We start from the raw sequence: 115,343 nt of genomic DNA, 5'->3' as shown, positions 1-115,343 counted from the left end.
GGCCCGGAGCAGCGTGGTGTCGCTGCCGACGCGGGACACCAGGTCACCGGTGCGTCGGACGTCGAACTCCGAGATCGGCAGGTTGAGGATCCGTGCGATGAGCTTGCGTCGGGTGGAGAGCACGACGCCTTCGCCGGCACGCTGCAGCAGGAAGTGCTGGACACCGTTCAGGACGCCGGCGACGAGCACCAGGACGACGAGCGCCCACACCAGCGCCGACATGCCGGTGCCCTGTTGGACGGCGGTCACGACCTGGTTCACGAGCAGCGGCTGCGCCAGGGACGCACCTGCCCCGAGGATGCTCAGCACGATGATGACGACCATCGCCGGCTTGTTCTCGAACAGGTAGGACAGCAGGCGACCGAAGGTGGCGCGGGGCCCGTCGGTCTTCTTCGGGCGTGCGAACGGGTTGCTCATCGTGCGTCGATTCTCTCACCGCGGGACCGACAGACGGACGGGAGGCTCCCCACCGGTGTGGTGGGGAGCCTCCCGTCCGTCAGGTGCTCGCGGAGGTGCACTCGCGCTACGGGGCGACGCGCTCCACGGCCCGCTGGTCGTCGACCGTGTCCGCGAGGTCGCTCCCGCGGGTCTCGCGGACGAGGAACAGCGCGACCAGCGTCACGACCGCCGCGATGGTCAGGTAGAGGCCGACGAGGAAGATGTTCCCGTCCGGCTGCCACAGCTTGAGGGCGATGGTCGGCGCGAGCGAGGCACCGAGGATCGACGCGACGTTGTACGCCAGTGCGGAGCCGGTGTACCGGACGTTGGTCGGGAACAGCTCCGGCAGCAGCGCGCCCATCGGACCGAACGTGAGCCCCATCAGCGACAGGCCGACGATCAGGAACGTGACCACGGTGATCGGTCCGTGAGCCGCCGCGAACCAGAACTGGAACGTCAGGCCGAAGAGCGCGATGCCGATGGTTGTCGGGATGAGCGTGCGGCGACGTCCGAACCGGTCGGCGAGCAGCCCCGCGATCGGCGTGCAGATGCCGAAGAAGACGACGCCGATCATGAGCAGTGACAGGAACTCGCCGCGCGAGTACCCGAGCCCGATCTTCGGGACGAGCTTCGACGCGGTGTCGCCCGCGGTGCCGTAGTTCAGCGTGAAGGTCGTCATGAAGTAGAAGAGCACGTAGGTCGCGACCATGCCGAAGGTGCCGACGACGACCGCGCGCCACGAGGTGCGGAACACCCGGCCGAGCGGGACCTTCGCGACCGAGCCGGACTCCTGGACGCCGCGGAACACGGTGGACTCGACCAGACGGAAGCGCACGTAGAGCCCGATGAGGACGAGCACGGAGGACACCAGGAACGGGATGCGCCATCCCCACGCCTGGAAGTCGGCGTTCGGGGTGCCGTCGGCGCCGGCAGGCAGCGCCGCGTTGATGATGATGAACAGGCCGTTGGCGAGCAGGAAGCCGATCGGGGCGCCGAGCTGCGGCATCGAGCCGAACACGCCGCGCTTGCCCTCGGGGGCGTTCTCGGTCGCGAGCAGTGCCGCGCCGGACCACTCGCCGCCGAGACCGACGCCCTGGGCGAAGCGGAGGACGGCCAGGAGCACGGGCGCCAGGACCCCGACCGAGCCGAAGGTCGGCAGGCAGCCGATGAGGAACGTCGCGGTGCCCATCACGAGCAGGGAGGCGACGAGGGTGGTCTTCCGGCCGACGCGGTCGCCGAAGTGACCGAACAGGATCGACCCGACCGGTCGGGCGAAGAACGCCAGCGCGAACGTCACGAACGAGGACAGCTGCGACGCCGTCGGGTCCTCGTTCGGGAAGAACAGGGTGGGGAAGACGAGGACGGCGGCGGTCGCGTAGACGTAGAAGTCGTAGAACTCGATGGAGGTGCCGACGAGGCTCGCGATGACGACGCGCGAGCGCGGGTTCGTCTTCGTGGCGGGCGTCGGGGTGGCCGGGGCGGCGGACATGCGTGTGAGGACCTTCGAGGTGCGCGCGCGTTCGAGGAGCGCTGCGGTGACCGGACGGCGGACTGGCGACACGGTTCGCGCGGGGTGGCGCGGGCACCGGGTCGGGTGCGTTCGGAGGTGGTGGTCCCGCTCGTGACGGGGCCCTCAGTGTACGACGGATGTCGGGCAGCTGCGAATCGACCCTGAGCTGGCCGTCAGTTCGCCCGGTCGGACGGTTGCCGGGCCGGTCAGTTGCTCGCGTCGGTCAGTTGCTCGCGCCGGTACCGAGGTGCGAGGGCAGCGTGTGGCCCATGCGGTCGCGCTTGGTGTCCAGGTACCCGGCGTTCTGCGCGGAGATCCCGACGACCAGCGGCACGAGGGAGTCCACCGTGATGCCGTGCTCCACCAGCTGTCGGCGCTTCTCGGGGTTGTTCGAGAGCAGCCGCACGCGGGTGATGCCGAGGTCGGCGAGGATCCCGGCGGCGCCGCCGTACTCCCGGGAGTCGGCGGGCAGGCCGAGCGCGAGGTTCGCGTCGAGCGTGTCGAGCCCGTCCTCCTGGAGGCGGTAGGCCTTGAGCTTGTTGATGAGGCCGATGCCGCGACCCTCGTGGCCCCGAAGGTAGACGACGACCCCGCCCTCGGCGGCGATGGTGTCGAGCGCGGCGTCGAGCTGCGGGCCGCACTCGCACTTCAGCGAACCGAAGGCCTCACCGGTCAGGCACTCGGAGTGCACCCGCACGAGTGCGCCGTCCGAGGGGGCCTGGCCGTCCGGGGTCTTCGCGATCACGGCGACGTGTTCCGCGCTCGTCACGAGGTCGCGGTAGGCGCGCATCTCGAAGAGGCCGTGCGTGGTCGGGACGTTCGTGGAGACCTCGAACGACACCGGGCTCCCGGGAGTGGCGGAGGTCAGTGCGTCGGTCATGTGGTGCTCCGGTCGGTGGGGGCCCCGTCGACCGCGCCGTCGGGCTCCGTGCCGTCAGGCTGTCGGGGGACCGTGCGGGCGCGGACCAGCAGGTCGGGGCCGAGGCTGGACGTTGACAGTACACGCAACATCCGCGCAGCGTGGATACTTCCCACGCCGATGTCCCCGAGTGCGACGCGGGGTCCGCCGAGGAGCACCGGGGCCAGGTACACGAGCAGTTCGTCGGCCAGTCCGGCGGCGATGAACGCGGACGCCACGGTGGGTCCGCCCTCGACGAGGACACTGTGGACGCCCCGCTGACGGAGCGAGCGGAGCGCGGCGTCGAGGTCGTGTCCGGGGATCGTGACGACCCCGCGGGGGTGGCGGTGCAGGGCGGCGTCCGCGGGCAGGGCCCGGTCGCCGAGGACGACGGGCAGCGGCTGGTCGGCGAGGAACTCCCCGGCGTCCCCGCGTGCGGTCAGGCTGGGGTCGTCGGCCAGGGCGGTGCCGGTGCCGACCAGGACGGCGTCGTGTGCGGCGCGCTGCTCGTGCACGTGCTGGCGGGCGGCGGCGCCGGTGATCCACCGGCTGGTGCCGTCGGCCGCGGCGGCGCGACCGTCCAGGCTGGCGGCCCACTTCACGGTCACCCAGGGGCGTCCGAGCCGGACCGAGAGCAGCCAGCGCTCGAGGAACGCCTCGGCCTGGTCGGCGAGGACGTCCGGCACCACGTCGACGCCGGCGGCTCGCAGCCGATCCGCGCCACCGTGGGCGGCGGGACCGGGATCGTCGACGGCGTACACGACCCGCGCGACGCCGGCTTCGATGAGGGCGACGGAGCACGGCCCGGTCCGGCCGACGTGGTCGCACGGTTCGAGGGTGACCACCGCGGTCGCGCCACGGAGCCGCGCCGGGTCGACCTTCCGCATCGCGTCGACCTCGGCGTGCGGGGTGCCCGCACCGCGGTGCCAGCCCTCGCCGAGGACGTCGCCGTCGGGGGAGAGCACGACGGCACCGACCCGGGCGTGGTCGCCGACGGCCGGTCCGCGGGCCGCGAGTTCGAGGGCCCGGCGCATCGCGCGGACCTCGGCGTCGCTGGCGGGCAGGCCGTTCGGCTCCGGGGCCGTGTCGGGTGCGGTGTGGCTCACGGAGCGAGACTACCGGCGGTCCCCGACGTCGATCCGGGAGGCCAGGGCAGGTCGGACGCGGGCGTCCCGTCCGCGCGCCGCAGCGCCTTCCACGCGGGGGCCGGCGAGCCGTCGCGATTCGGCACGAGGGCGTCACCGCTGCCGGTGTAGGTGAAGCCGGCACGACGGGCGACCGCGGCCGACGCGGTGTTGCCGACGTAGCACTCCCAGTACACGTCCGGGGCGCCCTGCGCGAACGCCCAGTCGACGACGAGCTCGACGGCCTCGGAGACGAGCCCCGTCCCACGGGCGCCCGGTGCCAGCCAGAACCCGAGGTCCCGGCGGGCCGTCCGGTAGCTGATGACACCGTCGAGCCAGGTCGACCCCTGCCGTCGGATCGCCCAGGTGTACTCGCGGTCGGACGCCCATCCGGGTCCGACGAGCGCGTCGACGAAGGACTGCGCGTCCTGCGCCCGGTACGGCTGCGGGATCGTCGTCCAGCGGACGATCTCCGGGTCCTGACAGGCCTCGGTGATGGCGGCCGTGTCGGCACGGGTCGGCATGTCGAGCCGGACCCGTGCCGACTCGAGCGTGACGGGGAGCACGGTCGATCAGTGGGCGCGGGGCACGAAGCCGATCGCGTCGTACACGCGGGCGAGCGTGGCCTCGGCGATCGACTCGGCCCGCTCGGCGCCGACCTCGAGCAGGCGGTCCAGCTCGGCCGGGTCGTCGAGGAGTTCGAGCGTCCGGGTGCGGACCGGCTCGAGCTCGGCGACGACCGCGTCGGCCACCTCGCCCTTCAGGTCGCCGTAGCCCTTGCCGACGAACGAGGCCTCGAGCTCGGCGACCGGGGTGTGGGTGAACGCGGAGAGGATCGCCAGCAGGTTCGTGACACCGGGCTTCCCGGCCCGGTCGGCGCGGATCTCCCGCTCGGTGTCGGTGACCGCCGACCGGATCTTCTTCGCGGTGCGCTTCGGCTCGTCGAGCAGCAGCACCAGGCCGCTGTCCGACGCCGCCGACTTGCTCATCTTGCTCGTTGGCTCCTGCAGGTCGTAGATCCGGGCGGTGTCGCCGAGGATCCGCGCTTCCGGCACGACGAACGTGTCACCGAAGCGGGAGTTGAAGCGGCCGGCGAGGTCCCGAGTCAGCTCGACGTGCTGCCGCTGGTCGTCGCCGACCGGCACCACCTGGGCGTCGTAGAGCAGGATGTCGGCGGCCATCAGCATCGGGTAGGTGAACAGCCCGACCGAGGCCGCCTCGGCACCCTGTCGCGCCGACTTGTCCTTGAACTGGGTCATCCGGCTCGCCTCGCCGAAGCCCGTGATGGTGTTGAGCACCCAGGCGAGCTGGGCGTGTGCGGGCACGTGCGACTGGATGAAGAGCGTCGACTTCGTCGGGTCGATGCCGGCGGCGATGTACTGCGCCGCGGTCCGTCGGGTGTTCTCGCGGAGCGCTGCCGGGTCCTGCGGCGACGTGATGGCGTGCATGTCGACCACGCAGTACACGGCGTCGTGGTCGTCCTGCAGGTCGCGCCACTGCATGAGGGCGCCGATGTAGTTGCCGAGGTGGAGGGACCCGGCCGAGGGCTGGATGCCGGAGAAGATGCGGGTGCTGGTCATGCGGGAGTCCTGGTGCTCGGGAGCGAGTGGGGGATCAGAGTTCGTAGTCGACGACCACGGGGGCGTGGTCGGACCATCGCTGGTCGTACGCGGCGGCCCGGTCGACGGTGTACGAGGTCACCGTCGCGGCGAGTTCGGGCGTCGCGACCTGGTAGTCGATGCGCCAGCCGGAGTCGTTGTCGAAGGCCTGCCCGCGCCAGGACCACCACGTGTACGGCCCGTCGACGTCACCGGCCTGGGCACGGCCGACGTCGACCCAGCCGAGGCCGGGTGCGGTGCTGCCGTCGGCACCCTCGACCGGTTCGCCGTCGGCGCCGAAGAACCGGCTGAAGTAGGCACGCTCGCGCGGCAGGAAGCCGGCGCGCTTGACGTTGCCCTTCCAGTTCTTGATGTCCCGCTGGTCGTGGCCGACGTTGAGGTCACCGACGACGACGGCGAGCGGGTTGTGCGCGCGGAGCGCGGGCAGCCGCTCGGTCATGGCGTCGAGGAACTTCCACTTCTCGTCCTGCTTCGGGGTGTCGACCTCGCCCGAGTGCACGTAGGTGGAGACGACCGTGACGGTCCGTCCGCCGATCTCGTAGTCGGCCTCCAGCCAGCGGCCGGCGGAGTCGAAGTCCTCGGCCCCGAGCTCGACCCGGTGCAGGTGCGCCCGGTGCCGCGAGGCGATGGCGACACCGGCGCGGCCCTTCGCCGACGCCGGGTCGTGCACGACGTCCCACTCGTCGCCGAGCAGACCGGTCAGGTCCTCGGTCGAGGCGCGGACCTCCTGCAGGGCGAGCACGTCGACGTCGCGCTCGGCGAGCCAGTCGCCCATCCCCTTCCGGAACGCAGCACGGATGCCGTTGACGTTGACGGTCGCGAGGCGCAGGCGTGTCATGCCGACCAGCCTATCGGCGGCGTCCGACGCGGCGGCGCGGACGTCAGCGGTGACCCGACGACGGACGGGAGGCCCGGTACCAGCTGGTACCGGGCCTCCCGTCCGATCTTGGTCGCGCAGGTCGCGCACAGGCCGGGTCAGGCGGCGTCGTGGTCCGTCTGCAGGAAGTCGACCAGGCTGTCCGCGGTGGTCTCGGCGTCGTCGCCGGACACGGTCAGCGCGACCTCGTCGCCGTTCTCGACGCCGAGGCCGAGGAGGCCGAGGATGCTGCCGGCGTTGGCCGACTTCTCACCCTTGGTGATGGTGACCTGGTGACCGGACGCGGTGACGGTCTGGACGAACAGCGACGCGGGTCGTGCGTGCAGGCCGGACGCGCTGGCGACGGTGACGGTGCGGGTGGCTTCGGACATCGATGGGCTCCTGTCGATGGGTGGTGCGCTCATGGTAGCGAGCGCCTGGCGGGTGGTTCCCGGGGTTGGTGGGACGCGGACGGGCCGGCGTGGTCGACGTCCCGTGGTCAGTCGCGCCCGGGCCAGAAGACCTCGGTGCCGGCGGCCTCGACCTCGCGCACCAGGTCCAGGTTGACGTCGGGGTCGGTGATGATCGTGTCGATCGCGGCGAGCGGAGCGACCCGACCGAACTCCTCGCGACCGAACTTGGTGTGGTCGGCGAGCAGGATGCTCCGGCGGGCGGACTTGATCATGGCGGACTTCACGGCGGCCTCGGCCATGTTGTGCGTCGTCAGCCCACGCTCGGGGGTGATCCCGTTGATGCTGACGAAGGCGACGTCGACGCTGACCATGCCGATGAGCTGGTGCGTCCACGTGCCGACGCCAGCGAGCGAATCGCTCCGGATGTTGCCGCCGAGCAGGTGCAGGTCGATGCCCGGGCGGTTGGCGACGGCCATCGCCACCGGCAGCGAGTGCGTGACGACGGTGAGACCGCGGTCGGTGGGCAGCATCTCGGCCAGGCAGATCGTCGACGTGCCGGCGTCGATCATCACGGAGCCGTTCTCCGGCAGCTCGGCGAGGGCCGCCTCGGCGATCACCATCTTCTCGGTCTGGTTGATGCCACCGCGGTCGCCGACGCCCGGGTGCAGGGTGATCCGCTCGACGGGGATCGCACCGCCGTGGGCGCGACGGACGAGTCCGCGGCGCTCGAGGCTGGTCAGGTCGCGGCGGATGGTCTCCGGCGTGACGGCGAGCAGTTCGGCGAGGTCCTTGACGTCGACCCGGCCGTGGGCGCGCGCCTGTTCGACGATGCGCTGGTGGCGTTCTGGTGCGTACATCGGGCCTCATCTGGTCGAGCGGGTCGCTCGGGTCGGGCTGTGCGTCCGGTCGGGGACGGCCATGTGGAGCGGAACGGACATGCTCGGGCACGATCCGTCCGGGAGGCCCGGGGCGCCTGTGGACGGCAAACGCAAACGGGCATCTGTTTCTGCATTTTTATCCCCGGATGTGTTTGTTTGTCAACGCGACGCGATGTATGGTGCTGCAGAGCCGTCCGGTCGCAGCACGCACCGGACGCAGCACCGCCCCCGAACCACCCACCGCTGCTGCGCGTGAGATGAAGGAGTCTCCCCATGTCCGATCTGCTCGGAACCGGCGTCGGCCGCGGCGTTGCCCACGGCCCCGTGCTCCGGATGGCGGACCCCCTGGGAACCCCTTCGACCGCCCCGCTCGAGGGTCCGGCCGACGACGCCAAGCAGGCCGTGCACACCGCGCTCGCCGCGGTGGCGGAGGACCTCAACAAGCGTGGACAGCTCGCCGGCGGCGACGCCCAGGCCGTGCTCGAGGCACAGGCGCTGATGGCCCAGGACCCGACCCTCCTCGACGACGTGCACGTCCGCATCGACGGCGGCACCAACGCCGAGCGCGCCGTGCACGAGGCGTTCGCGCAGTTCCGTGACCTGCTCGTCGGCATGGGGGGCTACATGGGGGAGCGCGCAGCAGACCTCGACGACGTCGCCCAGCGCATCGTCGCGAAGCTCCGCGGCGTCCCCGCACCGGGCGTGCCCGAGTCGGAGACCCCCTTCGTGCTCGTCGCCCGCGACCTCGCCCCGGCGGACACCGCCCTGCTCGACCTCGACAAGGTCCTGGCCCTCGTCACCCGTGACGGCGGCCCGACCTCGCACACCGCGATCCTCGCCCGGGCCAAGGGCATCACCGCCATCGTCGGCGTGACCGGTGCCGACGACCTCGCCGAGGGCCAGCACGTGGTCGTCGACGCCGGCGCAGGCACCGTCGTGACCGAGCCGTCCGACGAGCTCGTCGCCGACGTCGAGCAGCGCATCGCCGAGCGCCGTGCCGCCGCTGCCGCGCCCCTGACCGCCGGCGCCCTCGCCGACGGCCACGTCGTCCCGCTGCTCGCGAACCTCGGTAGCCCGGCCGACGCGCAGACCGCCGTCGACCTCGGCGCCGAGGGTGTCGGCCTGTTCCGCACCGAGTTCCTGTTCCTCGACTCGCCCACCGCCCCGACCGTCGCCTCGCAGCAGGCGTCGTACGAGCAGCTGCTCGCGGCGTTCCCCGGCAGGAAGGTCGTCGTCCGTGCGCTCGACGCCGGCGCCGACAAGCCACTGCCCTTCCTCACCGACAAGGACGAGGAGAACCCGGCGCTCGGCCGTCGTGGACTCCGGGCGCTCCGGAACCACCCGCAGGTGCTCCGCGACCAGCTGACCGCCCTCGCACAGGCCGACGCCGCGACCGAGGCCGACCTCTGGGTGATGGCCCCGATGGTCGCCGACGCCGAGGAGACCGAGTACTTCGTCGACCTCGCTCGCGAACTCGGCATCCGCACCGCCGGTGTGATGGCCGAGGTGCCCTCCCTGGCGCTGATGGCCGAGCAGGTGTTCCAGTCCGCCGACTTCGTCTCGATCGGCACGAACGACCTGACCCAGTACACGATGGCGGCCGACCGGATGCTCGGCACCGTCGCGCACTACCAGGACCCGTGGCACCCCGCCGTCCTGCGCCTCGTCGCCCAGCTCGGCACGGCCGGAGCGGACGCGGGCAAGGCGGTCGGCATCTGCGGCGAGGCCGCGGCCGACCCGCTGCTCGCCGTCGTCCTCGTCGGCCTCGGCGCCACCACGCTCTCCATGACCCCCGCGGCCCTCGCCGACGTGCGCGCCGAACTCGGCAAGCACACCCTCGACGAAGCCCGCGGGATGGCCCAGGCAGCACTCGCCGCGAGCACGGCAGCGGCCGCCAAGTCCGCTGCCGCCGCGGCGCACGCCGTCTGAGCCCGCACCTCGCCCCATCCCACAGCACCACACCCGATCCCTGCAGCAGCACCACACACAGAGAGTCAACGCACATGACAACGTCGTCCGTTGCAGCGCCAGACACCCGCGACAAGTCGCGGGGTGGCGCTCGCGTCGCCGTCCAGAAGTTCGGCACGTTCCTGTCCGGCATGGTGATGCCCAACATCGCGATCTTCATCGCGTGGGGCCTCATCACCGCCTTCTTCATCGAGACCGGTTGGACGCCCGTGGGCGTCCTCGGTGGTTTCGGTGAGACGAACGGCGTGGCCAACATCGGCCTCGTCGGCCCGATCCTCACCTACCTCATCCCGCTCGCGATCGCCTTCCAGGGCGGCCGGATGGTCTACGAGACCCGCGGCGCCGTCGTCGGTTCCGTGATGGCCATGGGCGTCATCATCGGCGCCAACGGCACGATCATGATCCTCGGCGCGATGATCTGTGGTCCGCTCGGTGCGTACCTCATCAAGCAGATCGACAAGATCTGGGACGGCAAGATCAAGCCCGGCTTCGAGATGCTCGTCAACAACTACGCCGCCGGCATCCTCGGCTTCGTGCTCGCGCTGATCGGCTTCTTCTGGCTGGCCCCGCTGTTCAAGCTCATCGCCGAGGGCCTCGGCGCCGCGGTGAAGTTCCTCGTCGACAGCTCGCTGCTGCCGCTCGCCAGCGTCATCATCGAGCCGGCGAAGGTCTTCTTCCTCAACAACGCGATCAACCACGGCGTGCTCGACCAGCTCGGTGCGCAGCAGGTCCAGGAGTCCGGCAAGTCGATCCTGTTCCTCCTCGAGGCGAACCCCGGCCCCGGTCTCGGCATCCTGCTCGCCTTCACCTTCTTCGGTGTCGGCATCGCCCGCTCGACCGCTCCCGGCGCGATCCTCATCCAGTTCTTCGGTGGCATCCACGAGATCTACTTCCCGTACGTGCTGCAGAAGCCGATCCTCTTCGTCGCCGTCATCCTCGGCGGTGCGACCGGTGTCGCCACGAACGTCGCCTTCCAGTCCGGCCTCGTCGCCCCGGCGTCGCCCGGGTCGATCATCGCGGTCCTGACCGCGACGGCGAAGGACAGCTACGTCGGTGTCATCCTGTCCGTCGTCCTGTCGGCTGCCGTGTCCTTCGCGGTGGCGTCGTTCTTCCTGATCGCCAGCCGCAAGCGTGACCTGGCCTCCGGCAACGGCGGCGACATGAGCGCCGCGATGGCGAAGCTCCAGCAGAACAAGGGCCGCGACGTCAACGCCGCGACCTCGGGCCTGCTCGGCACCAACTCCCCGGCCAACGAGGAAGAGGCCGAGGCCTCCCTCGGGGGCGTCGGCTCCGCCAGCACCGCCACGGCGACGCGCGTCGAGAACGTCGTCTTCGCCTGCGACGCCGGCATGGGCTCGAGCGCCATGGGTGCGAGTGTCCTGCGGAACAAGATCAAGAAGGCTGGTATCGAGGGTGTCACGGTCGTCAACAAGGCGATCGCGAACCTCTCGGGTGACGAGGACCTCATCATCACCCAGGAGGAGCTCACGGACCGCGCGAAGCAGAAGAACCCGAACGCACAGCACGTGTCGGTCGGCAACTTCATGAACGCGCCGCAGTACGACCAGGTCGTCGACCAGCTCAAGAACCAGTAAGACAAGAGCACGATGGGGGAGGGGACGGGCGACCGTCCCCTCTTCCGCCGTCCACCACGAACAAGGAGAACCGTATGCCCGTCCTGCAGGAGAGCCAGATCCGCATCCACACCGAGGACGCTGCGCCGACCAAGTCGGAGGCGATGAAGGAGGCGGCTGCGATCCTCCAGGAGGTCGGCGCGGTCACCGCGGACTACTACCCCGCCATGCTCGAGCGCGAGAAGAGCGTCTCGACCTACATGGGCAACTACCTGGCGATCCCGCACGGCACGAACGACGCGAAGGACGCCATCAAGGCCTCTGCGCTGTCGTTCGTCCGCTACGCCACCCCGATCGACTGGGACGGCAACGACGTCCGCTTCGTCGTCGGCATCGCCGGCGTGAACAACGAGCACCTCGACATCCTCAGCAAGATCGCGATCGTGTTCTCGGACGAGGACCAAGTCCAGGCACTGACGGACGCCCCCGACGCGGCCGCGATCCTCGCGATCCTCGGTGAGGTCAACGAGTGAGCACCGCCGTCCACTTCGGAGCCGGCAACATCGGCCGCGGTTTCGTCGGTCTGCTGCTCCACCAGGCCGGGTACGAGGTCGTCTTCGCCGACGTCGCCGCTCCGCTGATCGACGCCCTGGCCGCTGCCGACTCGTACACCGTGCACGAGGTCGGCGCGGGCGCCCAGGACCACGTCGTCACCGGGTTCCGTGCCGTGAACAGCGCGCAGGACGAGGCCGGTGTCGTCGCCGAGATCGCGACCGCCGACATCGTCACCTGCGCCGTCGGCCCGACGGTCCTGAAGTTCATCGCCCCCGTCATCGCGAGGGGGCTGCAGCAGCGCTCCGTCGATGCCGCGCCGCTCGCCGTGATGGCATGCGAGAACGCGATCAACGCCACCGACCGCCTCCGCGAGTTCATCGTCGACGCGTTGCCGGAGGACGAGCGGGCCGATGCCCTGGCGAAGGCCGTCTTCGCGAACACCGCCGTGGACCGCATCGTCCCCGCACAGGCTCCGGGGGGCGGGCTCGACGTCACCGTCGAGACCTACTTCGAATGGGCCATCGACCGCACGCCCTTCCACGGTGCCGAGCCGGAGCTGCCGGGCGCGCACTACGTCGACGGCCTCGCCGCGTCGATCGAGCGCAAGCTCTTCACGGTGAACACCGGGCACGCCACCGTCGCGTACCACGGGTTCCTCGCCGGTGCGGACCGGATCTCCGACGCCGTCGCGATGCCCGCGGTCCGTTCGGCGCTCGAGGCCGTGCTCGCCGAGACGAGCGACCTGCTCGTCCGTCGACACGAGCTCGACCCCGAGGTGCACCGGGCCTACGTGGAGGCCATCATCGGCCGCTTCGAGAACCCGCACCTGCCGGACACGGTCACCCGCGTCGGCCGCCAGCCGCTGCGCAAGCTCTCCCGCGACGAGCGGTTCGTGTCGCCGGCCGCCGCCCTCGCCGAGAACGGCACCGAGCCGACCGCGCTCCTCGACGCGATGGGTGCCGCACTCCGGTTCGACGTCGCGGACGACGAGCAGAGCGTCGAGTTGCAGGCGCTGCTGCACTCGGACCGATCGGACGCCGACATCGCCTCCGAGATCACCGGCCTCGGTGGCGAGCACCCGCTGCACGCCTCGTTCACGGGCCGGGTCGGCGCCGCCCGCGCCTGACGGGCGTCATCTGACCCGACGGGAGGCCCGGTACCAGCTGGTACCGGGCCTCCCGTCGCGTCTCGGTGCCGCACGCTCGACGACGCCGCCATGCCCGCGAGTACCGTCGCGGACATGACGAAGCAGTGGGTGGCACCGCGTCCGGGCGGCAGTGACGTGTTCGAACTGGTCGACGTCGAGGTGCCGGCCCCGGGCCCCGGCGAGGTTACCGTCCGCGTCCGGGCCGCCGGGATGAACCCCGCCGACGCGAAGCACACGCAGCGGGGCGACCCGTCCGACTTCCCCGTGCCGATCGGGTACGAGGTCGCCGGCGTCGTCAGCGCCGTCGGACCCGACACGACGATCGCGTCCGGCCCGGTCGCCGTCGGGGACGAGGTCCTGGCGTTCCGGGTCAGCGGTGGCTGGGCCGAGGAGCTCACGCTGCCCGCGGCGGACGTGTTCGCCAAGCCGCCGTTGCTCGGGTTCCCGGAGGCCGCGAACCTGCTGCTCGCGGGCACGACGGCGGCGGACCTCATCCGCGTCACGGGCGTGCAGTCGGGCGACACGGTGCTCGTGCACGGCGCCTCCGGGGCGGTCGGGGTCAGCCTGCTCCAGCAGCTCCGTGCGCTCGGCGCGCGTGCGATCGGCACCGCCTCCGAGGCGAACGCCGACACCGTCCGCGGACACGGCGGTACGTGGGTCGCGTACGGGGACGGACTGGAGGGCCGCGTCCGTGACCTCGCCGCCTCCGGTGTCGACGTGGCCCTGGACTGCGTCGGGTCGGACGAAGCCGTCGACGTCTCGTTGTCCCTGGTGGCGGACCGGAGTCGCATCGCGACCATCGCCGCCTTCGGGCGCGCGGAGGAGGCAGGCATCACCGCGATCGGCGGAGCCCAGCCCGACAGCGCCGCGTTCCGGGACTCGGTGCGGGCGCGCCTCATCGACCTGGCCGGACGCGGCGAGCTCGTCGTGCCGGTGGCCCGGACCTTCCCGCTCGCCGAGGCTCGGGCGGCCCTCGAGCTGCTCGAGTCGGGGCACCCGGGCGGGAAGCTGGCGCTGCTGCCCTGAGCCCTGCGCCCTGAGCGGTGTCGACGCGGGCAGGTGCTGCGCCGGTGTCGTGGGCGTGTGCCGTCGCGGCGCTGCTGTCCTGACGGAGCCGGGGCTGGCACACTGGATCCAGCGCGCGGAGTCAGTGTGCGGGGGAGCAGGACGGCGGGGCACGGGTCCCGGCGGTCGGCACCATCGCCCGGATCGCCGCGGGTACACCGACCCCGCACCCCGGAAGGAACCGCCGTGAGCGACCAGTACCCCCAGGACCCGTACGCCAAGCGTCCGGGTGACGAGCCCGACCCGTCGCAGGGGTCGCCGTACGGGCAGCAGCCGCCGGCGCAGTCGCCGTACGGGCAGCAGCCCTCCGGGTCCCCCTACGGGCAGCCCGCGCAGCAGCCGCCGTACGGCCAGCAGCCCTCCGGACAGCCGACGCAGCAGCCGCCGTACGGCCAGCAGGCCCCGTACGCGCAGCCCGGGCAGTACGGGCAGCAGTCGCCGTACGGGCAGCCCGCGCAGCCGGGTCAGCCGGGCCAGTACGGTCAGCAGCCGGGGCAGTTCGCCCAGCCGCAGTCGTACGGGCAGCAGCCGGTGGCGCAGGGCGAACCCCCGCTCTGGGCGCCCTGGTACGGCATCCCGTTCCCGAAGGCGTTCACGCGCTTCTGGAAGAAGTACGTGCGCTTCGACGGTCGCGCCAGCCGCAGCGAGTTCTGGTTCTGGGCGCTCTGGTGGGCGATCGGCAACATCGTCACGAACCTGATCGACACCGTCATCGGCGGCAGCGACTCGAACGTGGTCGGCGGACTCTGGGCGCTCGCGACCCTCGTCGGGTTCATCGCGCTCACCGTGCGCCGCCTGCACGACGTGAACTTCTCGGGCCTCCTGGCGCTGCTGTTCATCATCCCGCCGATCGGTGTGCTCTTCGCCATCGTGATCGGCTGCATCCCCTCCGTCCGTGAGGGTGCCCGCTTCGACCAGCCGAACCGCGGCTGAACGACGACTCCCGGCGGCCCTGCCACGTGGTCGGGCCGCCGTGGTGACCCGTGGGGCTGCCCCTCGGTCGGGGGTCGTCACGTTCCCCCCGGTGTGGACCGTTCCTGGTTGACTCAGAGCCGAGCACCACTCGACACCAGGGGAGACACCGTGAGCGACAACCCGCAGCAGCCGTACGGCAAGCCGGACGACCAGCAGCCGTACGGGCAGCAGAACCCGTTCGGACAGCAGCAGCAGGGACAGCAGCAGGGACAGCAGTACGGCCAGCAGGGCCAGCAGCAGTACGGCCAGCAGCAGCAGTACGGCCAGCAGGGCCAGTACGGCCAGCAGCCGCAGGGCTACGGTCAGCCCGTCCAGACCGGGCCGAACGGTGAGCCGCCGCTGTGGGCCCCGTGGTACGGCATCTCGTTCCCGAACGCCGTGAAGCGGTTCTTCAAGAAGTACGTCCGGTTCGACGGTCGCGCCAGCCGGAGCGAGTTCTGGTGGTGGTACCTCGCCAGCTTCATCGTCTTCGCCGTGCTCTGGACCCTCGTCGGTGTCGGGTTCGCGATGTCCGAGCGGCAGACCGTCAGCACCGGGTACAGCGTCACGTCGGTGATGACCTCTCCGTCGCCGCTCTACCTCATCGCCTACTCGATCGTGGGCCTCTTCTCGCTCGCCATCCTGCTGCCGACGCTCGCGCTGGCGTGGCGACGACTGCACGACGGGAACTTCGCCGGGCCGTTCTACCTGCTCGTCCTCATCCCGTTCGTCGGGCCGATCATCGTGCTCGTGCTGTTCCTCCTGCCCTCGAAGCCCGAGGGCCAGCGGTTCGACCGCCCCGAGCGCGGCTGACGCACCACTCCACGAAGAAGCCCTCCTGCCCCGGTCGGGGAGGAGGGCTTCGTCGTGGGACGGAACGGACTGACGACTCAGACCACGCGGACGCGGGCCAGCGATCCGTCGACGACCAGGTCGCGGACGGTCGAGGTCGGGTTCGCGATCTCGAACCGGAGCGCACCGCCCGGCTGGTCGAACCACGGCCGCACGAACCGGACGGTGACGAGGAACGGGCGCTCGACGACGTACCGGTGCACCTCGGGGGAGGCGGCCGTGTGCGGCGGCAGCGATCGTGCCGGCAGCGGCGTCTCGAGCGGGTGCAGGAGGTAGCCGTCCGGTCCGCCGATACGGTCGACGGGGACGCCGGCGGGGATCTGGATGGTCAGACCGGCGTCACCGGTCGAGGCGACCTGCTGCGCCAGCTGCGGGTAGGTCGACGCCGACCGGTCCCGCATCTGGTCGAGGTCACTGCGGCGGATGTCGCGTGCGTCCGGGAACGGCCGGTTCAGGAAGCGCCGGAGCATCTCGACCGCGTCAGCCTCGTTGCCGGCCGTGGCCAGGCGACGGGCGGTGCCGTAGTCGACGACCTCGAGCGCGAAGGAGCCGGCGTCGACCGGGACGATGCGCAGTGCACCCTCCACCGGCGGCTCGTGGAGCGTCTCACCGGGGAGCTGCACGTACCGGACCGTGTAGCCGAGCTGATCCAGGATGGGGCGGGTGTCCGCGAACGTCATGAGCGGGAGCCTAGCGCGCCCGCCCATGACGTTCCTGTCGGCATCGGCGTGCTACGCCCGGCCGCGCATGACGGCCTGCTTGACCTCGGAGATCGCCTTCGTCACCTGGATACCGCGGGGGCAGGCGTCGGTGCAGTTGAAGGTCGTGCGGCAGCGCCAGACGCCTTCCTTGTCGTTGAGGATGTCCAGGCGCACGTCGGCCGCGTCGTCGCGGGAGTCGAAGATGAAGCGGTGCGCGTTGACGATCGCCGCCGGGCCGAAGTACTGGCCGTCGGTCCAGAACACCGGGCACGAGGACGTGCACGCGGCGCAGAGGATGCACTTGGTGGTGTCGTCGAAGCGGGCACGGTCGGCCACCGACTGGATGCGCTCCTTGCCCTTCTCCGGCGCCGACTTCGGCTGCAGGAACGGCTGCACCTCGCGGAACGACTTGAAGAAGGGCTCCATGTCGACGATGAGGTCCTTCTCGAGCGGCAGGCCCTTGATCGCCTCGACGTAGATCGGCTTCGAGATGTCCAGGTCCTTGATCAGCGTCTTGCACGCCAGGCGGTTGCGGCCGTTGATGCGCATCGCGTCGGAGCCGCACACGCCGTGCGCGCAGGAGCGTCGGAACGTCAGCGACCCGTCCTGCTCCCACTTGATCTTGTGCAGCGCGTCCAGGATGCGGTCGGTCGGCAGCATCATGACGTCGAAGTCCTGCCAGCGCGGCTCGTCGTCCACGTCGGGATCGAAGCGTCGGACGATCACCGTCACGGAGAACGATCCGGGAGGGGCGTCCTGCACGGTGTCGGTGCGGGGCGCGTCGGAGACCAGGGTGTCGGTCATCTCAGTACTTCCTCTCCATCGGCTGGTACCGGGTGATCACGACCGGCTTCCAGTCGAGCGTGATGTGGTCGTCGGCGAGGGACGAGTGCGGGTCGCCCGTCAGGTACGCCATGGTGTGCCGCATGTAGTTCTCGTCGTCGCGCTTCGGGTAGTCGTCGCGCATGTGGCCGCCGCGGGACTCCTTGCGGTTCCGTGCCGAGTACACGACGACCTCGGCCAGGTCGAGCAGGAACCCGAGCTCGACCGCTTCGAGCAGGTCGGTGTTGAACCGCTTGCCCTTGTCCTGCACCGAGACCTGCATGAAGCGGTTCCGGAGCGTGTGGATGGTCTCCGTCACGCGGGCGAGGGACTCGTCGGTGCGGAACACCTGCGCGTTCTTGTCCATCTCCTCCTGCAGCTCCTTGCGGAGCACGGAGACACGTTCGGTCCCGGTGGAGGCCCGGAGCTGCTCGAGCATGCCGCGCACGTTCGCCGCGGGGTCCTCGGGCAGCGGCAGGAACTCGGCCGTCTGCACGTACTCGGCGGCGTTGTTGCCCGAGCGCTTGCCGAACACGTTGATGTCGAGCAGCGAGTTCGTCCCGAGACGGTTCGAGCCGTGCACCGAGACGCAGGCGCACTCGCCGGCGGCGTAGAGACCTGGGACGACGGTGTCGTTGTCCGAGAGGACCTCGGCCTTGACGTTGGTCGGGATGCCGCCCATCGCGTAGTGCGCGGTCGGCATCACCGGCACCGGCTCGACGACCGGGTCGACGCCCAGGTAGGTGCGGGCGAACTCGGTGATGTCGGGCAGCTTCGTCTCGAGCACCTCGGCACCGAGGTGCGTGCAGTCGAGCAGCACGTAGTCCTTGTTCGGACCGGCGCCGCGTCCCTCGGCGACCTCCTGCACCATGCAGCGGGCGACGATGTCGCGCGGCGCGAGGTCCTTGATGGTCGGGGCGTAGCGCTCCATGAACCGTTCACCCGAGGCGTTGCGGAGGATCGCGCCCTCGCCACGGGCGCCCTCGGTCAGCAGGATGCCGAGGCCCGCGAGCCCGGTCGGGTGGAACTGGAAGAACTCCATGTCCTCGAGCGGCAGCCCGGTCCGCCAGACGATGCCGACACCGTCACCGGTGAGCGTGTGTGCGTTCGAGGTGGTCTTGTACATCTTGCCGAAGCCACCGGTCGCGAAGACCATCGCCTTCGCGTGGAACACGTGCAGCTCCCCGGTCGAGAGCTCGAACGCGACCACGCCGGCCGGCTGCTTGCGGGTGACGCCGTCGTCGCCCACCACGTCGACCATGATGAGGTCGAGCGCGTAGAACTCGTTGAAGAAGTTGACCCCGAGCTTCACGCAGTTCTGGAACAGCGTCTGCAGGATCATGTGGCCGGTGCGGTCGGCCGCGTAGCAGGCACGGCGGACCGGGGCCTTGCCGTGGTCTCGGGTGTGGCCACCGAACCGTCGCTGGTCGATCTTGCCCTCGGGCGTCCGGTTGAACGGCAGGCCCATGTTCTCGAGGTCGATGACCGCGTCGATGGCCTCCTTCGCCAGGATCTCGGCGGCGTCCTGGTCGACCAGGTAGTCGCCGCCCTTGATGGTGTCGAAGGTGTGCCACTCCCACGAGTCCTCTTCGACGTTCGCGAGGGCGGCCGCCATGCCGCCCTGCGCCGCTCCGGTGTGGGAGCGCGTCGGGTACAGCTTCGAGATGACGGCGGTTTTCGCCTTCGGCCCGGCTTCGATGGCGGCCCGCATGCCGGCGCCTCCTGCGCCGATGATGACGATGTCGAACTGGTGGTGGTGCACGGTGATGTCGGTCACAGGGGTCTTTCGATCAGGAGGTGGAGCGTGCGGGGTGTCGGCGGGTGCGGTACGACGTCTACTGCGCGGGGCAGAAGGACGGCAGGTCCGCAGCGGCAGCGCCGGCGGGGCACGGGTCGAACGTCCAGCACACGAGCGTGCCGAGGACGATGAGGAGGACACACGCGACGAGCACGGCGCCGAGCAGGGTCTTGCGGACCCCGGCCTTGCCGACGTAGTCGTTGATGATCGTGCGCATGCCGTTCGAGCCGTGGATCAGCGCGAGCCAGAGCATCAGCGTGTCCCAGATCCGCCAGAACGGGCTCGCCCACTTGCCGGCGACGAAGGCGAAGTCGATCTGCTTGACGCCTTCGCCGGCGACCATGTTCACGAAGAGGTGGCCGAAGATGAGGACGACGAGCAGCACGCCCGAGGCCCGCATGTAGATCCAGCCCCACTTCTCCCAGTTGGTGGTGCGGCGGGCGGCGTCGGCGCTGCGGGGCGGTGCGACGGTCTCGGTGGTCATGACAGCCCTCGGTTCAGTTGAAGTCGGCGACGAGGTTCATGAGCTGGCGCGGCAGGAAGCCCGCGATCGCCACTGCCCAGAGCACGAGGACGACCCAGAACATGGCGCGCTGGTACTTCGGCCCCTTCGACCAGAAGTCGATGAGGATGATCCGCAGCCCGTTGAACGCGTGGAACACGATGGCGGCGACGAGGGCGATCTCGCCCAGGTTCATCAGCGGCGTCTTGTACGTGCCGATGACGGCGTTGTAGGCCTCGGGCGAGAGCCGGACCAGTGCCGTGTCGAGGATGTGCACCAGCAGGAAGAAGTAGATGGCGACGCCGGTGATCCGGTGCAGCACCCACGACCACATCCCGATCGAGCCGCGGTAGAGCGTGCCCTGCGGCGCGCGCGTCCGAGGTGCGTCGATCGACGTACCGTCGATGGTCACCTGCGGGGTGGCTGTCGCCGTCCCGCCTGCGGTCTGCTCGGCCATGAGCTCGCCTTCCCGTAGGGCCGGCGCACCGATCGGCGCGCCGTTGCCGTCGTGTTCGTGTGGAACGACACCATCCTACGTCCGGGCACCGACGTTCTCGTGCCACCCGGAGCGGGCGGTGCGGGGCACGGCCGGCGGAGCGCCGATCGTCCGCGCCGTCTCGTGGTGGGCGAGCAACTCGTCCCCGACCGACTCCCACGTCGTGCCCTCGACCCGCAGTCGACCCGCGGAGCCCATCCGCTCGGCGAGTGCCCGGTCGGCGTGCAACCGCGCCACGGCCGCGCGGAGCGCCAGCGGCGCTGCCGGGTCGTACAGCTCGCCGTCCAGACCCGGCGACACCAGGTCGAGCGGTCCGCCGGTGGCCGGGGCCACCACCGGCAGGCCGGCCGCGTGGGCCTCCTGCAGGGTCTGCCCGAACGTCTCAGCGGCCCCGGTGTGCACGAACACGTCGAGCATCGCGTACGCGTCCGCCAGCGCATCGCCGCGCAGCGGACCGGTGAAGGTCACGTCCAGGTGACGCAGGCGCCGCTCGAGCAGTGCCCGGGAGGGACCCCCTCCTGCGACCACGACCCGGATGCCCGGCATGCCGCCGAGCTCCGCGAGCCGTTCGACCTCCTTCTCCGGTGCCAGCCGACCCACGTAGCCGACGACGGTCTCCCCGTTCGGGGCGATCCGCCGGCGCAGGGCCCGGACGTGGGCGGAGGAGCGACGGTCCGGGTGGAAGAGGGCCGTGTCCACACCACGACCCCAGCGGGCCACCCGTGGGACGCCCGCTTCCGCGAGCATCGCGGCCGTCGCCGAGGACGGCGCCAGCGTCAGCGACGCTCCCGCGTGGATGCGCCCGAGGACCCGGCGGACCAGCGGGGCCGCTGCGGACAGGCCGTTCCGTTGTGCGAACCCGGCCACGTCGGTCTGGAAGACGGCGACGGAGGGGATGCCGAGCCTCCCGGCCGCCGTGATCGCGCGCCCACCCAACAGGAAGGGGCTGGCGGCGTGCAGCACGTCGGCGCCAGACGCGGCGAGGATCGTGTCGAGGACCGGGTGCGGGAGCGCGACCGGGAACTGCCGGTACGCGACCGCGGGGATCCGGTGCACGTCGAAGCCCAGGTGCCGCTCCTGCTCGGAGCGCGACCGCCAGGCCGCCAGGCCGGGGGTGTCCGGGGCGATGACGACGGCCCGGTGGCCGCGACGTCGCAGGTGTTCGAGCACCGCGAGGACGCTCGTGGTGACGCCGTTGAGGGTGGGCAGGAAGCTCTCGGTCACGACGGCGACGGTCCTGGGGGACTCGTCGCCTCGCTCCACGCTGCGTGCGTTCATGGCACGGCCCATGCTCACGCCGACGCGTGGACGACCGGGGGGTGCGACGTGAACGCGGTGCGCGCGAGGGGTGAACAGACCGTGCGCCGACACCGGGGTCGTCCACGACACGTCCAGACGACGCGCAGCTGCCGCATGGGTGCGCCGGTACGGTGGGCGCGTGACGGACGCACTCGACGACTTTTACGCGATCATCCCGGCCGGCGGCATCGGATCGCGCCTGTGGCCGCTCTCGCGCGCCGACGCCCCGAAGTTCCTGCACGACCTGACCGGCTCCGGGTCGTCCCTGCTGCGGCAGACATGGGACCGGCTCGAGCCGCTCGCCGGACCCGACCGCATCATGGTCGTCACCGGCCGCGCCCACCGCGTCGCCGTCGAGTCGCAGCTCCCCGGGGTCGAGGACCACAACGTCGTGCTCGAGAGCGAGCCGAAGGACTCCACCGCCGCGATCGGTCTCGCCGCCGCGATCCTGCACCGCCGCGAGCCGGACGTCGTCATCGGCTCCTTCGCCGCCGACCACGTGATCGGCGACGCCCGCGGGTTCCGCCGGTCCGTCCGCGAGGCCGTCGCCGCCGCCCGCGCCGGGTTCATCACGACGATCGGCATCACGCCCTCCGAGCCCGCCATCGGCTTCGGCTACATCCACGCGGCCGACGAGTCGCTCGACGTCGCGGGCGCGACCACCGCACACGCCGTCCGGTCCTTCGTCGAGAAGCCCGACCTGAAGACCGCGAAGAAGTACGTCGCCGACGGGTCGTACCTCTGGAACGCGGGCATGTTCATCAGCCGCGCCGATGTGCTCCTCGCCGAGATCGGGCGCAACGAGCCCGAGCTGCTCGTTGGCATCGAGGAGCTCGCCGCCGCGTGGGACACCTCCGCGCGCGGGATCGTCGTCGACCGCATCTGGCCCGCGCTGAAGAAGATCGCCATCGACTACACCGTCGCCGAGCCCGCTGCCGCTGCCGGGCGCATGGCGGTCGTGCCCGGCGACTTCGACTGGGACGACGTCGGCGACTTCGCCTCGCTCGCGAAGCTGCAGTCCGGCGGGCGGAAGAACAACCTGGCCGTGCTCGGCGACAACGCCCGCATCCTGGCCGACTCGGCGAGCGGCATCGTCGTGTCGCAGAGCAACCGGTTGATCTCGCTGATCGGGGTCGAGGACATCGTCGTCGTCGACACCCCGGACGCGCTGCTCGTCACCACGAGCGCGAACGCGCAGCGGGTCAAGGGCGTGGTGGACGCGCTGAAGATCAGCGGGCGGGACGACGTGCTCTGAGGAGCGCCCGTCAGCATGCCAGGAGGGGCATGCCGCACCATCGTGGGTGGTCGCAGCGGGGGTTGCGGGGGAGCCGGGGGAGAGCAGATGGCGGACATCGAGTACGACGCAGGGGACGCGTCAGCGTTGAGCGATGCGCTGCGCACCGCGGATGGCGTCCTGCGCGGGCAAGCGGGCAAGCGTTCCGGGGCGGTGACGACAGGTCCGCAGGACTTCTCCGGGGCCTACGCGAAGCGGTTCCAGGATGCCGCCGTGATCGAGGCCGAGGACCGGGGCAAGCTCGCCGGGGTCCTCGCCGACTTCGCTGACGACATCGATGCGGTGAGCCGACAGGCCGTGGAGGAACGTCAGCGGATCAGCGACCACGATGCGTGGAAGCAGCGTGAAGCACAACGCAACGCTTTCGTCCAGGCATCCGGTGGCGGTGTCGCGGGGGTGGCGGTGCCCCTGTGGGAGTTCGTGACCGACCGGGAACCCTCGACCACGCCGATCACCCCGAAGCCGCTGACGGCGGCGTTCCACGCACGGCAGCGTCCGCACTCGGCCGGGGGCGACGGCAGCGGGAAGAGCTCGGCAGACCCGACCCACCTGCGCACCTTCGTGTCCACCACCCGCTCGGCCGACGGCGCCGCCGACGCCGAGCTGCAGCGTCTGCAGACCGCATGGTCCACTTTCACGGCATCGTGCGGCTGGGCGGTCGTCGACGGGCAGAGCGCGCTCTCCGGATTCCGCCAGTACCTGCAGCACAACGAGTCGGACTGCACGTGGAGCGAGCACGTCGCCACCGCCTTCGAGAAAGCAGGGGGAGCCGGAGCGCTCCCCGACATGGTGCTCGCCGTCGCCACGAACGGGCGGACGCCACCGGTGCTCGATGCGTTGTTCGCGGAGGGCCTGACCCCGGCCGAGGTCGCGAAGCGGTGGGCAGCGCTAGGGCTGTCGAAGGCGGATGCGCCGGCACTCCGCGCTCTACCGCAGTCGGTGCTCGAGAAGCTGGGCAACCTCGAGGGCGTTGCCTACTGGGCACGAGACACGGCCAACCGATCGGTGCTCGGTCTCCGCATCGACCAGCTCGAGAGCCAGCTGGCGACCGCGCAGACCGGGTCCGCCTGGTCGGGTCAGTACGGCACGCCGTTCCAGCAGCAGATCGCCTCGCTCGAGAAGGAGTTGAAGGCCCTGCTCAACATCGAGGCCACCCTCGGTAAGAAGGCTTCCGGCGAGCGACACCTCGTCTCCTTGACCGACGACGTCCCACCGCTCGCGGCCGTGTCGGTCGGCGACCTCGACACCGCCAAGAACGTGACCTGGGCAGTGCCGGGTATGAACACGACGACGGCAGACATGTCGTCGTGGACTCGAGCCGCGCAAAACATCTACGACCGTCAGAAGCTTGCTGATGGAGACAGCGATCGTGCTGTGATCTCCTGGATCGGCTACGAGACCCCCGGAGAGACGACTGTCCTCGGCATGGACAAAGCGGAAGCCGGTGCCGAGAAGCTGGCGGCGTCCGTACACGGACTAGACGCCGTCCGGGCTGATGGCATGCCCACCACGAACATCGTCGCGCACTCGTACGGCACGACGACAGCGGGGGTCGCGCTCTCCCGGTCGGACATCCACGTCGACAGATTTGTTGCCCTGGCCTCCGCTGGTCTGCCGGACGCGGTCGATTCGGCGGACGACCTCCACGCCGGCGAGGTTTACGCCGGACAGGCACGGAACGTGCTCTTCGACGAAGGCGGAAAGGGGGACGAGTGGGCGACGGTAGGCCGGAGCTTCAGCCATGGCCATCACGTCGACCCGTCGAAACCAGCATTCGGCGCGACTACGTTCGGTGCTAATGGAGGGTCCGGTCTCGAAGGCAATGCACTTCAAGCCGTTCGGCATCACGATCCTCTACACGCCGATGGCGCTGGTTACCTCGACTCCGGAACCGAGACGCTATACAACGTCGCCGCTGCGACCACTGGCCACGACGAGAAACTCACTCCCTCAGACCCGATACCAATGACGAAACGCGATCAATTGTTACTAGATGCCGGGGGCTACGAGGAAGGAAGCCGATGACGAGGGAAATGATTCGGAGGCGCGGGGCTGTCGGCTCGCTAACAGTCGTGGTGCTGAGTCTGCTGGCAGCGGGTTGTACACAGTCCCAAGCTGAGTCACCGGAACCAGAAAGGACATCCTCGGTGGATTCCGAAACTGCCTTGAATCAAATGATTGCTGCGGTCGACGACGCGACTAAGCGCCTCGGCGGAGAGTGGCACAAGGAAACTGGGCCGCGGTACGCCGAAGACTGCGAGCTCCCGGACGGGGGGCAAGGGGCGCAATGGCGTTATCTCGTCACGCGGCCTTCGGTTGGGGACGTCGCGAAGGACGTGGCCGGCATGGAAGAGCGCTGGAAGCAGCAGGCCATGACCATCGATCACTGGGGTACAGAGGAAGAGCCGACAATCGTGGGCCGCGGTGGTGACAGAACGAAATCGATCAGTCTCTCAGTGGCAAAGAACCTCTATGGTGTTGAGGCCATTTCGGTGTGTTTCACAGGTGACGCTGACGACTTGTGACGGGGTTAAGGCAGCTGTGTTCTGCATGACGATGAGCAGGGTGCGCAGTGCCAGAACATTGTGGGGAGCGCCATCGAGGCGTGGTGCTTCCCGGGGGCCGGACCGACTCGGTGGCGCGGTGACGGACTCGAACGGCCTCTCGGTCTCTGATGACCAGTACGGGGTCCAGGCGGTGTCGCTGTGCTTCCCCGGGGACCCCGATGAGCTCTGACACGATCACCGCACGCCGGTGGACCGCGTCCGCGATCAGTGTGCTCGTCGTCGGCGCGCTCGTCGGCTGTGCGTCGCCCGCTCCGACACCGACACCGAGCGAGACGGCGACACCGGTGCTCGACGCCGAGACCGCACAACGGCAGATGGTCGATGCCGTCGACGCGGTCACGACGCGACTCGGGGGTGACTGGCGGCAGCGGAGTGGGCCGGACTACGCCGAGGACTGCATGGGGTCCGATGGCCGGGCGATGGCGCGGTGGACCTCGTTCGTCACCAGGACGGGCAACGACGGCGTGGCAGACCAGATGCCGACGGTCGAACGCGGATGGCGCGAGCAGGGGATGACCGTGGAACGGTGGGGAACCGCCTCCGAGCCGACCCTCGTGGGACGCGGTGGGGGTCGTCTTTCATCGATCAGCCTGTCCGTGGCCCCCGGTCTGACCGCTGTCCAGAGCGTCTCGCTCTGCTTCCCGGGCGACGCTGATGTGCTCTGAGCGCAGGCTGCGCCGACGCGCCGGGGTCCTCGGGACCGCTGTGCTCGTCGTCGGAGCGCTCGTCGGCTGTTCCGCGGCCGGTCCGGCCCCCGCACCGGCACCAACGTCCGAGCACGCTGTCCCGGCCGTCAACCGCGACGTCGCGCAGCAGCAGATGGTCGACGACGTCGAGGCGGTCACCGGCCGTCTCGGCGGGAGGTGGCAGCCGCGGACCGGCCCCGACTACCTGGAGGACTGCCGGCTCCCCGGCGGCGACCAGGGTGCGAAGTGGCGGTACCTCGTCACCCGCGCGGGCACCGGCGACGTCGCTGCGACCGAGGCACGGTGGCAGCACCAGGGGATGACGATCGACCACTGGGGGACGGCGGACCGCCCGACCATCGTGGGTCGTGGTGGCGGGCGGACCGACTCGATCCGGCTGACGGTGTCGGAGGGGCAGTACGCGGTCCAGGCTCTCTCGCTGTGCTTCCCCGGCGACGCGGACGAGGACTTCTGAACCACCCTGTGGACCGGCGGATGTGCGGGATGCCTGCACGATCCTCCAGACCGTGGCCCGGCTGTAGCGCTCCATCACGAAACCCCGCGAACTGGGGTCACGGACGAGCCATCGCGTTTCCGGCGCGTTACGACGCGGTCGCGATCGCGTAACCGATGTCAGAGGGGCTCCGGACCGGTCCTGTACCGCCCGGCCGGTCGTGTACTGTCCTCACGATCGCCCGGTGCGCAGTGACTCCGGGCCGACTCCCGATCTCCCCGGAGGAACCCCCGTGTCATCTCGTACCCGCCGCGTCGCCATGAGCGGCCTCGCGCTCGTCGGCACCGTCGCCGTGCTCGCCGGCTGCGCATCCGCACCGTCCGACTCGACCTCGTCCAAGAAGTCCGACTTCCTGCCCTGCATGGTGTCCGACGCGGGCGGCTTCGACGACAAGTCGTTCAACCAGCTCGGCTTCGAGGGCATGAAGGACGCCGCGTCCGAGCTCGGTGCCCAGTACAAGGACGCCGAGTCCAAGGACGCCACCGTCTACGACTCGAACATCCAGCAGCTCGTCAACCAGAACTGCAACCTCATCGTCACGGTCGGCTTCAACCTCGCCGCCTCGACGAAGAAGCAGGCCGCGGCGAACCCCGACACCGACTTCGCGATCATCGACGACAACTCGATCAACGCGAAGAACGTCAAGCCGATCACGTTCGACACCTCGCAGGCGGCGTTCCTCGCCGGCTACGCGGCCGCGTCGTACTCGAAGTCCGGCACCGTCGGTACCTTCGGCGGCATGCAGATCCCGACCGTCACCATCTTCATGGACGGCTTCGCGGACGGCGTCGCGTACTACAACGAGCAGAAGAAGAAGGACGTCAAGGTCGTCGGCTGGGACGTCGAGAGCCAGAAGGGCTCCTTCACCGGTGGCTTCGAGGCCGGCACCCAGGCGAAGTCGGTCGCGCAGTCGCTGCTCGACCAGGACGCCGACGTGATCCTGCCGGTCGGTGGCCCGATCTACCAGTCCGCCGCAGAGGCGATCAAGGACGCCGACAACGGCTCCGTCCTCATCGGCGCGGACAGCGACCTCTACGAGGCCGACCCCCGCTACAAGGACATCGCCTTCACCTCGATCGAGAAGGGCATGAAGCCCGCGGTCAAGGACGTCGTCGAGCAGGCCGCCAAGGGCAACTACTCGAAGACCCCGTACGTCGGCACGCTGAAGAACGACGGCGTCGGCATCGCGCCGTTCCACGACTACGAGTCCAAGGTCGACTCGGGTCTGCAGGGTGAGCTCGACGAGATCAAGGCCGGCATCATCGACGGCTCGGTCAAGGTCGACACCGAGGCATCCGTCAAGTAGTCCGACGAACGCGGGCGGGGGATCACTCCTCCGCCCGCGTTCTCGCGCGCACGGGGACCCGTGCGCGCCCGAGACAGAAATAGACTCACCGACATGAAGCTCGAACTCCGCGGCATCACGAAGCGGTTCGGCACCCTGGTCGCCAACGACCACATCTCGATCACCGTCGAACCGGGCGAGGTGCACTGTCTCCTCGGCGAGAACGGTGCGGGCAAGTCGACCCTGATGAACGTCCTCTACGGCATGTACCAGGCCGAGGAGGGCGAGATCCTGCTCGACGACGTCGTCCAGCACTTCGACGGACCGGGCGACGCCATGCGCTCCGGCATCGGCATGGTGCACCAGCACTTCATGCTCGTCCCCGTCTTCACCGTGGCCGAGAACGTCATGCTCGGGCAGGAGGAGACCGCGTTCGGTGGCCGTCTCGACCTCGCCGGTGCCCGCAGACGTGTCCGTGAGATCTCCGAGCGGTTCGGGTTCGACGTCGACCCCGACGCCCGGGTCGAGGACCTGCCCGTCGGTGTCCAGCAGCGCGTGGAGATCATCAAGGCGCTCTCCCGTGACGCCTCCGTGCTGGTGTTCGACGAGCCGACGGCCGTCCTCACCCCGCAGGAGACCGACGAGCTGATGGGCATCATGCGCCAGCTCCGCGAGGCCGGCACCGCCATCGTCTTCATCACGCACAAGCTCCGCGAGGTCCGTGAGGTCGCCGACCGCATCACCGTGATCCGCCTCGGCAAGGTCGTGGGGGAAGCGTCCCCGACCGCGTCGAACAGCGAACTCGCGGCGCTGATGGTCGGCCGCAGCGTCGAACTCGTCGTCGAGAAGGCCCCGGCCACCCCGGGCGAGGCAGCCCTGGTCGTCGAGGGTCTCACCGTCACCGACCCCGCCGGCCTCGTGCTGGTCGACGACGTCTCGTTCACGGTCCGCCGTGGCGAGGTGCTCGCGATCGCGGGCGTGCAGGGCAACGGCCAGACCGAGCTGACCGAGGCGATCATGGGCCTCGAGCCGGTGCGCTCCGGCCGGATCACCCTGGACGGGCGCGAGGTCACCGGCCGCAGCGTCAAGCAGATCCTGGACGCCGGAGTCGGGTTCGTCCCCGAGGACCGCAAGGAAGACGGCCTGGTCGGCGAGTTCACCATCGCCGAGAACCTCATGCTCGACCGCGCCGACGCCGCCGACTTCGTCCGTGCCGGCACCATCCGCGCTGCCGAGCGGGACGCCTTCGCCGACGAGAAGATCGCCGAGTTCGACATCCGCACGCCCGGCCGGACCACCGCGGCCGGCCGGCTCTCCGGCGGCAACCAGCAGAAGATCGTCCTGGCCCGCGAACTCAGCCGCCCCCTGCGGCTCTTCGTCGCCGCGCAGCCCACCCGCGGCATCGACGTCGGCTCGATCGAGTTCGTGCACAAGCGCATCGTCGAGACCCGCGACAGCGGCGTCCCGGTGATCGTCGTCTCCACCGAGCTCGACGAAGTCGTCGCGCTCGCCGACCGGATCGCCGTGATGTACCGCGGCGCGATCGTCGGCATCGTCCCCGCGTCCACACCCCGGGACGTCCTCGGACTCATGATGGCGGGCGAACTGCCCGCAGGAACGGAGCTCGCCGCGTGAGCGACCCCACGCCGCAGCACGACGGCACCACGCCGTCGGACCGCACCACACCCACCCACGCGACCACGGGCCTCCCGGCCGACGCCGACACGACGCGTGCCGACGCGACGCGTGCCGACACGACGCGTGCCGACGCGACGCCCGCCGTCGACGACCGCCTGCAGGAGGTCACCGGCGCACCGCACCTGATGACCGATTCGGCGACCGACAGCGAGCGCCGCGAAGGACGCTGGAGCGACGCGCTCCGGAGCATCGTGAACGGCTCGGTCCTGACCACCGTCCTCGCAGTGGTCCTGGCCCTCGTCGCCAGCGGTGTCCTCATCGCCCTCACCGACAAGGACGTCCAGGCCGCAGCCGGGTACTTCTTCGCCCGTCCGCTCGACACGCTCCGGGCGGTCGGGACGGCCGTCGGCGGTTCGTACTCGTCGCTGTTCCAGGGCTCGGTCATCAACTTCGGTGCCCCGTCGTTCGCGACCGCGATCGCCCCGATCACGCGCTCCGTCGACTACGCGGTGCCGCTCATCGCCGCCGGTCTCGGCGTCGCGGTCGCGTTCCGCACCGGCCTGTTCAACATCGGCGGTCAGGGACAGGTCCTGATGGCCGCCGCGGCCGCCGGCTGGGTCGGGTTCTCGTTCGACCTGCCAGCCGTCGTGCACATCCCGCTCACGATCCTCGCCGGCATCGTCGGCGGTGCGGTGTGGGCAGGCATCGTCGGACTCCTCAAGGCCCGGACCGGTGCCAACGAGGTCGTCCTGACGATCATGCTCAACTACGTCGCCCTGTACCTGGTGAGCTTCATGCTCCGCACCCCCGGCCTCCTGCAGGCCGGCGGCAGCCCGAACCCGATCTCGCCGGCGACCCGCGACTCGGCGGTCCTGCCGTCGCTGTTCGGCTCGCGGTTCGGCATCGACGTCGGCTTCATCGTCGCCCTCATCGCGGTCGTCGTCGTGTGGTGGCTGATGAACAAGTCGTCGCTCGGGTTCCGCTTCCGCACGGTGGGCGAGAACCCCCGTGCCGCTCGCGTCGCGGGCATGAGCGTCCCGATGCTCACCATCTGGGTGATGGTCATCTCGGGCGCCCTCATCGGCATCGCCGGCGCCTACCAGGTCGAGGGCGCCGTCACGACCGGCTTCACCTCGGGCATCGACGCCGGCATCGGGTTCGACGCGATCACCGTCGCGCTGCTCGGCCGCTCGAAGCCGTGGGGCACCTTCTGGGCCGCGATCCTGTTCGGGGTGCTCAAGAACGGTGGCTACGCGATGCAGGCCGCCAACGGCATCCCGATCGACATCGTCGGCGTCATCCAGGCACTCATCGTCCTGTTCATCGCGGCCCCGCCGCTCGTCCGCGCGGTCTTCCGGATCCCGCAGCCGGGCGCACGTCGTCGCACCCGTAAGAACTCCGAGCGGAAGGCGGTCGCCGCGTGAGCACCCTCAGTCCCACCGCGGTCCCGGCGACCCCCGTCGCCGACCGTGCGGTCGAGACCACCCGCAGCTGGAAGGCACCGATCGCGTTCGCCGTGTTCTCGGTGCTCGCCGCCGTGCTGTTCCTCGGCGTCCGCCGTGGCGGCACGACCACGTTCCGACTCGCCAACGCCGGTGACTTCGTGCAGCTGCCGAACGTCGGTCTGCCGTCGCTGGCGACCGGCGTGGTCGTCGTCGTCCTGCTGTCGTTGGGCACCGCCGTCGCCTTCTTCCTGGTCGGGCGGTACCGTCCGGTGCCGCTGTGGCTGACGAGCGTCTTCGCGGTCGTCTTCGTCGTCGGGTTCCTCACCTGGGCAGCCGCCGGCAAGACGATCCCGCTGCCCGGCCTGTTGGTCGGCGCGATCGGCCTCAGCGTCCCGCTGGTGTTCGGCGCCCTCGGCGGGGTCATCTCCGAGCGCGTCGGCGTCGTGAACATCGCCATCGAGGGACAGTTCCTCGCCGGTGCGTTCACCTCGGCGCTCATCGCCTCGCTGACCGGGTCCGCCTGGGTCGGGTTGATCGGTGCGCTCGTCGCGGGTGTGCTCGTGTCGTTCGTCCTCGCGGCGTTCAGCATCAAGTACCTCGTCGACCAGGTCATCGTCGGTGTGGTGATCAACGCGTTCATCTCCGGGCTCACCGGGTTCCTGTACTCGCAGGTGCTCTCGCCGTCCGAAACGACCCTGAACGTCGGCATCCGCTTCCCGAAGATCGAGATCCCGGTCCTGCACCAGATCCCGGTGATCGGCCCGGTGCTCTTCGAGCAGACCGTCATCGTCTACCTGGCGTACATCGCGGTGGCCGTGGTGACCTTCGCCCTGTTCAAGACCCGCTGGGGCCTCCGCCTCCGCGCGGTCGGCGAGCACCCGGAGGCGGCGGACACCGTCGGCATCAACGTCACCGGCACGCGGTTCTGGAACGTCTCGCTCGCCGGTGCGATCGCGGGTCTGGGCGGCGCCTACTTCACGCTCGACGCGGTCGGTCCGTTCACGAAGGACATGACGGCGGGCGCGGGCTACATCGCCCTGGCCGCGGTCATCTTCGGCCGGTGGGACCCGATCAAGGCGACGCTGGCAGCCCTGCTGTTCGGCTTCGCGTCGAACCTGCAGAACACGCTCGGGGCGATCAACTCGCCGGTGCCGAGCGAGTTCCTGCTGATGCTGCCCTACGTCGTGACGATCTTCGCGGTCGCCGGTCTGGTCGGGCAGTCGCGCGGCCCGGCGGCGTCCGGCAAGCCCTACATCAAGAACTGAGCTGATCGGCGGGACACCGGTGTCCGTCGGTCGAACCGCGTCGACACGCGGTTCGATGGACCGACACCGGTGTCCCGCTGTACGACACCGCACGACGGCGCGCGAGAGCGCGCGACACCGCACCATGCACGGGAGGCACGCCACATGACCGACACGAACGCTGCGGGAGACCACGGGGTCGGCACCGACCCCGAGACCGGCGAGCCGGTCTGGACGGACCCGGCCACGAGCCTCCCGGCCGACGCCGAGGCACCGATCGACGGGAGCACCCACGTCGACGTGGACTGGGACGCTCTCCGCGAGGCGGCCACGACCGCGATGGGCCGCGCCTACGTGCCGTACTCGTCCTTCCCGGTGGGGGCCGCGGCGCTCACCGACGACGGCCGGATCGTGTCCGGCTGCAACGTCGAGAACGCCTCGTACGGTGTGACCCTGTGTGCCGAGTGCTCGCTCGTGTCGCAGCTGTTCATGACCGGCGGCGGCAAGCTCGTCGCGTTCACCTGCGTCGACGGCGACGGGGCGACCCTGATGCCGTGCGGCCGCTGCCGCCAGCTGCTGTTCGAGCACTCCACCGAGGGCATGCTCCTCGAGACGGTCTCGGGCATCCGCACCATCGACGAGGTCCTGCCGGACGCCTTCGGCCCGCGGACCCTCGCCACCTACCGGCAGGAGCACTGACATGGCCGTCGAGCCGTTCGACACCGTCGACCTCATCCGCACGAAGCGCTCCAGCGGGACCCTGTCCACCGCCGAGATCGACTGGCTCGTCGACGCGTACACGCGCGGCTACGTCGGTGACGAGCAGATGGCCGCGCTCGCGATGGCGATCTTCCTCAACGGCATGGAGCGTCGGGAGATCCGGGACCTCACGCTCGCGATGATCGCGTCGGGGGAGCGGATGTCGTTCGGCTCGCTCGGCAAGACCACGGTCGACAAGCACTCCACCGGAGGCGTCGGCGACAAGATCACCCTGCCGCTCGCACCGCTCGTCGCCACGTTCGGCGTCGCGGTGCCGCAGCTCTCCGGCCGCGGACTCGGGCACACGGGTGGCACGCTCGACAAGCTCGAGTCGATCCCGGGATGGCAGGCGGCACTCTCGAACGAGCGCATGACGGCGGTGCTGCAGGACGTCGGTGCCGTCATCTGTGCCGCGGGCTCCGGCCTGGCACCCGCCGACAAGAAGCTCTACGCCCTCCGTGACATCACCGGCACGGTCGAGTGCATCCCGCTCATCGCGTCGAGCATCATGTCGAAGAAGATCGCCGAGGGCACCGCAGCGCTCGTCCTCGACGTGAAGTTCGGCTCCGGCGCGTTCATGGCGGACTTCGAGCAGTCGAAGCTGCTGGCGCAGACGATGGTCGACCTCGGCAAGGACGCCGGGGTCGCGACCTCGGCGCTCCTCACCGACATGGAGGTCCCGCTCGGCCTGACGATCGGCAACGCCCTCGAGGTCCGTGAGTCCGTCGAGGTCCTCGCCGGCGGTGGTCCCGCCGACGTGGTGTCGCTGACCCTCTCGCTCGCCGAGGAGATGCTGCGCCTGGCCGGGGTCACCGACGCCGACCCGGCCGCCGCACTCGCCGACGGCCGCGCGATGGACACCTGGCGCAGGATGATCGAGGCGCAGGGCGGCGACGCCTCGGCCACACTGCCGGTCGCAGCGGAGACGCACGTCGTCACCGCCACCGAGTCCGGTGTGCTCACCACCCAGCAGGCGCTCCCCTTCGGCATCGCGGCGTGGCGCCTGGGTGCCGGACGGGCCCGGGCGCAGGACCCGGTGCAGGCCGGCGCCGGCATCGAGCTGCACGTCAAGCCGGGCGACACCGTCACCGCAGGCCAGCCGCTGTGGACGCTGCACACCGACGAGCCGGCCCGCTTCGAGCGGGCCCTCGAGTCGCTCGAGGGGGCGTGGTCGATCGGGGAGTCCGCGCCCGAGCGCGGACCGATCGTGCGCGAACGGATCCAGTAGCGGCCCGCTGCCCGCATCGCACCATCCGGACTGGAGGCTCCCCGCACGACGTGTGGGGAGCCTCCAGTCCATGGTCCACACCCTTGTCGACGGCGCCCTGCGGCGGCCGGTGACCACCGGTAGCCTTGGGCGCATGAGTGACGCCGCCCCCATCTACCGCCTGCCCGACGCCGGAGCGGTCATCAACGACCTCCCCAAGGTCTCGCTGCACGACCACCTGGACGGCGGCCTCCGCCCCGCGACGATCATCGAGCTCGCCGCGACCGACGGCGTCGAGCTGCCGACCACCGACCCGGCCGAGCTCGCCACGTGGTTCGCCGACCAGTCGAACTCCGGCTCCCTGGTCGAGTACCTCAAGACCTTCGACGTGACCACCGCGGTCATGCAGACCGCAGCCGGTCTGACCCGCGTCGCGAAGGAGTTCGTCGAGGACCTCGTCGCCGACGGCGTCGTCTACGGGGAGATCCGCTGGGCGCCTGAGCAGCACCTGCAGCGTGGCCTGACCCTCGACCAGACGGTCGAAGCCGTGCAGGCCGGCATCGAGGAAGCGGTCGACGCCGCCGGCGGGTCCATCCGGATCGGCCAGCTCGTCACCGCCATGCGGCACGCCGACCGGTCGATGGAGATCGCCGAGCTCGCCGTCCGCCACCGCGACCACGGCGTCGTCGGCTTCGACATCGCCGGCGCCGAAGCCGGGTTCCCGGCGTCGGACCACCGTGCGGCGTTCGACTACCTGGCCTCCGAGCTGTTCCCCGTCACGGTGCACGCCGGTGAAGCCGACGGTCTCGCGTCGATCCGCTCGGCGCTCGTCGACGGTCGCGCACTGCGACTCGGCCACGGCGTCCGCGTGTTCGAGGACGTCTCGCTGTCGGACGGCGGCGACGGCTCGATGCTCGCGACCCTCGGCGAGGTCGCGTCCTGGGTCCGCGACCGTGAGATCCCGCTCGAGGTCTCGCCGTCCTCGAACCTGCAGACCGGCGCCATCGCCGCGTGGGGTGACGACCTGGCCGACCACCCCTTCGACGTCCTGTACCAGCTCGGGTTCCGCGTCACGGTGAACACCGACAACCGCCTGATGAGCAACACCTCGCTGTCGAAGGAGCTCGCGCTGCTGGCCGGCACGTTCGGCTACGACCTCGACGACCTGGCCGCGTTCCAGATCAACGCCGCGCTCGGGACCTTCCTGCCGCTGGAGGACCGCGAGGAGATCATCGCCGCGATCACCGCCGGGTACGCGGAGGCCTGAGTCGATGGGCCTGCCGCCGCTGCCGGACCCGGCCGTCGTCCTCGGGGCGTCCGCGTCGTCGTGGCGTGACGCGCTGCGGACGGCCGGCGGCGCCCTCGTGGCCTCCGGAGCGACCACCGACGCGTACACCGACGCCATGATCGGCATGGTTGAGGAACACGGGGCGTACATCGTCATCTCGCCGGGGCTGGCGTTCGCGCACGCCCGGCCGGGGTCCAGCGTGCTGCGTGACGGTCTGGCGGTCGTGACCCTCGCCGCACCGGTCGTGTTCGGGCACCCGCACAACGACCCGGTCTCGGTCGTCCTCGGCCTGGCCGTGGCCGAGGTCGGGACGCACCTCGAGTCGATCGGCGCGATCGCGAACCTGTTCAACGACGCCTCGGTCACCGGGCGGCTCGCTGCCGCCGTCACGGCCGACGAGGTCCGGGCCATCATGGGAGTGACGACGGCATGAAGATCGTGACCATCTGCGGCGCGGGCATCGGTGCCAGCGCGATCCTCAAGGTGAACGCGGAGAAGGCTCTGGCGACGCTCGGACTGACCGCAGAGGTCATCGCCGCCGACGTCGCCTCGGTGCGGGACGTGTCCGACGACGCCAACGTGATCCTCACGAGCCAGGAGTTCGTCGAGGCCATCGGGACGACCTACGCCGAGGTCATCGTGATCCGGAACCACTTCGACCAGAGCGAGATCACGGCGGCTGTGGAGAAGGCGCTGGGCTGACCGACCGCCCGGTACGATCGGCGCATGGTCAGCACCGAGAACCCCCTGAACGACCCCGCCGTCGACCCCTTCGACGTGGCCCGCGACGCCGCCGCAGTCATCGCTGAGCGGTCCGGCATCGAACGCCACGACGTCGCCCTGACGCTCGGCTCCGGCTGGGGCAAGGCCGCCGACCTGCTCGGGGAGACCGTCTCCGAGATCCCCGCGGCGGACGTCCCCGGGTTCAGTGCCTCGGCCGTCCCCGGGCACTCCGGCACCGTCCGGTCGATCCGTCTCGCCGACGGACGGCACGCGCTCGTCATCGGTGCCCGGACCCACTACTACGAGAACCACGGCGTGCGTCGCGTCGTGCACAGCGTGCGGACCGCCGCTGCCACGGGTGCCTCGGTCATGGTCCTCACCAACGGTGCCGGGGGCATCAAGGAGACCTGGACGCCCGGCACCCCGGTCCTCATCAGCGACCACATCAACCTGACCGCGGACAGCCCGCTCGAGGGCGCGACGTTCATCGACCTGACCGACCTGTACTCGGCACGCCTCCGTGCGGTCGCGAAGTCCGTCGACCCGTCCCTCGACGAAGGCGTCTACACGCAGTTCCGCGGCCCGCACTACGAGACCCCGGCCGAGGTCCAGATGGCGAAGGCGATCGGCGGACACATCGTCGGCATGTCGACGGCGCTCGAGGCCATCGCCGCTCGTCAGGCCGGCATGGAGATCCTCGGCTTCTCGCTCATCACGAACCTGGCAGCCGGCATCCAGAAGACGCCGCTGTCCCACACCGAGGTGCTCGAGGCCGGCAAGCAGGCCGAGCCGGTCATCGCCGACCTGCTCGCCCGCGTGGTGGCGGCACTGTGAGCGTCGTCGACACCGCCAGGGCCTGGATCGAGCAGGACCCCGACGACGAGACCCGGGCCGAACTCCAGCAGCTCGTCGACGCCGGGGACACCGACGAGCTCGCAGCCCGCTTCGCCGGACGGCTGGAGTTCGGCACCGCGGGCCTCCGGGCCGAGCTCGGCGCGGGTCCGCTCCGCATGAACCGCGTCGTCGTGACGCAGGCCGCCGCGGGGCTCGCCCGGTTCCTCATCGACTCCGGCCGCGATCGCAGCGTCGTCATCGGCTACGACGGCCGCGTCAACTCGGACGTCTTCGCGCGGGACTCGGCCGAGGTCATGCGCGGCCTGGGTCTCGACGTGACGCTGCTGCCCTCGGCGCTGCCGACACCGCTCGTCGCGTTCGCCGTCCGGCACCTGGGCGTCGGCGCGGGCGTCATGGTGACGGCGAGCCACAACCCGCCACGGGACAACGGCTACAAGGTGTACCTCGGCGGGGACGACGAGGGCTCGCAGATCGTGCCGCCGGTCGACGGTGAGATCGCCGCCGCCATCGACGTCGTCGCAGCCGGGGACATCCGCTCGCTCACCCGTGCGACGGACTACACCGTCGCCGATGCGTCGCTCGTCCAGGCCTACGTGGACGCGACGGCTGCGACCGTACCGGCCCCGGGCCTCCCGGCCGATGCGCAGCCGTCCGTCGTCTACACGGCCATGCACGGCGTCGGGTGGGAGACCGCCCGCGCGGTGTTCGCGCGGGCGGGCTTCCGCGAGCCGGCCGTCGTCCCGGAGCAGATCGAGCCGGACGGCGCCTTCCCGACCGTCTCGTTCCCGAACCCCGAGGAGCCGGGCGCCATGGACCTGGCGATCGCCCGGGGTGTCGCGGTGGGCGCCGACCTGGTGATCGCGAACGACCCGGACGCCGACCGACTGGCACTCGCGATCCCGGACGGCTCCGGCTCGTACCGGCGTCTCGCCGGCAACGAGGTCGGCTGGCTCCTCGGCTGGCGCGCCGCCGAACGAGCCGCCGACGCCGGCGTGACCGGGGTGCTGGCCGCGTCGATCGTCAGCTCGCCGGCACTCGCACGCGTCGCCGAGCAGTACGGACTCGGGCACCGGGACACGCTGACGGGCTTCAAGTGGGTGTCCCGCGTGCCGGACCTGCTCTTCGGCTACGAAGAGGCGCTCGGGTACCTGGTCGACCCGCAGGTCATCCGCGACAAGGACGGCATCTCCGCTGCACTGGAGCTGCTGTCGCTGGCGAGCGAACTCGCTGCCGAGGGCAAGACCATCGCGGACCAGCTCGAGGCGTTCGCCGAGCGGTTCGGAGCCTTCGCCTCCGGGCAGGTGGCCACACGCGTGGACGACCTGTCACGCATCGGGGAGATCATGGCGTCGCTCCGGACGTCCACCCCGACGGACCTCGGCGGTGTCGAGATCACGTCGGTGACGGACTTCCTCGACGGGGTCGAGGGCTTCCCGCCGTCGGACATCCTGCGCTTCGACCTCGACGGTGGCGCCCGGGTCATCGTCCGCCCGAGTGGTACCGAGCCGAAGGTGAAGGTCTACATCGACACCGTCGCTGGGACCTCCGGCGAAGCCACCGCGCTGGCCGACCGCTTGGCCGCGGCCGTCCGCCCGCTGGTCTCGTAGGGCGGCGCCGCGGCGCCGCCGCCGCCGCCGCGCTGCGCCGGGGCCTGCGCACAACAGGAACCCGCTCGCGCCGCTGCATCCCGCGGTTCGAGCGGGTTCCTGTTGTGCGGCGTCAGTCGGAACCGGGCTCCTGCACGACAGCGGGCGCCAGCGCGGTCGTCCACAGGGTTCGGCGAAGGCCCTGCGGCGGCGGTGGGCGTCCGCGAGGCTGCGGAGATGCAACGACTCGAGATCATCAGGGGTGGGAGCGTCGACCCCACCGGGCGTCGCGGTCGGGACCTCGTCGCAGCGGCCGACCGGGGCGCACTCGTCCGGCTCGCACCCGGCAGGTTCGTCGACGCCGAGCGCTGGCGGACGGCGGACGCCCGCGTCCGCCATCTCGCTCGGATCGACGCGGTCGACGAGTTGATCGCTCCGCGCCTCGTGCTGTCCCACGTGTCAGCCCTCGCCCTGCACGGGCTGCCCTGGAGCGGTGAGCTCCCCGAGGTCGTCGACGTCATCGATCCCGAGCGGGAGACGTCCCAGTCCCTCCGGCTGCTGCGGAAGCACCCCGGGAAGGGCCGGTCGCTGGGTATCGCCCGGGCGTCCTCGGGCCGGCCGGTCACGGACCTCCGGAGCACCGTCGTCGACATCGCGCTCACCCAGGACCTCCGACGTTCCGTGCCCGTCCTCGACGTCGCGCTCCAGCGCGGTGTCGACCGGTCGACGCTCCGAGCTGAGCTGGACGCCAAGAGGGCCGTGCACGGCCGGGACCGTGCACGCTTCGCGATCGGGTTCGCCGACCCACGCAGTGGCTCGGTGGGGGAGTCGATCGCCCGTGTGGCGTTGGACGAGCTCGGAGCGCCGCGGCCCGAACTCCAGACCGAGTTCCACGACGCTGCGGGCTTCGTGGCGCGGGTCGACTTCTGGTTCCCCGACCACGGCGTCGTCCTCGAGTTCGACGGTGCCGCGAAGTACCGGGACCCGGCCCTGCGCGCCGCGGGTCTCACCGCGGAGGACGTCCTCCTCCAGGAGAAGCGCCGCGAGGACCGGCTCCGCCGTGTGTCCGACGTCCGTCGACTCGGTCGGTTCGGGTGGCCGGAGACGCGGGACACGGAGCGGCTCCGAGCGCTGCTGCTGGGGCTGGGCCTCCCGCTCGAGACCCGACGTTTCCGCCGGATCCGCTGACGCTGCGTCCGCTGGTTCCACCTGGCGCCGCACAACAGGAACCGCCCCGAACCGCGGGAAGCCGTGGTTCGAGGCGGTTTCTGTTGTGCGCAGCCGATCGGCGCCGCGCGTCGGGCGCCGGACGCCGCGCGCCGCGCGCCCGCTACGCGAGCTCGAGCAGGACGTGGCCCGAGGAGACCGTCTGGCCGACGGGGGCGTTCAGCCCGGTGACGATGCCGTCCTTGTGTGCCTGGACGGGCTGCTCCATCTTCATGGCCTCGAGGACGACGAGCAGGTCGCCCTTCACCACGGTGTCACCCTCGGCGACCGCGAGCTTCACCACGGTGGCCTGCATCGGCGACGCGACCGAGGAGCCGGACGCCGCACGGCCACCCTTGACGCCGGAGGACCGACGCTTCGGGGGAGCGGACGGGCCGGACGGACGACGCGCGCCGCCGGCACCACCACCGACGATGGAGGGCATGGTCACCTCGATGCGCTTGCCCTGCACCTCGACGACGACGCTCTCGCGCTCGCCCGGCGTGGGCAGCTCCTCGGGGGAACCGCTCCAGGCCGGGATGTCGTTCACGAAGTCGGTCTCGATCCACTGCGTGTAGACCGAGAACGGCGTCGCGTCGTCGGTGGCGAACGCGGGGTCCGCGACGACGGCGCGGTGGAACGGGATGACCGTCGGCAGGCCGGCGACCTCGAACTCGGCCAGGGCACGGCGGGACCGCTCGAGCGCCTCTGCACGCGTGGAACCGGTGACGATGAGCTTCGCGAGCATCGAGTCGAACGAGCCCGAGACGACGTCGCCGGACACCACGCCGGAGTCGACGCGGACGCCGGGGCCGGACGGTGCGTTGAACACGTGGACGGGGCCCGGTGCGGGGAAGAAGTTGCGGCCCGGGTCCTCGCCGTTGATGCGGAACTCGAACGAGTGGCCGCGCGGGGTCGGGTCGGCGTAGTCGAGCGTGCCGCCCTCGGCGATGCGGAACTGCTCGCGGACGAGGTCGATGCCGGTGACCTCCTCGGAGACGCAGTGCTCGACCTGCAGACGCGTGTTGACCTCGAGGAACGAGACCGTGCCGTCGGCGCCGATGAGGAACTCGCAGGTACCGGCACCGACGTAGCCGACCTCGCGGAGGATCGCCTTCGACGACTCGTACAGCAGGGTCTGCTGCGCCTCGGTGAGGTACGGCGCCGGTGCTTCCTCGACGAGCTTCTGGTGGCGTCGCTGCAGCGAGCAGTCGCGCGTGGACACGACGACGACGTTGCCGTGCTCGTCCGCGAGGCACTGGGTCTCGACGTGCCGCGGCTTGTCGAGGTACTTCTCGACGAAGCACTCGCCTCGGCCGAACGCGGCGATGGCCTCGCGCGTGGCGGACTCGAACAACTCGGGGATGGAGGCCCGGTCCCGCGCCACCTTCAGGCCACGGCCACCGCCACCGAAGGCGGCCTTGATCGCGACGGGCAGCCCGACCTCGTCGGCGAAGGCGACGACCTCGGACACGTCCTGCACCGGCTCGATCGTGCCGGGGGCGAGGGGTGCGCCGACCTTCTCGGCCACGTGCCGTGCGGAGACCTTGTCGCCGAGACGCTCGATCGAGTCGGGCGACGGCCCGATCCAGGTGAGCCCGGCGTCGATGACGGCGCGCGCGAAGTCGGCGTTCTCGGCGAGGAAGCCGTACCCGGGGTGCACGGCGTCGGCGCCGGAGCGTCGGGCGACCGAGATGATCTTCTCGATGACCAGGTAGGTGTCGGCGCTCGTGGTGCCGTTCAGCGCGTAGGCCTCGTCGGCGAGGCGGGCGTGCAGGGCGTCACGGTCCTGGTCGGCGTAGACCGCCACCGAGGCCTTGCCCGCATCGCGGGCCGCTCGGATGATGCGGACGGCGATCTCGCCGCGGTTCGCGATGAGGACCTTGCTGATGCGGGTCATGGGACATCAGCGTATTCGTGCGCCAGTGCCGTGTTTTGACCGCCATCCACAAGAAACACCGCGTGCAGCAGGTGGATGTCTACAGGCGGGGAGGTGGCGAGCGCGCCGGCGGGTCCTACCGTGTCCAGAGGTCGTGCCAGGCGATCCCGAACCCCTGCAGGAGCATCGACCGCAGCATCGGCAGCGACAGACCGACGACGGCCGAGGGTGCTCCGTCGATGCGCGTGATGAAGGCGGCGGCGCGCCCGTCGATCGTGAACGCGCCGGCGACCTCGAGCGGCTCGCCGGTCGCGACGTACGCGTCGATCTCCGCGGGCGTCATGTCGTCGGCGAACGTCAGCACGGCGCTGTCCACCGCGACGACCCGGTCACCGTCCACGACGAGGGCGGAACCGCCCGGTGCGACCGGCCCCAGGTCGCCCACGGGGCGGACGGGAGGCGCGTCACCAGCCCGTCCCGCGCCTCCCGTCCCGGCAGTGGTCACCCCGACCCCGGCGCGCCGGTCCACGACGCAGTGCCCGCTCCACAGCGTGCCGCCACCCGCGGCGAGCATCTGCCGCCACCGCTCGCGGGCCACCTCCGGGTCGTGCGGCTTGCCGTACAGCACCCCGTCGACCTCGAAGGCGGAGTCGCCGCCGAAGACGATGCCGTCGAGGCCGGTGTCGGTGCCGTCCGCCAGCTCGACGCGCCCGTCCGCGACCGCCGTCGCCTTCGCGACCGCGAGCAGCGAGACGAGTTCCGGCCCGGTGAGTCCGCGACCGAGTCGGTCCTGCTCGGTGGCCGCCACCGCGTCCTCGTCGACCCCCGGCGAGACGAGCACCGGTTCGATCCCGGACTGCGCCAGGAGCGCGCGACGGGCGGGGGAGGTGCTCGCGAGGTACAGACGCATGGGAACATCGAACCATGGGTGAATCCGTCGGCACACTGCTCGAACTCGACGTCACCGGGATCGCCCACGGCGGCATCTCGGTGGCACGGCACGAGGGGCGCGTGGTGTTCGTCACGGACGCGATCCCCGGGGAGCGGGTCGTGGCCCGGGTGACGGAGGACCGGAAGAAGTCGTTCTGGCGCGCCGACACCGTGCAGGTCCTCGAACCGAGCGAGCACCGGGTGGACCACGTCTGGCCCGAGGCCGGCCTGGACCGCGACCCCGCCGTGCGCCCCGGTGGTGCGGAGTTCGGGCACATCGCCCTCGCCCACCAGCGGACCCTCAAGCGCGACGTGCTCGTCGACTCGTTCTCCCGGTTCGGCCGCATCGACCTCGACGCCGTGCTCGGCGCGCCGGTCGTCGTCGAGGCCGCACCCGGCGACGACGAGTCGAACGGCCTCGGCTGGCGCACCCGGGTCCGCCTGCACGTCGACGCCGACGGCACGCCCGGACCGTTCGCCGCCCGGTCGCACACCGTCGTCCCGGTCACCTCGCTCCCGCTGGCCACCGCCGCCGTGCAGGGCTCAGCGCCGCTCGGCCGCGGTTCGATGCCCGGCGCCGAGGTCGTCGACGTCCTCAGCCCGAGCGGCTCCGGCGGCGCACGCCTGGTCATCGACGCCCAGCGCCCCACGGTCGTGCAGGAGGTCGTCGGCGAACGGACCTTCGACGTGGACGACGACGGCTTCTGGCAGGTGCACCGGCAGGCTCCCGCCGTCCTCACCGCCGCGGTGCAGGACCTGGTCGATCGTGAGCGCCTCGACCCGGAGGGCCAGCACCTCGACCTCTACGGCGGCGTCGGGCTGCTCGCCGCGGCCCTCGCCGACGTCGTCGGGCCGCGCGCCCGCGTGACGAGTGTCGAGAGTGCGACCCGCGCGACCGAGCACGCGCTCGAGAACCTGTCCGAGTGGATCGGTGCCCGTGCCGAGACCGGCCGTGTCGACCGGTGGCTGTCCCGGACCGTCGAGTCGGCCTCCCGTCCGGAGCGCGAGCGCTTCCGCGCCGGCACGATCGTGCTGGACCCGCCCCGGTCCGGTGCCGGTCGTGAGGTCGTCGTGTCGATCGCCGCGCTGCAGCCGGCCCAGGTCGTCTACGTCGCCTGCGACCCCGTCGCCTTGGCGCGCGACGTCGCGACGTTCGCGGATCTCGGGTACCGCCTGGAGGCACTCCGCGCCTTCGACCTGTTCCCGCACACCCACCACCTGGAGGCCGTGGCGCGGCTGGTGCCGGTCGCCTGAGCCCCGGCAGGTGGTCGGCTCCGCCAGGTCCCGTTGTGGGGTACGAAGCTGATGTTGACCTGGGTATCCTTGGTGACGACGGCAACCGGGATCAGGGCCCGGCGCGCTGTCGGAACGAGAGGCAACCGTGGGAGACACGACCACCAGCACATCGACCGGCACGACAGGGACTGCCGGTCCCGAGACCCGGCCGGTCCGGGTCGCCATCGTCGACGACCACGAGTCCGTCCGACTGGGGATCCAGGCCGCCTGCCAGAACGAGGGGTTCGAGGTGGTCCTCACCGCCGCGAGCGTCCCGGAGTACATCGCCCAGCTCGGCGGGCGCGAGGTCGACGTCGTCGTCCTCGACCTGTCGCTGGGTGACGGCTCGACGGTCACCGAGAACGTCAAGGGCGTGCAGGGCACCGGTTCGGCCGTGCTCGTGCACAGCATCGCCGACCGCGTCGCGAACGTGCGGGAGGCACTGGCGGCAGGGGCTGCCGGCGTCATCCCGAAGTCGTCCGCGACGAAGACCGTGATGGCCGCCGTCGCGACCGTGGCCCGGGGTGACGTGCTCAACAACCTCGAGTGGGCGAGCGCCATCGACGCGGACCGCGACTTCGCGAAGGCCCAGCTCGGGCGTCGCGAACGCGAGATCCTGCACCTGTACGCCTCGGGCCTGCCGCTCAAGCTGGCGGCGCAGCAGCTCGGCATCGGGTACTCGACGGCCCGGGAGTACCTGGACCGCATCCGCGTGAAGTACGTCGAGGTGGGTCGCCCCGCCCCGACCAAGGTCGACCTGCTCCGGCGTGCCGTCGAGGACGGGATCCTGCCGGGGCTCGACTCCGGCATCGACCCCGACGGCGATGGTCGCTGACGACACCCGCGCCGGTCGGTCCTCGTGACCACCGACGCAGCGGCGGACGCCGGGCCGGCAGCGGCCCGGCGTCCGTCGTCCCCGGGAACCCCCGCATCCGCCGCGGCCGGTCCGAGCGACGCCGGGCCCGGCGGGCCCACCGGGCCCGCCGGACCTGACGGGCACGGTCCGGGGCACGCCCGCGGCGTCGGCTGGGCCGATCCGTCGCGGTCGGTCCGTGCCACGATCACCCAGGCGTCGCTGGACCGGGCGTTCACGATCCTGATGGCCATCGCCGCGATCGGGTTCGGCGCGGTGAACGTCCCCGGCTTCCTCAAGCAGCTGCCGTACCTCGACGCGTTCTGGGCGCCGGCAGCGGCGATCACGATGGCACTCTCGCTCGTCGCGGTCGGGGTGTCGGCGATCGTGCAGCGCTGGTCCCAGGCCGCGCAGACCGTCTGCGCGCTGCTGTTCCTCGTCGCGCTGTTGACCTTCCCGCTGACGGTCGACCAGGCGTTGCCGGTCGACCAGTCCCCGTGGCCGTGGTGGCTCTGCAACGTCGGCACGATCGCCGCCTCGCTGAGCTTCGCCACGTGGCGCGCCGCGGTCTACAACGCCCTCGTGCCGATCATCTACGTCGTGCTGCGGCTCTCGCCGGCCGGCGGTGCGGTCGGCCCGCAGCGGGCGTTCCTCGACGGCGCCTACACCGCGGTGCTCGGCATCGCGGCGCTGATCCTCATCGTGGTGCTCCGTCGCGCCGCGGCGGCGGTCGACGTGGCCCAGGCCACCGCGGTCCGCCGGTACTCGCGGGCGATCCGGGAACACGCCACCGAGGTCGAACGGGTCCAGGTCGACGCCATCGTGCACGACAGCGTGCTCACGACGTTGCTGTCCGCCGCGCGTGCGGACACCCCGGACGCGAAGACCCTCGCCGCACGCATGGCACGGAACGCCATCGACCACCTCGCCGCCGCCGCCGCGGACGGCCCGGGGGAGGACCAGGTCGTGCCGTTCGACGTCCTCCGGAACCGGATCGCCACGTCCGTCACGTCGCTCGGTGCCCCGGTGGAGGTGCGGAGCCTCCCCATGGCGGGCCCGGCGCTGCCGTTCTCGGCGGCGGACGCGATCGCCTCGGCCGCGCTCCAGGCGGCGGTGAACAGCGTGCAGCACGCCGGCGACGACGTCGCGCGCTGGGTGACGATCGTCGCCGACGGCTCGTCCGTGCAGGTCGAGGTCGCCGACGACGGCACCGGGTTCGACGCGCACGCGGTCCCGGCTGAACGCCTCGGTGTCCGGCGCTCGATCATCGAGCGGATGGCCGCCGCCGACGGCGAGGCCGACCTCCGCACCGCCCCCGGCTCCGGCACCCGCATCGTGCTCCGTTGGCCGGCGCTCGGCGCCGACGACCGTCCCGCTCACCGGACCGGTTCGGTCCACCAGGCGGGGGCGGACGCATGAGGGCCTCCATCCCCGCGGGTGTCGCCATCGGACTCGCGGCGCTCTTCTCACTGCTGCACCTGGTCCTCGCCGTCACCACGCTCCCCGGGACGCCGGCGAAGGCCGCTCCGGTCATCGCCTGCATGGTCCTCTACGCGGCGGCGACCGCTCTCGCGCTGCTGGTGCGTGGTCCGGTGCTGCCCGTCTGGGTCGCGTGGTTCGCACTCGCCACCGCCGTCGTGATGCCCCTCGTCTGCTCCACCGTCGTCGACCTCCGGGTCGCCCCGACGTACGCCACGTGGTGGATCGCCGCCGTCGGCACGCTCATGGTCGTGCTGGCCGTCCGGCAGCGCGGCCGCTTCGCCTGGGTCGGCGTCGCCTTCTGCACGGTGCACTCGGTCGGCTGGGCCGGCCTGGAGGCACTGGGCGAGCTGGGTGCACTCGGCAACGTGATCTGGTTGTCCGTCGCCACCGGGTTCGCGATCGCGATGAGCCACGCCACCCGGATCACCCGGGACTTCGTCCGCGCGGAGCAGGAGACCGTCGACTGGCAGGCGGCGCAGGACGCGCACGTGTCGGAACGACAGGTCCGGCTCGGCCAGACGACGCGGATGGCGCTGCCGATGCTCCAGCGCATCATCGACACGTGCGGTGGCTTGGACGAGGACGAGCGTGCCGAGAGCCTGCACCTCGAGCAGGCGATCCGTGACGAGATCCGCGGCCGCTCGCTGCTGTCCGACGACGTCCGGGCAGAGGTGATGCGCCTGCGCCGTCGCGGCGCCGTCGTGCAGCTGCACGACGACGGCGGCCTGGACGACCTGGAGACGGTCGAACAGGAGCGTGTGCACGCCGAGCTCGCCGATGCACTCCGACGCGCGTACGAGGCCGACGCCGACAACGTGATCGTCCGGACCGTGCCGGACAACGCCGACGCCGCGGTGACCGTGGTCGGACTGCGGCTCGACGCGGCCGAGAGCGAGTCCGCAGCCCTCGGGGCGGCGGACGACGACGAGGACGACGACGGGGACGACTCCGTCGCGCTGTGGCTCGAGATCGACCGGTACGCGACCCAGGGCTGACGCCGAGCCGGCAGCGCACACGAGGGGAGCGGCGAACGCCCCGGAGACAGGGAACGCCTCGGATGCGGGAAACGACCCGGAAAACGGGGAACGGGCCGGTCGGAGCTACCGACCGGCCCGTTCACGACCCGAGGCAGAGCGACAACCCGAATATCGCCCTGACTCGTCTCGGCGGTGGCTTCGTACCCTAGTCGGCCACCGACCGGCGATGCACTTCAACGAAGAACACCGAACACAGACAATGATGCCAACAGCACCAGGGGGTGTCAGTCGTCATTTCGGGGGACAATTCGGGCGATCTGCGGCGGTTCCCGGCGTGGACGACCCCCGAGTGAGGGGAGACCGAACGGTGCGTCCGCCGCTGTGCCGAGGTCGACACCGGTCGGTACCGAACGGGGTACAGACAGCCGGTGGTACCGGACCGTCACCGGACCGGTACCGGACGCGAACGGGTTCAGCGGAGGGACCGGCTCCAAGAGCCCTGCTGGAGCGGTCCGCGCATCCCCCGGGCAGATCGGGTCCAGCCGTCGCGCGGTGACGACTCCGTCTGGGCTCGGCCGGCAGCGGCGGCCTCGTCGGCCTGACGCTGCAGCACCGCGATCACGGCTGCGAGCTCCTCGGGTGTCGGGTCCCCGCCGACGACACGCACGTCCGCGACCGACGCGGTGGCGTCGGCCGGGGCGTCGGCAGCATGGCGTGGGCTCACAGGGGGATGTTCCCGTGCTTCTTCGGCGGCAGGCTCGCCCGCTTGCCGCGCAGCGCCCGGAGCGCCTTGATGACCGACACGCGTGTGGCGTGCGGCTGGATGATCCCGTCGAGTTCGCCGCGCTCGGCCGCCAGGTACGGCGACGCCACGTTGTAGGTGTACTCGTTCGCGAGCTTCGTGCGGACGGCAGCGACGTCCTCGCCGGCTTCCTCGGCACGCTTGATCTCGCTGCGGTAGAGGATGTTCACCGCACCCTGACCGCCCATGACCGCGATCTCCGCGGTCGGCCAGGCGAGGTTGATGTCCGCCCCGAGCTGCTTCGAGCCCATCACGATGTACGCGCCGCCGTACGCCTTGCGGGTGATCACGGTGACGAGCGGCACGGTGGCCTCGGCGTAGGCGTACAGGAGCTTCGCACCGCGGCGGATCACACCCGTCCACTCCTGATCGGTGCCGGGCAGGTACCCCGGGACGTCGACCAGGGTCAGGATCGGGATCCCGAACGCGTCGCAGAACCGGACGAAGCGCGCGGCCTTCTCGCCGGCGTCGATGTTCAGCGTCCCGGCCATCGCCTGCGGCTGGTTCGCGATGATGCCGACCGTGCGGCCCTCGACACGACCGAAGCCGATCATGATGTTCGGCGCGAAGAGTGGCTGCACCTCGAGGAACTCGCCGTCGTCGACGACGTGTTCGATGACCTGGGTGACGTCGTACGGCTGGTTGGTGGAGTCCGGGATGACGAGGTCGAGCTCGCGGTCGGCGTCGGTCGTCTCGAGCTCCGGCGCGACGTCGTACGTCGGCGGATCGGACAGGTTGTTGTCCGGCAGGAACCCGATCAGCGAGCGCGCGTAGTCGAGCGCGTCGGTCTCGTCCTCGGCCAGGTAGTGCGCGACCCCGGAGACCGCGTTGTGGGTCTGCGCGCCGCCGAGTTCCTCGAAGCCGACGTCCTCGCCGGTGACCGTCTTGATGACGTCCGGGCCGGTGACGAACATGTGGCTGGTCTTGTCGACCATGATCACGAAGTCGGTGAGGGCGGGGGAGTAGACGGCGCCACCGGCAGCCGGGCCCATCACGATCGAGATCTGCGGGATGACGCCGGAGGCCGCGGTGTTGAGGCGGAAGATCTCGCCGTACTTGCCGAGCGCGACCACTCCCTCCTGGATGCGGGCGCCACCGGAGTCGAGGATGCCGATGATCGGCACTCCGGTCTTCAGCGCGTGCTGCATCACCTTGACGATCTTCTCGCCGGCGACCTCACCGAGGGAACCGCCGAAGACCGTGAAGTCCTGCGCGTAGACCGCGACCTGTCGGCCGTGGATGGTGCCGTGGCCGGTGACGACCGCGTCGCCGTAGGGACGCTTCGACTCCATCCCGAAGGCGTGGGTGCGGTGGCGGACGAACTCGTCGAGCTCCACGAAGGAGTTCTCGTCGAGCAGCTGCTCGATCCGCTCGCGGGCCGTCATCTTGCCCTTGGCGTGCTGCTTCGCGATCGCGGACTCGCCTGCGGCGGTCACGGCTTCGTGGTACCGGTCGCGGAGGTCAGCCAGACGGCCTGCGGTCGTCGAGAGATCGGGGGTGTCTCCTGTGGTCACCCGCTCACCCTACCGGCGGTGCGGGACACCCCCGTTGGAGGACCCCCACGGTTCCGGGCCGTAGGTTTGCGTGCATGTCCACACCGGTCACACCCGACTTCGTCTCCGTCAGCGCCGCCGTCCAGGGCGCCGGCGCGACGATGACGGTGCTGCCGACGACGGGGTCCACCAACGCCGACCTGCTCCGCGACGCACCGGACCTGGCCTCCGGCAGCGTCGTGGTGACCCTCGACCAGACCGCCGGACGCGGACGGCTGGACCGGTCGTGGGTGGCCCCCGCGGGACAGACCCTGGCCGCGAGCGTGCTGGTGCGGGCGGACCTCGACGCCCGCGACCGGGGCTGGCTGCCGCTCGTCGCGGGCGCCGCCGTGCGCGACGCCGTCGCCGGCGTGCTCGCCGACGGACAGACGGACGCAGGCGCGCAGCCGGACACGGACGACCGCGTGCTCGTGAAGTGGCCGAACGACGTCCTCGTCGACGGCCGCAAGGTCAGCGGCGTGCTCTGCCAGGTCGCCGCCGACGGGTCCGTCGTCGTCGGCGTCGGCGTGAACCTCACGATCCCGGCCGGCGCGCTGCCCACCCCGACCGCCACCTCCCTCCTCGTGGCCGGTGCGACCGGACCGGCCACGGCACTCGCCGACGCGGTCCTGACGGACCTCTGGACGGGCCTCCAGGAGGCCGTGGCCGGGCTCGTCGCCGGAGGTGCCGCCGCCGACGCGGTCCGTTCGCACGTCCGGGCCGTGTGCGGGACGGTCGGCCAGCGGGTGCGCCTCGAGTTGCCGGACGGATCGACGGTCGAGGCCGACGCGACCGGCGTCGACGACGACGGCCGCATCACGATCCGGGACCGGACCGGCGCCTCCAGGGGCGTCGCGGTGGGGGACGTCACCCACCTGCGCTATGCATGAGCCCATGACGGACGAGCCTGCCCCCGAGCTCGTCGTCGCCCGGCTCCGGCCACACGCCCGACGACTCGTCCGCCCCGCGGTCTTCGTCGTGCTCGTGGCGGCCGCCGGCGGGTTCGGCTTCGGGGTGTTCCGCGCGGAACTCGCCTGGCTCAACGTCGCGGTCGCGGTCCTGGTCGTCGTGCTCGTCCTGCTCGGCGGCGTCGTGCCGCTGCTGCGGTGGATGTCCCAGCGGTACGTCGTGACCACCCGGCGACTCGTGGTCTCGCACGGTCTCGGCACCCGGACCCGCCGGGAGCTGCTGCACTCGCGCGGGTACGACGTCACCGTGCGGCGACAGGGTGCCCAGGGGCTGTTCCGTTCGGGCGACGTGCTCGTGTTCCCGGGGGAGGACCCGGCGCTCGTGCTCACCGACGTCCCGCACGCGGACCTCGTCGTCGCCGTGCTGCACGACCTGGTCGAGGCGCACGAGGCACGACGTCGGCACCGCGAACCCGACTGGGACGACATCGTCCGCGGGACCGCCCGACACGACCGCTAGCCGCTTCCTCCGACTGCGATCTGCGGAGACACTGCGGGGAACCGCGCGTGGTCTTGCGGTTCACCGTCTCGTGGACCGGGCGACGACCCGGTACCGTCGTCCCGTGCGTATCTCTGTCATCGGCTGCGGTTACCTCGGTGCCGTCCACGCCGCCTCCATGGCCAAGCTCGGACACGACGTCGTCGCGGTGGACGTCGACCCGGGGAAGATCGAACGACTCGCGGCGGGCGAAGCACCGTTCTTCGAGCCCGGTCTGCCCGAGATCCTGACCGAGGCCCTCGCCTCCGGTCGGATCCGGTTCACGACCGACATGGCCGAGGTCGCCGGCGCGCGGGTCCACTTCGTCGCCGTCGGCACCCCGCAGGGACCGACCGGCGCCGCCGACCTCACGTACGTCGACGCGGCCGTCGCCTCGCTCACCGAGCACCTGTCCGCCGGGGACTTCGTCGTCGGCAAGTCGACCGTCCCCGTCGGCACCGCGGCCCGCCTGGCCGCGGACGTCAGCGCGGCCGTCCCCGGTGCCACGCTGGTCTGGAACCCGGAGTTCCTCCGCGAGGGCTTCGCCGTGCAGGACACCATCGCGCCGGACCGCCTGGTCTACGGCGTGCCCGCCGGCCCCGAGGGCGAAGCCGCCGTCGCGGCGCTCGACGAGGTGTACGCCGTCGCGCTCGCCGAGGACACCCCTCGTCTCGTCGTCGACCTGGCCACGGCGGAACTCGTCAAGGTCAGCGCGAACGCGTTCCTCGCGACCAAGATCTCGTTCATCAACGCGATGGCCGAGATCGCCGAGGTCGTCGGCGCCGACGTCACCGCACTCGCCGACGCCATCGGACACGACGCCCGCATCGGCCGGAAGTTCCTGAACGCCGGCCTCGGCTTCGGCGGCGGCTGCCTGCCGAAGGACATCCGTGCGTTCCAGGCCCGCGCCGACGAGCTCGGCGTGGGCGAGTCGCTCGCGTTCCTGGCCGACATCGACGCGATCAACCTCCGCCGCCGGGCGCACGTCGTCGAACTCGCCACGCAGGCCCTCGGCGGCGACGTCACCGGCAAGCGCGTCGCGGTCCTCGGACTCGCGTTCAAGCCGAACTCCGACGACGTCCGGGACTCGCCGTCGCTCGACATCGCCGCGCGTCTGCGTGAACTCGGTGCCGACGTCGCCGCGTACGACCCGGAGGCCATCGTCACCGCCCGCCGTCTGCACCCCGAGCTGGACTACGTCGAGACCGTCACCGAGGCCGTCACCGGCGCCGACATCGTGCTCGTGCTCACCGAGTGGAACGAGTTCCGTGAGCTCGACGCCGCCGCTGTCGCCGCGGCCGTCGCCACCCCGGTCGTCATCGACGGCCGCAACTGCCTGGACCGGGACGCCTGGCGCGCCGCGGGCTTCGCCTACCACGGCATGGGACGCTGATCGATGGCGCTGCGAGTCGGGGTCATCGGCGGTGGCCAGCTGGCGCGGATGATGGTGCCCGCAGCGGTGGAGCTCGGCCTCGACATCCGGGTCCTCGCCGAGGGACCGGGCATGTCCGCGGCCATCGCCGCGACCGCCGAGGGTGACTACCACGACGCCGAGACGGTCCTGGCGTTCGCGCAGGACGTCGACGTCGTCACCTTCGACCACGAGCACGTGCCCCAGGACGTCCTCGCCGCGCTGGTCGACGCCGGTGTGGCGGTCCGGCCGGGCCCCGCGCCGCTCGCGGTCGCGCAGGACAAGATCACGATGCGTCGTCGGCTCACCGAGCTCGGGCTCCCGGTGCCGGACTGGGCCGCAGTGCACGACGCCGACGAGCTCCGCGCGTTCCTCGCCGAGCACGGCGGACGCGCCGTCGTGAAGACCCCGCGGGGTGGGTACGACGGCAAGGGCGTCCGTGTCGTCACGGATCCCGCCGACGTCGAGGACTGGTTCATCGCGGTGGCCGAGTCCGGCGGAGACCAGGCACTCCTCGTCGAGGAACTCGTCGCCTTCACCCGCGAGCTCGCGCAGTCCGTCGCCCGACGGCCGTCCGGACAGATCGTCGCCTGGCCGCTCGTCGAGACGACGCAGCGTGACGGGGTCTGCGCCGAGGTGATCGCGCCCGCGCCCTCGAGTGCCGGTCGGATCGCCGACCTGGCCGAGTCGATCGCCGTCCGCGTCGCCGAGGAGCTCGACGTCACAGGGGTCCTGGCGGTGGAGCTCTTCCAGACCGACGATGACCGGATCCTCGTCAACGAACTCGCGATGCGTCCGCACAACACCGGCCACTGGTCGATCGACGGGGCGACCACGAGCCAGTTCGAGCAGCACCTGCGGGCCGTGCTCGACCTGCCGCTCGGCACGACGGGGACGAACGCTCCCGTCGCGGTCATGGTCAACGTGCTCGGCGGGCCCGGCGACGGTGACCTGGCGGGTCGCTACCCGGCGGCGCTCGCCGCGTTCCCGGAGGCGAAGTACCACTTCTACGGCAAGGCCCCGCGCCCCGGTCGGAAGATCGGCCACGTCACGGTGACCGGAGACGACGTGGACGACGTCGTGTACCGCGCCCGGGCCGCGGCAGCGCACTTCGACGACTGACCCCGGATGACTGACGGCTGACGGCTGCCGCGCTGCGGGCTGACGGACGGACGCCGCTCGGGCGGGGAGGGTCTCCTGCTCCGTGCCCCTGTCAGACCCCTGTGCCGGGTGCCACCACGTCGGGTGGCACTCGGACTGGCGGGTGGTCGTCGTGGGCGAGCCGTGGTGCCATGGGGAGGCTGACCACGCTGACTCCCGGGGGACCCACATGCGCTCGACCAGGGCACCGCGAACGACCAGGGCGTCGCGCTCGACCAGGGCGTCGCGCGCGACCAGGGCGTCCGCCGTCGCGCTCGCCGTCGCCGTCGTGACGGTCGGACTCGTCGCCTCCGGGCTCGTCCTGTCCGAGTCCGACTCGAGCCCCGCAGCCGCTGCCACCCCGACCGAGCTCCGCGCACGCACCGCGGCACAGGTCTACGGCGGTGGACAGTACAACCCGCCGACCGGTGAGGCCGCGAAGGCCGCCGCGGCGCTCCGCACGACCGACCCGGCCGGAGCCGCCGCCGCCTCGACGATCGCCCGCTACCCGGTGGCGACCTGGCTCGGCGAGTGGACGCAGGGCACCACCCTGACCGAGACCGTGACCGCCGCCACCGACGGTGCCGCCGCCACCGGCACGACCGCGGTCTTCGTCACCTACGCGATCCCGCAGCGTGACTGCGGCGGCTACTCGGCTGGTGGTTTCGACGAGAGCTCCTACGACCGCTGGGTCGACCAGGTCGTGTCACTCGTCGCCGGGAAGCGTGCGGTGGTCGTCGTCGAACCGGACTCGCTCGCGATGCTCAGCAACAGCGCTTGCACCGGGTCGTTGGACCAGCAGCGCTACCGGATCCTCTCGCGCGAGGTCGCGGCCTTCACCGCTGCCGGTGTCCCCGCGTACCTGGACGCGGGGAACTCGAACTGGGTGCCGGCGGCGACGATGGCGGACCGGCTCGTCCAGGCCGGCGTCCAGACCGCCCGCGGGTTCTCCACCAACGTCGCGAACTACTACCCGGTCGCGCAGGAGCAGGCGTACGCGCAGCGCGTCTCCGCCCTGACGGGAGGGTCGCACTACGTGATCGACACGTCGCGGAACGGCACCGGGTGGCGGGGGACCTGGTGCAACGCGCCGGGCGCCGGCCTCGGTACGACGCCCCGGGTGGCCACCGACGGCACCGCGCTCGACGCACTGCTCTGGGTGAAGACGCCCGGCGCGAGTGACGGCACCTGCAACGGCGGACCCCGGGCCGGGACGTGGTACTCGGCGTACGCGCGGGCACTCGTCGCGAACGCCGCGCTCGGTACCCCGGTCCTGACGCCGACCCCCGCGACGCGGCAGCCCGTGGCACCGCGGGTCGCACTCGACTCGGCGACCACGGCCCCGGCGGGCATCGCGGTCCGGGGCTGGACGGTCGACGCCGACGCGCCCGGCGCGTCGCTCCCTGTGGGCATCACCGTCGACGGTCGGACCGTCGCGACGACCACTGCGGGCCTCGACCGCCCCGACGTCGCACGGGCCACCGGTGCCGGAGCAGCACACGGGTTCCAGACCGTCGTGCCCGGTCCCGCGGGCACCCACCGGGTGTGCGCGGTCGTGTCCGACGTCGGTCCCGGTGGCACGAGCACCACGGCCCGCACCGTCCCGACCTCGGTGTGCCGGACCGTGACGGTGGCCGCGAGCGCTCCCGTCGGCCGGCTCGACGCCGCGACGTCCCCTGCGACACGTCGCGTGGCCGTGTCGGGTTGGGCCTTCGACCGGGACGCGGTCAGCACCCCGGTCACCGTCACCGTGCGGATCGACGGTCGGCGGCCGACGGGTGTCGCCGCCTCGGGCTCCCGTCCCGACGTCGACCGCGTGTACAGCGCCGGATCGTCGCACGGTTACGCGCGGACGCTGGCCGTCGCGTCAGGCCGGCACACCGTGTGCGTCACGGCGACCGGGCTCGGCCGCGGCGGGGACGCCTCGCTCGGTTGCCGCACCGTGACGGTCCGCTGACGGACCCGTCCCGTCGCCCGGCTCACCCGGCTGGCCTGGCTGGCCCGGTTGGCCTGGCTGGCCCGGTTGGCCTGGCTGGCCCGCTTGGCCCGGCGGGCCCGGTGGGAGACGCCCGCCACCCGCCGCTAGGCTCGGCAGGGTGACCGACAGCGCCGCTCCCGCCCCCCTCGTCTCCGTCATCATGGGTTCCGACTCGGACTGGCCGACCATGCGCGCCGCGGCCGACGTGCTCGACGAACTCGGGATCCCCTACGAGGCGGACGTCGTGTCGGCGCACCGCACCCCGGACAAGATGATGCGCTTCGGGCGCGAGGCCGCGGGCCGCGGCATCCGTGTCGTCATCGCCGGGGCCGGCGGTGCAGCGCACCTGCCCGGCATGGTCGCCTCGGTGACGACCCTGCCCGTGATCGGCGTCCCGGTGCAGCTCGCCCGGCTCGACGGTCTCGACTCGCTGCTGTCGATCGTCCAGATGCCCGCGGGCATCCCGGTCGCGACGATGGCCATCAACGGTGCGGCGAACGCCGGGCTCCTCGCGGCGCGCATCATCGGGACGTCCGAGCCCACGGTCGCGGCCCGGCTCGCCGAGTACGCCGCCGAGCTCGAGCAGGCCGTCGAACGGAAGGCACAGGCGCTCCGCGACGCCCGCTGACCTGCCCGCGCCGGCCCGAGGTCAGTGGCGCCGGTCGACGGTCAGGAGGCTCGGGCCGCGCCCGTCACGCCGTCCACGGTCACCGTGCGGCTGGCTCCACCCGAGGACACCGTCGCGGTCCACGTCGGCGCGGAACCGCTCCCGCCGAGCTGCAGGGTGGCGAGGGTGCTGCCCGGGACCGCTGCGGTGGCCTTCGCGGCGGCGGCGTCGGCGTCCACGCGCAGTCCGGCGGCACGTGCTGCGTTCGCGGTCTTCGTCGCGGCGTCGGAGTCCTTCGGGAACGGTCCGGAGGTGACCCGGCCGAGCGTGGCGGACACCACGGACTGCGTCAGCGTGCCGTCGGGCCCCGCGACGACCACAGTCCAGAGGTCACCCGACCCGGTGAGGGAGACGACCGTGCCACCGCCGGCGGCTGCGATGCCCTGCTGGGTCACGATGCCGAGGTCGACGGTGCCGGGGTCGGTGACGCCGCCGCCGTTCCCGGCGCCCTGCCCGGAGCCGTCGTCGCCGTCGTCGTCACCCGGCGTCGGCGTCGCGCTGGCCGGCGAGGACGGGACGACCGGGGTGCTCTGCGAGGGGGTCGGGGACGCGGTCCGGGTCGGCTCGGCGGTCGCGGTCGCCGTCGCACTGCGGGTCGGTGCCGGGGTGTCGCCGCCGGAGCACGCGGTCAGGAACAGGGCCGCGCCGACGCCGACGGTGATGGCGGCGGTGAGGGCCGTGGACGGGTGACGACGGGTCATGAGCCGATCCTGGCAGTCGGGGACGGGCCTCCCGGCCAGGGACACGGCGGAGCGGACGATCGATGCCGAGCCGTGACGCTGCCGGACGGACCGGTAGCGATGCCGACCAGCACCGATGCCGACCAGCACCGACGCCGACCAGCACCGATGCCCCGGGTCAGAGGTCGGCGTGCAGCTGCCAGGTCTCGAGGGCGGAGTCGCGCCAGTCGAACATCCGGGCGCGGTCCGGACCGGCGATGGCGAGCTGGCCCGCGAGGTGCGGGTCGTTGACGACCTGGTACATCGCCTGCGCGAGACGCTCGGGGTAGGTGTCCCGGGGGTTCCGTGCGACGCACACACCGGCATCGGACGCGACTTCGCTGACGGCTTCGTCGTCGGAGTGGATCACCGGGACGCCGAAGCTCATCGCCTCGATCACGGGGAGCCCGAAGCCCTCGGCCAGGCTCGGGAACACGAAGACGGTTGCGCGGTCGTACGCCACGGCGAGGTCGGCGTCGTCGACCCGCCCGAGCACCTTCACCCGTGACGGGTCGAGCCCGGCGCGTTCGGCGGTGCCGTGCACGTCCACGTCGCCCCACCCGTCCGGCCCGGAGATGACCAGGGGGACGTCGGCCGGCGCGTCGGGGTGGGCCATCGCGTCGATGAGCGCGGTGAGGCCCTTCCGGGGCTCCAGTGTGCCGACGGCCAGCACGTAACGGTCGGGCAGGCCCAGGCGCTCCGCGCGGAGGTCGGCGTCGACCGGCACGCGAAGGCGTCCGCTCGGTGCGCCGCCGATGACGCGCAGGCGGTCGTCGAACCGGTGGATCTCGTTGAGCTGTCCGGCGACCGCGTGGGTCGGGACCACGACGGCGTCGGCGTACTTGTACGCGCGCTTCACCATCGCCTTGTGGAAGTGCACGCCGCGCGGCGTCAGGGTCTCGGGATTCGTCCACGGCACCGTGTCGTGCACGGTGACGACCGTCTGCCGACCCGGTTCCTGCACACGGTCGTGCTTGACCAGCGGTGCGAGCACACTCGGTGCGTGCACCATGCCGTGCGAGGCGCCGTGGGCGAGACCGCCCTGCCAGGCGAGGGCCAGCTCACGACGGGGGAGCGCGAGCCGGTCGAGGTCGGCGAGCCCGGGCAGGAGTGTCCGGAGACGCTGCAGTTCGGCGGTCGAGGACGCGGAGACGACCGCTTCGACGTCGCAACCGTCCGGGGCGGTCGCGATGAGCTGCCGGGTCAGTTCCTCCGCGTAACGGCCGATGCCGCCGGGTACCGGTGCGAGCACCTGGTCCACGATCACGCGGAGTGTGGTCATCTGGCGGGGCTCCTCGGTGGTGCGTCCCGGGTCGTCCCGGGGTCGACTGACGAGGCTACCAGTGGCGTTCGGGAGAACCGGGGAGGTCGCTGGTTTCGTCCACAGCAGGCGCACGCCGACGGCGGCGTTCCCCGAGCACGGCAGCCCCGGCGAACACCAGGTCGACGACCGTCAGGAGCACACGGGAGGTCACGGCGACGCTGACCGCCGCTGACGCGCCGAGCGGCACCCCGGCGGTGAGCAGCGCGGTGAGGACGGCCTCGCGTCCGCCGAGCCCGGCCGGCAGGAAGAAGACCAGGAAGCCGACGAGCCAGGCGAGGGCGTAGGCGCCGACGGTGAGCGTCGTCACGCGGAGGTCGACGTGTCCGAGCGGCACCAGCACCAGGACGATGTGCAGGCCGAACACCACCCACGCCAGCAGCGCCCACCCGAACGCACGGACGACGGCGCCGGTGCTGATCTCGAGCGTGCCGAGGTCTCGGCGGGTGACCTTCGAGGCCAGGCGCAGCCCGAACCGGAGCACGGCCGGGTGCAGCGCCGCGAGGACCACCGGCACGAGGAGCACCACGAACCAGTACCGCGAGAAGGCGTCGGGCTGCACGAACGGGATCGTGACCGCCGCGATCGAGACACCCGCGCCGCAGCTGATGAGGAGGGTGAGCATGCCCACCGCGACACTGCGCGCCGCGGGGACCCGGTGCTCGCGGCCCAGGTCGGCCTGCGCCACGATCGGCCACACGGAGCCCGGGATGTACTTGCCGATCTGGGACAGGAAGAACACCCGCTGTGCGGCACCGAGGGGGATGCGGTGCCCCGCTCCGGACATCAGCGCGCGCCAGGACAGGAACGTCACGTAGGTCGCCGCGCCGCCCGTGACGAACGCGCCGACGAGGGTGAGCGGGTCCTGTCGGCCGAACGCGTCGACGATGTCCCCGGCGCGCGGGACCAGGAAGGCCACGCACAGGACGAGGGCGACGACCAGGCCGACGACACGGACGATCGTCTTCGTCCGGGAGCGTCCGGCGGGCTGCTGGGGTTCGGTCATTCTCACCTAGGGTTGATCGGGCGCCGGCTCGGATGCGGCGCACGCGAGCATCGGAGAGGACGGCCCACGTGCGGATCTTGGCCTTCGGAACATACCAGGCGGCGGACCACCCTCGAGTGCGGGTGCTCGCCGACGGCCTCCGCGCCCGCGGACACGTCGTCACCGAGGCGAACGTCCCGCTCGGCCTCTCCACGCGCGAGCGTGTCGCGATGCTCGGCGCCCGCTCCGGAGCCGTGCAGATGGCCGGGCGACTCGTCCGGAGCTGGTCACGGCTCACCGGGAAGGCGGTGCGCGCGCGGGCCGCCGGCCGGCCGCACGCCGTGCTCGTCGGCTACATGGGGCACTTCGACGTCTGGCTCGCACGCCTGCTCTTCCCGCGCACGCCGATCGTGCTCGACCACCTGGTGTTCGCCGCGACGACCGCCCAGGACCGTGGGGTCGGCGGCACCGGCCTCAAGCAGCGGCTGCTCCGCGCGATCGACGGCGCGGCGCTGCGGATCGCCGACGTGGTGGTCCTCGACACCGACGAGCACCGCGACCTGGTGCCCGAGCGCTTGCGGGCGAAGGCGGTCGTCGTCCCCGTCGGGGCCACGGCGCAGTGGTACGACGCCGCGCAGGAGTCGTCGCCCTCGGCCGCCACCGACGGGCCCTTGCGTGTGGTGTTCTTCGGGCTCTTCACCCCGCTCCAGGGTGCGGCGACGATCGGCGCCGCGATCGGGGGACTCCGTCCGGAGGACCCCGTCCGCGTCACGATGATCGGCTCCGGCCAGGACCTCGAGGCGGCGCAGGCCGCTGCTACGGGGGGCGCCCCCACCGAGTGGATCCCGTGGGTCGCGTCCGAGGAGCTGCCGGCCCTCGTCGCCGGGCACGACGTCGGCATCGGCATCCTCGGCACGACGCCGAAGGCACGCAAGGTCGTGCCGAACAAGGTCTACCAGTGCGCGGCCGCGGGCCTCGCCGTCGTGACGAGCGACACCGCGCCCCAGCGCCGGGCGTTCGGGGACGCGGTGATCGGCGTCCCGCCGGGCGACGCCGGCGCCCTCGCCGCCACGCTCCGTGCCCTGGCGGAGGACCGGGCGTTCCTCGCCGAACGCCGCTCCGCTGCTGCTGCGGCTGCCGAGCGGTTCCGGCCGGCGGCAGCCGTCGGACCGCTCGACGAGCGGCTGGCTGCGATCGTCCGCTGACGGAGCGCGCCGGACCGACGACGGACGGGAGGCGCGGTGCCAGCTGGCACCGCGCCTCCCGTCGGTCGTCGTCCCGTCAGGACGAGTCAGCGGCGCAGGGCCCCCGCCTCGACCGCCGCGTGGAGCGCTTCGCGCCAGTCACGCATCGGGGCGAGACCGGCTCGGGACCACGCGTCGTGCCCGAGCACGCTGTACGCCGGGCGCGGTGCGGGACGGACGAAGGTCGCGCTGTCGGTGGGGAGCACGCGCTCGGGGTCCAGTCCGTTCTCGGCGAAGATCGCGCGCGTGAAGTCGTACCAGGAGCCCTGGCCCGAGTTCGTGCCGTGGTAGATGCCGGCCGGAGCGTCCCGGTCGACGAGCTCGACGATGCGGGCGGCCAGGTCGCCGGTCCAGGTCGGCTGCCCGACCTGGTCGGTGACCACCGAGACCGTGTCGTGCGAGGCCGCGAGCCGGAGCATGGTCGCGGCGAAGTTCGGGCCGTGCTCGCCGTAGATCCACGCGGTCCGCACGATGTACGACGAATCCGGCGCGACCTGTCGGACGGCCGCCTCGCCCGCCGCCTTGGTCCGCCCGTACGCGTTCAGCGGATCGGTGGGTGCGTCCTCGGCGTAGGGCGCGGTGCCGTTGCCGTCGAACACGTAGTCCGTCGAGATCGTCACGAGCTTCGCGCCGTGGCGTACCGCTGCCTCGGCGAGGAGCCGTGGGCCGGTGGCGTTCACCGCGGCGGCCTCGTCCTCGTGTGATTCGGCGTCGTCCACCTTCGTGTACGCCGCCGAGTTGATCACGACGTCGTGGCCGGCGACGGCCGCGTCGACCGCGTCCGGGTCGGTGATGTCCAGGTCGGCGCGGCCGAGCGCGGTCACGTCACGGCCCTGCAGCGCGAGCTGGAGGTCGCGGCCGAGCATGCCGGCGGCGCCGGTGATGAGGGTGCGCGTCATCGTCGTCGCCGGGCTCAGCTGAGCGCCGCGCGCTCCTTGAGGGGCTCCCACCAAGCGCGGTTGTCGCGGTACCACTGCACGACGTCGGCCAGACCCTGCTCGAACGGCACCTGCGGCTCGTAGCCGAGCTCGGCCTGGATCTTCGAGATGTCGACCGAGTAGCGCAGGTCGTGGCCGAGACGGTCCTGGACGCGGTCGACGTACGACCAGTCCTTGCCGGTCGCGTCGAGGAGCAGCTGGGTGAGTTCCTTGTTCGTGAGCTCGGTGCCGCCACCGATGTTGTAGATCTCGCCCGCGCGGCCCCTGGTCAGGACCATCGCGATGCCGCGGGTGTGGTCGTCGACGTGCAGCCAGTCGCGGATGTTGTCGCCCTCGCCGTAGAGCGGCACGTGCCGGTCGTCGATGAGGTTCGTGACGAAGAGCGGGATGACCTTCTCGGGGAAGTGGTACGGCCCGTAGTTGTTGGAGCAGCGCGTGATCGAGAGGTTCAGCCCGTGCGTGCGGTGGTAGCTGCGCGCGAGCAGGTCGCTGCCGGCCTTCGACGCCGAGTACGGCGAGTTCGGCTCGAGCGGGCGCTCTTCGTCCCACGAGCCCTCGCTGATCGACCCGTAGACCTCGTCGGTCGAGACGTGCACGAACCGCTCGGTGCCGTGCCGGAGGGCGGCGTCGAGCAGACGCTGGGTGCCGACGACGTTCGTCTCGACGAAGATGCCGGAGTCGCGGACCGAACGGTCGACGTGGGACTCGGCGGCGAAGTGCACGATGGCGTCGATGCCCGGGACGACCTCGTCGAGCTTGGCGGCGTCCGTGATGTCGCCCTGCACGAAGGTGTACCGCGGCGAGTCCGCCACCGACGCGAGGTTCTCGAGGTTGCCCGAGTAGGTGAGCGCGTCGTACACGACGACGTCGGCACCTTCGAGGCCGGGGTAGGCGTCCTGCAGCGTACGGCGGACGAAGTTCGAGCCGATGAAGCCGGCCCCTCCGGTGACGAGGATCTTCACGCGTTGTTCCTTCAGTGATCGGTGAGCGGTCGGTCGGCGGTGAGTCTACCGGGCGCCGTGGTCGGGGTCGGGGTCGGGGTCGGGGTCGGGCTGGTCGGCGGTGGGCACGTCCTGCGGGCCGGTGCCGACGGGGCGGGCAGCGTCGGTGTCGTCCGCTCCGACCGAGGAGGCGGTCGCCGCATCCTGCGGTCCCCGTCGCCCGACGGCACCCCAGGCCAGCACGAGCGTCACGAGGCCGACCAGTGCGGTGGCGCCGACGAGGGCCGCGAGCGGACGGACGCCGTACGGCAGCGAGCCGAAGAGCGTCTGGCGTCCGGCGACCGAGATGCGGAAGACGAGCTCCTCGTAGGACCCCGAGTAGAGCAACCCCAGCGCGGCGACCGCGACCAGCGGCGCCACGACGATCGCGGCGCGTGCCAGGCGGACCCGGACCGCGTCGCGCTCGACGAGGGCGCGCCACGCGCAGGCCTGGGCGACGAGCAACGCGGCCAGCGCCGGGAAGAGGAACCGGCCCTGGTTCACGGTGACGCCGAGGTGGCTGGCGTACGTGGCCCAGTCGCGGGCGAGCACGACGACGAGGGCCGTCACGGGGAAGGCCGCGGTGACCAGCACGGTGCGGCGGTCCACGGTTCGGCGGCTGAGCCCCCAGACCAGCGCAGTCAGGGCGATCACGGTGAAGGAGTCGACGAGCACGGCCGACAGTGGCCACTCGTACCGGCCGAGGAGGCCCCAGAACGAGTTGGACATGCCGTTCCAGAACGCGCCCGCGAACTGCGTCGGCGCCGGCGACTCGTGCGCGGGCCACGACATCGACACGGCGGGGAACGGATCGGGCTGCGGCGTGCCGGTCTGCACGGCCAGCGCGACGTACCACCACCCGGTGGTGACGGCAGGCACCGCGAGCACCACCAGCGCACGCAGCAGGCGGCCGAGCGGCCCGGACCCGTTCCGCGCCACGACCACGGCCAGGAGCGCGAACGGGACGGCGATCGCGCCGCCGGCCATCATCGCGGTCCCCACGGCCAGTGCGCCGCCGAGGGCGAGGACCGTCCACCAGGAGCGGTCCCCGGTGAGCACACGCACCGCGAGCCACGTGGCGAGCACGCCGGCGGTGATCACGGGCACCCACACCGACACCGACGAGCCGAGCTGCGCGAGCTGCGGGACGGCCAGGAGGGTCGCGGCCGCGGCCACGGCGGTCCGGGGCGAACCGGTCGCCCGACGGACGCTCGCCCAGACGAGCGCCGGGACGGGGAGCATGACCGCGACGTCGACCAGGCGCATGCCGAGCACGACGATGTCCCAGCGGCGGCCGGCGAAGTCGAGCAGGTGGGCGACCACCGCCTGCACCAGGAACCAGGTCGGCGGGTGCTGCGACATCGGGTTGACGAGCGGGTTCTCCGACCCGTCGCCGACGATCGTCGCGAAGTCCGGCCGGTCGGTGGCGGCGGGCAGGTGCACCGGGACGTTCTGGGCGAGCAGGCCCTGCAGGTAGTGCAGGTCACCGGCCGGCGGCCAGCCCTGTCCCATCGCGAGGTGGATCACCGCGTCGACGTTGGCGAGCTCGTCCGGGCCGTGGAGCGACGGGTTGACGTACGCCCAGAGGGCGAGGACGAGCCCGAAGACGACGGTCAGGCCGATGACCGTGGTGGCCTCGCGACGGCCGACGGGCGGTCGGTCGTGTCGACGACCGGCGGCGGGGCGGACGGCCACCGCGCGGGTCCGCGTTCGCGTGGTGCTCATGCGGTCGTCCCTCCACGGTGGGCGGTCTCGGTCTCGGTCTCGGTCTCGGTCCCGGCTCCTGCGGTACCGAGCGGGTCGGTCCGAGACGGGTCGTCGACGGACGGCCGCAGCGTGGCGGCGACCACCACCGCGGCGGCGAGCACCACGGCCGCGACGAGCCACCCGACCACCATCACGGGGACCGGCACCGGGGACGACGTGGCGAGCACGTCGAGTCCGAGTGGCGTCACCCGGATCCGGGAGTGCTCGGCGATGCTCCCGTAGGTGAACAGCAGGCCGTAGACCGCCATCGCGGCGGACAGGGCCGCGACGACGACGGCGAACCGGCGACGGCCGCGGTCGGTCTGGACAGCACGGCGCCAGGCGATCGCGCTGAGGGCGATGAACGCGAGCAGGGCGGGGAAGTAGTACCGGCCCTGGGTCGCGCCGATGAACGTGGTGGCGCGGTAGCTGCCCCAGGCGTTCGCGGTCTGCAGCACGAAGATCGTCGCCGGCAGCACGGCGAGGGTGATCGCGACGCGGAGCCCCGGCGCGCGTCGGAAGCCCCAGACGAGCAGGGCACCGAGACCCAGGACCGTCGCGGTCTCGAAGACCACGGGGGAGAGGATCCACTGCGCCCGTCCGCCGAAGCTGCCCCAGAACGTCCGGGCGATCGTCGACCACGACACGTCGGCGAAGGCGGCCGGGTCTGGGCCGGTCCCGGTCGGGAAGGGCTTCGGCGGGCGGATGGCCGAGAAGCCGCTGGGCTGCAGCGTGTGGAAGACGAGGAGGTTGCGCACCCACCACCACGCGCCGACGGCGGCGGCGAGGGCGAGGACCCAGAGCGCCCGGACGGCGCGCGGCAGGACCCCGGCCCGACGCATCGGCGCGACGAGCACGGCGACCGCCACGAACGGGATCAGCGGGAGCGCGGTGCCCTTCCAGACGATCGCGACGCCGAGGGACAGGGCGAGGGCGAGCGCGGTGCGGACCCGGTCGTCGCCGGTCATCACCCGGACGGCCAGCCACACGGTGGTCGCCGCGAAGAGCACGACGGGCGCGTCGTTCGACGCCGAGGCACCGATCGAGGCGAGTTCGGGGACGGCGAGGACGGCGAACGCCCCGACCAGCGCGGCACGGGGCGACCGGGTCACCCGCCGGACGGTGGCCCAGGCGAGTGCCGGCAGCGGCAGGACGAACAGGGCACCGAGGAGCCGGACCGCGAGCAGCGCGACGTGCGGCCGGAGGGACTCGAAGTCGACCAGGTGGAGCACACCCGCTGCGACGAGGTAGTAGGTCGGCGGGTGCTGGGTCATCTGGTCGACGGTGTCCGACGACGAAGCCCCGGTCGAGCGCAGGAGCTCACCCATGGTCGGGGCGCTGTCGGGTCGGGGGTCGCTCGCCTGTTGGACCGCGTCGAGCACGCGGAGGTCGCCCGGGTCGGGCCAGCCATCGCCGATCGCGACGTGCACGGTCGCGTCGAAGTGCGCACGCTCGTCGGGCGCCTGGAAGGTCGGGACGAGAGCCGCCCAGAGCACGAGCAGCAGGCCGAACGTCGCCGTCACCGCGGCGACGACGACCCACTCGCGACGTCGCACCGGAGGGACGGGGTCAGTCACCGTACCGGGCGAGCTTCTGCAGGTCGAGCTGTTCCTCGGCCAGGGTCCGGTTCAGCCGCGTCAGGTCCGCGACGACGCCGATCGTCATCGCGAGCACCGCCGTGATGACGAGGACCAGCCCGAGCAGGAGCGACTGCAGGTGGTTGCCGCCGGAGTCCGTCGCGAGCAGCACCAGGTACCGGATGAACGGGATGAGCCCGCAGACGGCCAGCACCGCGCTGACCCAGGCGAACAGTGCCATCGGTCGGTACATCAGGTAGACGCGGGCGATCGCGGACCCGGACTCGAACATGTGCTGCCAGATGTTGCTGAACAGCCGCGACTCACGCGTCTTGGCGTTCGTCGTGATCGGCACGCTGGCGATCGCGATGCGCTTGTAGCCGGCTTGCACGATCGTCTCCATGCAGTAGCTGAACCGCGTGACGATGTTGAGCCGGATGAGCGAGTACTTCGAGTAGGCGCGGAACCCGCTCGCGGCGTCGGGCAGGTCGAGGCCGGCGGCGCGGCTGGCGACCCAGGAGCCGAAGCGCTGCATGAGCTTCTTGAAGCCGGAGAAGTGCTCGATGGTGCGCGTCTGCCGGTCACCGATGACGATCTCGGCACGCTTCTCGAGGATCGGCAGGACCAGGTCCGCGATCTGCGCCTGCGGGTACTGGTTGTCGCCGTCGGTGTTGACGACGATGTCCGCACCGTGCAGCAGCGCGTAGTCGACGCCGTCGCGGAACGACCGCGCCAGGCCCATGTTCTGGGCGTGACGGACGAAGTGCGTCACGCCGTGGGCCTTCGCGACCTCGACGGTGCGGTCGGTCGAACCGTCGTCGATCACGAGGATCTCGATCTCGTCGATGCCGGGGATCGACCGAGGGATCGTCTCGAGGACTGCGGGGAGCGTCTGCTCCTCGTTGAGGCACGGGATCTGGATGAAGAGCTTCACTGCGTTCGGGCGTCTCGATCTGGTCGTTGGGCGCGCATGCTCGAGGTGATGGCGCGCGGGAGCGTTTCAGGCCGCGTTCACCATACGTGATGTCGTCGACCTACCGGAGGAGGGTGCCGGTGTGCCCGTGCGGGCGATCCCGTCCGAGACGCATTGTGGGAGGATCGCTCATCGTGCGCCGCCCGACCATGACCCTCCACTCCGGCATCGTCCTCGCGGCGGCCCTCTTCGCCGTCTTCGCCGCGATCGCGATCGGGTTCAGCGCCCCGCCGTTCAACTCCGGAGACGAGGCAGCGCACCTCGACTACGCCGTCACCGTGTGGCACGGTCACCTGCCCGTGTTCGAGGACGGCCTCACGATCGACTCGACGTTCGGCATCATCCCGCCGGTGCAGTGGGTCTCCCAGCACCCGCCGCTCTTCTACGCGGTCCTCGCGCCGGTCGTCGGGCCGCTCTGGGACAGCGGCCAGCACTACCACGCGGTGCTCGCGGGGCGTGTCCTGAACGCCGTGTTCGCCGGGCTCACCGTGCTCGCCGCCGGGTGGGCCGCACGCCGGGTGCTGCCGACCCGGCCCGGTGCCGCGAGCGTCGCCGCCGTCGTCGTCTCCCTGACGTCGATGTTCCTGCTGGTCGGTGGCGCCGTCTACAACGACCTGCCGAACGTCGCCTTCGGCGCGCTCGCCATCGGAGTCGCGGCCACGGCCCTCCGTCGCGGCCTCTCGACCCGCCTGGTCGTCCTCGCGGCCGTGGTGACCGCCGCCGGCATGCTCAGCCGACTCACCTTCGCGGTGTTCGTCGTCGCGGTCCTGGTCGCCGTCGTCTGCGCCCGGGGTCGCGGCTGGTGGAACGGCCTGGTCGGCAAGCTCGTCGCGCTCGTCGTCGTCGCCGCCGCACCGGCCCTCGCCGCCGGGTGGTTCTTCCTCCGGAACGAGCGTGTGACCGGGAACATCGCGGGCAGTCAGCCGGAGTGGGCCGCGGCACACCTCCACCGCCGACAGCACGGCTTCGTCGAGACGGTGGCGGACCCGGGCTTCTGGACCGGCGTCTTCTCGGTCTTCCGCGGGCACTTCACGCTGGACGTGACCTGGCCGTGGGTGCTCCTGGTCGGACCGCTCCTGCTCGCGGTCGTCGTCGCGGTGGTCCCGGCGCTCCGCCGGAACGGGCGCGTCCGACCGATGGCGCCCCGCCCGACGACCACCGACCCGACGACCACCGACCGGGCGACCACCGACCCGACGACCACCGACCCGACGACCGCCGACCCGACGACCGTCACCGGACGCCGCCGGCGCCAGGACGCCACCGACCGGGTCGCCGACGTGCTCGTCGCCCTCATGCTCGTCGCGGTCGTCGTGCTCGTCGTCTTCCTCCAGATCCGCTTCACCATGCAGGGCGGCGCGGCCCAGGCGCGGTACGGTCTGCCGGTCGTCCCGGTCCTCGCCGTCGTCATGGCGATCGGTCTCTCCGGGTTCGGCCGGATGCTCTCGCCGCTGCTCGTCACGGCGTGGGTGGCCGCCGCCGGGTACGACTGGTTCGCCATCGTCGACCTCACTGGCCCGGCGTTCCACGAGCCGGTGACGCTGACGGTGAGCCGGGTCGCCGTCGTACTCGCGATCGTGGCGCTCGCCGCGGTGCTCACGCTGGTCTGGACCGCGTCGCTCCGGCGCTCGGCGGTCGCCCCGCAGCCGCCCACGTCCGACTTCCCGGCCGTCACCGCGTGACAGGATGACGGCGTGACGTCCTTGCGCTCCCGGGTCGCCCGGTTCCTCACCCGACGCCCCGACCAGGACGTCGCACCGGCCTCCGGCCCGGCGCCGGGACCGCCACTCGTCGGCTTCGTCGTGCACGGAGCCGGTGGGGTCCACCCCGCGTCCGCGCACATCCGTGTGACCGGCCGCATGTCGGCACTCGCCGCCTCCGGCGCGGCCCGCGTCGCGCAGGTCGAACCGGTGCGATGGGCGGACGGCACGGACACCGCGCACCTCGACGTGCTGCTCGTCCAGCGCGACGCCTTCCCGCTCGCCGCGCTCGACGCCGCGATCGAGCGCGCTCGGCGCGAGGGCACCCGGATCGTCGCCGAGGTGGACGACGACTTCTTCAGCCGGGAGGCCCGTGCCCGGCTCGTCCGCGCCGAGTACGACCCCGAGCGGCTCGCGTCCGTCGAGCGCGTGGTCGCGGCCGCCGACGTGGTGGTCACGTCGACCGAGCCGTTGCGCGCCGTGCTCGCCGCAGCGGGCACCACGGCGGTCGTGGTGCCGAACGCCGTCCAGCCCGGGCTGTGGGGCACCGGGCCGTCGCGTCCCGACCCCGTCGGCCCGCGCCGGGTCCTCTACATGGGGTCCGCCACGCACGGCGACGACCTCGCGCTGCTGCGGCCCGTGTTCGACGGGCTGGTCGACGACGACGGTCGCGCGGTCCGACTCGAGGTCGTCGGCGTGACCGACACCGACGCGGACTGGTTCGACCGGCTGGACCTGCCCGACGGTGCGAACCACTACCCGGAGTTCGTGGCGTTCCTGCGGGCGAACGCGCACCGCTGGTCCGCCGGTGTCGCGCCCCTCACCGACGACCCGTTCAACGACGCCAAGAGCGACCTCAAGTTCCTCGAGGTCAGCATGCTCGGCCTGCCGTTCGTCGCCTCGGACCGACCGTCGTACGCCGGCATCGGCGAGCACGGCGGACTGCTCGCCGAGAACGACCCGGCCGCATGGCAGCACGCGCTGCGCACCGCGTTCCGGGAGGCCGACGAGCGGGTGCAGCGCGCCCAGGCGTACGTCGGCGCAGAGCGACTGGTGACCGGCGACGGCGACTGGCGAGCAGCCCTCGGCCTCTGAGTGCGGGCCTCTTGCTAGGCTGCCCCGGTGCAGATCCGAGAACTGAAGATCCAAGGCGCGTGGGAGTTCACCCCCGTCCAGCACGGTGACGCCCGGGGCGCGTTCCTCGAGGCCTACCGTGCGGACGTGCTCGAGGAGACCGTCGGCCACCCGCTCGACCTCCGTCAGGTGAACATGTCGATCTCGTCGCGCGGTGTCGCGCGGGGGATCCACTACGCCCTCGTCGCACCGAGCCAGGCGAAGTACGTCACGGCCGTCCGCGGCGCCTTCATCGACTACATCATCGACATCCGCGTCGGGTCGCCGACGTTCGGCCAGTGGGACTCCGTCCGCATCGACGACGTCGACCGCCGCGCCGTGTACCTGTCCGAGGGCCTCGGGCACGCCATCGTCGCGCTCGAGGACGCCTCGACGGTCAACTACCTGGTCAGCGCGCACTACGACCCCGAGCGCGAGAAGGGGATCAGCATCCTCGACCCGACCGTCGCGCTCGAGCTCCCCGACGGCATCGGCGAGCCGGTCCTGTCCGAGAAGGACACCAGCGCGCCGACCCTCGAGCAGGCCGACGAGCAGGGCCTGCTGCCGACGTACGAGGAGTGCCTCGCCTACACCGAGTCCCTCCGCACCACGAAGAAGTAAGGACGCATCCCCATGAAGGGCATCATCCTGGCCGGCGGTTCCGGCACGCGCCTCTGGCCGATCACCAAGGGCATCAGCAAGCAGCTCATGCCGATCTACGACAAGCCGATGGTGTACTACCCCCTGTCGACGCTGATGATGTCCGGCATCCGCGAGGTGCTGATCATCACGACGCCCGAGTACAACGACCAGTTCAAGGCCCTGCTCGGCGACGGCTCGACGCTCGGCATGGACATCCAGTACGCGGTGCAGCCGTCCCCGGACGGGCTCGCCCAGGCGTTCGTCATCGGTGAGGACTTCATCGGCGACGACAGCGTCGCCCTGGTGCTCGGCGACAACATCTTCCACGGCACCGGGCTCGGCACGAACCTCCGCAAGAACACCGAGGTGCAGGGCGCGACGATCTTCGCGTACCACGTGGCCGACCCGAAGGCGTACGGCGTCGTGGAGTTCGACGACGACTTCACCGCGGTCTCCATCGAGGAGAAGCCCGCCGAGCCGAAGTCGAACTACGCCGTTCCCGGCCTGTACTTCTACGACAACAAGGTCATCGAGATCGCGAAGACGATCGAGCCGAGTGCCCGAGGCGAGCTCGAGATCTCGACCGTCAACGAGCGCTACCTCGAGGCCGGGGAGCTCGGCGTGCAGGTCCTCGACCGCGGCACCGCGTGGCTCGACACCGGCACGTTCGAGTCGATGATGCAGGCGTCCGAGTACGTGAAGGTCATCGAGGACCGGCAGGGCTTCAAGATCGGCTGCATCGAGGAGATCGCCTGGCGCAACGGCTGGATCGACGACACGCAGCTCGCCGACCTCGCCGCACCGCTCGTCAAGGGCGGCTACGGCGTCTACCTGCAGAACCTCCTGCGCGGCTGACGGTGGCCCGGTCCGGGTGGCGCCGGCTCCTCGGCCGTCCGGTCGGAGTCGACGCGCCGCTGCCGTCGGACACACCGACCCCGTCGGCACCGGCGGCGGACCGTCCGGCCGAGCCGCGCCTCCCGGTCGACACCTCGCTGGTCACCGAGCTGTCACGGCCCGGTGACCACGGGGTCGACGTCGTCGTCACCGTCGCAGAGACGACGTTCCGCGACGGTGGACACCGGGCGGTCGTCCGGGCCGCGCGGGACGCCGGTGCCGCGACCGTCGTCGTCAGCGTGTACGACGTCCACGCGGGCCCGACGAGCGTGTACCCAGCCGTCGTCGCCGGCGCTGACCACGTCGTCGCCCGTGCGACCGTCGCCGCCACCTGGGGCGGCGCCGTGGCCGCGGCTCGGCCACTCCTCACGAGCGCCCGGGTGGTCGTGCAGGACGCGTCGGTCACGATGCCCCTCGAGGCCTACGCGACACTGACGGCAGCACTCGATCGTGCACCGGTGGCCGTGGGTGTGGTCCGGACCGGTGACGACCTCGTCGCCAGCGCCGGAGCGGTCCTGGTCCGGGGCACGGCACCGGTGGCGGCACTGCTGCGCGGGCACCCGGCCGGGGACGCCGACCTGCTCGACGGCGCCGAGGTCTTCGCGGCCGACGAACCGTGCTTCGCGGTGCGTACCGCGGACCTGGCGCTGCCGGTCCGCACGGTCGACACCCGGACCGCCGTCGCACGACTCACCCGCGACAGCGCGGACGCCGGCGGCGGCCCGTGCGTGGTCGTCGCACTCGGCCGTGTGTACCGCACACGCGTCCTCCGCGAGCGTCGGTACGACACCGACGCCGCCACGGCCCTCACCCACTGGCGGACGCGGGTGGACGGCACCGCGATCACCGCGCTGGAACGCGCCGGACTCGTCCCGGGCCTCCCGGCCGCCGATCCCGCGGGAGCCCCGGTCGCCCTCCGCGAACCGGTCGTCCGTGCCGAGCGGGGTGCGGAGCGGGTCACGCTGCGGGACCGAGGAGAACGGCTGCGCTGGTCGATCCGGATCGCCGCCCACCCCGGCCCCGGCGGGGACGACTGGGGTGACACGTTCTTCGCCCGTGACCTGGCGACGGCGCTCCGGTCGCTCGGGCAGGAGGTCGTCGTCGACCACCGCGAGTCGCACGTCCGCCCGCTGTCCGAGCACCTGGACGACGTGGCCCTGACGCTCCGCGGACTCGACGACACCCCCGTCCACCCGGTGGCGACGAACGTGCTCTGGGTCATCTCGCACCCCGACCTCGTCACGGCGGACGAACTGGCCCGCTACGACCTGCGGTTCGCCGCCGGGCCGGTGTGGGCGGCCCGCGTGGCGGCGGACACGGGCCTCGACGTCGCCCCGCTCCTGCAGGCCACCGACCCCACCCGCTTCCACCCGGGGCCCGGGGCACCGGAGTACGCCGGGCTCGACACCGCGTTCGTCGGCAAGACCCGTCAGGTCTTCCGGCCGGTCGTGCGGGACGCCGTCGCCGCAGGCCTCGACCTCGCCGTCTGGGGCGAGGGGTGGGAGGGCCTGCTGCCGGAGGGCGTGCACCGCGGGGTGTTCGTCGCGAACGAGGCACTCCCGTCGCTCTACCGCAGCGCTCGCGTGGTGCTCAACGACCACTGGGACGACATGGCCCGCGACGGGTTCGTGTCCAACCGGCTGTTCGACGCAGCGGCCACGGGGGCCCTCGTCCTCACCGACCCCGTGCCGGGCGTGGACGAGCTGTTCCACGGTGCCGTGCGGACGTACCGTGACGCGGACGAGCTCCGCGGGTTGGTCCACCAGGGGGAGACCTCGTCGGCTGCGGAACGTGCCGAGCGGGGCACCCGCGTGGGTGCCGAGCACTCCTTCGTCCGGCGGGCCGAGGTGCTGCTCGAAGCGGTGCGACGGCAGCGTGCGGGCGGCCAGCTCCGTGGTGAGCGCCCCGGTGCCTCCCGGGCTGCTGGCTAGCGCCGGCGGAGCCGCCGGGCCACGTCGCCCGCGCGGTCCGCGAGCCGCACGACACGGCGCGCGTGCATCGCCGCGAGTTCGGCGTCCCGTGCGCTGACCTCGCGGAGCGCGGCCTGCGCCCGGTCACGCTCGAACTGCACGGTGGCACGGAGCGTGTCCGCGGTCGCCTCGCCAGCCCGGACGCTGTCCTCGAGGGACTCGATCCTCCGGTCACGGGTGACGATCGCGTGACCGACCTGCTGCAGCCGGCGCAGCTCGTCCTCGGGGACGACCGGGTCGGGTGTCCCGTCGATGCTGGTCGACCCGGCGCGACGGAGCACCTCGGCGATGCCGTCGTCCCGCGTGAAGGGACCTGCGGCCGCTTCGTCGTCGGTGACGAAGCGGAGCGCGAACGTCGACTCGAGCACCCCCTCCCGGAGGCGACGGAGGTCCCGCATGCCGTGGTGACGCGGGCTCGGGGTGAGGTCGGGGTTCGCCTCGTAGGCGCGCCCGCTGACGTCGACGCGGTGCTCGTACTGGGTCCAGGACCGCCACGGCAGGTGCAGGACCTCGAGCTCGAGTCCGGCGGGCACCGGGGCGCCGTTCGCCACGCTGACCTGGTGGTTGCCCTGCACGACCGTCACCTCGGGGTCGCCGACGTGCACGGCGTTGGTGCTCGGCGGGCCGATCAGCCCGATCGCCTGGAGTTCCGTGACCGATCGGTCGTCACGCCAGTGCAGGCGCTCGACGCCACCGCCGGACTCGGCGAGCATCCCGGTCATGTTGACGACCGGGACGGTGAACGCGCCGACCACCGGGTCCAGGCGCTCGAACACCTCACCCACCGTCAGGGAGCGGTCGACCGGCAGGATGAACTCGTCGGCGTCGGCGTTGACGACCCAGTCGGCGTGGTGGGTGCGCGCGGCGTCGCGGGCCATCCCGGTGACGACGGTGCCCTGCTGCTTCCGGTGCACCGGGTCGTGGCGCAGGTCGACCGTGACGTCCGTCCGTGCGGCGAAGGCGGTGAGGAGGTCGGTGGTCCCGTCGACCGACCCGTTGTCGGTGATGACGAAGACGTCGAACCCCTGGGCCACGTGGTGGTCGAGCCAGGCAGGGATGACGTCCGCTTCGTCGCGGACCATCAGGGTGACGGCGAGGGTCATGGGCAGGCTTTCCGGGTTCGGGTTCAGGGCGCCGGGGGAGGCGGTCGGATCGGCCGACGATACCGTGTCAGCGGGTGTTCGTGGCGTGGGCGCGCACGGCCAGGGCAGCCCGCAGCACGACTCGGAGCGGCCACAGCCACCACGCCGGGTACTTCCGTGCCAGGAACCGGTACGCGCTCTCGTGGTGGGCACGGCGCATCCGCTCCGAGGACCCCTGCGTCGCGGTCCCGCCGATGTGGGTGGCGGTCGCTGCGGGTTCGTAGACGTTGCGGAGGCCCAGACGTCCGATGCGCCAGCCGAGGTCGACGTCCTCGAAGTACATGAAGTACCCCTCGTCGAAGCCGCCGAGTCGGTCGAGGACGTCGCGCCGCACCAGGACACACGCCCCGGACAGCCAGCCGGCGTCACGACGGCCGTCGTGTTCGCCGTCCTGGCGGTACCGCCGGGTCCAGGGGTTGCCGGGCCAGACGTTCGCGAAGACCGCGTGCCCGAGGCCGGTCCGGAGGGACGGGACGAGCCGGGCGGACGGGTACACCTCGCCGGTGGGTTCGAGCAGCCGCGGACCGGCCGCGCCGATGCCCGGGTCGGCCTCCGCGGTCGCGAGGAGCCGGTCGAGTGCCCCCGGCTCGAGGACGACGTCCGGGTTGGACACGAGGACCCAGCGGACCTCCGGCCCGAGCGTGGCGACCGCGCGGTTCACCGCACCGCCGTACCCACGGTTCTCACCGAGTGCCAGGAACCGGGCACCCGCGGCCTCGGTCACGGCGCGGAGCGCGTCCGCGTCGGTCGAGTCGTTGTCGGCCACGACCACCGGGACGGCTCCGGCGCTCGCTGCCGGCACGGAGGCGAGGAACGCCGGAAGGACGTCGCCGGAGTTGTACGAGACGGTGACGATGGCGGCATGCGGACCGGACCCAGCGGGAGTGGCGTCGGGTGTGGCGTCGCCGACGGCGCCGTCAGCGGCGGCGGTCACCGGTACACCCCGAGGTGTGCCCGCGCGCAGGCAGCCCACGAGAAGCCGTCGGCCCGCTGACGTGCGCGGGCGACCCGGTCGGCGCGGTCGGCCTGGTCACCGTCGAGCAGAGCGGCCAGCGCAGCGCGGATGGGCTCGGCGTCGGGCTCGGTGTACGTGACGGTGTCGCCGCCGACCTCCGGGATCGCCAGGCGGTCGGTGGTCAGGACGTCGGCGCCGGAGGCCATCGCCTCGAGCACCGGCAGGCCGAAGCCCTCGGCGATGCTCGGGTAGGCCACGATGCGCGACCCGCCGAGCAGCGCCCGCAACTCGTCGACGGGCAGGTACCCGAGGTAGCGCAGCGGGGCTGCCGGACGGTCACCCGCCGCCGTCAACTCGCGTTCGGCGGCCTCGTCCCAGCCGAGCCCGCCGGCGACGAGCAACGCGGGGACGTCCGGCCGCTCCGCGCGGAGCGCCCGGTGCGCCGCGATGAGGTCCGGCACGCGCTTGCGCGGTTCGACGGTGCCGAGGAAGGCGATCCACTCGGCGTCCGCCGCGAGCTCGTGCGCCGCCCGGAACGCGGCGAGGTCGGCGTCCGTCGGCGGGTGGAACAGCGCACGGTCGACGCCGAGGTGTGCCACGACGGTCGCGCGACGCGGCCGGCCGGCGATCCGGTCCAGTTCGCTGACGGTCGCGGCGCTCGGCGCGACGGTCGCCCGGGCGAAGCGGCGTGCCAGTCGCGTCCACGCGCGGAAGAACCGCACCTTGAGCGCCGAGTGCGCGGCGGGGTCGCTGAAGAAGGTCGCGTCGTGCAGGGTGACGACGGTCCGGGAGGCCCGGATCACCGGGAACGTGTAGTGCGGGCTGTGCAGGACGGTGGCCCCCACACGCCGGGCGAGGGCGACCAGGCCGGTCTGCTCCCACACGAGGCGCAGCGGACGGGAGGCCGTCCAGCTCGGAGCCGCGTGGTACCGGTGACCCGGGGCGAGCCCACGGAGCCATGCGACGTCGTCCGGCTTCGCCACGACGTCGACGTGCTCGTCGAGTTCGTCGAGCCCGGCGAGGAGCCCGGAGATGTACCGTGCCACGCCGCCTCGGTTCGGCGGGACCGACGTGGCGTCGACCAGCACCGGGAGTACGCCCAACGTCAGCCCTTGACCTGGCGCTCGGTAGTCTTCGTCCAGGCGATCCCCGACTGGGTGTCCTCGTCGACGACGACGAAGCGGGCGGCCTCGCGCTCGATGACGATGTGCTCGCCGTTCGGCTTGGCGAGGAACACGTGCACGAAGTACTGCCCGCCGCCGAGCCGCAGGTCGCTGAGGTGCCACTCGACGGTGGCCGAACCCCGGAGCGGGTCGTGCCGTACCCGGGTCTGTCGGCTGTCGATGCCGAAGGCGGGGTGGCCGAGGTGGTTCTCGATCTTGATGCCGGCCCGCCACTCGGGCAGGACGTCGGCGTGCGAGAACGTCGCGCGGATGACGAGGTCGTCACCGTGGCGGTGCTCGGCGCCGGGGGCGCGACCGGGGATCTCGAGCTCGACGTGCTCGACCTTGCCGGGGTTCGCGTCCTCTTCCGGGTTCGCGGCCTCGGCCTCGGCGACGCGGCGTCCCTCGAGGATCTCGCGGAAGTTCTTCACGGCCAGGCGGGCCGATCCCTGGAACTTGACCTCGCCGTGGTGCAGCACGACGGCGGAGTCGCAGAGTTCCTGGACCTGGCCGAGGGAGTGCGACACGAGGATGATCGTGCGGCCCTGCTCCTGGAACTCGCGGATCTTGTCGAGGCACTTCTTCTGGAACTGCTCGTCACCGACGGCCAGGACCTCGTCGACGAGCAGGACGTCCGGGTCGGTGTTGATCGCGACCGCGAAGGCGAGTCGCACGTACATGCCGGATGAGTAGAACTTCACCTGCGTGTCGATGAAGTCGCCGATGCCGGAGAACTGCAGGATGTCGGCGAAGCGGGCTTCGGTCTCCTCCTGCGTCTGGCCCAGGATCGCGGCGTTGAGGTACACGTTCTCGCGACCGGTCAGGTCGGGGTGGAAGCCGGCGCCGAGCTCGATGAGCGCGGCCAGGCGACCGCGACGCTCGACGGACCCGGTGGTGGGTTCGAGGATGCCGCCGATGGTCTTCAGCAGCGTCGACTTGCCGGAGCCGTTCGGGCCGAGCAGACCGATCGTCGTACCGGCGGGGATGTCGAGGCTGATGTCCTTGAGCGCCCAGAAGTCCTCGCTGTGCCGACGTCCGGCGCGGCCCAGGGTGACGACGCGCTCCTTGAGCGAGTTGTCCTTGCGGATCGTGAAGCGCTTCGAGACGTTCTTCACGGTGACGACCGCGGGGGCGTCCGAGAACGGGGAGCGGGTCTCCTGCGTGGCGTTGTCGAGGGTCATCGGGTCAGATCTCCTGGGCGAAGTTGCCCTGCAGCTTGGCGAACACCCGCTGGCACAGCACCAGCGCGATGAGGCCGACGACGCCGGCGATGACCAGGCGGAGGAGCAGGTGCGAGGGGTACTCCGAGTCCGGTCCGGCGGTCCAGAAGGCCCGGTGGAACCCGAGGACGGCGAGGGTGATCGGGTTGGCGGTGTAGAGCGTGAGCAGCCACTGCGGCGCCGCGTTCGCGACCTGCTGCCAGCTGTAGACGATGGGCGAGGCCCACATCAGCAGCAGCACCAGGACCTCGACGAGGTACTGCATGTCGCGGAGGTACACGTTGGCGGCGGCGAGGAGCAGTGCCAGGGCCGTCGCCCAGATCAGGATCACCAGCGTCGACGGGAAGAAGTAGAGCAGGTCGGGCCGGATCCAGGCGAGCCCGCTCTGCAGGAGCGTCGCGACGAGGAGCACGACCAGCTGCACGCCGAAGTTGAACAGCGCCGCCCCGACGCTCGCCAGCGGGTAGATCTCGCGCGGCAGGTAGATCTTCTTGATCAGCCCGCCGTTCGAGACGATCGACGCCGTGCCCGCGGCCACGATCTCGCTGAACAGCCCGTAGAGGGTCAGCCCGGCGAAGACGTAGACGGCGAACTCGGGGATGTTGCGGGACGCGCCGAGGATCTTGCCGAGCACGAAGTAGTAGATCGCGAGCTGCACGAGCGGACGGATCAGCGTCCACGCGAACCCGAGCGCACTGTCCTTGTAGCGGGACTTCAGGTCACGGCGGATCAACAGGTCGAGCAGCTGCCGGTGGGCGAAGACCTCGCGGATCGACCCGATGACGGCGGTGGCCGGCCGACCGGCCGGGATCATCCGCTCCTGGCGGAGCCGATCGAACCGCTCGGTGACGATGTTGCTCAAGGTGTTTCCTCACATTCGACGCGGGCGACGGACAACTGTACATCGGCGACCGGGAGCGGCCGCCGGACGTCAGCGTCCGTTCTTGCTCTCCCGCATGATGCGCACACGGTTCTGGACCTTGTCCCGGAGCCCCGAGACGCCGTTCTCGCGGAGGTACCAGGTGGCCAGGCGCACGTCCCGGGAGATGCCGTGACGGCTGTTCGCGATCTGGTGGAACTGGAGCTCGCGCTGCCGCGCCGGGCTCAGCTGCACACGGGGGCGTCCGGCCGCGGCGAGCGACCCGGCCGGGACCGCCGCTTCGTGCGCGCGGTCGGCGGCGACGTGCGGGTCCTTGCAGAACTCGATGAGGGGGGAGAGGGCCTGCTCCCACGTGAAGTCGGAGCGGACGCGGGTCACCGCGTCGCGGGCGGCCTGCGCGGCCTCGGGGTCGTACAGCATCGACTCGAGGGCGGCGGCGAGTCCGTCGACGTCGCGCTCCTCGACCGCGACGCCCATGCCCTCGGCGGCCACCAGGTCACCGAAGCTGTCGCCGTCGGTGGTGACGATCGGCAGGTTCGCCCACATGTAGTCGAGGATGCGGGTGCGGAACGAGAACGTCGTCTCGATGTGCGCGAAGTGCGTGCTGACGCCTGCGTCGGCTTCGAGCAGGTAGTTCTGGCGGTCGTCGAGGGCGACCCACTGCTCGTTGAAGAACACGTGCTTGCCGGTGAGCCCGAGCTGGTCGCTGAGGCGACGGGTCTCGGACACGATCGCCATCTCCGGCACGTCCGGGTTCGGGTGTGCGACGCCGAGGAAGAACAGCCGGATGTCGTCGTGCGTCTCGGCGACCTTGGCGATCGCGCGGACCAGCGACGGGGTGTCGAACCAGTTGTAGATGCCACCGCCCCAGATGACGACCTTGTCGTCCTCACCGATGCCGGGGGTCACCCCGCGGATCGCCTTGCGCTCGTGCACCGGCGGGGTGGAGTCCATGCCGAACGGTGCGATGGCGATGAGCTTCCGCAGGTTGTCGTCTGCCAGGTAGTTGTCGGGGTTGATGCGGCCGACCGCGGCGAGCTGTCCGAGCCAGAACAGCCGCTGCCGCTCGGAGGCGCACAGGAAGAAGTCGCCGCGTTCGAGCTGCCGGTTGATCACCTCGGTGGTCGAGGTCACCTGGTTCCGCCAGCCGACGTCACCGTTGTCGCGGGCCTGCTCGAGCTGCTCGAGGTGCATCGGGTCGTAGAGGTCGACGACCATGATCTTGTTCGAGTTCTGCAGGGTCTGGAAGTGGTGCAGCGCGTAGCCCTGGAAGAAGATGACGTCGGCCCACTCCTCGTGCTCCCGCATGGCGCGCTCGTGCTGGAGCGGGACGCGGGACACCTCGAAGCGGTCGGTCTTCCGGTTCGCGACGTTCCAGGTCACGAGTCGGACGTCGTTGTGCTCGCTGAGCGCCTCGGCGATCTTCCACGCCCGCATGCCCGGTCCGGCCATCTTCTCGCCGAGGGCGTCACCGGTGATGACGAGCACGCGGGTGCGGTGCATCGGCTGCTCGACGTCGAAGGCCTCGATGATGGCCTGGTAGCCCTCGAGGAAGTAGCCGTCCTCGAACAGCGGCTTGAAGGCGTCACCGAACAGGCGGAAGACCTCTTTGTCGGTCTTCACGCGCTGGCCCTGGATGCGGCGACGCTCCTCCGACAGTCGGGGGAGGTCCGAGACGAACTGGTCGAGCGCGTACAGCCCGGCCACCGCCTCCTTCGACATCGGCGTCGTCGGGTCGAACTCGTCCGGGGCGCCGGTGAAGCGGCGGATGTCGAACTCCTCGGAGTCGCGACCGCTCTTCGCGACGGCGCGGCGGGCGAGCAGCGCGAGGGCAGCGGGCAGGAAGACGCCGAGGTTCTCGTCGGAGAGGTTCTTGTACAGCAGGTGCAGGGCGTTCCGCTCGAGCAGGTACATCTCGCGGTGGTCGCCGAACGACTTCATCGAGCCGTGGTGCTTGTGGTAGACCACCGAGCGCGGCGCGAATCGGACCCGGTAACCGAGCAGGTTGAGGCGCCATCCCAGGTCGACGTCGTCGTAGAACATGAACAGGCCCTCGTCGAACCCGCCGACCTCGAGGAAGACGTCGCGGCGGACGAAGAGCGCCGAGCCGGTGCCGAACAGCAGGTCCTGCGGCTCGTCGAACCGGCCGTCGTCGAGCTCGGCGATGTGGTTCTTGTAGCCCATGCCGAACCAGCTGAGGCCGGACTCGACGAAGTCGATGGTCTTGCCCTCCCAGTCGAGGACCTTGCTGGCGACGGCGGCGACACGGGGGCTCGGGGCGAACCCGGCGATGCCCTCCTTGACCCAGTTGACGTCGGGCTTGGCGTCGTTGTTGAGGAAGGCGACGACGTCACCGCTCGCCTCGCGCGCACCGAGGTTGCTGCCGCCCGTGAAGCCGAGGTTCTCGGCGGACACGATGATCTTCACGTTCTGCTGCGCACCGAGCGCGGCCCGGAGCCGCTGTTCGCTGTCGTCGCCGGACCCGTTCTCGACGACGACGATCTCGAGGCGGTCGGCCGGCCAGTCGACCTCGCTCAGGCGGGCGATGCACTCGAGAGTGTCGTCCGTCCCCCGGAAGTTGATGACGACGACGGACACGCGGGGCGCGGAGGTGGACACGGAACGACTCCATACGTCAGCTGGCGAGGGTGCCTGCGGAAGGCGGGTACGACTATACCGACGCGGTCTCCGGACACCTGTGACCTGGGAGACTGACGCGGTGAACGTCTCCGTGGTCATCATCGACTGGCACCAGCCCGAGCTCACCCGCCGCGCGATCGCCTCCGTGTTGTCCCAGCGGGTCGACGCCTCGGTCGAGGTGGTGCTCGTCGTCAATGAGGCGGACGACGCCACGGTGGCCGCCTACCGCGCCGACCACCCAGCGGTCGTCGTCGTCCCCGACCCGACCAACGCAGGGTTCGCCGGGGGTGTGGTCCGGGGGATCGCGGCGTCCTCGGGTGACGTCGTCGTGTTGCTGAACAACGACGCGGTCGCCGACCACGGGTTCCTCGACCGTGGCCTGGCGGTCCTCGCCGCGGGTGGACCGCGGGTCGCGGCCGTCGCCGCGACGGTCGTCCTCGAGGGCCGGTTCGCCCCCGTCGCAGCCGGTGACCGGCGGTCTGCCGACGACCTGGTCGCGCCGGACGGCCGACGCTGGCGGCGTGCAGAAGTGGGGCAGACCCTCGTCAACGGCACCGGTGTGGTGCTCGACCGGTCCGGCAACGGACGCGACCGCGACTGGCTCCGGCCGCTGGACGACGGGCCGGAGTCCGCGCCGCTCTTCGGCTTCTCCGGCGGAGCGGCGTTCCTCCGTCGCGGCCCGCTCGAGGAGGTCGGCGGGTTCGACCCGACCCTCTTCATGTACTACGAGGACCTCGACGTCGCGTGGCGCCTCCGGCTCGCCGGGTACGAGGTCCGGCACGCCCCCGATGCGGTCGTCGTGCACCGCCACGCCGCCAGCTCGGGGAGCGACTCTCCACTCGTCCGGTCGCAGAGCATGCGGAACCGTCTGGCCGTGGTCCTGCGGAACGCCTCGGCCGGGTTCGCCCTGCGGGTCGTCCTCCGGACGGTGGGGCGCCTGGTCCGCGACGTGCTTCGTCCGGGCTCGGCACAGCTCACACCAGCCGCGTGGTGGCGCCTCTGCCGGGAGGCCCCTGCCGTCCTCCGCCACGCTCGTCACGCCCGGCGTCGTGACGGTGTCGGCGCGGCGGTCCGGCGGCGGGTCGAGGCGGCGCTCGAGCCGATCGGCTGAAGCACCCGGCTGAAGCGACGCTCAGGCGTCCGTGGGAGGGCGGGACCGAGGTGCACGGCGGGCGGGGCGGTGGCGCGCCGGGCCTCCCGTTCGGGGGGACGGACTGGGGGCTGTGTGATCACTGTGATCCAGGTAGCCTGATGTGACCCGTGTGCACCGGTCGTTCGTCAGGGGTCGACCGATTGCGCAGAGCGCATCGCGCACGCCACAGAACCCCGTCGACGCCAACGGAAGGCCCAACGACGTGAAGAAGGTCGTCGCCATCATCGCGAGCGTGCTCGCGGTCGCGAGTGTGCTGGTCGGTTTCCAGCTGTCCGGTCCCAACGCCTCGCAGGAGCCCGCGTCCGCGGTGACGGGCTCGTCGTTCTCGGCGGGCAACATCATCTCGGACGCCAACTTCTACGACGGCGGAGCGATGACCGCCGCGCAGATCCAGTCGTTCCTCAGCGCCCAGGTCGGCACCTGTGCGTCGAGCTCCTGCCTCAGCAACGGGAAGTTCAGCATGAACTCCCGTGGCAGCGACCCGATGTGCCGCGCCGTCACCGGGGGGTCGAACCTGACGGCCGCGGTGATGATCTCCCGCGTGGCCGCAGCCTGCTCGATCAGCCCGAAGGTCATCCTCGTGACGCTCCAGAAGGAGCAGACCCTGGTCAGCGGTGCCACCGCGCGGAACCCCTCTGCCGCCCGGCTCGAGCGAGCGATGGGCTACGCCTGCCCCGACAACGTCGGCGGCCACTGTGACCCGGCCTACGCCGGCGTCGGCAACCAGGTCTACTGGTCCGCCTGGCAGTGGAAGCGCTACGGCAACCCCGCGGGCACCAGCAACTACTTCACCTGGTTCAACCCGGGCGGCGTGCGGCAGATCCAGTACAACGTCCCCACGTCCTGCGGCACCAAGTCGGTGTCAGTCCAGAACAAGGCGACCGCCGCGCTGTACTACTACACGCCGTACACCCCGAACACGGCGGCCCTGAACAACCTCTACGGCACCGGCGACTCGTGCTCGGCCTACGGCAACCGCAACTTCTGGCGGATGTACACGGACTGGTTCGGTTCCCCGACCGCGTCCGCGAAGCCGATCGGCCGACTCGACTCGGTCCAGGACGCCGGTGACGCCGTCGCCGTGCGCGGCTGGGCCATCGACCCGACGACGACCGCCGCCACCCGCGTGCACGTCTTCGTCGACTCCTCCGGAGCGGGCTACACCGCGAACGCCAGCCGACCCGACGTGGGCAAGGCCTACCCGGGGTCCGGCAACTCCCACGGGTACGACCTGACGATCGCGGCCACCCCGGGCAAGCACCAGGTCTGCGCCTCCGCGATCAGCGTCGACGGGACGAAGAACCAGAGCCTCGGCTGCAAGTCGGTCACCGTCACCAAGGCCTCGCCGGACGGTCGGGTCGACTCCGTCACGACCGTCGTCGGCGGCGTCGCGGTCCGCGGGTGGACCTACGACCCGAACCAGCCGAAGACCGCGCTCACCGTCAAGGTCTCGGTCGGCGGCAAGGTGACGACGATCCCGGCGAACCGCACGCGTGCCGACGTCAGCAAGGCCTACCCGGCGGCCGGAGCGGTGCACGGGTACGAGGCGACGGTCCCCGCCGTCAGCGGCAACGCGAAGGTCTGCGTCACCGCGGTGAACGTCGGCGCCGGGCACGACGCCCAGCTCGGCACCTGCACGACGGTCCGGGCGGTCGCCTCGGCGCCGGACGGCCGCGTGGACCAGGTCGCCCCCGTGTCCGGAGGCGTCTCGGTCCGCGGATGGGCGATCGACGGCGACACCGCGAAGCCGATCAACGTCGACGTCTACGTCGACGGCGTCGGCAAGCGCTTCCCCGCGGACGTCGCGCGCTCGGACATCGGCGCGGCCTACCCGGCGTTCGGCGCAGCCCACGGCTACCAGGCGACCGTCGCGGCGAAGCCGGGACCGCACCAGGTCTGCGTCTACGCGATCAACACCGGTGCCGGCTCAGCCAACACGACGCTCGGCTGCCGGACCGTGCAGGTCGCCAGCCCGCCGGTCGGGCGTCTCGACTCCGTCACCCCCGGCGCGGGCGCCGTGACGGTGAACGGCTGGGCGTACGACCCCGACACCGGTGCCGCTCCGATCGCGCTCCGGGTCACCGTCGGCAAGGCCACCACCGCTGCGAAGACGGGCGCCGCGCGTCCTGACGTCCAGAAGGTTTACCCGGCAGCCGGTGCGAAGGCGGGGTACGTCGCGAAGGTCGCAGCACCGACGGGCGTCTCGCAGGTCTGCGTCACCGCGGTCGACCCCGGCGGTGCGTCCGACACGGCACTCGGGTGCAAGTCGGTGACGGTGCAGTAGCTGCGGATCTCCTACAGTGGCGGGGATGCCTACCGAACCTGGGACCGCTGTGCGGTCGTCCCGACGTGAACGACTGTCCATCACCGCGATCGTCCTGGCGTTCGTCGCGGTCCTGGTGCTCTGGGCGTCCCTCCAGCCGCTGTTCGGGTCGCCGGACGAGATCGCGCACTGGGACGCCGCCGTGCAGCTCGCGATGGGTCAGGGGTGGCCCGACCCGACGCACCTGAAGCTGCTCTCCGCCACCCGCGCCGGCCAGGCCGAGGGGCTCGGCTTCCTGCAGGTCGACCGGCCGACGCTCGAGGCGCTCCTGGCCTCGGCGCCGGGCAACGGCGCGACGAACCAGATGACCCAGCACCCGCCGACCTGGTACGCCATGGCCGCCGGTGTGCTGCACCTCATCGGGTACATGCACCTCCGCTGGGACCTCGACCTCTACGCGATGCGGCTCATGAACGTCGCCGTCCTCGGCACCCTGCCGCTGGTCGTCTGGGCTGCCGTCCGGCGCGTGACCCGGTCACCCCGCACGGCACTCGTCGCCGCGGCGTCGCTGTTCCTCATCCCGCAGGTCGGGTTCATCGGGACGTCAGCCACGAACGACACCCCGGTGATCATCCTCGGCGCGGTGGTCGTCTGGTTGGTCTGCCGGATCGTGACGGGGGACCGCGGCTGGGTCACCCTCGTGGCGCTCGCGGTCGCAGCCTCCGCAGCCGTGTCGTTCAAGGCGACGGCGCTGCCCCTCGTGCCGTTCGCCGTGGTGGCGGTCGTCATCGCCGGGCAGGGGCGCAGCCGGTGGCTCCGCGGAGCCGTCGTGCTCGTCGTGCCGGTGCTGGCCACCTCGTGGTGGTGGGTGCGCAACGTGTTGGTCTTCCACACCCTGCAGCCCGCCGGCCTGCCGCAGTCCATCCGCACCGAGCAGTTCGCCCCGGGGGAGGGCCCCGACGTCGGTGGTTTCGTGAACACCGAGTGGAACCGGGTGACGAACTCGTTCTGGGGGCAGTACGGCCTGTTGCAGTACCCCTCCAGCCCGATCGTCATCGCAGCCCTCAGCGTCGTCGCGATCGGGGTGGTGCTGGTCTGGGGCTTCCGGAGCGGCGCCCGCCGGACGGCCTGGCTGCTCGCCCTCCTGCCGCTCTTCACGCTCGCCGCCGGGCTGCAGAACAACTGGTCGACCTACCTCCGGACGACGACGATCGGCGGCATCCAGGGCCGTTACTACTTCGTCCTCGTCGGCGTCCTCGCGGTGCTCAGCGCGATCGCCTGGCGCCGTTTCGTCCGGGACGAGGACGACCGCCGCCGACTCGGTCGGACCGTCGTCGTGGTGGCCGCGCTCATGACGGTCTACGGCTGGTCGGTCGCCTACCGTGGCTACTACGAGGGCTTCCACCTCAAGGTGACGACGCTCGGGCTCCGGCTGTTGGCCGGCCAGACCCCGCTCGGCCCCGTCGGGTTCGGGCTGGTCGCGGTGGTCGCACTCTTCCTGCTGGCCGTGGCCGTGGCCGTGACGCTCGCGGCACTCCGGTCGCCGGAGGCACGCACCACGCTCGACGGACCTGACGTCCAGGGGGACGCGGACCGGCACGGGGTCCACGGCCGCTCCCGGAGCGTCGAGGACGTCGAGCCGACGGACGCGACCTCCGGGACGGGGCCGGCCACGGCCTCCCGGCCGGTCACCGGAGACGGCACCACGCAGCGGTGGACGACCGCTCTGTGGTCCTGAGTCCCGCCGACACGCGGTACCCTGCGGATTCGCTCACCCGGGTACGCGTCCGGCATCATGTCCGGATGATCCCCGTCGCCGCTGGCCGAACCGGCGAGCCCGTGACGGTGACCGCACCGACGGCCGCCCGAGGTGCGCTCCCACGACCGTCGCACGGACCATCCCGGCGCTGCGCTGCCGGTCCTGGCCGGTGCGATCGCGGCCGGGGTGGCCCTGGTCCGGCTGTCGGCCGCCGTGTGCGACGTGCTCCAGGACGAGGGCGCGACGCTGGTGACGTGACCCCCGACTGCTCGACCATCCGGAGCGACGCCTTCCCGGCAGGGGACGCCGACGCGCCCGTGCCCGTACGACACCGCAGAGAGAACCATGGCTGACCTCCAGATCCCGCGCACCCTCGTCATCGTCCCCACGTACAACGAGGCCGAGAACGTCGCCGACATCCTCGACCGGGTGCTCGGTGTCGTCCCCGAGGCGCACGTGCTCGTCGTGGACGACGGCAGCCCGGACGGCACCGGTGACCTCGTGGCGAGCCGCGCGGCCGACGACGACCGGGTGTACCTGCTCCGACGGTCGGGCAAGCTCGGCCTCGGGACGGCCTACGTCGCCGGGTTCCGGTGGGGACTCGAGCGCGGGTACGAGCTGCTGGTCGAGATGGACGCCGACGGGTCCCACCCCGCGGACCGCCTGCCCGCGCTCATCACGGCGGTCGCCGACGCGGACCCGGCCGACGACGTCATGTTGGCGATCGGGTCCCGCTGGACGACCGGCGGGTCGGTGGTCGACTGGCCGAAGCACCGCGAGCTGCTGAGCCGCGGCGGGAACGCCTACGCCCGGATCATGCTCCGGCTCGACGTGCACGACATCACCGCCGGCTTCCGTGTGTACCGCGCGGACGTGATCGCCCGGATGGCACTCGACGAGATCGACTCGAAGGGCTACTGCTTCCAGGTCGACATGACGCTGCGCGTGCACGACCTCGGCGGCGCGATCGTCGAGGTCCCGATCCGGTTCCGCGACCGTGTCCACGGGGTGTCGAAGATGAGCCAGGCCATCGTCGTCGAGGCGATGCTCCGCACCACCCAGTGGGGCCTCCAGCGCCGGTTCCGCCCGCGGGCGCGACGCGCCTGACGGGGACCTGGCGCGCTGCTCGGCCGCCCCGCGGTCCGGCGGCCCGCGGTCCGCAGTCCCGGTCCGCCCGTTGCGCGGTTCAGGCGTGCAGGAGCCGACGACGCCAGGACCGACGGCGTGCCGAGACGACGAGCACGGTCACGAACACCATCAGACCGGCGCCGTGCAGGAGCGTGCTCTCGGCCACGCTCGTGACGCCGAGCAGCACGAGCACGGCGGCCGGCCAGACGTAGGCCACGCCGGGGTAGGTCGTCGCGGTGACCCAGGAGCGGGCGAACGCGAGCAGCGCCGCGGCCACCAGCAGCAGCATGCCGGCCAGCCCGACCTGCAGCCAGGCGTCGACGACGACGTCGAGACCCGAGGTGAAGCGGACGCCGGACGGGTCGACGAAGGTGACGTACGGGACGACGGGTTCGCTCGGCCAGGACCCGACCCAGCCCCAGCCCTGCACCGGGTGCTGCTCGATGAAGTCGCGGATCTGTGACCAGAGCGCCAGCCGCGTCGAGGTGCCGCCGGCGGCCCCGATCTCGGGCAGGACCCGGTTCCGTGCGACCACCAGGACGGTGCCGATCGCGAGCACGAACACCCCGAGGACCGTGTTGACGACCGGGCGGGACGCCGGCCTCGCATGCCGGAGCGACCACATCGCCAGCGCGGCGACCGTGAGCGCGATCATCGCGAGCCCGGTGATCGGTGACTGCACGAGCATGAGCGTGATGACCGCGAGGGCGGTGGAGCCGATGGCGCGCCAGTGCGGGACGGAGCGCGTGAGGTACTCGACCACGAAGGTGACGAGTGCCGTGGCGGCGATGAAGCCCATCACGTTGCGCGTCCCGCCGATGCCCTGGATCGGGCCGCCGTACGCGATGTCGCCGTGGATCCCGAACGCGGGGAACGGGACGTCGAGGACCAGGCCGGAGAGGACCTCCAGCGCGAGCGCGACGACGAGCAGGATCCGGAAGGCGTCACCGCACGCCCGGATGACCTGCACGAGATCGCGGCCGAGCGCCAGGTAGAGCCCGAGCCCGACGAAGCCGAGCGTCTCGGCGAACCCGCGGAGCGCGACCCAGGAGTACTCGCTCCAGAGCACGCTGAGCCCGCAGTACCCGACGAACGCGAGCAGTGACAGCGGCAGGACGCCGTGCCACTCGATCCGGTAGCGCTGCCCGAGCAGGCTGAGGCCGGCCAGGACGACGAGCGTGACGAGGACGGCCCAGGTGCCGGCGGTCCCCACGAGCACCCGCACGGTCGGCTCGCCGAAGGCGAAGAGGACGATCGCGGTCGCGAGCGCCTGGCTGAACCGTCCGCCGGCCGAGAACCCGATCCAGGCGGACAGGTACCGGCGCGCGAGCACGAGTCGCGTCGTCCGGGCATCCGTCATCCGTCCATGATGACGCACCCCGCTGGGGGCGTCCGACGCCATCCCGGAGCGTCGATATCGCGGATCGTCGGTCTCCGCACTACCGTCGAGGCCGATGGGACACGCGGTGCGGGGCTGGAGGGCGGCACTCGCCGCGGTGTCGGCCGTGGTGCTCGTGGGCGTGCTCGCCGCCGTGAGCGCGTGGGTCCGCCTCGGTCCGGTCGCCCGCGGCACCGTGTGGGCCGAGGACGGCGGGCTGTTCCTCCGTGAGCACCTGGCCCTCGGGCCGGTGGCGAGCCTGTTCCACCCCTACGCGGGCTACCTGCACCTCGTGCCGCGGCTCGTCGTGGACCTCGCGCTGCTGTTCCCGGTCGCCGACTACGCCCTCGTCGTCTCGGCGACGTCCTGCCTGCTGGCCGGTGCGGTGTGCGCGGCGGTGTTCGTCCTGGCGCGGGACGTCGTGCCGTCGTGGCCGCTCCGGCTCGTGCTCGCCGTGGTCCCGGTGGCCCTGCCGACGGCGCCGTGGGAGGTCTCCGGCAACGCGGCGAACCTGCACACCTTCGCGCTGTTCCTCGCACCGTGGGTACTGGCCCACCGGAGCCGGACGTGGTGGGGGGCCGGAGCCCTCGGCGTCGTCACGGTCCTGGTGCTCGCGACCGAGGCGCAGGCGGTCCTGTTCCTCCCGCTGCTCGTGCTCGCCTGGCTGCCGGCACCGGTGTCGGCACCGGCACCGGCACCCGTGCCGGCCGCCCGCGGCGGTCGCCTCCTGGCGCTGCCCGTGACGGTCGCGGCCGTCGCGACCGCGACCGCGCAGGTCGTCACCGCCTTCACGACCCCCCGCGCCTCCGCCCCCGGGCACCCGGCCGCGTCCGACGTCGTCGCCGGGTGGCTGTTGCAGACGGTCGGTGGCCTCTGGGACGCCGACCTGGGAGCCGTGGCGGGGGCCGTCGTCGACCACGGCTGGTGGGTGCTCGCCGTGCCGTCCGTGCTGGTCTTCGTCGTCGTCCTCCTCGGCTGCGGCGTCGCGTTGCGCACCGGCCGCGGACGCGCCGCGGTCGTCGCCCTCGCGCTCGCCCTCGGCGCCGCCGTGGTCTGGACGGCGGCCCTCCTCGCGAACCGGTCCGCCGACGGCCGGTGGTCGCAGGTCGCCCCGGCGGCACTCCTCACCGCGACGCCCTCCCGGTACGCGGCCGCAGCCGGGATGCTCCTCACGGCCGCGGTCGTGGTCGCCGCCGCGGTCCTCGTCGACCGGGTGGTCACGCCCGGCGGGAGCGGTCGTCGGGTGGCGGTGCGGGCCTCCCGGCCAGGAGGCGCGGCCCACCTCGTCGGGGCGGCCGTCGGCTGGTGCGTGGTCGCGGTCCTGGTGACGACGTGGGTGGTGAACGCCCCCGGGAGCGCCCAGCGGAGCACCGGCCCGGAGTGGCAGCCGCAGTTCCGGGACGCGGTCGCGACCTGCCGGGCGGACCCGACGGCCGTCCTCGACATCCGCACCCAGCCGTGGGGCGCCGCGGTCCCGTGCACGCTCGTCCTCCGCGACGGCTGACGCCCGGAGGCCTCAGCTCGTCAGGGGTTCGCCGCCCACCGGAACGCGCGCTTCGCGATCGGGGTCCGTGGACCGTCGCCGACCGACGGGGGTTCCTCGGTGACCAGGACGATCCGCGACTTGATCGCGAGCAGTGCGAAGAGCACCCAGTTCCCCTGGTAGAGCAGCCGCGACTCGGCGATCGCCTGCACCAGGAGTGCCACGACGACGAGCAGCGGGAACAGCCCGACCGCGTCGAAGGGACGCGGGGCGAGGTCGGGGCCGAAGCCCGCGCGGGTGGCACCCGCCCAGGAGCGGCTGAGCGTCGTCACGACGTAGACAGCGAAGAGGACGAGGCCGACGATGCCGGTCTGCATCCAGACGTCGAGCGCGGCGTCGTGCGCCTGCAGGTAGGTCACGCCATTGCGGGGTGCGAGCTGTGCCAGCAGCGGGATGTCCGGCCACCAGTAGCCGATCCAGCCGAAGCCGAGTACCGGGTGCCGCTCGATGAGCCCCCACACGGCCGTCCAGATCGTCCCGCGACCCGTCAGGTCCGAGGACCGCCCCAACACGGCGACCAGCGTGTCCTTCGCGAGGACGATTCCCACCACCACGACCACCAGGCCGAGCGCGATCGCCCCGTACCGGGGCGCGCGGCGTTCGGTCGGGACCCGGCGCATCCACAGCGCGAGGGCCAGGACCACCAGCACGACCAGGGCAGCCACGAGCACCGTGCTCGAACGGGTCAGAGCGGTCACCAGCACGGCGACGACGAGCCAGCCGATCGCCCGCATCCGGCGCATCCGGCCCTCGGCGAGCTGGACGGCGACGACGATCGCGGCGAGCAGGGCCACCATCGCCAGGAGGTTCGCGTTGCCCGGCAGCCCCTGGATCCGTCCGCCGGTGAAGAGCTCGGCGCGCGAGAAGTAGAACGCGTCCGGGACGTCCCGGTCGCCGTAGTCCGTCCAGATCGGTGCGATCGGATGCCGGACGACGACGGCGACGACGGCCTCGAAGAGCAGGGACAGCCCGAGGACCCACCGGAACGCCAGGCTCATCGCGTCGAGGATCCGACGCCAGGTCAGGGTCGAGGCGATCGCGAAGGCGACCAGGGCGCACAGCACCTGGGCCACGGTGCTCGCCAGCGTCGCCGGCCGCCAGTGCGACCAGAGCACCGAGACCAGGCACCAGGCGAGAAAGAGCCAGAGCGCCCGGGGTGTGCGGGACAGCGGTGGACGGGCACGGACCACGACGCTGACGCCCCAGGCGCCCTCGAGCGCCCAGACCGCCGCGGCACCCCACCACGTGATCGTGTTCGGGACGGCGTCGCCGGCGGACAGCGTCAGCAGGACCGTGGCGGCGAGGGCGAAGGCCTCTCGTTCGGGCACGGAGCCGCGCGCCAGTGGCCAGGTGTTCGTCACGGAGGACAGGTTAGTGCCGCTCACCGCCCGAGCGTCCGGAGTGCGTCGGCGAGCGCGCTGCCGAGGGACGGGGCCAGGGTCCGCGCGAACGTGGCGGTGAGGTGCGTCGGGTCACGGTGCACGACGACGCCGCCGACCACGGCCGGGCAGGTCGTGGCGGTGCAGTACCGGTCGGTCAGGTCCACGAGCGCGGCTCGGTGGCCGAGCCGCGCCACGGCTTCGGCGGAGCCGTCGAACGCGGCGAGCGCGGCGGCCCGGGGTGAGTCGCAGACGTCGGTCGTGGGGCCGGTCATCCGACCGAGGCAGTCCAGGGTGTCGTTGCCCGCGACCGGGTTGTCGCGGATCGCGATCACCGGCACGCCGGCGTCCGTGGCGTTCCGCCATGCACCGACCAGGCCGTCGACCACGGTGGCGTCGTTCGTCGAGCCGGCCGGCACGATCACGGGGCTCTTCGTCGCCGCGTGCGTGACGACGAGGGCGTCGAGGTCCGGGTGGTCCCGCACCCAGGCGAGCGCCGCCTGCTTCCACCCGTTGCAGCTGGCCGTGTAGGCGTCGGACGGTGCCTGCTGCTCGGCCGTCGTCAGGTAGCAGCCGATGTGCCCGGCGACGTCGATCCGCCAGTTCCGTTCGCGCGCGATCGCCGCGTAGGCACTGATCAGCGCGTTGTTGTGCGAGTCGCCGATCGCCGCGATGTGCTTCGTGTAGCCGGTCGCCGGTCCGAGGCGGCAGACGGCGAGGTCGGGCGTGGTGTTCGACCAGCACGCGGGGCGGTTGGCGTCGTCGGTGCCCGCGGCGGCCGGCGCCGGGACGCGGACGTCAGCCAGACGCGCGTCGCTGCACGGGTCCGCTGTGCCGACACCGGCGGCGGCGCCGAAGCAGGGGACGTCGCCGGTCTCGAGCGACCGCTGGTAGGCCGCCGCCTGCGTCTGCTGCACCTCGAGCGCGCCGAGTGTGGAGGCCCCGAGGGCGACCACGAGGAGGGTGCTGGCGATGCCCCAGAGTGCCACGCGACGTGGCCGCAGTGCCGACACGCGGGCCGAGAACCGCAGGGGTTCCTCGACGAAGCGTGTCGTGAGCGCCGCGAGGGCGATGCTGCCGACGAGGATCACGACCTTGCTCCGGGTGCCGAGCGGGTGCCCGGTGACGATCGGCAGCAGGACGACGGCCGGCCAGTGCCAGAGGTACACGGCGTACGAGATCCGGCCCAGTGCCGCGACCGGCGCCCACCGACCGAGCACGGTCAGGCCCGACGACCCGCCGAGGAGGACCACGAGGCCCGCGCCGACCACGGGCAGCAGGGCGGCGGTGCCGGGGTAGGGCGTCGTCGGGGAGATCGTCCACAGGGCCGTGACGAGCATGACGACGCCGAGCCAGGCACCGCCGCTGCGCAGCCGGTCGGCTCCGTTCCCCCGTGGCGTCGCCGCGCGGGGGACGGTACGCAGCGTGGCCGCCAGCCCACCGAGGGCGAACTCCCACGCCCGGGTGGCGGTGGAGAAGTACGCGATGCCCGGCGCGGTGCGGGTCTCGACCACGCACCAGACGAGCGAGAGCACCACGACGGTGCCGAGCAGCAGTCGGGCGGTGTGGACCGGGGACGCGGAGCGTGACCCACTGCGCGCGTGGCGGCGGACCGCGGCCAGCACGACCAGCAGCACCGGCAACGCGATGTAGAACTGCTCTTCCACGGACAGCGACCAGAAGTGCTGGAACGGCGACGGGTCGTTGTCCGAGGCCAGGTAGTCCACCGCGTCCGAGGCGAGTTGCCAGTTCTGCAGGTACACCGTCGACGCGATGAGCTCACGCCCGTACTGTCCCCACAGGGTGCTCGGCACGAGGACGAGCACGGCCGTCCCGGTGGCGAGCAACGTCAGCGCGGCGCCGGGCAGCAGGCGCTTCGCCCGGCGGGCCCAGAACGCCGCCAGCGCGATCCGTCCCGAGCGGACCTGCTCCCGCAGCAGGTGTCCGGTGATGAGGTACCCGGAGACGACGAAGAAGACGTCGACGCCGACGAACCCGCCCGGCACCCGGTTCGGCCACAGGTGGTAGATGACGACGGCGAGGACCGCGAACGCCCGCAGTCCCTGGATGTCCCACCGGGTCCGGTCGGCGTGGTCGGACACGGGGCGGATCGGCTCGGACATCGCGGAGAGTCTATGTATCGCGGATCGTGCACGTGGTGCGCCGCTCCCGTCCACCGCCGCCGGATACGCTCGACCCATGTTCCTCGGCATCACGAACACCCCGCGCGACTACGCCTGGGGGTCCGTCTCCGCGATCCCCGAACTCCTCGGACGGACCGTCACCGGCGTCCCGCAGGCCGAACTCTGGCTCGGCGCCCACCCCGGCAGCCCGAGCGTCGTGGTCAACCCCGCGATGGTCGGCGGCGCGGACACGGTGCTCGACTGGATCGCCGCCGAGCCGCAGACGGCCCTCGGCGACGACCGCACCGGACTGCCCTTCCTGCTCAAGGTCCTGGCCGCCGCCGCACCGCTCTCGCTGCAGGCGCACCCCACGCCCGAGCAGGCGCGCGAGGGCTTCGACCGCGAGGAAGCGGCCGGTGTCCCGATCGACGACCCCGCCCGCAACTACAAGGACCCGTTCCCGAAGCCCGAGCTCGTCGTCGCGCTGAGTGACCGGTTCGAGGCACTGAGCGGGTTCCGCCCGGTCGCCGAGGCGCTCGCCGAGGTCGAGACGCTCGATGCCGGGTCCGGCCGACTGGGACCCCTCGTGGTGCACCTGCAGCAGGGACTCGAGGACACCGTGCGTTGGCTCGAGGAGACCGACGACTCCGCCCGTGCCGTGATCGGCGCGGTCGGGCACCTGGCCGAGGAGGCTGTGGCCGCTGCCGTCGCCGCCGGGACCACCGTCTCGCCGAGCACCGCGACCGTCGCCGACCTGGCGCGGACGTACCCGGAGGACCCGGGCGTCGTCGTCTCGCTCCTCATGCACCGCGTGACGCTGACCCGTGGCGAGGCCATGTACCTGCCGGCCGGGAACATCCACGCGTACCTCGAGGGCCTGGGCATCGAGCTGATGGCCCCGTCGGACAACGTGCTGCGCGGCGGCCTCACGCCGAAGCACGTCGACGTCCCGGAGCTGCTCCGGGTGCTCGACTTCACGGCGTACCCGGCGCCGCTGCTCGAGCCGGAGCACCTCGGCCCGGTCGTCGACCGCTTCGCGCCCGAGGGCGTCGGCTTCGCACTGGTGCGCGTCACGAGCGACGGGAAGCCGGTCGGGGTCAGCACCGGTGGCACGGCCCCGCTGTCGGGTCCGTCCATCGCGATCTGCACCGAGGGCGTCGTCACGCTGGTCGGGGCGAACTCGGCGACGCTGCTCCGTCAGGGGGAGTCCTGCTACATCACGCCCGACGAGGGCGACGTGTCGGTCGAGGCGGACGCCGGCAGCGGCCGCACCGCGACGGTCTTCATCGCCACCGGCGCGTAGCGCTCAGCGCGGAGCGCGGCGCCGGGACGATGAGGCGGCGGGGCAGCCGGTCCGTCGCCCGACCGGCCCGTTCCGCTAGCGTGGCGGCATGAGTTGGTTGGTCACCGGCGGTGCCGGGTACATCGGGTCACACGTCGTCCGCGCGCTGGTCGCTGCGGGCATCGACACGGTCGCGTTGGACGACCTCTCGAGCGGCTTCCGAGCCTTCGTGCCGGAGAGCGTCCCGTTCGTCGAGGGCACGATCCTGGACGGTGAGCTGCTCGCCCGCACGCTGCGCGAGCACGACGTGACGGGTGTGGTCCACGTCGCGGGCTTCAAGTACGCGGGGGTCTCGGTCGAGCGGCCGCTGCACACCTACGAGCAGAACGTCACCGGCATGGCGACCCTGCTCCGGGCGATGGCGGACGCCGGTGTCGACAGGGTCGTGTTCTCCTCGAGTGCCGCGGTCTACGGCACTCCGGACGTCGACGTGGTCGTCGAGGAGACCCCGAAGGCGCCCGAGTCCCCGTACGGCGAGTCGAAGCTCATCGGCGAGTGGCTGCTCCGCGACATGGAGGTCGCCGCGGGCTTCACGACCACGTCGCTCCGCTACTTCAACGTCGTCGGTTCGGGGGAGCCGGACCTCTACGACGCCAGCCCGCACAACCTGTTCCCGCTCGTCTTCGACGCCCTGCTGGCCGGTCGGACGCCGCGGATCAACGGGGACGACTACGCGACGCCGGACGGCACCTGCGTCCGTGACTACGTGCACGTCGCCGACCTGGCCCACTCGCACGCGGTCGCTGCACGCAAGCTCGAGGCTGGCGAGCCGCTCGAGCGCGCCTACAACCTCGGCAGCGGTGACGGCGTGAGTGTCCGTCAGATCATGGACGCGATGGCTCGCGGGACCGGGATCGACTTCCGGCCCGAGGTCGCGCCGCGTCGTGCCGGGGACCCGGCACGCATCGTCGCCACCGGCGAGGCGGCCGGTCGGGACCTCGAGTGGGCGATGCGACACACGCTCGACGACATGGTGACGAGCGCCTGGGAGGCCCGGCAGCGCGCTGCGTAGACAGCGCCCGGCCGACACGCCCCGCTTCCACCCCGGTCGCGGGGCGTTCGCTGTCCCCCGAAAGGCCCGCAGACACGCCGCGACACGCCCGAATGGGGGACATGCCACGGCGGAAGCCGGAGGGGCTTCTATGATCCGCGACTTGACTCCGGGTAATCACACCGATGTAATTACACCGACGGCATCGTCGTCAGGGTCCCGAACCGAGACGTCAAGGGGTGATCAGGGTGAGCGCATCCGACTTCGAAGCCGGAGTGCCGGACGACTGGCACGTCGACCCCGTCGCGCTCGGTGTCCCGGGCGTCCGCCGGTCGACCGAGGCCGACGAGGAGAACCCGCTCTCGTGGCAGGTCGACTCACTCTGCGCGCAGACCGACCCCGAGGCGTTCTTCCCCGAGAAGGGCGGCTCCACCCGCGAAGCCAAGAAGATCTGCACCTCGTGCGAGGTCCGGTCGCAGTGCCTCGAGTACGCGCTCGAGAACGACGAGCGGTTCGGCATCTGGGGCGGTCTCTCCGAGCGTGAGCGTCGCAAGCTCCGCAAGCGCGCCTGAGGCTCCCACAGGTTCACGCCGCGCCGTCGTGCGCGGCCGGCACCGTGCCTCCCGGCCCGTAGAGTCGCTCCCGTCATGCAGCCCAGTGCCTCCACGCCCCGCGTCACCGCGATCCTCGTCGCAGCCAACGGGTCGGACCATCTCGACCGCACCCTGAACGCCCTGGCGGCGCAGACCCGCCCGCCGGAGGGACTCGTGGTGGTCGACGTCGGCTCGACCGACGGGTCGACCTCCGAGCTCTCCTTCGGCGGCAGCGCCCAGCTGTCCCGCATCGCGGCCGGGCGGCCCTTCGGCGAGGCGGTTCGGCACGGCGAGCAGGTCGCCCCCCGCGCCGAAGCCCAGGACGGCGTCGACGAGTGGCTCTGGCTGGTCGGCCACGACAACAGCCCCACGCCCGGCACCCTCGCCGCGCTCCTCGGTGCCGTCGAGATCGCCCCCTCGGTCGCGATCGCCGGCCCGAAACTCGTCAACGTCGACGACCCGGCCCGCATCGCCGCGTTCGGCGAGAGCATGACGCGGATGGGGCGCTCGATCACCCTCGTCCAGGACGAACTCGACCAGGGCCAGCACGACCGGCACACCGACGTGCTCGGTGTCTCCGCGGGTGGCATGCTCGTCCGCCGGTCCGTGTGGAACAGCCTCGGCGGCTTCGACCCCGCGTTGCCGGACGTCGACGCAGCCCTCGACTTCTCGGTGCGTGCCCGCCTCGCCGGCCACCGCGTCGCCGTCGTCCCGGACGCCCGGGCCACCAGCGCCGGTCCGATCGAGGAGTTCGGCCGCGCGAAGGTGTCCGAGCGGCGCCGTGTGCGGATGCACCGCCAGGCGCAGCTGCACCGCCGCCTGACCTACTCGTCCGCCGGTGTCCTCTGGATCCACTGGCTGACCCTCGTGCCGTTCGCCCTCGGACGGGCGATCGGACACCTCGTCGCGAAGCACCCGGCCGCGGTCGGCGGTGAGCTCGCCGCCGCGTTCGCGGTCGCCTTCGGCGGTGGGGTCGGTCGTGCCCGGCGGACCCTCGCGGCGAACCGGAAGCTCGGGTGGGGGGCGATCGAACCGCTCCGGATCAGCTGGCGACGGGTGCACGAACACCGCACGACCTCCCGTGACGTCGAACTCGCCCGCGTCGAGGACGCACCGATCGCCCGAGCGTCCTTCCTGGCGGACGGCGGCATCTGGGCGGTCCTCGCCGCCGTCGTGCTCAGCGTCGTGACGCTCTTCCCGCTGCTCGGCTCGCCCGCGCTCACCGGCGGGGGGCTGCTGCCGCTCAGCACGGACGTCGGCGACCTCTGGCGGAACGTCGGCTACGGCTGGCACTCCCTCGGTACCGGCTCCACCGGCCCATCCGACCCCTTCGCCGCGGTGCTCGCGGTGCTCGGCTCGATCACGTTCTGGTCGCCGTCGACCTCGATCGTGCTCGTCATGCTCCTGTCCTTCCCGCTCGCCGCCCTCGGCGCGTGGGCCGCGGTGCGCAAGGTGACGACGCGGACCTGGGTGCCGGTCATCGGTGCCGTCCTCTACACGGTCGCACCGGCCCTCGTCGGCGGGGTCACCACCGGCCACCTCGGCGCCGTGATCGCCCACGTGCTGCTGCCCTGGCTGTTCCTGACGCTGGTCGAGGCGCACCGGTCGTGGGCGTCGGCCTCCGGGGCTGCGCTGCTCTTCGCGGTCGTCGCCGCGTCGGCACCGTCGCTCCTGCCGGTGCTCCTGATCGGCTGGCTCGTCGCCCTCGTGATCGGCTGGCGGCACGCACACCGACGGGTCTTCGTACCGGTGCCGGCCGCCGTGCTCTTCGTCCCGCTCGTGCTCGCGCAGATCGCCCGGGGCAACCCGCTCGCCGTCTTCGCGGACCCGGGCGTCCCCTCCGCCACGCCCGCGCCGAGTGCGCTGCAGCTGGCGATCGGGCAACCGCTGCCGGACTGGAACGGGTGGCTGTCCGCCGTCGCGCCGCTCGGCCTCGGCGACGCCGTGCTGCCGGTCGCGATGGCCGTGCTGGCCCTGCCGGTCGCGGCGAGCGCGATCGGTGCCGTCCTCGGCCACCGCTGGTCCCTGGCGGGCACGGCGCTCGTCGCCGCCCTGCTCGGCTACGCGACCGCGTTCGGAGCGACGCACCTCGCCGTCACCGGCGTCGGCTCCACCACCACGATCGTCTGGCCGGGCAGCGCCCTGTCGGTGTTCGCGCTCGCGATCGTCGTCGCGGCGTGCATCGGCATCGACACCGTCCCCCGGGCGGCCCCGGTCGTCGGGCTCGTCGCCGCGGTCTTCGCGGCCGTCGCGGTGGCTCCCGCCTTCGCGGCCTTCTACCTCGACCGAGCGGCCATCCAGCCGACCTCGGGCCGGGTGCTCAGCGCGTACGTCAACGCCGAGGCGCAGGCGAACCCCGATGTCGGCACGCTCGTCGTCCAGCCGCAGACCGACGGGTCGCTCGCGGTCGCCCTCGAGCGCGGCCAGGGCTCCACGCTCGACGACCAGTGGACCCTCGATGCGACAGCCCTCTCGCTGAGCCGGTCCGGCAGCCGCCTGGCGACCCTCGCCGGCAACCTGGCGAGCCGCAGCGGCTACGACCCCGAGCCGGCGCTCCGTGACCTCGGCATCAGCTTCGTCCTGCTCGACGACGCCCCCGAAGACGCCGAGGCCCGCGCGGTCCACGACCGGGCCGCCGGGGCGATCGGACAGGACGCCCGCTTCACGAGCATCGGGGAGACCGCCAGCGGGTCGCTCTTCCACTACGAGGGCGACGTCGACCGGACGAGCACCGGCTCGGCCGCCGCGAAGGCGACCCACGTGCTCTACCTCGTGGTCATCGGCGTGGTCTTCGGCGCGGCCGCACTGCTCGCCGTGCCGACCGCGCCGCGCCGCCGCCGTGCCACGTCGAACGTCCTCGAGGCCGACGAACCCGCCACCACCTTCGACGAGGAGCGCGACGAATGAGCACGAGCACCGCGCGCCGCTGGGCACTCCGCGGCACCGCCACCGTCGTGGCCGTGGTCGTCGCGGCCGGCACGATCGCCGCCGCGCACACCATCGGCACGACCGCGGAGCCGGGGCACCCAGCCGGGCGGACCGTCACCCCGGTGCCGGCCGCGGCCGAGCGGGTCTGCGCCGGCAGCGCGCTGCGTCTGTCCGACGACGCCGGCAACGACGCCACCCGCGCGAGCACCATCGGCTCGCCGGAGATCGCCACCGCCACCACCGGTGACCGGGTCGACCGGAGCGAACTCGGCAGCGCGAGCACCGGCAGCAGCGTCCCGACGCTCCTCACCGCCCCGGCGGGCGACACCGCTCCGCAGGTGGCGGGCAGCAGCTCCCAGAGCGTGTCCGACGGCGACGTCGTCGGCGTGGGGGCAGCCTCCTGTGACGACCCGTCGCAGTCGACCTGGCTCGTCGGCGGTTCGACCGAGACCGGTCGCACCAGCCTCGTCACCCTCAGTAACCCGACCGACGTCAACGCGACCGTCGACCTGTCGATCGCCGACACCAGCGGCGCCGTCAGCGCACCGGGGACCACCGGCATCGTGGTCGCCCCGAACTCGCAGAAGGTCGTCCCGCTGTCCGGTTTCGTCACCGACCAGGGTTCGACGGTCGTGCACGTCACGTCCTCCGGCGGCCAGATCGTCGCCCACATGCAGGAGACCGTTGTCCGGACGCTCACCCCCGGCGGCTTCGACATCGTCTCCGGCGGCGCGGCCCCGTCACGGACCCAGGTCATCCCCGCGGTCGTGCTCGAGGACGCCGAGGGCGCGCAACGCGGCGAGGACACCGCCGATGCCGCTCCGGTGCTGCGTCTCTACGTCCCCGGCACCGAGGTCGCGCGTGTCACGCTCGGCATCACCACGGCCGACGGCGGCGGGACCACGGTCGACGCCACCGCCGAGCCGGGCGTCGTCACCGACGTGCCGCTCGACGACTTCCCGGACGGCCGCTACTCGTTCACGATCGACTCGTCGGTGCCGATCGTCGCGGGGGCACGCACGACGACCCCGACCGACGACGGGCGGACCGACCTCGGCTGGTTCGCGTCGGCCGAGCCGCTCTCCGCCACCACGGTCACGGCGGTCGCGGCCGGCTCCGGCGCTCGCCTGAACCTCGTCAACCCGACGCGGCAGGACGCGACCGTGACGGTCCGGTCCGGTGACGACGCTCAGGAGGTGCAGGTCACCTCCGGTTCCACCGCCACCGTGACCGTGCCGAGTGCGCAGCAGGTGACGATCAGCGGCGCCGAGGGCCTGGTGGCCGGGGTGACGTACCAGGGGGACGACGGCATCGCCGGGTTCCCGGTGCGCCCGGAGACCGAGGTCTCCAGTCCGGTGCGCGTCTACCCGTAACGAGCGAGGCCGTCGGGCGCCGACCGGCCCGTCACCAGTGACGGTAGCGGTCCGGTGCCAGGTCCCAGGGGTCCTTGTCGATGAGCTCCGCGACGGCGCGGAACACCGCGGTCTCGACGACGATCCGCCGGTCCACGTCGTCCTTCTCGGGGCTGTGGGTGACCCGCTCGACCGGGATCCGGAAGACGGTCACGCGGCGGGCGTCCCGGTCGATGCGCCACCGGGGGAGTTCGTCGGGCAGGCCGGTGTCGGTCGGCATGTCCGCGACCTGGAACACCACGCCCGTCAGTTCTTCCGGCCACAGTCCGACCAGGTAGTGCGCGGTGTCGCCGACGACGCGGTCGAAGGCCTCGGCCCGGGTGATCACCGGAGCCAGTTCCGGCCCGGTCACGCTCGACCGGTAACCCCGACCGTGGCGGGAACGACCGCGTGCACGGTCGACCGGGGTGACGATCCTGGGCTTGCGGCGCATCCCGCCATCGTACGCGGCAGGACCCCGCGCGGGCTCCCCGTGGCGCGGCCGGTAGGGTCGAGTCCGGTATGGACGTACGGATCTGCAGCAAGGTCGCCTGTGGCGCGGGCGCCTCGGCGACCCTGACGTACGACTACGCCGACTCGATGGTCGTCGTCGGGCCGCTCTCCGGACGCGTCGAACCGCACGGGTACGACCTCTGCGCCCGGCACGCCGCGACGCTGCGGGTCCCGCAGGGATGGCGCGTGATCCGGCGTGACCCGCCGCCCCGCACACCGGAGCGTCACCCGTCCTGACGGGAGGCGCGCCTCGCTCCCTCCTGCACCGTCAGCCGTCCCCGTGGGTCTGTCCACGGGCGTCACGCGACACCGTCCTGGTCGGCGGTGCGTGGGAGACTGAGCGGCATGCCGACCGACACCCGCGCCGCCGTCCCGTTCCGCGTCGCCGACCTCACGCTCGCCGAGGCCGGCCGCCACCAGATCCGACTCGCCGAGAACGAGATGCCCGGCCTGATGGCGCTCCGGGACGAGTTCCGCGCCGCGCAACCGCTCGCCGGGGCGCGCATCGCCGGCTCGCTGCACATGACCGTGCAGACCGCCGTCCTCATCGAGACGCTGGTCGCCCTCGGCGCGCAGGTCCGCTGGGCCAGCTGCAACATCTTCTCCACGCAGGACGAAGCCGCGGCCGCCGTCGCCGTCGGCCCGACCGGCACGGTCGACGCCCCCGCCGGCGTCCCGGTGTTCGCATGGAAGGGCGAGACCCTCGACGAGTACTGGTGGTGCACGAACCAGGTCTTCGACTGGAGCGCCGAGGCAGCCGAGGCCGGGGCCGACTCCGAGCCCGTCTCCTGGCGTGGCCCGAACCTGGTCCTCGACGACGGTGGCGACGCGACCATGCTCGTGCACACCGGCGCGGACGCGGAAGCCGCCGGCCGGGTCCCGGACGCCGGCCCCGACGCCAGCGCCGAGTGGGAGATCGTGCTGGCCACGGTCGCGTCCTCGCTCGAGCAGTCCGGCGACCGCTGGACCCGGATCGCCGCGGACATCGAGGGCGTCACCGAGGAGACCACCACCGGCGTCCACCGCCTGTACGAGCTGGCGCGCGCCGGCGGGCTGCGGTTCCCGGCGATCAACGTCAACGACTCGGTCACCAAGTCGAAGTTCGACAACAAGTACGGCATCCGCCACTCGCTGCCGGACGGCCTGAACCGGGCCACCGACGTCCTGATCGGCGGCAAGGTCGCGTTCGTCGTCGGCTACGGCGACGTCGGCAAGGGCGCGGCCGAGGCGCTCCGTGGTCAGGGCGCCCGTGTCATCGTCAGCGAGGTCGACCCGATCTGCGCGCTCCAGGCGGCGATGGACGGCTACCAGGTCGCCCGTCTGCAGGACGTCGCGGCCCAGGTGGACATCGTCGTCACCTGCACCGGCAACCTCGGGGTGGTCGGCGTGGACGACATGCTCGCGCTGAAGCACCTGGCGATCGTGGCGAACGTCGGGCACTTCGACAACGAGATCGACATGACCGGCCTCGAGTCGATGCCCGGCGCCGAGAAGGTCGAGATCAAGCCGCAGGTGCACGAGTGGCGTCTGCCCAACGGCCGCTCGATCCTGGTGCTCAGCGAAGGCCGCTTGATGAACCTCGGCAACGCCACCGGTCACCCGTCCTTCGTGATGAGCAACTCGTTCACGAACCAGGTGCTCGCGCAGATCGAACTGCACACCCGGCTCGAGCAGTACCCGGTCGGCGTCCACGTGCTGCCGAAGCACCTCGACGAGAAGGTCGCCCGGCTGCACCTGGAGGCCCTCGGGGTCCGGCTCACCGAACTCCGGCCGGAGCAGGCGGCGTACATCGGCGTCCCGGTCGAGGGCCCGTACAAGTCGGAGCAGTACCGCTACTGAGCCCTGGTGCCGGGGCAGCGTCCGTCGGGGTCCTCAGCGCGGGAAGCCCGGCGGACGCGCCCCCGCGAGCGTGCTCGCCCGCTCGAGGGTGCGCGCCCGGCCGGTGAACGCCCGTAGGTCACGCGCTCGGCGCAGCGCGACCACCCCGGCCAGGAACTCCTCGGCCGGGACCGGCGGCACCGGCTGCGCGTACTCGGCGACCTCGGCCGCCAGGGAACGCGCCACCTCGGCGCGGAGTCCGGGCTGCACCGAGGCCGCGCCCCGGAAGAACGCTGCGATGCGGTTCTCGAGCCGTTGCGGCAGCCGACGCACGTCCGCGACGCCGGCCCACCCGACGAGTGACGGCGGCAGCGTCACGACCGGGTCGACCGTCCGGCGCAGTCGCTCGTGCTGCACGACGGTACCCGCGAGCAGGTCGCCCAGGCGTCGAGGGCGGGAGCCGAACAGTGCGACGACCAGGGCGAGGGAGCCCACCGTGAGCCAGAGTTCCAGCAGTCCGACGAGGGCCCGGGTGAACGCGTGCCGGAACGACACCGCGCCGCCGTCGACCCGGACCACCCGGGTCCCGAGGGCGTACCGACCGACGCTCCGGCCTCGGGTGACGGTCTCGACGGCCGCCGGGACGAGCACGAAGACGACGACCACCACGACGATCTGCGCCGCGGCGGACCAGCCGCTGTCGACCCCGGTCGGCCAGACCCGGGACATGCCGATGAGGAGCATCACGAGGAGCACCACGAGGCACAGCGCGTCGAGCAGTGCGGCGGCTCCTCGCAGGACGATGCTCGCCGGCACGACGTCGAGCGCGACCGCCTCACCGACGACGAGCGCGTCGTCGGTGTCGTCCAGGGCGCGGACGAACCGGCGGTCCGCGAGGTCCCGGGGCGTGGCGCGCTTCGACATGGGATCATTCTGTCGGAACAGGACCACGAGCTGTCGTGGACCCGGAGCGTGGCTCCGACCAGCACGAGGGGGAGCGCATGGACCTGGACGCCTACTCGGAGGTGCATCGCGCTCGGTGGGACGAGCTCGACCGGCTCGCCCGACGACGCCCCACCTCGGGTGACGACGTCGATCGCATGCTCACCGACTACCGAGCGGCCGCGACCGACCTCGCCCGCATCCGGCAGCTGGCACCGCGCTCCGCGACCGGTGACCGGCTCTCGTTGACCCTCCACCGAGCCCGCCTCCGGTTCACGGGGACGCCGGTCGACCCCGTCACCGCCGTCGTCCGGTTCTTCGCCCTCCAGCTGCCCGCCGCGCTGTACCGGATCCGGTGGGTGACGATCTGGGTCGCGGTCGCCACGGTCGTCATCGCCGCCGTCACGGCCGTGTGGATCGCGTCGACGCCGGGCGCGGTCGACACGTTCGGGACGGACTCGGCACTCCGGCAGTACGCCACCCAGGACTTCGTCGACTACTACTCCGACCACGGGCTCGGAGCGTTCACCGCGCAGGTGTGGACGAACAACGCCTCCATCGCCGCGAGCATGGTGGCGTTCGGCATCACCGGGCTCTTCGTGCCGTACTCGATCGTGCAGAACGCGATGAGCCTCGGTGTCTCGGCGTCGATCATGCACTCGCAGGGTCGGCTCGGGGACTTCTTCCTCTACATCGCCCCGCACGGGCAGCTCGAGCTGTACTCGATCTTCCTGGCGGGTGGTGCCGGGCTGATGATCGCGTGGTCGTGGATCGCCCCGGGGCACCGGACCCGCGCGCAGGCGCTGGCCGAGGACGGTCGAGCGCTCATCACGGTCGCGATCGGCCTGGTGCTCACCCTGCTGCTGTCCGGCATCGTCGAGGGGACCGTCACCCGGCAGGACTGGCCGTGGCCGGTGAAGATCGGCATCGGCACGGTGGCGCTCGCCCTGGTCCTCGGCTACCAGTGGGGCGTCGGCGGGCGAGCACACCGGGCGGGGGAGCGTGGCGACGTCGACGAGTTCGACCGGGGAGCCACCGAGATCGTCGCCGGCTGACCCGGCGCGACCGCCCGGTGTCGCAACGTCCCGGACGGGCCGGTCAGAGCCTCCCGGCCGCCTTCGCGCGCAGGTAGGCGTCGGCCGTCCTCGGCGGGACCTCCTCGGGCAGACCCCGGACCACCTCGGCGCCGGCACGGCGGGCGACGTCGGCAACCCCGTCGGCGTCGAGCAGCGACCGTTCCGCGGCGGCCCGCCGGTACACGTCCACGGACCCGTTCGCGGATCCGTTCGCGGACCCGGCGCCGGACAGGAGGCCCGCCGCGCTGCCCCGGCTGCCGTCGGCGACCGCCATCCGCACCACCGCGGGGTCCTCGACGCTCGTCACGACGACCGCGTGCCGACGCGCGAGCGCGGGCAGGACCGTGAGGAGGTCACCGGAGGCACCCACGGAGTCGAGGCTGGTCGCGAGCACCACGAGCGCGCGCTGCGTGGTCACGGCGTCGACGATCCCGGGCACCGCGGCCCAGTCGGTCGGCCGGAGCTCGGGTTCGGCCAGGGCGAGGGCCTCGCCGAACCGCTGCACCACGTCCGAGCGGGTCGCGCTGAGCACCCGTCCGCGCACGGCGTCGTCGAGCACGACGAGGTCGACCCGGTCCCCGGCGGCCGCTGCGAGGGCGCCGACGAGCAGCGCAGTCTCGATCGCGGTGTCCAGGCGGGGCTCGTCGTCGACCCGCCCGGCACCGGCGCGTCCGGCGTCGACGACCACGACGACACGCCGGTCGCGCTCGGGTCGCCAGGTGCGGACGACCAGGTCCTGGCGGCGGGCGGTGGCACGCCAGTCGATCGACCGGACGTCGTCGCCGCGCACGTAGTCACGGAGCGAGTCGAACTCGGTGCCGTGTCCGCGGAGCTGCAGCGTGGTCTCGCCGTCGAGTTCGCGGAGTCGGGCGAGCCGGGACGGCAGGTGTCGGCGTGACCGGAACGGCGGGGTGACGACGAGTTCGGCCGGGGCGGGGACGACGCGTTGCCGGGCGACGAGGCCGAGCGGACCGGAGGCCCGGATCGCGATGCCGGTGGTGGTCCGCCGTCCGCGCCGGAACGGGGTGAAGCGCATCCGCGCGGTGCGTCGTTCACCGGCCGGCACCGTCAGTCGCACGCGTCGCGGCTCCTGGCCGGCGGAGGGCTCCCACATGTCCCGGACCAGGGCACGCAGGACCCGTCGGCCGTCGTTGGCGAGGACGAGCGTCCCGTCGGCTCCGGTGTCCCGACGGGCCAGCCGCGGCATCCGGCGTTCGACCCTGACCTGGCGCAGGTCCGCCGCGAGCAGCAGGTCGACGGCACTCGCGACGACCAGCAACCCGATCCACGCCGACGCACCCCACCCACTGCCGAGCAGCACCGTGGGGACGACGGCGACCGCCAGGAGCGCGACGAACCGGCCGGAGAGCGCCACTAGATCGGTACCCGGACCTGTTCGAGGACCTGCTGGAGCACCCCGTCCGCGCCGACGCCCTCGAGTTCGGCGTCGGCGGCGATCCGGAGGCGGTGTCGCCACACGGGCAGCAGCATCGCCTGGACGTGGTCGGGCGTGATGGCGTCGTAGCCGGTCAGCCAGGCCCACGCCTTGGCCGCGGCGAGCAGGGCCGTGGAACCGCGGGGGCTGACGCCGATGCGGACGGACGGCGCCTGGCGGGTGGCACGGGCCAGGTCCACGACGTACGCGAGCACGTCGTCGCGGGCGCCGACCGCCCGGACCGCGCGCTGTGCGGCCCGGACCTCGTCGACGCCGACCACGGGCACGATCCCCGCCGAGCGCACGTCGCGCGGCACGAACCCGTCGGCGTGCCGTCGGAGGACCTGCCACTCGACCTCGCGCGGCGGCAGGTCGAGCGTCAGCTTCATGAGGAACCGGTCGAGCTGCGCCTCGGGGAGCGTGTAGGTGCCCTCGAACTCGATGGGGTTCATCGTCGCCGCGACGAAGAACGGGTCGGGCAGCATCCGGGCTGCGCCGTCGACGCTGACCTGCCGTTCCTCCATCGCCTCGAGCAGCGCGGACTGCGTCTTCGGCGGCGTCCGGTTCACCTCGTCGGCGAGCAGCACGTTGGTGAACACCGGTCCTTCGCGGAACGGGAACGTGCCCGTCGAGGCGTCGTACACGAGCGAGCCGGTGACGTCCCCGGGCATCAGGTCGGGTGTGAACTGGATGCGCTTGGTGTCGAGTGACATCGCGGCGGCCAGGCTCCGGACGAGCAGGGTCTTCGCGACCCCCGGGACGCCCTCGAGCAGCACGTGGCCCTGGGCGAGCAGGCCGACGATCATGCCGGAGACGGCGCCCTCCTGCCCGACGACGGCCTTACCGACCTCGGCGCGGACGCGGGCGACCGCCTCGCGGAGCGGATCGGTGCCAGGGGTCGGTCCGGCGGAGCGCCCGGAGGGCGTGGTGGTGGGCAGGTCGGTCACGATCGTCCTCCTGGTCGTGTGCGGGTGGTCGCCGTCGTCGGTCCGGCGGGCGACCCGGTCGGTCCGGCGGGCGACCCGGTCGGTCCGGTCGGTCGCGTCGGCGGCTCGTCCGGGGCAGGTCGGGAGGCCCGTCCCACGTCCCCGGAGCGCGCGCGGTGGACCGCGTGCTCGAGTTCGTCCAGGGCAGCTGCTCCCTCGACGAGGGCCCGGTTGTCGCCGGTGGTCCCACCGACGAGCACGGCACCGACCTCGGCGGCGGAGCGTCCCGTCACCGCGGCGGCCCGCCGGACGACCTCGTCGACGTGCGCCGACCGGGGCAGTCCGAGGCTCCGTCCGATCCGCCGGAGTGCCGCGAGCCGGAGGGTGTCGAGCGCGTGGGTCCGGTCGCGGACGCGGGCGTAGAGCCGGGCGCGCCCCTCGGTGGTCTCGGCGGCACGCACCACGACGGGCAGGCGTTCGACGACCAGGGGGCCGAGTCGACGCCCGCGCCAGGACGCGGCGGCGACGGCGACCAGCCCGAGGACGGCGAGGGCACTCGGCACCCAGGGCGGTGCGAGATCGCCGAGGGACGGCGCGGCATCGGTGCCGTCCGGGGTGGGGACGTACCAGACCAGGCGGTCACCACTGCCGAGCAGCCCGAGTGCGAGGGCGGCGTTGCCCGCGCGGGTGACGGTGTCGTTGCGGAGGACACCGGTCGTGCCGAGCACCGTGACCCGGCCGTCCTCCGTGTCGGCGCTGAGGAGCCCCCAACGGGTGTCGGCGCCGGAGCCGGACGGGGCGCAGCGCTGCACGTCGGCATCGTCCGTGTCGTAGGTCGCACCGACGACGGTGACGGAACCCGCGGCCCGCGCGGCCGGGATCGGGCAGGTCGTCGTCGCCGCCACGCGGGTCGACGAGGTGCTGCCCGCCGGACGTGCGTCGACGCCGAACGACTCGAGGACCCCGGGGTCGTCCGTCACGAGGACCACATCGCCGACGGTCCGCGCGAGGCGCCGGGCGACACCGCGGTCGAGCACGCCGGCGGAGTCGTCCACCAGGACCGTGGCATCCGTCCCGACCTCGACGGCGTCCGCGTCGTGGACCACGTCGACCGTGGTGCCCTGCTGTCCGAGGACCTCGACCAACGCGCGCGAACCGCTCGCCGAGGTGGAGGTCGGGTCGAGCGGGACGTCGCGCTCGCGGTCGTCCCGGCCGACCGCGGCGGTCAGGGCAGCGAGCAGGAGGCCGACGACGACGACGGCGACCCAGGTGACGATCCGGACGCCGCGGTCCGAGGGACCCGGCCCCCCGGACTCCGTGGCGGACGTGGTAGTGTCCCGACCCGACGGGCCCACCCGTGCCGACGTCGTCGCGGAGCTCATGCCGGGACCGCCGGCCGGTCCGCGGGGAGGGGCCGTGCCTGTCGGACGGCACGTTCGGTCTCGAGCACGCGACGTGCGGCGGACTCGTCGGCCTCGACCCCCAGGTAGCGGACGGCGTCGAACGCGTCGGAGGCACCGCGCAGCAGGTCAGCGAGCTGCGGGAAGGGCACCGTGGCGCGGTCGGCGATGGCTCGGGCGGTCGCTCCGGGCACCACGACGACCAGGTCCCGTTCGCCGAGACCGCGGGCGAGGGCGCGGTAGCCCTCGAGGACCGCGGTCGCCCAGTCGCCGGAGCGGAAGGCGTCGTCCGCGGCTGCGGACACGGCCCGCGCGGACCGGAGGTCGTCGTCGTCGAAGACACCGCCGAGGGCACCCGGACGGACACGCGCACGGCGGTGGGGGAGACCCCGGGTGACGACGACCAGGACGACCACGGCGGCGAGCACGACGATCGCGATGACGAGCAGTGTGCGCCCGAAGCCGGTGGAGCCGACGCCGTCCGGGGCGAGCGAACCGAGCCAGTCGAGGAACGACCGCGAGGCCCGGTCCCACCAGGTCTCCTGTGCGCCCTGGTAGTCACGGTTGGCGAGCTCCCGCTCGAGCAGTCGGCGTGCCTCCTCGGGACCGGGGGTGCTCACCCGCGGCCGTCCTGCTGGTCGGGCTGATCGTGCTGGTCGTGCTGATCCGGCCGCTCCGGGGCCCAGGGCTGTTGCGGCTGCCAGGGCTGTTGTGGCTGCCAGGGCTGTTGCTGCGGCCAGGGCTGTTGCGACTGTTGCTGCGGCCAGCCCTGTTGCTGCGGCTGCCACGGCTGTTGCGGCGCCCACGGCTGCTGGGGCGACCAGGGAGCGCCCGGCGTCCAGGACGGCCGCGCCACCGGTGCGTGCGGTGCGAACGGGTCCGCGGGGTGACCGGTGTCCACGTGAGAGGCGATGCGCTGGTCGAGCGCCTCGGTGCGGATGCGTCGGTCGATCGCCAGGAAGGTCACGATGGAGGCGCTCAGCACGTCCGTCACGCACTGCACCGCGATCACCAGCAGGCTGCCGACGACCAGGGCCACGACGCCGCCGACCGAGGGTGCCGCACCGGTCGCCGCGGTCTGTCCGAGCGGGTCGAACACACCGGAGAACAGGGTGAGTCCGATGGTGAGCGGGATGCTGGCGATGCTCGCAGCGACGCCGAGCACGACCTGCACGAGCAGCAGGATGCCGAACGTGCGCCAGAACGCGCCGCGGGTGAGGCGCCACGACTGCCCTGCCGCCGAGAAGACGCTGCGACCCTCGAGTGCGATCGTCGGCACCGTGAAGGCGAAGCGGGTGACCAGGAAGGCGATGAGCACCAGGAAGCCGAGGACCATCAGGAAGACCGTCAGCACGAACCAGCCCGCTGAGCTGTCCCCGGCGGCCAGGGCGGCGACGAACGCGATCACGACGACGACGAAGACGACGGCGACCACGAACCCGGCGGCGAGCTGCAGCAGGATCCACCCGATGACCGACCCGCGACGACCGGCGAGCAGGGACCACAGTCCGCGGAACGTCCCGCGGCGTCCGAGCACCCGCTGCCCGGTGTCGACCGCGACCGGGGCGACGAGGAACCCGCGTGCCAGGTAACTGAGGAACGGCAGGCCGATCGCCAGCACTGCGTACAGGGTCACGGTCCCGGCGATGATGCTGTCCGCGTCCCCCCGACCGCCGCCGTCGACCGCGGACAGGACACGGCTCTGCAGGACCCGCTGACCGACCGCCGACCCGAGGGTGGCCAGGAGCCCGAGGACCCCGGACAGCAGGACGGCCCAGAGCAGCAGCACGCGCGCGTTGCGCCGGAAGACCGTGAAGGCGCCGGCCAGCACGTCGCCCAGACCGAGCGGCCGCAGCGGGATCACCGGACGGGACGCGGGCGGCAGTGGAGCCGGCCCGCCGGTGCGCGGCGCGGACGTGCCGGGGGCGGGCGTGCCTCCCGGCTGGCCGGAACCGACCCACTGCGTCGGCTGCTGCTGCGGGCCGTTCGACCCGTGCTGCGGCTGGTCCGTCCCCGGGACCTGCCATCCGTCTTCGACCATCGACCCGCCCCCTCGCCTGGCCGCTGCCGGAACGCGCGACCGTGTCCATCCTGTCGGAAAACCTGCGGTGACGGGGCCTCGGCTATCGTGAGCGGAGAGTACCCGTCCCTGGGTGCCCCACCCTGCCCTCCGGAGTCCGCATCCCATGACACCGCGCATCCTCGTCGTCGACGACGACCAGGCCCTCGCCGAGATGATCGGCATCGTCCTCCGCTCGGAGGGCTACGAGCCCGACTTCAGCGCGGACGGCAACGACGCCGTCGAGGCCTTCCACGCCACGAAGCCGGACCTCGTGCTGCTCGACGTCATGCTGCCGGGCATCGACGGCATCGAGGTGTGCCGTCGCATCCGGGCCGAGAGCGGCACGCCGATCATCATGCTCACCGCCAAGGGCGACACCGCGGACGTCGTCGCGGGACTCGAGAACGGCGCCGACGACTACGTCGTCAAGCCCTTCAACCCGAAGGAGCTCGTCGCCCGGATCCGGACCCGCCTGCGGCCGACCGCCACCGACGCGACCGTCCTGCACGTCGGCGACCTGGTCGTCGACGTCCCCGGACACGAGGTCCGCCGCGGTGACGCGGCCATCGCCCTCACGCCGCTCGAGTTCGACCTGCTCCGTGCGCTCGCCGAGAAGCCCAGCCAGGTGTTCACCCGCGAGATGCTCCTCGAACAGGTCTGGGGCTACCACTACAAGGCGGACACCCGCCTGGTGAACGTGCACGTGCAGCGCCTCCGCGCCAAGATCGAGCACGACCCGGACAACCCCCGCATCGTGACCACCGTCCGCGGGGTCGGGTACCGGGCCGGCGCGCAGAGCTGACGGACGTGACGTCCTCGTCGGCCCCGGCGCCGTTCCGCCGGGTGCGCCGGCGGGTCCGCACCTGGCTCCGCCGGATCTGGCGCGGGATCGCGTACCTCTGGCGTCGCTCGCTGATGGTCCGCTCGGCCGCGATCACGGTGGCGACCACCGGACTCGCCGTCGCCGTGATCGGCACCGCCGTCATGGTGAGCATCTCGAACAACGTGTACGCGCAGCGCCGCGACCAGATCGAGGCCGAGTCGGCGCGGGCGACCATCGTGGCGCAGAACATCTTCGACGCCGCCACCGCGGCCGAGGACAACAACCAGACCGAACTGGAGTCGCTGCAGAGCGAGGCGCAGAACGCGATCCTCTCGAACACCACCAGTCCGGGCGGGACGAGCATCGCGATCGAGCGCACACCCGGAGCCCGGACACCGCAGATCCTGCAGAACGTCGCCAGCACCGGGTTCCCGGACTCCGTGATCACGGACGACCTGCGGAAACGGGTGGCCGCCGACACCGGGGAGCTCAGTCTGCAACCCGTCCGGCTGGAGGGCCCGGACGGCCGCGGACCGGGGCTCGCCGTCGGGTCCACACTGCAGATCCCGAGCGCCGGCCAGTACGAGCTGTACATCGTGTACGACCTGTCCGATGCGCAGCAGACGCTGGACTTCGTGTCCCAGACCCTCTCGATCGGCGGTGTCGCCCTCATCGTGCTCATCGCGCTGGTCACCTCGCTCGTGGTGCGCCTGGTCGTCGTCCCCATCCGCGGCGCTGCCGAGACCAGCCGCAAGATCGCCGCCGGCCGTCTCGATGAACGCATCCCGGTCCGGGGTGAGGACGACATCGCCACCCTCGCCCGGAGTTTCAACGACATGGCCGACGCCGTCAGCCGCCAGATCACCCAGCTGGCCGAGCTCTCGCGCGTCCAGCAGCGGTTCGTGTCCGACGTCTCCCACGAGCTCCGGACGCCCCTCACCACGATCCGCCTCGCCGGGGACCTGCTCTTCGACGCCCGCCACGCGTTCGAGCCCTCCGTCGCCCGGTCCGCGGAACTGCTGCACGCCCAGGTCGACCGGTTCGAGCTGCTGCTCGCGGACCTGCTCGAGATCTCCCGGTACGACGCCCAGGCCGTCGAACTCGAGACCGAACCCGTCGTCCCCGCGGCGCTCGCGGCCGACATCGTCGAGGAGTTCCGCCCCCTGGCCGACCGCGCCGGCATCGAGCTGCGCCTGGCCACCCCGGGCGGACACACCACCATGCAGCTCGACGCCCGCCGGATCCGCCGCGTGCTCCGGAACCTCGTCGGCAACGCCATCGAGCACGGTGACGGCCGACCCGTCGACGTCGTGGTCGACAGCGACTCCCGCTCCGTCGCCATCGCGGTGCGCGACCGTGGCGTCGGGATGCCGGCCGAGGACACCGCCCGGGTGTTCGACCGCTTCTGGCGTGCCGACCCCAGCCGCAAGCGCACCATCGGCGGCACAGGACTCGGGCTCGCCATCAGCCTCGGCGACGCCCAGCTGCACGGCGGCCGCATCGACGTGTGGTCACGACCGGGCGAGGGCTCCGCGTTCGTGCTCACCCTGCCGCGTCGGAGCAGCGAGACCCCGCCGACGTCGGCGATCCCGCTGCCCGCGCTCGACGAGTCCTACGCGGGACCGACCGGAACGGAGGACCCGGCATGACCCGGACGGCCCGACCGACCCACCGTGCGCGCCTCCGGCTGGTGCTCACCGCCGCGCTCGCCGCCGTGACGCTGCTCGGCGCCACCGCCTGCGCGGCGATCCCCACCGGTGGTCCCGTGCGCTCCGGGCAGTCGATCACCGACGAGTCCCCCACCGGCGGTGTGGACTACCGTCCGACCGGCCCCGAGGACGGGGCGAACCAGACCGACCTGCTGACGCAGTTCATCGACGCCGCCACCGGCGCGCAGAACGACTACGCCGTCGCCCGCGAGTTCCTCAGCAGCGGCTTCTCGCAGAAGTGGAACCCGCGGCAGGGCGTCACCATCCGGCAGGGCGACGGTCAGGTCGAACGCGTCGGCGACCAGGAACTCACCTACACGCTCACCGCGAGTGCCTCGGTGGACGCCGACGGCGAGTACACCCAGGCGGTCCGCCCGACGTCCTCGACGCTGACGTTCCAGTTCGTCCGCGAGGACGGCCAGTGGCGCATCGCCTACGCCCCCGACGGCATCATCCTGTCGCCCGTCAACTTCACCTCGGTGTTCCAGCCGCACGCGCTGTACTTCTACGACCCCACCTACCGGTTCCTCGTCCCGGACGAGCGCTGGTTCCTGGCCCGCTCCTCCACCAGCACCCGCATCGTGAGCGCCCTGCTCTCCGGGCCCGCAGAGTGGCTCGAGGGCTCGGTCGTCTCGTCGTTCCCCGAGGGGACCCAGCTCTCCCTGAACGCCGTCACGATCGAGAGCGGCAGCGCGCAGGTCGACCTGTCGAGCGAGGCGCTCCGGGCGAACACGGTCGAGAAGGTCCGGATGCGCGAACAGCTCACCGACTCGCTCTCCTCGGTCGCCACGATCTCCTCGGTCGACCTCACCGTCGAGGGCGTCGCCCTGCCCCTGCCCGACTCCAGCGGCACGAGTGCCCAGCGGAACCCCGACGTCGACGCTCGACCCCTCGTCGTCCAGGACCGTGTCGCCGGGTACGCCACACCGGGCACCGGGGACGTCACCGCGCTCGGCGGCGGACTGAGCGACCGGATCGCCGGCCTCGACCCGAGCTCGCTCGCCCTCTCCGCATCCGGCACGGCCGCAGCCGTCGGCAACGACGACGGTGTGTTCGTGGTCCGGTCCGGCAAGGACCCGCTGCGCATCGACACCCGCGAGGACCTCGTGCCACCGAGCATCGACGACCAGGGCTTCGTCTGGGTCGCGCAGCAGTCGGACACCCGGTCGATCACGGCGTACGGGCTGGGCGGCGACCCGCACACCGTCACCTCGACCCTCCCCGAGGGCCGGCTGGTGTCGTTCCAGGTGTCCCGGGACTCGACCCGGGCCCTGGCACTCCTCGACACCGACGACGGTGCCGCGCTCTACGTCGTCGCGATCACGCGCGGCTCCGACCGTGCGCCGACCTCGCTCGGCCCGCCCGTCCGCGTGCAGGCCGCCGACGGTGACCCCGTCGGAGCCGCCTGGGTCGACGAGCTCGACGTCGCCTCGGTCGGACGCACGACGGCCGGCTCGAGCATCGTCCGCACCACCGTCGGCGGGCAGTGGGACACCCTCGCGAAGCCGGACGGCCGCGCGACGGCGATCGCCGGGGGGAGCGGCAGTGCGCTGTTGCTCCGGATGTCCGACGGGTCGGTGCTGCAGTCGACCGGCGCCGGGTGGGACACCACCGGCGTCGAGGCGTCGGTGCTCGGCGTGCAGCGCTGACCGGGGGCTCTCCCTCCACATCCGGGCCGGACGGGAGGCCCGTCCACAGTCCGCCCCGTCGGCCCACCCCCGACGGTCC

99 protein-coding genes and 1 pseudogene (1 of these 100 running past the window's edge) are annotated in these 115,343 nt (G+C 72.0%); 57 read left to right on the top strand and 43 right to left on the bottom strand.

Features of this window, described 5'->3' with window-relative positions; all coding sequences use genetic code 11:
- From DEJ33_RS05795 to DEJ33_RS05755, 9 genes and pseudogenes are all read right to left on the bottom strand, one after another.
- On the bottom strand, positions 1 to 417 hold the start of the coding sequence (locus tag DEJ33_RS05795; RefSeq protein ID WP_111078247.1) for an ABC transporter ATP-binding protein. It extends 1,419 nt beyond the left edge of the window; only the first 417 of its 1,836 coding nucleotides appear in the window; the start codon lies at positions 415 to 417; its stop codon lies off the left edge, out of view.
- 106 nt (positions 418 to 523) lie between these two features.
- Positions 524 to 1,927, bottom strand: coding sequence for an MFS transporter (locus tag DEJ33_RS05790; RefSeq protein WP_111078323.1), 1,404 nt, complete (start codon positions 1,925 to 1,927; stop codon positions 524 to 526).
- A gap of 244 nt (positions 1,928 to 2,171) precedes the next feature.
- Positions 2,172 to 2,795 (bottom strand): annotated as a pseudogene (ribA, locus tag DEJ33_RS05785) (GTP cyclohydrolase II); the annotation flags it as partial.
- A 29-nt stretch (positions 2,796 to 2,824) separates the two neighbouring features.
- Positions 2,825 to 3,880: a bifunctional diaminohydroxyphosphoribosylaminopyrimidine deaminase/5-amino-6-(5-phosphoribosylamino)uracil reductase RibD gene (gene ribD / locus DEJ33_RS05780; protein WP_111078322.1), complete on the bottom strand. Its 1,056-nt coding sequence runs from the start codon at positions 3,878 to 3,880 to the stop codon at positions 2,825 to 2,827.
- A 68-nt stretch (positions 3,881 to 3,948) separates the two neighbouring features.
- Positions 3,949 to 4,536 carry a GNAT family N-acetyltransferase gene (locus tag DEJ33_RS05775; RefSeq protein WP_111078246.1) on the bottom strand — a complete coding sequence of 196 codons (588 nt, stop codon included), beginning with the start codon at positions 4,534 to 4,536 and terminating at the stop codon, positions 3,949 to 3,951.
- A gap of 6 nt (positions 4,537 to 4,542) precedes the next feature.
- Positions 4,543 to 5,550, bottom strand: coding sequence for a tryptophan--tRNA ligase (trpS, locus tag DEJ33_RS05770; RefSeq protein ID WP_111078245.1), 1,008 nt, complete (start codon positions 5,548 to 5,550; stop codon positions 4,543 to 4,545).
- A 34-nt stretch (positions 5,551 to 5,584) separates the two neighbouring features.
- The gene (locus DEJ33_RS05765; RefSeq protein WP_111078244.1) at positions 5,585 to 6,427 is read right to left on the bottom strand and encodes an exodeoxyribonuclease III; all 843 of its coding nucleotides are present in this window, start codon (positions 6,425 to 6,427) and stop codon (positions 5,585 to 5,587) included.
- 137 nt (positions 6,428 to 6,564) lie between these two features.
- Positions 6,565 to 6,837 (bottom strand): HPr family phosphocarrier protein, encoded by a 273-nt coding sequence (locus DEJ33_RS05760; RefSeq protein WP_110902694.1) that lies wholly within the window; start codon positions 6,835 to 6,837, stop codon positions 6,565 to 6,567.
- Between the two features lie 107 nt (positions 6,838 to 6,944).
- A complete protein-coding gene (locus tag DEJ33_RS05755; RefSeq protein WP_111078243.1) occupies positions 6,945 to 7,715 on the bottom strand; it encodes a DeoR/GlpR family DNA-binding transcription regulator in 771 nt (256 codons plus the stop codon).
- Positions 7,716 to 8,009: 294 nt separating this feature from the next.
- Between DEJ33_RS05755 and ptsP the strand changes: the two genes are divergently transcribed.
- From ptsP to DEJ33_RS05720, 7 genes are all read left to right on the top strand, one after another.
- The gene (ptsP, locus tag DEJ33_RS05750) at positions 8,010 to 9,665 is read left to right on the top strand and encodes a phosphoenolpyruvate--protein phosphotransferase (protein ID WP_111078242.1); all 1,656 of its coding nucleotides are present in this window, start codon (positions 8,010 to 8,012) and stop codon (positions 9,663 to 9,665) included.
- A 74-nt stretch (positions 9,666 to 9,739) separates the two neighbouring features.
- Entirely contained in the window at positions 9,740 to 11,299 is a 1,560-nt protein-coding gene (locus DEJ33_RS05745; RefSeq protein ID WP_181421476.1) for a PTS mannitol transporter subunit IICB, read from the top strand.
- Between the two features lie 74 nt (positions 11,300 to 11,373).
- Positions 11,374 to 11,811, top strand: a complete 438-nt coding sequence (locus tag DEJ33_RS05740; RefSeq protein WP_111078241.1) for a PTS sugar transporter subunit IIA — start codon at positions 11,374 to 11,376, stop codon at positions 11,809 to 11,811.
- Entirely contained in the window at positions 11,808 to 12,959 is a 1,152-nt protein-coding gene (locus DEJ33_RS05735) for a mannitol-1-phosphate 5-dehydrogenase (protein ID WP_111078240.1), read from the top strand. The genes DEJ33_RS05740 and DEJ33_RS05735 overlap by 4 nt, the downstream gene beginning before the upstream one ends.
- 114 nt (positions 12,960 to 13,073) lie before the next feature.
- On the top strand, positions 13,074 to 14,006 hold the full coding sequence (locus DEJ33_RS05730) for an NADP-dependent oxidoreductase (RefSeq protein WP_111078321.1): 933 nt from the start codon (positions 13,074 to 13,076) through the stop codon (positions 14,004 to 14,006).
- A gap of 225 nt (positions 14,007 to 14,231) precedes the next feature.
- Positions 14,232 to 14,978: a DUF805 domain-containing protein gene (locus tag DEJ33_RS17560; protein WP_258374767.1), complete on the top strand. Its 747-nt coding sequence runs from the start codon at positions 14,232 to 14,234 to the stop codon at positions 14,976 to 14,978.
- 150 nt (positions 14,979 to 15,128) lie between these two features.
- Complete coding sequence (locus tag DEJ33_RS05720; RefSeq protein WP_111078239.1) at positions 15,129 to 15,812, top strand: DUF805 domain-containing protein; 684 nt, start codon at positions 15,129 to 15,131, stop codon at positions 15,810 to 15,812.
- Between the two features lie 77 nt (positions 15,813 to 15,889).
- On the opposite strand, the gene DEJ33_RS05715 is transcribed toward DEJ33_RS05720, so the two are convergent.
- The 6 genes from DEJ33_RS05715 to DEJ33_RS05690 all read right to left on the bottom strand — a co-directional run bounded on the left by DEJ33_RS05715 (position 15,890) and on the right by DEJ33_RS05690 (position 21,448).
- The gene (locus DEJ33_RS05715; RefSeq protein WP_181436566.1) at positions 15,890 to 16,531 is read right to left on the bottom strand and encodes a TNT domain-containing protein; all 642 of its coding nucleotides are present in this window, start codon (positions 16,529 to 16,531) and stop codon (positions 15,890 to 15,892) included.
- 51 nt (positions 16,532 to 16,582) lie between these two features.
- Entirely contained in the window at positions 16,583 to 17,356 is a 774-nt protein-coding gene (locus DEJ33_RS05710) for a succinate dehydrogenase iron-sulfur subunit (protein ID WP_110902701.1), read from the bottom strand.
- A 1-nt stretch (position 17,357) separates the two neighbouring features.
- Entirely contained in the window at positions 17,358 to 19,151 is a 1,794-nt protein-coding gene (gene sdhA, locus DEJ33_RS05705) for a succinate dehydrogenase flavoprotein subunit (protein WP_111078237.1), read from the bottom strand.
- Positions 19,152 to 19,209: 58 nt separating this feature from the next.
- Positions 19,210 to 19,656 carry a succinate dehydrogenase, hydrophobic membrane anchor protein gene (sdhD, locus tag DEJ33_RS05700; RefSeq protein ID WP_111044342.1) on the bottom strand — a complete coding sequence of 149 codons (447 nt, stop codon included), beginning with the start codon at positions 19,654 to 19,656 and terminating at the stop codon, positions 19,210 to 19,212.
- A 13-nt stretch (positions 19,657 to 19,669) separates the two neighbouring features.
- Positions 19,670 to 20,131: a succinate dehydrogenase, cytochrome b556 subunit gene (gene sdhC, locus DEJ33_RS05695; protein WP_110902704.1), complete on the bottom strand. Its 462-nt coding sequence runs from the start codon at positions 20,129 to 20,131 to the stop codon at positions 19,670 to 19,672.
- Positions 20,132 to 20,206: 75 nt separating this feature from the next.
- Positions 20,207 to 21,448 carry a glycosyltransferase family 1 protein gene (locus DEJ33_RS05690; RefSeq protein ID WP_258374766.1) on the bottom strand — a complete coding sequence of 414 codons (1,242 nt, stop codon included), beginning with the start codon at positions 21,446 to 21,448 and terminating at the stop codon, positions 20,207 to 20,209.
- A 160-nt stretch (positions 21,449 to 21,608) separates the two neighbouring features.
- On the opposite strand from DEJ33_RS05690, the gene DEJ33_RS05685 reads away from it, so the two are divergent.
- The 17 genes from DEJ33_RS05685 to DEJ33_RS05605 all read left to right on the top strand — a co-directional run bounded on the left by DEJ33_RS05685 (position 21,609) and on the right by DEJ33_RS05605 (position 39,748).
- On the top strand, positions 21,609 to 22,724 hold the full coding sequence (locus DEJ33_RS05685) for a mannose-1-phosphate guanylyltransferase (protein WP_111078320.1): 1,116 nt from the start codon (positions 21,609 to 21,611) through the stop codon (positions 22,722 to 22,724).
- Between the two features lie 87 nt (positions 22,725 to 22,811).
- Positions 22,812 to 24,788 (top strand): alpha/beta hydrolase, encoded by a 1,977-nt coding sequence (locus tag DEJ33_RS05680; RefSeq protein ID WP_181437258.1) that lies wholly within the window; start codon positions 22,812 to 22,814, stop codon positions 24,786 to 24,788.
- Positions 24,789 to 24,910: 122 nt separating this feature from the next.
- Complete coding sequence (locus DEJ33_RS05675) at positions 24,911 to 25,288, top strand: hypothetical protein (protein WP_146242536.1); 378 nt, start codon at positions 24,911 to 24,913, stop codon at positions 25,286 to 25,288.
- Between the two features lie 200 nt (positions 25,289 to 25,488).
- On the top strand, positions 25,489 to 25,995 hold the full coding sequence (locus DEJ33_RS05670; protein ID WP_111194460.1) for a hypothetical protein: 507 nt from the start codon (positions 25,489 to 25,491) through the stop codon (positions 25,993 to 25,995).
- A 40-nt stretch (positions 25,996 to 26,035) separates the two neighbouring features.
- Positions 26,036 to 26,491, top strand: a complete 456-nt coding sequence (locus DEJ33_RS05665; RefSeq protein ID WP_111194459.1) for a hypothetical protein — start codon at positions 26,036 to 26,038, stop codon at positions 26,489 to 26,491.
- 271 nt (positions 26,492 to 26,762) lie between these two features.
- Entirely contained in the window at positions 26,763 to 27,836 is a 1,074-nt protein-coding gene (locus DEJ33_RS05660; protein WP_110902712.1) for a BMP family protein, read from the top strand.
- 93 nt (positions 27,837 to 27,929) lie between these two features.
- Positions 27,930 to 29,450 carry an ABC transporter ATP-binding protein gene (locus DEJ33_RS05655; protein WP_111078231.1) on the top strand — a complete coding sequence of 507 codons (1,521 nt, stop codon included), beginning with the start codon at positions 27,930 to 27,932 and terminating at the stop codon, positions 29,448 to 29,450.
- The gene (locus DEJ33_RS05650) at positions 29,447 to 30,877 is read left to right on the top strand and encodes an ABC transporter permease (protein WP_375342142.1); all 1,431 of its coding nucleotides are present in this window, start codon (positions 29,447 to 29,449) and stop codon (positions 30,875 to 30,877) included. Before DEJ33_RS05655 ends, DEJ33_RS05650 begins: the two co-directional genes overlap by 4 nt.
- Entirely contained in the window at positions 30,874 to 32,163 is a 1,290-nt protein-coding gene (locus tag DEJ33_RS05645; RefSeq protein WP_111078230.1) for an ABC transporter permease, read from the top strand. Before DEJ33_RS05650 ends, DEJ33_RS05645 begins: the two co-directional genes overlap by 4 nt.
- A 144-nt stretch (positions 32,164 to 32,307) precedes the next feature.
- Positions 32,308 to 32,841 carry a cytidine deaminase gene (locus DEJ33_RS05640; RefSeq protein WP_375342141.1) on the top strand — a complete coding sequence of 178 codons (534 nt, stop codon included), beginning with the start codon at positions 32,308 to 32,310 and terminating at the stop codon, positions 32,839 to 32,841.
- Position 32,842: 1 nt separating this feature from the next.
- A complete protein-coding gene (locus DEJ33_RS05635; RefSeq protein WP_111194458.1) occupies positions 32,843 to 34,129 on the top strand; it encodes a thymidine phosphorylase in 1,287 nt (428 codons plus the stop codon).
- 133 nt (positions 34,130 to 34,262) lie between these two features.
- Positions 34,263 to 35,375, top strand: coding sequence for an adenosine deaminase (locus DEJ33_RS05630; protein ID WP_111194457.1), 1,113 nt, complete (start codon positions 34,263 to 34,265; stop codon positions 35,373 to 35,375).
- A 4-nt stretch (positions 35,376 to 35,379) separates the two neighbouring features.
- The gene (locus DEJ33_RS05625) at positions 35,380 to 35,829 is read left to right on the top strand and encodes a PTS sugar transporter subunit IIA (protein ID WP_110902717.1); all 450 of its coding nucleotides are present in this window, start codon (positions 35,380 to 35,382) and stop codon (positions 35,827 to 35,829) included.
- Positions 35,826 to 36,098, top strand: coding sequence for a PTS sugar transporter subunit IIB (locus DEJ33_RS05620; RefSeq protein ID WP_111194456.1), 273 nt, complete (start codon positions 35,826 to 35,828; stop codon positions 36,096 to 36,098). Before DEJ33_RS05625 ends, DEJ33_RS05620 begins: the two co-directional genes overlap by 4 nt.
- Before the next feature lie 24 nt (positions 36,099 to 36,122).
- Positions 36,123 to 36,953, top strand: coding sequence for a purine-nucleoside phosphorylase (locus DEJ33_RS05615; RefSeq protein ID WP_111194455.1), 831 nt, complete (start codon positions 36,123 to 36,125; stop codon positions 36,951 to 36,953).
- The gene (locus DEJ33_RS05610) at positions 36,950 to 38,581 is read left to right on the top strand and encodes a phospho-sugar mutase (RefSeq protein ID WP_111194454.1); all 1,632 of its coding nucleotides are present in this window, start codon (positions 36,950 to 36,952) and stop codon (positions 38,579 to 38,581) included. Before DEJ33_RS05615 ends, DEJ33_RS05610 begins: the two co-directional genes overlap by 4 nt.
- A 216-nt stretch (positions 38,582 to 38,797) precedes the next feature.
- Complete coding sequence (locus DEJ33_RS05605) at positions 38,798 to 39,748, top strand: hypothetical protein (RefSeq protein ID WP_146242535.1); 951 nt, start codon at positions 38,798 to 38,800, stop codon at positions 39,746 to 39,748.
- Between the two features lie 142 nt (positions 39,749 to 39,890).
- Here DEJ33_RS05605 and DEJ33_RS05600 read toward each other — a convergent pair whose 3' ends face one another.
- On the bottom strand, positions 39,891 to 41,666 hold the full coding sequence (locus tag DEJ33_RS05600) for a biotin carboxylase N-terminal domain-containing protein (protein WP_111194453.1): 1,776 nt from the start codon (positions 41,664 to 41,666) through the stop codon (positions 39,891 to 39,893).
- Positions 41,667 to 41,781: 115 nt separating this feature from the next.
- Positions 41,782 to 42,555 carry a nucleoside triphosphate pyrophosphatase gene (locus tag DEJ33_RS05595; RefSeq protein ID WP_111194452.1) on the bottom strand — a complete coding sequence of 258 codons (774 nt, stop codon included), beginning with the start codon at positions 42,553 to 42,555 and terminating at the stop codon, positions 41,782 to 41,784.
- Positions 42,556 to 42,569: 14 nt separating this feature from the next.
- Here DEJ33_RS05595 and DEJ33_RS05590 point away from each other — a divergent pair, with 14 nt between their 5' ends.
- The 4 genes from DEJ33_RS05590 to DEJ33_RS05575 all read left to right on the top strand — a co-directional run bounded on the left by DEJ33_RS05590 (position 42,570) and on the right by DEJ33_RS05575 (position 47,180).
- Positions 42,570 to 43,829: a class I SAM-dependent RNA methyltransferase gene (locus tag DEJ33_RS05590; RefSeq protein ID WP_111194451.1), complete on the top strand. Its 1,260-nt coding sequence runs from the start codon at positions 42,570 to 42,572 to the stop codon at positions 43,827 to 43,829.
- Between the two features lie 127 nt (positions 43,830 to 43,956).
- Positions 43,957 to 44,685 carry a response regulator gene (locus tag DEJ33_RS05585; protein WP_375334549.1) on the top strand — a complete coding sequence of 243 codons (729 nt, stop codon included), beginning with the start codon at positions 43,957 to 43,959 and terminating at the stop codon, positions 44,683 to 44,685.
- 24 nt (positions 44,686 to 44,709) lie between these two features.
- Positions 44,710 to 46,122 (top strand): sensor histidine kinase, encoded by a 1,413-nt coding sequence (locus DEJ33_RS05580; RefSeq protein WP_111194450.1) that lies wholly within the window; start codon positions 44,710 to 44,712, stop codon positions 46,120 to 46,122.
- Complete coding sequence (locus DEJ33_RS05575; RefSeq protein WP_111194449.1) at positions 46,119 to 47,180, top strand: hypothetical protein; 1,062 nt, start codon at positions 46,119 to 46,121, stop codon at positions 47,178 to 47,180. Before DEJ33_RS05580 ends, DEJ33_RS05575 begins: the two co-directional genes overlap by 4 nt.
- Positions 47,181 to 47,634: 454 nt before the next feature.
- On the opposite strand, the gene DEJ33_RS05570 is transcribed toward DEJ33_RS05575, so the two are convergent.
- Positions 47,635 to 47,886 (bottom strand): acyl-CoA carboxylase subunit epsilon, encoded by a 252-nt coding sequence (locus DEJ33_RS05570; protein ID WP_111194448.1) that lies wholly within the window; start codon positions 47,884 to 47,886, stop codon positions 47,635 to 47,637.
- The gene (locus tag DEJ33_RS05565; protein ID WP_111078216.1) at positions 47,883 to 49,478 is read right to left on the bottom strand and encodes an acyl-CoA carboxylase subunit beta; all 1,596 of its coding nucleotides are present in this window, start codon (positions 49,476 to 49,478) and stop codon (positions 47,883 to 47,885) included. Before DEJ33_RS05565 ends, DEJ33_RS05570 begins: the two co-directional genes overlap by 4 nt.
- A gap of 74 nt (positions 49,479 to 49,552) precedes the next feature.
- Between DEJ33_RS05565 and DEJ33_RS05560 the strand changes: the two genes are divergently transcribed.
- The 6 genes from DEJ33_RS05560 to purE all read left to right on the top strand — a co-directional run bounded on the left by DEJ33_RS05560 (position 49,553) and on the right by purE (position 56,099).
- A complete protein-coding gene (locus DEJ33_RS05560) occupies positions 49,553 to 50,386 on the top strand; it encodes a biotin--[acetyl-CoA-carboxylase] ligase (RefSeq protein ID WP_258374765.1) in 834 nt (277 codons plus the stop codon).
- A gap of 4 nt (positions 50,387 to 50,390) precedes the next feature.
- Positions 50,391 to 50,924: a PH domain-containing protein gene (locus DEJ33_RS05555; RefSeq protein WP_111078215.1), complete on the top strand. Its 534-nt coding sequence runs from the start codon at positions 50,391 to 50,393 to the stop codon at positions 50,922 to 50,924.
- Positions 50,925 to 51,027: 103 nt separating this feature from the next.
- A complete protein-coding gene (locus DEJ33_RS05550; RefSeq protein WP_111078317.1) occupies positions 51,028 to 52,335 on the top strand; it encodes a UDP-glucose/GDP-mannose dehydrogenase family protein in 1,308 nt (435 codons plus the stop codon).
- A gap of 3 nt (positions 52,336 to 52,338) precedes the next feature.
- On the top strand, positions 52,339 to 53,475 hold the full coding sequence (locus tag DEJ33_RS05545; RefSeq protein WP_111078214.1) for a 5-(carboxyamino)imidazole ribonucleotide synthase: 1,137 nt from the start codon (positions 52,339 to 52,341) through the stop codon (positions 53,473 to 53,475).
- A gap of 208 nt (positions 53,476 to 53,683) precedes the next feature.
- Positions 53,684 to 55,450 (top strand): glycoside hydrolase family 6 protein, encoded by a 1,767-nt coding sequence (locus tag DEJ33_RS05540; protein WP_146242534.1) that lies wholly within the window; start codon positions 53,684 to 53,686, stop codon positions 55,448 to 55,450.
- A gap of 139 nt (positions 55,451 to 55,589) precedes the next feature.
- Complete coding sequence (purE, locus tag DEJ33_RS05530; protein ID WP_258374610.1) at positions 55,590 to 56,099, top strand: 5-(carboxyamino)imidazole ribonucleotide mutase; 510 nt, start codon at positions 55,590 to 55,592, stop codon at positions 56,097 to 56,099.
- Between the two features lie 41 nt (positions 56,100 to 56,140).
- On the opposite strand, the gene DEJ33_RS05525 is transcribed toward purE, so the two are convergent.
- The 3 genes from DEJ33_RS05525 to DEJ33_RS05515 form a co-directional block, all read right to left on the bottom strand.
- The gene (locus DEJ33_RS05525; RefSeq protein ID WP_146242533.1) at positions 56,141 to 56,839 is read right to left on the bottom strand and encodes a hypothetical protein; all 699 of its coding nucleotides are present in this window, start codon (positions 56,837 to 56,839) and stop codon (positions 56,141 to 56,143) included.
- Positions 56,840 to 56,996: 157 nt separating this feature from the next.
- Positions 56,997 to 58,139 (bottom strand): glycosyltransferase family 1 protein, encoded by a 1,143-nt coding sequence (locus DEJ33_RS05520; protein ID WP_111194445.1) that lies wholly within the window; start codon positions 58,137 to 58,139, stop codon positions 56,997 to 56,999.
- Positions 58,140 to 58,194: 55 nt separating this feature from the next.
- Positions 58,195 to 59,184: a YbhN family protein gene (locus DEJ33_RS05515; protein ID WP_111194444.1), complete on the bottom strand. Its 990-nt coding sequence runs from the start codon at positions 59,182 to 59,184 to the stop codon at positions 58,195 to 58,197.
- Between the two features lie 68 nt (positions 59,185 to 59,252).
- Here DEJ33_RS05515 and DEJ33_RS05510 point away from each other — a divergent pair, with 68 nt between their 5' ends.
- The gene (locus tag DEJ33_RS05510) at positions 59,253 to 60,368 is read left to right on the top strand and encodes a glycosyltransferase (protein WP_258374609.1); all 1,116 of its coding nucleotides are present in this window, start codon (positions 59,253 to 59,255) and stop codon (positions 60,366 to 60,368) included.
- Positions 60,369 to 60,454: 86 nt separating this feature from the next.
- Here DEJ33_RS05510 and rfbD read toward each other — a convergent pair whose 3' ends face one another.
- The 5 genes from rfbD to DEJ33_RS05490 are packed head-to-tail and all read right to left on the bottom strand — an operon-like array spanning position 60,455 to position 66,582.
- Positions 60,455 to 61,306 carry a dTDP-4-dehydrorhamnose reductase gene (rfbD, locus tag DEJ33_RS05505; RefSeq protein WP_111194482.1) on the bottom strand — a complete coding sequence of 284 codons (852 nt, stop codon included), beginning with the start codon at positions 61,304 to 61,306 and terminating at the stop codon, positions 60,455 to 60,457.
- A 14-nt stretch (positions 61,307 to 61,320) separates the two neighbouring features.
- Positions 61,321 to 62,307, bottom strand: a complete 987-nt coding sequence (gene rfbB / locus DEJ33_RS05500) for a dTDP-glucose 4,6-dehydratase (protein WP_111194442.1) — start codon at positions 62,305 to 62,307, stop codon at positions 61,321 to 61,323.
- Positions 62,308 to 62,352: 45 nt separating this feature from the next.
- Complete coding sequence (locus DEJ33_RS17145; protein WP_181437257.1) at positions 62,353 to 64,050, bottom strand: hypothetical protein; 1,698 nt, start codon at positions 64,048 to 64,050, stop codon at positions 62,353 to 62,355.
- A complete protein-coding gene (locus DEJ33_RS05495; RefSeq protein WP_111194441.1) occupies positions 64,047 to 65,627 on the bottom strand; it encodes a glycosyltransferase family 39 protein in 1,581 nt (526 codons plus the stop codon). Before DEJ33_RS05495 ends, DEJ33_RS17145 begins: the two co-directional genes overlap by 4 nt.
- A gap of 13 nt (positions 65,628 to 65,640) precedes the next feature.
- Entirely contained in the window at positions 65,641 to 66,582 is a 942-nt protein-coding gene (locus DEJ33_RS05490; protein ID WP_111044314.1) for a glycosyltransferase family 2 protein, read from the bottom strand.
- Positions 66,583 to 66,755: 173 nt separating this feature from the next.
- On the opposite strand from DEJ33_RS05490, the gene DEJ33_RS05485 reads away from it, so the two are divergent.
- Genes DEJ33_RS05485 through DEJ33_RS05465 form a run of 5 tightly spaced genes read left to right on the top strand, consistent with a single transcriptional unit; the run spans position 66,756 to position 72,901 of the window.
- Positions 66,756 to 68,303 carry a glycosyltransferase family 39 protein gene (locus tag DEJ33_RS05485; protein ID WP_181437256.1) on the top strand — a complete coding sequence of 516 codons (1,548 nt, stop codon included), beginning with the start codon at positions 66,756 to 66,758 and terminating at the stop codon, positions 68,301 to 68,303.
- Positions 68,304 to 68,315: 12 nt separating this feature from the next.
- On the top strand, positions 68,316 to 69,416 hold the full coding sequence (locus tag DEJ33_RS05480) for a glycosyltransferase (RefSeq protein WP_111194439.1): 1,101 nt from the start codon (positions 68,316 to 68,318) through the stop codon (positions 69,414 to 69,416).
- Positions 69,417 to 69,443: 27 nt separating this feature from the next.
- Positions 69,444 to 70,055 carry a dTDP-4-dehydrorhamnose 3,5-epimerase family protein gene (locus tag DEJ33_RS05475; RefSeq protein ID WP_111194438.1) on the top strand — a complete coding sequence of 204 codons (612 nt, stop codon included), beginning with the start codon at positions 69,444 to 69,446 and terminating at the stop codon, positions 70,053 to 70,055.
- A 12-nt stretch (positions 70,056 to 70,067) separates the two neighbouring features.
- On the top strand, positions 70,068 to 70,931 hold the full coding sequence (gene rfbA, locus DEJ33_RS05470) for a glucose-1-phosphate thymidylyltransferase RfbA (RefSeq protein ID WP_111194437.1): 864 nt from the start codon (positions 70,068 to 70,070) through the stop codon (positions 70,929 to 70,931).
- 2 nt (positions 70,932 to 70,933) lie between these two features.
- Entirely contained in the window at positions 70,934 to 72,901 is a 1,968-nt protein-coding gene (locus DEJ33_RS05465; RefSeq protein WP_111194436.1) for a glycosyltransferase, read from the top strand.
- On the opposite strand, the gene DEJ33_RS05460 is transcribed toward DEJ33_RS05465, so the two are convergent.
- The 6 genes from DEJ33_RS05460 to DEJ33_RS05435 form a co-directional block, all read right to left on the bottom strand.
- Positions 72,898 to 74,043 carry a glycosyltransferase family 2 protein gene (locus DEJ33_RS05460; RefSeq protein WP_111194435.1) on the bottom strand — a complete coding sequence of 382 codons (1,146 nt, stop codon included), beginning with the start codon at positions 74,041 to 74,043 and terminating at the stop codon, positions 72,898 to 72,900. The genes DEJ33_RS05465 and DEJ33_RS05460 overlap by 4 nt on opposite strands.
- 67 nt (positions 74,044 to 74,110) lie before the next feature.
- The gene (locus DEJ33_RS05455) at positions 74,111 to 75,016 is read right to left on the bottom strand and encodes a glycosyltransferase family 2 protein (protein WP_181437255.1); all 906 of its coding nucleotides are present in this window, start codon (positions 75,014 to 75,016) and stop codon (positions 74,111 to 74,113) included.
- A complete protein-coding gene (locus DEJ33_RS05450; protein WP_220034446.1) occupies positions 75,013 to 76,083 on the bottom strand; it encodes a glycosyltransferase family 1 protein in 1,071 nt (356 codons plus the stop codon). The genes DEJ33_RS05455 and DEJ33_RS05450 overlap by 4 nt, the downstream gene beginning before the upstream one ends.
- 59 nt (positions 76,084 to 76,142) lie before the next feature.
- Positions 76,143 to 77,381, bottom strand: coding sequence for an ABC transporter ATP-binding protein (locus DEJ33_RS05445; RefSeq protein ID WP_111194434.1), 1,239 nt, complete (start codon positions 77,379 to 77,381; stop codon positions 76,143 to 76,145).
- Positions 77,382 to 77,385: 4 nt separating this feature from the next.
- Positions 77,386 to 78,282, bottom strand: coding sequence for an ABC transporter permease (locus DEJ33_RS05440; protein WP_258378099.1), 897 nt, complete (start codon positions 78,280 to 78,282; stop codon positions 77,386 to 77,388).
- Positions 78,283 to 78,351: 69 nt separating this feature from the next.
- Entirely contained in the window at positions 78,352 to 80,919 is a 2,568-nt protein-coding gene (locus DEJ33_RS05435; protein ID WP_220034445.1) for a glycosyltransferase, read from the bottom strand.
- Positions 80,920 to 81,019: 100 nt separating this feature from the next.
- On the opposite strand from DEJ33_RS05435, the gene DEJ33_RS17435 reads away from it, so the two are divergent.
- From DEJ33_RS17435 to DEJ33_RS05415, 5 genes are all read left to right on the top strand, one after another.
- A complete protein-coding gene (locus DEJ33_RS17435) occupies positions 81,020 to 82,051 on the top strand; it encodes a glycosyltransferase family 2 protein (protein ID WP_220034444.1) in 1,032 nt (343 codons plus the stop codon).
- Between the two features lie 244 nt (positions 82,052 to 82,295).
- Positions 82,296 to 84,377, top strand: coding sequence for a hypothetical protein (locus DEJ33_RS05425; RefSeq protein ID WP_111194432.1), 2,082 nt, complete (start codon positions 82,296 to 82,298; stop codon positions 84,375 to 84,377).
- A gap of 25 nt (positions 84,378 to 84,402) precedes the next feature.
- Positions 84,403 to 86,094 carry a DUF2142 domain-containing protein gene (locus tag DEJ33_RS05420; RefSeq protein WP_111194431.1) on the top strand — a complete coding sequence of 564 codons (1,692 nt, stop codon included), beginning with the start codon at positions 84,403 to 84,405 and terminating at the stop codon, positions 86,092 to 86,094.
- A 132-nt stretch (positions 86,095 to 86,226) separates the two neighbouring features.
- A complete protein-coding gene (locus DEJ33_RS17135; RefSeq protein ID WP_181437254.1) occupies positions 86,227 to 86,373 on the top strand; it encodes a hypothetical protein in 147 nt (48 codons plus the stop codon).
- Between the two features lie 87 nt (positions 86,374 to 86,460).
- Positions 86,461 to 87,222 (top strand): polyprenol monophosphomannose synthase, encoded by a 762-nt coding sequence (locus tag DEJ33_RS05415; RefSeq protein WP_111194430.1) that lies wholly within the window; start codon positions 86,461 to 86,463, stop codon positions 87,220 to 87,222.
- Between the two features lie 79 nt (positions 87,223 to 87,301).
- Here DEJ33_RS05415 and DEJ33_RS05410 read toward each other — a convergent pair whose 3' ends face one another.
- Positions 87,302 to 88,603, bottom strand: a complete 1,302-nt coding sequence (locus DEJ33_RS05410; RefSeq protein ID WP_111079189.1) for an O-antigen ligase family protein — start codon at positions 88,601 to 88,603, stop codon at positions 87,302 to 87,304.
- A gap of 94 nt (positions 88,604 to 88,697) precedes the next feature.
- Between DEJ33_RS05410 and DEJ33_RS05405 the strand changes: the two genes are divergently transcribed.
- Positions 88,698 to 90,125 carry a hypothetical protein gene (locus DEJ33_RS05405; RefSeq protein WP_111194429.1) on the top strand — a complete coding sequence of 476 codons (1,428 nt, stop codon included), beginning with the start codon at positions 88,698 to 88,700 and terminating at the stop codon, positions 90,123 to 90,125.
- Between the two features lie 20 nt (positions 90,126 to 90,145).
- On the opposite strand, the gene DEJ33_RS05400 is transcribed toward DEJ33_RS05405, so the two are convergent.
- Positions 90,146 to 91,549 (bottom strand): O-antigen ligase, encoded by a 1,404-nt coding sequence (locus DEJ33_RS05400; protein ID WP_146242531.1) that lies wholly within the window; start codon positions 91,547 to 91,549, stop codon positions 90,146 to 90,148.
- Positions 91,546 to 93,666, bottom strand: a complete 2,121-nt coding sequence (locus DEJ33_RS05395) for an acyltransferase family protein (RefSeq protein ID WP_181437253.1) — start codon at positions 93,664 to 93,666, stop codon at positions 91,546 to 91,548. Before DEJ33_RS05395 ends, DEJ33_RS05400 begins: the two co-directional genes overlap by 4 nt.
- A 76-nt stretch (positions 93,667 to 93,742) precedes the next feature.
- Between DEJ33_RS05395 and manA the strand changes: the two genes are divergently transcribed.
- From manA to DEJ33_RS05370, 5 genes are all read left to right on the top strand, one after another.
- Complete coding sequence (gene manA, locus DEJ33_RS05390) at positions 93,743 to 94,969, top strand: mannose-6-phosphate isomerase, class I (protein WP_111194478.1); 1,227 nt, start codon at positions 93,743 to 93,745, stop codon at positions 94,967 to 94,969.
- An 88-nt stretch (positions 94,970 to 95,057) separates the two neighbouring features.
- Positions 95,058 to 96,020: a UDP-glucose 4-epimerase GalE gene (gene galE, locus DEJ33_RS05385; protein ID WP_111194426.1), complete on the top strand. Its 963-nt coding sequence runs from the start codon at positions 95,058 to 95,060 to the stop codon at positions 96,018 to 96,020.
- 218 nt (positions 96,021 to 96,238) lie between these two features.
- The gene (locus tag DEJ33_RS05380; protein WP_374107134.1) at positions 96,239 to 96,571 is read left to right on the top strand and encodes a WhiB family transcriptional regulator; all 333 of its coding nucleotides are present in this window, start codon (positions 96,239 to 96,241) and stop codon (positions 96,569 to 96,571) included.
- Positions 96,572 to 96,646: 75 nt separating this feature from the next.
- Positions 96,647 to 99,499, top strand: coding sequence for a glycosyltransferase family 2 protein (locus tag DEJ33_RS05375; protein WP_111194425.1), 2,853 nt, complete (start codon positions 96,647 to 96,649; stop codon positions 99,497 to 99,499).
- The gene (locus tag DEJ33_RS05370; protein WP_111194424.1) at positions 99,496 to 100,893 is read left to right on the top strand and encodes a DUF5719 family protein; all 1,398 of its coding nucleotides are present in this window, start codon (positions 99,496 to 99,498) and stop codon (positions 100,891 to 100,893) included. Before DEJ33_RS05375 ends, DEJ33_RS05370 begins: the two co-directional genes overlap by 4 nt.
- A 31-nt stretch (positions 100,894 to 100,924) precedes the next feature.
- On the opposite strand, the gene DEJ33_RS05365 is transcribed toward DEJ33_RS05370, so the two are convergent.
- Positions 100,925 to 101,365 (bottom strand): metallopeptidase family protein, encoded by a 441-nt coding sequence (locus DEJ33_RS05365; RefSeq protein ID WP_111194423.1) that lies wholly within the window; start codon positions 101,363 to 101,365, stop codon positions 100,925 to 100,927.
- Between the two features lie 68 nt (positions 101,366 to 101,433).
- Here DEJ33_RS05365 and DEJ33_RS05360 point away from each other — a divergent pair, with 68 nt between their 5' ends.
- Together DEJ33_RS05360 and ahcY are read left to right on the top strand one after the other, a co-directional pair.
- On the top strand, positions 101,434 to 101,661 hold the full coding sequence (locus DEJ33_RS05360) for a DUF3499 family protein (RefSeq protein WP_110904719.1): 228 nt from the start codon (positions 101,434 to 101,436) through the stop codon (positions 101,659 to 101,661).
- Between the two features lie 108 nt (positions 101,662 to 101,769).
- Complete coding sequence (ahcY, locus tag DEJ33_RS05355; RefSeq protein ID WP_111044300.1) at positions 101,770 to 103,263, top strand: adenosylhomocysteinase; 1,494 nt, start codon at positions 101,770 to 101,772, stop codon at positions 103,261 to 103,263.
- Positions 103,264 to 103,296: 33 nt separating this feature from the next.
- Here ahcY and DEJ33_RS05350 read toward each other — a convergent pair whose 3' ends face one another.
- A complete protein-coding gene (locus tag DEJ33_RS05350; protein ID WP_111194422.1) occupies positions 103,297 to 104,166 on the bottom strand; it encodes an RDD family protein in 870 nt (289 codons plus the stop codon).
- Positions 104,167 to 104,243: 77 nt separating this feature from the next.
- Here DEJ33_RS05350 and DEJ33_RS05345 point away from each other — a divergent pair, with 77 nt between their 5' ends.
- Entirely contained in the window at positions 104,244 to 105,239 is a 996-nt protein-coding gene (locus tag DEJ33_RS05345) for a stage II sporulation protein M (RefSeq protein ID WP_111194477.1), read from the top strand.
- A gap of 43 nt (positions 105,240 to 105,282) precedes the next feature.
- Here the strand turns inward: DEJ33_RS05345 and DEJ33_RS05340 are convergent, their stop codons facing one another.
- The 5 genes from DEJ33_RS05340 to DEJ33_RS05320 are packed head-to-tail and all read right to left on the bottom strand — an operon-like array spanning position 105,283 to position 111,062.
- The gene (locus DEJ33_RS05340; protein WP_111194421.1) at positions 105,283 to 106,635 is read right to left on the bottom strand and encodes a DUF58 domain-containing protein; all 1,353 of its coding nucleotides are present in this window, start codon (positions 106,633 to 106,635) and stop codon (positions 105,283 to 105,285) included.
- Complete coding sequence (locus DEJ33_RS05335; RefSeq protein WP_375334713.1) at positions 106,635 to 107,642, bottom strand: AAA family ATPase; 1,008 nt, start codon at positions 107,640 to 107,642, stop codon at positions 106,635 to 106,637. The genes DEJ33_RS05340 and DEJ33_RS05335 overlap by 1 nt, the downstream gene beginning before the upstream one ends.
- Positions 107,639 to 109,003 (bottom strand): DUF4350 domain-containing protein, encoded by a 1,365-nt coding sequence (locus DEJ33_RS05330; RefSeq protein ID WP_111194420.1) that lies wholly within the window; start codon positions 109,001 to 109,003, stop codon positions 107,639 to 107,641. Before DEJ33_RS05330 ends, DEJ33_RS05335 begins: the two co-directional genes overlap by 4 nt.
- Entirely contained in the window at positions 109,000 to 109,641 is a 642-nt protein-coding gene (locus DEJ33_RS05325; protein WP_111194419.1) for a DUF4129 domain-containing protein, read from the bottom strand. The genes DEJ33_RS05330 and DEJ33_RS05325 overlap by 4 nt, the downstream gene beginning before the upstream one ends.
- Entirely contained in the window at positions 109,638 to 111,062 is a 1,425-nt protein-coding gene (locus tag DEJ33_RS05320) for a glycerophosphoryl diester phosphodiesterase membrane domain-containing protein (protein ID WP_181437252.1), read from the bottom strand. Before DEJ33_RS05320 ends, DEJ33_RS05325 begins: the two co-directional genes overlap by 4 nt.
- Positions 111,063 to 111,207: 145 nt before the next feature.
- On the opposite strand from DEJ33_RS05320, the gene mtrA reads away from it, so the two are divergent.
- Genes mtrA through DEJ33_RS05305 form a run of 3 tightly spaced genes read left to right on the top strand, consistent with a single transcriptional unit; the run spans position 111,208 to position 115,264 of the window.
- Positions 111,208 to 111,885 carry an MtrAB system response regulator MtrA gene (mtrA, locus tag DEJ33_RS05315; RefSeq protein ID WP_110904734.1) on the top strand — a complete coding sequence of 226 codons (678 nt, stop codon included), beginning with the start codon at positions 111,208 to 111,210 and terminating at the stop codon, positions 111,883 to 111,885.
- A gap of 5 nt (positions 111,886 to 111,890) precedes the next feature.
- Positions 111,891 to 113,555 carry an MtrAB system histidine kinase MtrB gene (gene mtrB / locus DEJ33_RS05310; protein WP_258378098.1) on the top strand — a complete coding sequence of 555 codons (1,665 nt, stop codon included), beginning with the start codon at positions 111,891 to 111,893 and terminating at the stop codon, positions 113,553 to 113,555.
- Positions 113,552 to 115,264 (top strand): GerMN domain-containing protein, encoded by a 1,713-nt coding sequence (locus DEJ33_RS05305; protein WP_111194417.1) that lies wholly within the window; start codon positions 113,552 to 113,554, stop codon positions 115,262 to 115,264. Before mtrB ends, DEJ33_RS05305 begins: the two co-directional genes overlap by 4 nt.
- The last annotated feature ends 79 nt before the right edge of the window (positions 115,265 to 115,343 follow it).

It is taken from the genome of Curtobacterium sp. MCPF17_047, assembly GCF_003234045.1.
In the GTDB taxonomy this organism is placed as follows: domain Bacteria; phylum Actinomycetota; class Actinomycetes; order Actinomycetales; family Microbacteriaceae; genus Curtobacterium.
This window is presented reverse-complemented; position numbering and strand designations above follow the sequence as displayed.

What these genes read in the sequence shown, in the direction of transcription:
- DEJ33_RS05680 (WP_181437258.1), top strand. Translation starts at nt 22,812, where the DNA reads ATGGCGGACATCGAGTACGACGCAGGGGACGCGTCAGCGTTGAGCGAT.
- DEJ33_RS05630 (WP_111194457.1), top strand. Translation starts at nt 34,263, where the DNA reads ATGAGTGACGCCGCCCCCATCTACCGCCTGCCCGACGCCGGAGCGGTC.
- DEJ33_RS05330 (WP_111194420.1), bottom strand. Translation starts at nt 109,003, where the DNA reads ATGAGCTCCGCGACGACGTCGGCACGGGTGGGCCCGTCGGGTCGGGAC.
- DEJ33_RS05760 (WP_110902694.1), bottom strand. Translation starts at nt 6,837, where the DNA reads ATGTCCGAAGCCACCCGCACCGTCACCGTCGCCAGCGCGTCCGGCCTG.
- DEJ33_RS05350 (WP_111194422.1), bottom strand. Translation starts at nt 104,166, where the DNA reads ATGTCGAAGCGCGCCACGCCCCGGGACCTCGCGGACCGCCGGTTCGTC.
- DEJ33_RS05730 (WP_111078321.1), top strand. Translation starts at nt 13,074, where the DNA reads ATGACGAAGCAGTGGGTGGCACCGCGTCCGGGCGGCAGTGACGTGTTC.
- DEJ33_RS05590 (WP_111194451.1), top strand. Translation starts at nt 42,570, where the DNA reads ATGGGTGAATCCGTCGGCACACTGCTCGAACTCGACGTCACCGGGATC.
- DEJ33_RS05345 (WP_111194477.1), top strand. Translation starts at nt 104,244, where the DNA reads ATGGACCTGGACGCCTACTCGGAGGTGCATCGCGCTCGGTGGGACGAG.
- DEJ33_RS05715 (WP_181436566.1), bottom strand. Translation starts at nt 16,531, where the DNA reads ATGACGTTCGCGGACACCCGCCCCATCCTGGATCAGCTCGGCTACACG.
- sdhD (WP_111044342.1), bottom strand. Translation starts at nt 19,656, where the DNA reads ATGACCACCGAGACCGTCGCACCGCCCCGCAGCGCCGACGCCGCCCGC.
- DEJ33_RS05670 (WP_111194460.1), top strand. Translation starts at nt 25,489, where the DNA reads ATGAGCTCTGACACGATCACCGCACGCCGGTGGACCGCGTCCGCGATC.
- DEJ33_RS05375 (WP_111194425.1), top strand. Translation starts at nt 96,647, where the DNA reads ATGCAGCCCAGTGCCTCCACGCCCCGCGTCACCGCGATCCTCGTCGCA.
- DEJ33_RS05615 (WP_111194455.1), top strand. Translation starts at nt 36,123, where the DNA reads ATGGTCAGCACCGAGAACCCCCTGAACGACCCCGCCGTCGACCCCTTC.
- DEJ33_RS05625 (WP_110902717.1), top strand. Translation starts at nt 35,380, where the DNA reads ATGGGCCTGCCGCCGCTGCCGGACCCGGCCGTCGTCCTCGGGGCGTCC.
- DEJ33_RS05410 (WP_111079189.1), bottom strand. Translation starts at nt 88,603, where the DNA reads ATGACGGATGCCCGGACGACGCGACTCGTGCTCGCGCGCCGGTACCTG.
- DEJ33_RS05745 (WP_181421476.1), top strand. Translation starts at nt 9,740, where the DNA reads ATGACAACGTCGTCCGTTGCAGCGCCAGACACCCGCGACAAGTCGCGG.
- DEJ33_RS05395 (WP_181437253.1), bottom strand. Translation starts at nt 93,666, where the DNA reads ATGTCCGAGCCGATCCGCCCCGTGTCCGACCACGCCGACCGGACCCGG.
- DEJ33_RS05520 (WP_111194445.1), bottom strand. Translation starts at nt 58,139, where the DNA reads ATGACCACACTCCGCGTGATCGTGGACCAGGTGCTCGCACCGGTACCC.
- DEJ33_RS05360 (WP_110904719.1), top strand. Translation starts at nt 101,434, where the DNA reads ATGGACGTACGGATCTGCAGCAAGGTCGCCTGTGGCGCGGGCGCCTCG.
- mtrA (WP_110904734.1), top strand. Translation starts at nt 111,208, where the DNA reads ATGACACCGCGCATCCTCGTCGTCGACGACGACCAGGCCCTCGCCGAG.
- DEJ33_RS05365 (WP_111194423.1), bottom strand. Translation starts at nt 101,365, where the DNA reads ATGCGCCGCAAGCCCAGGATCGTCACCCCGGTCGACCGTGCACGCGGT.
- DEJ33_RS05370 (WP_111194424.1), top strand. Translation starts at nt 99,496, where the DNA reads ATGAGCACGAGCACCGCGCGCCGCTGGGCACTCCGCGGCACCGCCACC.
- DEJ33_RS05545 (WP_111078214.1), top strand. Translation starts at nt 52,339, where the DNA reads ATGGCGCTGCGAGTCGGGGTCATCGGCGGTGGCCAGCTGGCGCGGATG.
- DEJ33_RS05635 (WP_111194458.1), top strand. Translation starts at nt 32,843, where the DNA reads ATGGCCGTCGAGCCGTTCGACACCGTCGACCTCATCCGCACGAAGCGC.
- DEJ33_RS05690 (WP_258374766.1), bottom strand. Translation starts at nt 21,448, where the DNA reads ATGAACGCACGCAGCGTGGAGCGAGGCGACGAGTCCCCCAGGACCGTC.
- DEJ33_RS17145 (WP_181437257.1), bottom strand. Translation starts at nt 64,050, where the DNA reads ATGAGCACCACGCGAACGCGGACCCGCGCGGTGGCCGTCCGCCCCGCC.
- DEJ33_RS05790 (WP_111078323.1), bottom strand. Translation starts at nt 1,927, where the DNA reads ATGTCCGCCGCCCCGGCCACCCCGACGCCCGCCACGAAGACGAACCCG.
- DEJ33_RS05655 (WP_111078231.1), top strand. Translation starts at nt 27,930, where the DNA reads ATGAAGCTCGAACTCCGCGGCATCACGAAGCGGTTCGGCACCCTGGTC.
- trpS (WP_111078245.1), bottom strand. Translation starts at nt 5,550, where the DNA reads ATGACCAGCACCCGCATCTTCTCCGGCATCCAGCCCTCGGCCGGGTCC.
- DEJ33_RS05600 (WP_111194453.1), bottom strand. Translation starts at nt 41,666, where the DNA reads ATGACCCGCATCAGCAAGGTCCTCATCGCGAACCGCGGCGAGATCGCC.
- DEJ33_RS05320 (WP_181437252.1), bottom strand. Translation starts at nt 111,062, where the DNA reads ATGGTCGAAGACGGATGGCAGGTCCCGGGGACGGACCAGCCGCAGCAC.
- rfbA (WP_111194437.1), top strand. Translation starts at nt 70,068, where the DNA reads ATGAAGGGCATCATCCTGGCCGGCGGTTCCGGCACGCGCCTCTGGCCG.
- DEJ33_RS05460 (WP_111194435.1), bottom strand. Translation starts at nt 74,043, where the DNA reads ATGACCCTCGCCGTCACCCTGATGGTCCGCGACGAAGCGGACGTCATC.
- ahcY (WP_111044300.1), top strand. Translation starts at nt 101,770, where the DNA reads ATGCCGACCGACACCCGCGCCGCCGTCCCGTTCCGCGTCGCCGACCTC.
- manA (WP_111194478.1), top strand. Translation starts at nt 93,743, where the DNA reads ATGTTCCTCGGCATCACGAACACCCCGCGCGACTACGCCTGGGGGTCC.
- DEJ33_RS05765 (WP_111078244.1), bottom strand. Translation starts at nt 6,427, where the DNA reads ATGACACGCCTGCGCCTCGCGACCGTCAACGTCAACGGCATCCGTGCT.
- DEJ33_RS05405 (WP_111194429.1), top strand. Translation starts at nt 88,698, where the DNA reads ATGGGACACGCGGTGCGGGGCTGGAGGGCGGCACTCGCCGCGGTGTCG.
- DEJ33_RS05445 (WP_111194434.1), bottom strand. Translation starts at nt 77,381, where the DNA reads ATGACCCTCGACAACGCCACGCAGGAGACCCGCTCCCCGTTCTCGGAC.
- DEJ33_RS05595 (WP_111194452.1), bottom strand. Translation starts at nt 42,555, where the DNA reads ATGCGTCTGTACCTCGCGAGCACCTCCCCCGCCCGTCGCGCGCTCCTG.
- DEJ33_RS05515 (WP_111194444.1), bottom strand. Translation starts at nt 59,184, where the DNA reads ATGACCGAACCCCAGCAGCCCGCCGGACGCTCCCGGACGAAGACGATC.
- galE (WP_111194426.1), top strand. Translation starts at nt 95,058, where the DNA reads ATGAGTTGGTTGGTCACCGGCGGTGCCGGGTACATCGGGTCACACGTC.
- DEJ33_RS05755 (WP_111078243.1), bottom strand. Translation starts at nt 7,715, where the DNA reads ATGTACGCACCAGAACGCCACCAGCGCATCGTCGAACAGGCGCGCGCC.
- DEJ33_RS05305 (WP_111194417.1), top strand. Translation starts at nt 113,552, where the DNA reads ATGACCCGGACGGCCCGACCGACCCACCGTGCGCGCCTCCGGCTGGTG.
- DEJ33_RS05740 (WP_111078241.1), top strand. Translation starts at nt 11,374, where the DNA reads ATGCCCGTCCTGCAGGAGAGCCAGATCCGCATCCACACCGAGGACGCT.
- DEJ33_RS05560 (WP_258374765.1), top strand. Translation starts at nt 49,553, where the DNA reads ATGTCCACACCGGTCACACCCGACTTCGTCTCCGTCAGCGCCGCCGTC.
- DEJ33_RS05420 (WP_111194431.1), top strand. Translation starts at nt 84,403, where the DNA reads ATGCCTACCGAACCTGGGACCGCTGTGCGGTCGTCCCGACGTGAACGA.
- DEJ33_RS05540 (WP_146242534.1), top strand. Translation starts at nt 53,684, where the DNA reads ATGCGCTCGACCAGGGCACCGCGAACGACCAGGGCGTCGCGCTCGACC.
- DEJ33_RS05555 (WP_111078215.1), top strand. Translation starts at nt 50,391, where the DNA reads ATGACGGACGAGCCTGCCCCCGAGCTCGTCGTCGCCCGGCTCCGGCCA.
- DEJ33_RS05640 (WP_375342141.1), top strand. Translation starts at nt 32,308, where the DNA reads ATGACCGACACGAACGCTGCGGGAGACCACGGGGTCGGCACCGACCCC.
- DEJ33_RS05605 (WP_146242535.1), top strand. Translation starts at nt 38,798, where the DNA reads ATGCAACGACTCGAGATCATCAGGGGTGGGAGCGTCGACCCCACCGGG.
- DEJ33_RS05525 (WP_146242533.1), bottom strand. Translation starts at nt 56,839, where the DNA reads ATGACCCGTCGTCACCCGTCCACGGCCCTCACCGCCGCCATCACCGTC.
- sdhC (WP_110902704.1), bottom strand. Translation starts at nt 20,131, where the DNA reads ATGGCCGAGCAGACCGCAGGCGGGACGGCGACAGCCACCCCGCAGGTG.
- DEJ33_RS05710 (WP_110902701.1), bottom strand. Translation starts at nt 17,356, where the DNA reads ATGACCGACACCCTGGTCTCCGACGCGCCCCGCACCGACACCGTGCAG.
- DEJ33_RS05575 (WP_111194449.1), top strand. Translation starts at nt 46,119, where the DNA reads ATGAGGGCCTCCATCCCCGCGGGTGTCGCCATCGGACTCGCGGCGCTC.
- rfbD (WP_111194482.1), bottom strand. Translation starts at nt 61,306, where the DNA reads ATGACGCGCACCCTCATCACCGGCGCCGCCGGCATGCTCGGCCGCGAC.
- DEJ33_RS05620 (WP_111194456.1), top strand. Translation starts at nt 35,826, where the DNA reads ATGAAGATCGTGACCATCTGCGGCGCGGGCATCGGTGCCAGCGCGATC.
- ptsP (WP_111078242.1), top strand. Translation starts at nt 8,010, where the DNA reads ATGTCCGATCTGCTCGGAACCGGCGTCGGCCGCGGCGTTGCCCACGGC.
- ribD (WP_111078322.1), bottom strand. Translation starts at nt 3,880, where the DNA reads ATGCGCCGGGCCCTCGAACTCGCGGCCCGCGGACCGGCCGTCGGCGAC.
- DEJ33_RS05415 (WP_111194430.1), top strand. Translation starts at nt 86,461, where the DNA reads ATGGCTGACCTCCAGATCCCGCGCACCCTCGTCATCGTCCCCACGTAC.